Origin of the sequence: Micromonospora sp. NBC_00389, from assembly GCF_036059255.1 — a bacterium.
Classification (GTDB): Bacteria; Actinomycetota; Actinomycetes; order Mycobacteriales; family Micromonosporaceae; genus Micromonospora.
On sequence record NZ_CP107947.1, the window covers coordinates 6,777,456 to 6,892,798 of the forward strand.

The 115,343-nt window shown below is 69.0% G+C and carries 76 protein-coding genes and 4 pseudogenes (2 of these 80 cut by a window edge); 37 read left to right on the forward strand and 43 right to left on the reverse strand.

From position 1 onward, the window contains the following. Positions 1-509, forward strand: partial view of a low temperature requirement protein A gene (locus OG470_RS32235; RefSeq protein ID WP_328418365.1) — the end only. The gene continues 676 nt to the left of window position 1, outside the view; only the last 509 of its 1,185 coding nucleotides appear in the window; the start codon falls outside the window, past its left edge; its stop codon occupies positions 507-509. A gap of 229 nt (positions 510-738) precedes the next feature. Then, complete coding sequence (locus OG470_RS32240) at positions 739-1,902, forward strand: FUSC family protein (protein ID WP_328418366.1); 1,164 nt, start codon at positions 739-741, stop codon at positions 1,900-1,902. 38 nt (positions 1,903-1,940) lie between these two features. On the opposite strand, the gene OG470_RS32245 is transcribed toward OG470_RS32240, so the two are convergent. Next, a complete protein-coding gene (locus OG470_RS32245; protein ID WP_328418367.1) occupies positions 1,941-2,588 on the reverse strand; it encodes a TetR/AcrR family transcriptional regulator in 648 nt (215 codons plus the stop codon). 142 nt (positions 2,589-2,730) lie between these two features. Between OG470_RS32245 and OG470_RS32250 the strand changes: the two genes are divergently transcribed. From OG470_RS32250 to OG470_RS32275, 6 genes are all read left to right on the forward strand, one after another. Next, on the forward strand, positions 2,731-3,864 hold the full coding sequence (locus OG470_RS32250; protein WP_328418368.1) for a VOC family protein: 1,134 nt from the start codon (positions 2,731-2,733) through the stop codon (positions 3,862-3,864). Beyond that, on the forward strand, positions 3,861-4,799 hold the full coding sequence (locus OG470_RS32255; protein WP_328418369.1) for a fumarylacetoacetate hydrolase family protein: 939 nt from the start codon (positions 3,861-3,863) through the stop codon (positions 4,797-4,799). Before OG470_RS32250 ends, OG470_RS32255 begins: the two co-directional genes overlap by 4 nt. Next, positions 4,796-6,679 carry an acyl-CoA synthetase gene (locus OG470_RS32260; RefSeq protein WP_328418370.1) on the forward strand — a complete coding sequence of 628 codons (1,884 nt, stop codon included), beginning with the start codon at positions 4,796-4,798 and terminating at the stop codon, positions 6,677-6,679. Before OG470_RS32255 ends, OG470_RS32260 begins: the two co-directional genes overlap by 4 nt. Beyond that, complete coding sequence (locus OG470_RS32265) at positions 6,676-7,032, forward strand: DoxX family protein (RefSeq protein ID WP_328418371.1); 357 nt, start codon at positions 6,676-6,678, stop codon at positions 7,030-7,032. The genes OG470_RS32260 and OG470_RS32265 overlap by 4 nt, the downstream gene beginning before the upstream one ends. Before the next feature lie 14 nt (positions 7,033-7,046). Further along, positions 7,047-8,567 carry a bifunctional 3-(3-hydroxy-phenyl)propionate/3-hydroxycinnamic acid hydroxylase MhpA gene (mhpA, locus tag OG470_RS32270; RefSeq protein WP_328418372.1) on the forward strand — a complete coding sequence of 507 codons (1,521 nt, stop codon included), beginning with the start codon at positions 7,047-7,049 and terminating at the stop codon, positions 8,565-8,567. A 441-nt stretch (positions 8,568-9,008) separates the two neighbouring features. Continuing rightward, complete coding sequence (locus tag OG470_RS32275; RefSeq protein WP_328418373.1) at positions 9,009-9,812, forward strand: patatin-like phospholipase family protein; 804 nt, start codon at positions 9,009-9,011, stop codon at positions 9,810-9,812. 344 nt (positions 9,813-10,156) lie between these two features. Here the strand turns inward: OG470_RS32275 and OG470_RS32280 are convergent, their stop codons facing one another. Then, positions 10,157-11,056, reverse strand: a complete 900-nt coding sequence (locus OG470_RS32280) for an AraC family transcriptional regulator (RefSeq protein WP_328417780.1) — start codon at positions 11,054-11,056, stop codon at positions 10,157-10,159. A gap of 210 nt (positions 11,057-11,266) precedes the next feature. After that, complete coding sequence (locus OG470_RS32285) at positions 11,267-12,025, reverse strand: SDR family NAD(P)-dependent oxidoreductase (RefSeq protein ID WP_328418374.1); 759 nt, start codon at positions 12,023-12,025, stop codon at positions 11,267-11,269. Positions 12,026-12,365: 340 nt separating this feature from the next. On the opposite strand from OG470_RS32285, the gene OG470_RS32290 reads away from it, so the two are divergent. Beyond that, the gene (locus OG470_RS32290) at positions 12,366-12,827 is read left to right on the forward strand and encodes a nitroreductase/quinone reductase family protein (RefSeq protein ID WP_328418375.1); all 462 of its coding nucleotides are present in this window, start codon (positions 12,366-12,368) and stop codon (positions 12,825-12,827) included. Between the two features lie 175 nt (positions 12,828-13,002). Here OG470_RS32290 and OG470_RS32295 read toward each other — a convergent pair whose 3' ends face one another. The 6 genes from OG470_RS32295 to OG470_RS32320 form a co-directional block, all read right to left on the reverse strand. Next, a complete protein-coding gene (locus tag OG470_RS32295) occupies positions 13,003-13,326 on the reverse strand; it encodes a winged helix-turn-helix transcriptional regulator (protein WP_328418376.1) in 324 nt (107 codons plus the stop codon). A gap of 262 nt (positions 13,327-13,588) precedes the next feature. After that, positions 13,589-14,431 carry an SMP-30/gluconolactonase/LRE family protein gene (locus OG470_RS32300; RefSeq protein WP_328418377.1) on the reverse strand — a complete coding sequence of 281 codons (843 nt, stop codon included), beginning with the start codon at positions 14,429-14,431 and terminating at the stop codon, positions 13,589-13,591. Beyond that, on the reverse strand, positions 14,428-15,150 hold the full coding sequence (locus OG470_RS32305; protein ID WP_328418378.1) for an SDR family NAD(P)-dependent oxidoreductase: 723 nt from the start codon (positions 15,148-15,150) through the stop codon (positions 14,428-14,430). The genes OG470_RS32300 and OG470_RS32305 overlap by 4 nt, the downstream gene beginning before the upstream one ends. Beyond that, positions 15,147-16,043: a dihydrodipicolinate synthase family protein gene (locus tag OG470_RS32310; RefSeq protein ID WP_328418379.1), complete on the reverse strand. Its 897-nt coding sequence runs from the start codon at positions 16,041-16,043 to the stop codon at positions 15,147-15,149. Before OG470_RS32310 ends, OG470_RS32305 begins: the two co-directional genes overlap by 4 nt. Beyond that, on the reverse strand, positions 16,044-17,204 hold the full coding sequence (locus tag OG470_RS32315; RefSeq protein ID WP_328418380.1) for a mandelate racemase/muconate lactonizing enzyme family protein: 1,161 nt from the start codon (positions 17,202-17,204) through the stop codon (positions 16,044-16,046). Further along, complete coding sequence (locus OG470_RS32320) at positions 17,204-20,458, reverse strand: hypothetical protein (RefSeq protein ID WP_328418381.1); 3,255 nt, start codon at positions 20,456-20,458, stop codon at positions 17,204-17,206. The genes OG470_RS32315 and OG470_RS32320 overlap by 1 nt, the downstream gene beginning before the upstream one ends. A gap of 108 nt (positions 20,459-20,566) precedes the next feature. On the opposite strand from OG470_RS32320, the gene OG470_RS32325 reads away from it, so the two are divergent. From OG470_RS32325 to OG470_RS32350, 6 genes are read left to right on the forward strand one after another with little or no spacing between them, the layout of a single operon-like run. Then, positions 20,567-21,379 (forward strand): IclR family transcriptional regulator, encoded by an 813-nt coding sequence (locus OG470_RS32325; RefSeq protein WP_442931009.1) that lies wholly within the window; start codon positions 20,567-20,569, stop codon positions 21,377-21,379. Then, positions 21,376-22,323, forward strand: a complete 948-nt coding sequence (locus OG470_RS32330) for a carbohydrate ABC transporter permease (RefSeq protein WP_328418383.1) — start codon at positions 21,376-21,378, stop codon at positions 22,321-22,323. The genes OG470_RS32325 and OG470_RS32330 overlap by 4 nt, the downstream gene beginning before the upstream one ends. Continuing rightward, positions 22,320-23,165, forward strand: coding sequence for a carbohydrate ABC transporter permease (locus OG470_RS32335; protein WP_328418384.1), 846 nt, complete (start codon positions 22,320-22,322; stop codon positions 23,163-23,165). The genes OG470_RS32330 and OG470_RS32335 overlap by 4 nt, the downstream gene beginning before the upstream one ends. A gap of 26 nt (positions 23,166-23,191) precedes the next feature. Then, positions 23,192-24,475, forward strand: coding sequence for an extracellular solute-binding protein (locus tag OG470_RS32340; RefSeq protein ID WP_328418385.1), 1,284 nt, complete (start codon positions 23,192-23,194; stop codon positions 24,473-24,475). Beyond that, the gene (locus tag OG470_RS32345) at positions 24,472-25,437 is read left to right on the forward strand and encodes a glycoside hydrolase family 88 protein (protein ID WP_328418386.1); all 966 of its coding nucleotides are present in this window, start codon (positions 24,472-24,474) and stop codon (positions 25,435-25,437) included. The genes OG470_RS32340 and OG470_RS32345 overlap by 4 nt, the downstream gene beginning before the upstream one ends. Further along, entirely contained in the window at positions 25,434-26,621 is a 1,188-nt protein-coding gene (locus tag OG470_RS32350) for a mandelate racemase/muconate lactonizing enzyme family protein (RefSeq protein WP_328418387.1), read from the forward strand. The genes OG470_RS32345 and OG470_RS32350 overlap by 4 nt, the downstream gene beginning before the upstream one ends. Before the next feature lie 145 nt (positions 26,622-26,766). Here the strand turns inward: OG470_RS32350 and OG470_RS32355 are convergent, their stop codons facing one another. The 6 genes from OG470_RS32355 to OG470_RS32380 all read right to left on the reverse strand — a co-directional run bounded on the left by OG470_RS32355 (position 26,767) and on the right by OG470_RS32380 (position 38,690). After that, a complete protein-coding gene (locus OG470_RS32355; protein ID WP_328418388.1) occupies positions 26,767-27,588 on the reverse strand; it encodes an IclR family transcriptional regulator in 822 nt (273 codons plus the stop codon). Between the two features lie 143 nt (positions 27,589-27,731). Beyond that, complete coding sequence (locus OG470_RS32360) at positions 27,732-30,620, reverse strand: hypothetical protein (protein WP_328418389.1); 2,889 nt, start codon at positions 30,618-30,620, stop codon at positions 27,732-27,734. A 21-nt stretch (positions 30,621-30,641) separates the two neighbouring features. After that, complete coding sequence (locus OG470_RS32365; protein ID WP_328418390.1) at positions 30,642-33,719, reverse strand: golvesin C-terminal-like domain-containing protein; 3,078 nt, start codon at positions 33,717-33,719, stop codon at positions 30,642-30,644. Positions 33,720-33,809: 90 nt separating this feature from the next. Further along, complete coding sequence (locus tag OG470_RS32370) at positions 33,810-36,926, reverse strand: golvesin C-terminal-like domain-containing protein (RefSeq protein WP_328418391.1); 3,117 nt, start codon at positions 36,924-36,926, stop codon at positions 33,810-33,812. Positions 36,927-37,314: 388 nt separating this feature from the next. Continuing rightward, on the reverse strand, positions 37,315-38,325 hold the full coding sequence (locus tag OG470_RS32375) for a hypothetical protein (RefSeq protein WP_328418392.1): 1,011 nt from the start codon (positions 38,323-38,325) through the stop codon (positions 37,315-37,317). Beyond that, positions 38,322-38,690, reverse strand: a complete 369-nt coding sequence (locus OG470_RS32380) for a GntR family transcriptional regulator (RefSeq protein ID WP_328418393.1) — start codon at positions 38,688-38,690, stop codon at positions 38,322-38,324. Before OG470_RS32380 ends, OG470_RS32375 begins: the two co-directional genes overlap by 4 nt. A 291-nt stretch (positions 38,691-38,981) precedes the next feature. Between OG470_RS32380 and OG470_RS32385 the strand changes: the two genes are divergently transcribed. Together OG470_RS32385 and eccCb are read left to right on the forward strand one after the other, a co-directional pair. Further along, the gene (locus OG470_RS32385; protein WP_328418394.1) at positions 38,982-39,419 is read left to right on the forward strand and encodes a hypothetical protein; all 438 of its coding nucleotides are present in this window, start codon (positions 38,982-38,984) and stop codon (positions 39,417-39,419) included. A gap of 2 nt (positions 39,420-39,421) precedes the next feature. Continuing rightward, positions 39,422-43,759, forward strand: a complete 4,338-nt coding sequence (gene eccCb / locus OG470_RS32390) for a type VII secretion protein EccCb (protein ID WP_328418395.1) — start codon at positions 39,422-39,424, stop codon at positions 43,757-43,759. 234 nt (positions 43,760-43,993) lie between these two features. On the opposite strand, the gene OG470_RS32395 is transcribed toward eccCb, so the two are convergent. Then, positions 43,994-44,914, reverse strand: coding sequence for a family 43 glycosylhydrolase (locus OG470_RS32395; protein ID WP_328418396.1), 921 nt, complete (start codon positions 44,912-44,914; stop codon positions 43,994-43,996). A gap of 36 nt (positions 44,915-44,950) precedes the next feature. Here OG470_RS32395 and OG470_RS32400 point away from each other — a divergent pair, with 36 nt between their 5' ends. Both OG470_RS32400 and OG470_RS32405 read left to right on the forward strand, forming a co-directional pair. Continuing rightward, complete coding sequence (locus tag OG470_RS32400; RefSeq protein ID WP_328418398.1) at positions 44,951-46,048, forward strand: helix-turn-helix domain-containing protein; 1,098 nt, start codon at positions 44,951-44,953, stop codon at positions 46,046-46,048. A 46-nt stretch (positions 46,049-46,094) separates the two neighbouring features. Then, a complete protein-coding gene (locus OG470_RS32405; RefSeq protein ID WP_406079166.1) occupies positions 46,095-46,361 on the forward strand; it encodes an integrase core domain-containing protein in 267 nt (88 codons plus the stop codon). Between the two features lie 74 nt (positions 46,362-46,435). Here OG470_RS32405 and OG470_RS32410 read toward each other — a convergent pair whose 3' ends face one another. Continuing rightward, positions 46,436-47,140, reverse strand: a complete 705-nt coding sequence (locus OG470_RS32410; protein WP_328418402.1) for a DUF305 domain-containing protein — start codon at positions 47,138-47,140, stop codon at positions 46,436-46,438. 279 nt (positions 47,141-47,419) lie between these two features. Between OG470_RS32410 and OG470_RS32415 the strand changes: the two genes are divergently transcribed. After that, positions 47,420-49,189, forward strand: a complete 1,770-nt coding sequence (locus OG470_RS32415) for an LVIVD repeat-containing protein (RefSeq protein ID WP_328418404.1) — start codon at positions 47,420-47,422, stop codon at positions 49,187-49,189. Positions 49,190-49,543: 354 nt separating this feature from the next. On the opposite strand, the gene OG470_RS32420 is transcribed toward OG470_RS32415, so the two are convergent. Both OG470_RS32420 and OG470_RS32425 read right to left on the reverse strand, forming a co-directional pair. Beyond that, positions 49,544-49,834 (reverse strand): hypothetical protein, encoded by a 291-nt coding sequence (locus tag OG470_RS32420; protein WP_328418406.1) that lies wholly within the window; start codon positions 49,832-49,834, stop codon positions 49,544-49,546. 390 nt (positions 49,835-50,224) lie between these two features. Then, positions 50,225-51,145 carry a M48 family metallopeptidase gene (locus OG470_RS32425; RefSeq protein ID WP_328418408.1) on the reverse strand — a complete coding sequence of 307 codons (921 nt, stop codon included), beginning with the start codon at positions 51,143-51,145 and terminating at the stop codon, positions 50,225-50,227. Between OG470_RS32425 and OG470_RS32430 the strand changes: the two are divergent. The 4 genes and pseudogenes from OG470_RS32430 to OG470_RS32445 all read left to right on the forward strand — a co-directional run. Beyond that, positions 51,068-52,273: pseudogene (locus OG470_RS32430) on the forward strand (recombinase family protein); the annotation flags it as partial. The gene OG470_RS32425 and the pseudogene OG470_RS32430 sit on opposite strands and share 78 nt — an antisense overlap. Before the next feature lie 778 nt (positions 52,274-53,051). Continuing rightward, complete coding sequence (locus OG470_RS32435; protein WP_328418410.1) at positions 53,052-56,345, forward strand: NACHT domain-containing protein; 3,294 nt, start codon at positions 53,052-53,054, stop codon at positions 56,343-56,345. 320 nt (positions 56,346-56,665) lie between these two features. Further along, the gene (locus tag OG470_RS32440) at positions 56,666-59,788 is read left to right on the forward strand and encodes a patatin-like protein (RefSeq protein ID WP_328418412.1); all 3,123 of its coding nucleotides are present in this window, start codon (positions 56,666-56,668) and stop codon (positions 59,786-59,788) included. A gap of 1,337 nt (positions 59,789-61,125) precedes the next feature. Continuing rightward, a pseudogene (locus OG470_RS32445) lies at positions 61,126-61,299 on the forward strand (IS5/IS1182 family transposase); the annotation flags it as partial. 89 nt (positions 61,300-61,388) lie between these two features. On the opposite strand, the gene OG470_RS32450 reads toward OG470_RS32445, so the two are convergent. The 3 genes from OG470_RS32450 to OG470_RS32460 form a co-directional block, all read right to left on the reverse strand. Then, entirely contained in the window at positions 61,389-63,323 is a 1,935-nt protein-coding gene (locus OG470_RS32450; RefSeq protein ID WP_328418414.1) for a DNA/RNA non-specific endonuclease, read from the reverse strand. A gap of 172 nt (positions 63,324-63,495) precedes the next feature. After that, positions 63,496-63,843 (reverse strand): hypothetical protein, encoded by a 348-nt coding sequence (locus OG470_RS32455; RefSeq protein WP_328418416.1) that lies wholly within the window; start codon positions 63,841-63,843, stop codon positions 63,496-63,498. 359 nt (positions 63,844-64,202) lie between these two features. Continuing rightward, on the reverse strand, positions 64,203-65,528 hold the full coding sequence (locus OG470_RS32460) for an FG-GAP repeat domain-containing protein (RefSeq protein WP_328418418.1): 1,326 nt from the start codon (positions 65,526-65,528) through the stop codon (positions 64,203-64,205). Positions 65,529-66,069: 541 nt separating this feature from the next. On the opposite strand from OG470_RS32460, the gene OG470_RS32465 reads away from it, so the two are divergent. Next, entirely contained in the window at positions 66,070-67,800 is a 1,731-nt protein-coding gene (locus tag OG470_RS32465; protein WP_328418420.1) for a M4 family metallopeptidase, read from the forward strand. A gap of 292 nt (positions 67,801-68,092) precedes the next feature. Beyond that, a complete protein-coding gene (locus tag OG470_RS32470) occupies positions 68,093-69,181 on the forward strand; it encodes an ISAs1 family transposase (RefSeq protein ID WP_328414502.1) in 1,089 nt (362 codons plus the stop codon). A 208-nt stretch (positions 69,182-69,389) separates the two neighbouring features. Here OG470_RS32470 and OG470_RS32475 read toward each other — a convergent pair whose 3' ends face one another. The 3 genes from OG470_RS32475 to OG470_RS32485 form a co-directional block, all read right to left on the reverse strand. Beyond that, the gene (locus tag OG470_RS32475) at positions 69,390-71,552 is read right to left on the reverse strand and encodes a hypothetical protein (protein ID WP_328418422.1); all 2,163 of its coding nucleotides are present in this window, start codon (positions 71,550-71,552) and stop codon (positions 69,390-69,392) included. 154 nt (positions 71,553-71,706) lie between these two features. After that, positions 71,707-74,943, reverse strand: a complete 3,237-nt coding sequence (locus OG470_RS32480) for a hypothetical protein (protein WP_328418424.1) — start codon at positions 74,941-74,943, stop codon at positions 71,707-71,709. Between the two features lie 18 nt (positions 74,944-74,961). Beyond that, positions 74,962-81,489, reverse strand: coding sequence for a neuraminidase-like domain-containing protein (locus OG470_RS32485; RefSeq protein WP_328418426.1), 6,528 nt, complete (start codon positions 81,487-81,489; stop codon positions 74,962-74,964). A 323-nt stretch (positions 81,490-81,812) separates the two neighbouring features. On the opposite strand from OG470_RS32485, the gene OG470_RS32490 reads away from it, so the two are divergent. Then, positions 81,813-89,582, forward strand: a complete 7,770-nt coding sequence (locus OG470_RS32490) for a SpvB/TcaC N-terminal domain-containing protein (RefSeq protein WP_328418428.1) — start codon at positions 81,813-81,815, stop codon at positions 89,580-89,582. Here OG470_RS32490 and OG470_RS37415 read toward each other — a convergent pair. Continuing rightward, positions 89,548-89,919, reverse strand: coding sequence for a transposase (locus OG470_RS37415; protein WP_442931224.1), 372 nt, complete (start codon positions 89,917-89,919; stop codon positions 89,548-89,550). The genes OG470_RS32490 and OG470_RS37415 overlap by 35 nt on opposite strands. Positions 89,920-90,174: 255 nt before the next feature. Here OG470_RS37415 and OG470_RS37420 point away from each other — a divergent pair, with 255 nt between their 5' ends. After that, complete coding sequence (locus OG470_RS37420; protein ID WP_442931225.1) at positions 90,175-90,339, forward strand: recombinase family protein; 165 nt, start codon at positions 90,175-90,177, stop codon at positions 90,337-90,339. On the opposite strand, the gene OG470_RS32500 is transcribed toward OG470_RS37420, so the two are convergent. Further along, a complete protein-coding gene (locus tag OG470_RS32500; RefSeq protein ID WP_328414502.1) occupies positions 90,332-91,420 on the reverse strand; it encodes an ISAs1 family transposase in 1,089 nt (362 codons plus the stop codon). The two genes, OG470_RS37420 and OG470_RS32500, sit on opposite strands and share 8 nt — an antisense overlap. Positions 91,421-91,685: 265 nt before the next feature. On the opposite strand from OG470_RS32500, the gene OG470_RS32505 reads away from it, so the two are divergent. The 3 genes from OG470_RS32505 to OG470_RS32515 all read left to right on the forward strand — a co-directional run bounded on the left by OG470_RS32505 (position 91,686) and on the right by OG470_RS32515 (position 94,567). Next, positions 91,686-92,552 (forward strand): zinc ribbon domain-containing protein, encoded by an 867-nt coding sequence (locus tag OG470_RS32505; protein WP_328418430.1) that lies wholly within the window; start codon positions 91,686-91,688, stop codon positions 92,550-92,552. A 423-nt stretch (positions 92,553-92,975) separates the two neighbouring features. Beyond that, on the forward strand, positions 92,976-93,653 hold the full coding sequence (locus tag OG470_RS32510; protein ID WP_328418432.1) for a hypothetical protein: 678 nt from the start codon (positions 92,976-92,978) through the stop codon (positions 93,651-93,653). 134 nt (positions 93,654-93,787) lie between these two features. Next, a complete protein-coding gene (locus OG470_RS32515; protein ID WP_328415194.1) occupies positions 93,788-94,567 on the forward strand; it encodes a transposase family protein in 780 nt (259 codons plus the stop codon). 415 nt (positions 94,568-94,982) lie between these two features. Here the strand turns inward: OG470_RS32515 and OG470_RS32520 are convergent, their stop codons facing one another. After that, on the reverse strand, positions 94,983-95,912 hold the full coding sequence (locus OG470_RS32520; protein ID WP_328418434.1) for an alpha/beta hydrolase: 930 nt from the start codon (positions 95,910-95,912) through the stop codon (positions 94,983-94,985). Between the two features lie 347 nt (positions 95,913-96,259). Between OG470_RS32520 and OG470_RS37425 the strand changes: the two are divergent. Continuing rightward, positions 96,260-96,426: pseudogene (locus tag OG470_RS37425) on the forward strand (ATP-binding protein); the annotation flags it as partial. Positions 96,427-96,459: 33 nt separating this feature from the next. Further along, positions 96,460-97,158, forward strand: a pseudogene (locus tag OG470_RS32525) (IS6 family transposase). 285 nt (positions 97,159-97,443) lie between these two features. On the opposite strand, the gene OG470_RS32530 reads toward OG470_RS32525, so the two are convergent. Beyond that, complete coding sequence (locus OG470_RS32530) at positions 97,444-98,913, reverse strand: NF041680 family putative transposase (protein WP_328418436.1); 1,470 nt, start codon at positions 98,911-98,913, stop codon at positions 97,444-97,446. A gap of 178 nt (positions 98,914-99,091) precedes the next feature. Here OG470_RS32530 and OG470_RS32535 point away from each other — a divergent pair, with 178 nt between their 5' ends. The 3 genes from OG470_RS32535 (at position 99,092) to OG470_RS32545 (ending at position 101,135) form a co-directional block, all read left to right on the forward strand. Next, positions 99,092-100,357, forward strand: a complete 1,266-nt coding sequence (locus OG470_RS32535) for an IS701 family transposase (protein WP_442931226.1) — start codon at positions 99,092-99,094, stop codon at positions 100,355-100,357. A gap of 231 nt (positions 100,358-100,588) precedes the next feature. After that, complete coding sequence (locus tag OG470_RS32540) at positions 100,589-100,855, forward strand: transposase family protein (RefSeq protein WP_328418438.1); 267 nt, start codon at positions 100,589-100,591, stop codon at positions 100,853-100,855. A 28-nt stretch (positions 100,856-100,883) separates the two neighbouring features. Further along, on the forward strand, positions 100,884-101,135 hold the full coding sequence (locus OG470_RS32545; RefSeq protein ID WP_328418440.1) for a hypothetical protein: 252 nt from the start codon (positions 100,884-100,886) through the stop codon (positions 101,133-101,135). A 28-nt stretch (positions 101,136-101,163) separates the two neighbouring features. Here OG470_RS32545 and OG470_RS32550 read toward each other — a convergent pair whose 3' ends face one another. From OG470_RS32550 to OG470_RS32615, 14 genes are all read right to left on the reverse strand, one after another. Beyond that, positions 101,164-102,288 (reverse strand): tartrate dehydrogenase, encoded by a 1,125-nt coding sequence (locus OG470_RS32550; RefSeq protein WP_328418442.1) that lies wholly within the window; start codon positions 102,286-102,288, stop codon positions 101,164-101,166. Continuing rightward, complete coding sequence (locus OG470_RS32555) at positions 102,285-103,124, reverse strand: cyclase family protein (RefSeq protein WP_328418444.1); 840 nt, start codon at positions 103,122-103,124, stop codon at positions 102,285-102,287. The genes OG470_RS32550 and OG470_RS32555 overlap by 4 nt, the downstream gene beginning before the upstream one ends. 158 nt (positions 103,125-103,282) lie before the next feature. Further along, positions 103,283-104,020 carry an SDR family NAD(P)-dependent oxidoreductase gene (locus OG470_RS32560; RefSeq protein WP_328418446.1) on the reverse strand — a complete coding sequence of 246 codons (738 nt, stop codon included), beginning with the start codon at positions 104,018-104,020 and terminating at the stop codon, positions 103,283-103,285. Beyond that, the gene (locus OG470_RS32565) at positions 104,017-105,162 is read right to left on the reverse strand and encodes an acetyl-CoA acetyltransferase (protein WP_328418448.1); all 1,146 of its coding nucleotides are present in this window, start codon (positions 105,160-105,162) and stop codon (positions 104,017-104,019) included. The genes OG470_RS32560 and OG470_RS32565 overlap by 4 nt, the downstream gene beginning before the upstream one ends. Next, on the reverse strand, positions 105,159-105,575 hold the full coding sequence (locus OG470_RS32570; RefSeq protein WP_328418450.1) for a Zn-ribbon domain-containing OB-fold protein: 417 nt from the start codon (positions 105,573-105,575) through the stop codon (positions 105,159-105,161). Before OG470_RS32570 ends, OG470_RS32565 begins: the two co-directional genes overlap by 4 nt. Positions 105,576-105,592: 17 nt before the next feature. Continuing rightward, positions 105,593-106,549, reverse strand: a complete 957-nt coding sequence (locus tag OG470_RS32575) for a cyclase family protein (RefSeq protein WP_328418452.1) — start codon at positions 106,547-106,549, stop codon at positions 105,593-105,595. Between the two features lie 71 nt (positions 106,550-106,620). Then, the gene (locus OG470_RS32580; protein ID WP_328418454.1) at positions 106,621-107,610 is read right to left on the reverse strand and encodes an amidohydrolase family protein; all 990 of its coding nucleotides are present in this window, start codon (positions 107,608-107,610) and stop codon (positions 106,621-106,623) included. Beyond that, positions 107,607-108,983, reverse strand: coding sequence for an MmgE/PrpD family protein (locus OG470_RS32585; protein ID WP_328418456.1), 1,377 nt, complete (start codon positions 108,981-108,983; stop codon positions 107,607-107,609). The genes OG470_RS32580 and OG470_RS32585 overlap by 4 nt, the downstream gene beginning before the upstream one ends. Next, a complete protein-coding gene (locus tag OG470_RS32590) occupies positions 108,980-109,843 on the reverse strand; it encodes an ABC transporter permease (RefSeq protein ID WP_328418458.1) in 864 nt (287 codons plus the stop codon). The genes OG470_RS32585 and OG470_RS32590 overlap by 4 nt, the downstream gene beginning before the upstream one ends. Further along, complete coding sequence (locus OG470_RS32595) at positions 109,840-110,775, reverse strand: ABC transporter permease (protein WP_328418460.1); 936 nt, start codon at positions 110,773-110,775, stop codon at positions 109,840-109,842. Before OG470_RS32595 ends, OG470_RS32590 begins: the two co-directional genes overlap by 4 nt. After that, positions 110,772-111,494, reverse strand: a complete 723-nt coding sequence (locus OG470_RS32600; protein ID WP_328418462.1) for an ABC transporter ATP-binding protein — start codon at positions 111,492-111,494, stop codon at positions 110,772-110,774. The genes OG470_RS32595 and OG470_RS32600 overlap by 4 nt, the downstream gene beginning before the upstream one ends. An 83-nt stretch (positions 111,495-111,577) precedes the next feature. Then, positions 111,578-112,669 (reverse strand): ABC transporter substrate-binding protein, encoded by a 1,092-nt coding sequence (locus OG470_RS32605; protein WP_328418464.1) that lies wholly within the window; start codon positions 112,667-112,669, stop codon positions 111,578-111,580. A gap of 200 nt (positions 112,670-112,869) precedes the next feature. Then, positions 112,870-114,012, reverse strand: a complete 1,143-nt coding sequence (locus tag OG470_RS32610; protein ID WP_328418466.1) for a mandelate racemase/muconate lactonizing enzyme family protein — start codon at positions 114,010-114,012, stop codon at positions 112,870-112,872. Beyond that, the gene (locus OG470_RS32615; RefSeq protein WP_328418468.1) at positions 114,009-114,782 is read right to left on the reverse strand and encodes an IclR family transcriptional regulator; all 774 of its coding nucleotides are present in this window, start codon (positions 114,780-114,782) and stop codon (positions 114,009-114,011) included. Before OG470_RS32615 ends, OG470_RS32610 begins: the two co-directional genes overlap by 4 nt. Positions 114,783-115,118: 336 nt before the next feature. Between OG470_RS32615 and OG470_RS32620 the strand changes: the two genes are divergently transcribed. Beyond that, positions 115,119-115,343: the beginning of an AMP-binding protein gene (locus OG470_RS32620; RefSeq protein WP_328418470.1), read on the forward strand. It continues 1,437 nt past the right edge of the window; the window shows 225 of its 1,662 coding nt (coding positions 1-225); it begins with the start codon at positions 115,119-115,121; its stop codon lies beyond the right edge, outside the window.

The window sequence follows — 115,343 nt, forward strand, 5'->3', positions numbered from 1 at the left end:
TCGCAAACGGCGCGTTCGGCGCTGACCGCAGCGCCGCGACCCTCCTCGCGTTCGTCACCACGGCACTGCTGTGGCGCATCTACATCCACCGCGCCGGAGCACTGATAGCGGAGACCATCGCAGCGGCCCCCAACCGACTCCGCGTTGGTGTCCTGACGCTCTACTCCCACGTGATCATGATCGCCGGCATCGTCACCATCGCCGTCGGCGACGAACTCGTCATCACCCACCCGCTCGGACACCCGGACCCGGCCTGGATCGCCGTCATCCTCGGCGGACCCGCCCTGTTCCTCGCCGGACGAGCCATCTTCGACTACGCGGTGTTCGGCCGCGTGTCCGCCCCCCGCGTGATCGGCGCACTCGCCCTGGTCGCCCTCACCCCAGCGATGAAGCCGGTGCCGCCGCTCGCGGTAGCCACCACCGCCGCCCTCATCCTGGCCGGCGTCGCCGTAGCCGACGCGGTCCGCACTCGAAAACTCCCATCGGAGCGGCCTTCACCACCCCGTTAGACGATCGCGGGCGGGCAAACGGTCTACGGCCACCTGTGCCCGGCACGACCGCAACGGCTCGGGGCCCTCACCGCGGACGTGACGTGAGCGGGGTCGCAACGCCCAGAAGCTGCCCGGCTTCGCCGAGCGGGTAGCCATGGGAGCGGACGCAACCGAATCGCCTCGACAGGAAGCTCGACAGGGAGAACGGGTCGCAGGTTTGCCAGGGCCGGGCGGGGTAACCCTCGCCATGGCTGCTGACAGGGGAGGCCTGTCTCGCCCCAACACCGCTACCGGGCACGCCAAGGACTTGGCGGCGAAGGTCCGGCGTCGCGGTGGTGAGGCAGGCCGGCTGAGGCTGCGGCTGTTCACGATCATCCTGTTCGTCGCAGCTCAATGTGGGCTTGCCGCGACGTTGTCCTGGGGGCTGGCGCACGACGTCCTGGGTCGCCCCGCACCGATCTTCGCGCCCAGCGCGGCCGTCGGCACGATCGTCGCCGCCCTCGGGCAGCGCGCCCTACGTACCGCCGAGCTGATGCTCGGCGTGGGGCTGGGCCTACTTGTCAGTGATCTTCTCATCCGCTCTCTCGGGTTCGGGCCCTGGCAGATCGGCCTGGTGGTGATGCTGGCCATCGCCGTCGCCCTGTTGATGACCGGGCGCAGCGGTGCGCTGGTCGCTCAGTCGGGCAGTACCGCCGTGCTGATCGCCACGATCTCCCAGGTGGAGCAGGGCCTCGAATGGGCCCGGATTATTGACGCCGGAGTGGGTGGCGCCGTCGGGCTGGCGGTGGTGGCGTTGCTGCTACCGATCAACCCGATGCGCATTCTCGACCGCGCCACCGCACCGGTCGCAGCGACCCTCCACACGCAGCTTCGAGAGGTTGCACACGCACTCGCCCGGCGTGAACCGGACCGCGCCATACGGGCGCTGGACCAGCTGAGCGCAATGGAACCCGATCTCGGCCGGATGCACGAAGCCCTGGGTGGCGCCGAGGAGGTGACGACCATTGCGCCGGCGCGCTGGCGACGCCGGATCGATGTCGAGCACTACCGGCGCGGCATCCAGCACATCGATCGGGTGATCCTCGGGTGCCGGGCGCTGGCCCGCTGGGCCGCGACCACGCTGCAGCACGACGAGCCGGTGCCGGAGGAACTCCCCGGCGCCGTGGATAGGCTCGCCGAGGCGATCCAGTTGCTGAGGCGGGAGGCGCGGGCGGGTGGGCCGTTCGACCAGACCCGCAACGCAGCGTTGGACGGGGCGCGCCTGGCCGGCCAGGCGTACCACACGGGCCTCCAGCCGTTCTCGGACGCCATGGTGATCCAGCTGCGCACCATGGCGAGTGACCTGCTCCGCGCGACCGGGTATGAGCCGGAGGCGGCCAACCGGATGGTGCGCGAGGCGGCCACTGCCTAGGAGCAGCCGGTGGCCCGCTCAGGCGGATGGACGTCGGTCTACGGGCGAAGGCCGTCGAGGTCGGGCAGCGGGCGTTGGCAGATCTCGTGGGCCTCGTCGGCCGGTAGGCCGAGCGTGCGCAGCAGGTCCTCGGTGACCTGGTCGGTGGCTGCGGCGTCGTCGCGCTCGGGGTGGTTGTGCAGCAGTTGCCCGAGGACCAGCGCGGCGCCGGCGATGATCACCATCGCCAACTCGGGTTCGCGTACGCTGAACCGCCCGGCACGGACGCCGTCTTCGATGTCGCGCCGGGCTCGCGGCGCGAGTCCCTTGGCGGAACCGGCCAGGGCCAGGCCGTTGCTGAGCAGGACCTTGCTCAGCTCGGGACTCCGGCGATGGAGGCGTCCGGTCAGCCGGAAGCTCTGCGCGAAGACGTGGGCCGGGTCGTCCAGGCCCACGGTCAGCTCGTCGAGCAGGGTGCCGTAACGCTCGAGGGCGTCCTCCACCGCGGCCTGGTAGAGCTGCTCCCTGCTGTCGAAGTGGTTGTAGAACGACCCCATCCCCACGTCCGCGGCCTGGGTGAGCTCGAGGATCGGGACGTTCTGCTTGCCAGCCGCGATGAAGGTCTGGGCGGCACGAACGAGCGCCGATCGGGTGTGCGCCTTCCGCCGTTCCAGGCGGTTCGGGGCGTGCCTGGTCTGTTGCGCCATGCCTACTTGCTCACCTCTCCCAGGTCGGTCTGCGCCCACTTTAACCCTGGCGGGCTTCAGAGATGACGGAATCGTCATCAGCGCTTGACTGACGCTACACTCGTAAGTGACGATTTCGTCATCACCAGGAAAGGAGCGTGACATGATCGACCGGCACGACCCACACACCGGCCTGCACAGCGAGCAGGGTGCGTTGCCGGGCGAGCACCCCGGGCGGGCGCGCAACCCGATCGTCAAGGTGCACGACCTGGCCTGGCTGGAGTTCCAGAAGCCCGATCTGGAGGGGGCCGAGGTCTTCGCCCGGGCCTTCGGCTTCACGACGTCGCTGCGTACGCAGGACGAGCTGCACCTGCGGGGCACCGACCCCGGTTCCCCCTGCGTGCTCATCCGCCGGGGCCCCCGGTCCCGGTTCATCGGCCCCGCGTTCAAGGCTGCCGAGCCGAACGACGTGCTGCGGCTGGCGGACGCGACCGGGAGGACCATGGCCAGCCTGCCGGAGAGCATGGGCGGGGTGACGGTCGATCTGGTCGACCCGAGCGGGGCGCGGGTCCGCGTGGTCGGGGACACGCACGAACTCCCCGCGCTGCCCACGCAGCAACCCCTGACCTTCAACGTCGGACACGACGTGGCGCGGACGAACGCCACCCAGCGGCCGCCCCGGGAGCCGGCCAAGGTGCAGCGCCTCGGTCACGTCGTGCTGCAGACGACCCGATACCTGGAGACGCTCAACTGGTATCTCGAGCACCTGGGCCTGATCGTCAGCGACTTCCTCTACCACCAGGGACAGCGCGAGCGCGGCCCCGTCATGAGCTTCATCCGCTGCGACCGCGGCAGCACGCCCAGCGACCACCACACGCTCGCGATGACCCTCGGCCCGGCCAACCGGTACGTGCACTCGGCCTACCAGGTCTCCGACCTCGACTCGCTCGCCGCCGGCGGGGAGTACCTGCTCGACCGGGGCTACCAGCGGTCCTGGGGGATCGGCCGGCACATCCAGGGCAGCCAGATCTTCGACTACTGGCGCGACCCGGACGACTTCCTGGTCGAGCACTTCACCGACGGCGACCTGTTCGACTGCACGCTCGAGCCGGGCTGGGCACCGATGAGCGCCTCCGGACTCGCCCAGTGGGGTCCGCCCGCCACCAAGGATTTTCTCGGCATGAGACCCGGCCGGGAATCGCTTCGCGAGCTGCGCGCGGTCATCAGCGCGCTGCGCGAGGACAACGAATTCGACCGCCACCGCCTCCGCGGCCTGATGAAAGCGTTCACCTCATGACCACCTCCGTCCTGCGCACCGCCGACGCCTGGTGGGTGCTCACCCCCACCGGCGCCGCCAAGGTGCACACCAGCGCCACCACCACCGCCGAACTGCTAGCCGACCGGCAGGCGATCGTCGCCGCCGCGACGAGCAGCGACACCGTCCCGGTGGACGACCTTGCCCTGGTCTCCCCGGTGACGGCGCCCTGCCGCGTCGTCGCCCAGATGACGAACTTCGCCTCGCACGTCAAGGACACCAACGGCAATCCCGAGACCGTCCCCCTGACCTTCTTCCGCAAGACCTCGGGCTCGATCAGCGGGCCGTTCGCCGACGTGGTCCGTCCCGCCCACGTGACGCTGCTTGACTACGAGGTGGAGATCGGGCTCGTCTTCGGCCGCGAGATGCCCGTCGGCACGACCGTCACCGCGGACAACCTCGCCGACTACGTCGCGGGCCTGGTGGTCACCAACGACATCTCGGCACGCGACGTGCAGCTGCCCAAGACCCAGTTCTACGAGGCCAAGTCCTACCCGACGTTCACCCCGGTCGGCCCCGCGCTGGTGCTGCTCGACGCCGACGAGCTCAAGCGGTTCACCGACCTCCGGCTGAAGCTGTGGGTCAACGGCGAGCTCCGGCAGAACATGACCGCCGCCGACATGATCTACCTGCCGGTCCAGGCGCTGCAGGCGCTGACCCGCTTCCAGCGGGTCGACCCCGGCGACCTGCTGCTGACCGGCACGCCCGTCGGGACGGCCTTGAGCGCACCGCCGAAGCCCGTCGAGATCATCGCCTCAATGCTGCCGCCCGCGGTGAAGTGGAAGATGTTCTTCAAGGGCCAGGCCCGCAACCCCAGGTACCTCAAGGACGGCGACGTCGTCGAGGTCACCGTCGCCACCGACGACGGCGCGATCGATCTGGGCCGGCAGCGCACAGTCGTGAGGTACGCCCGATGACCAGGCCCCTGCTGTGGCCGGACTACGCCACGCCCGACGACCTGGCCACGATCGAGGCCGTGCCGCTGGAGGCGCGGAACCTGCCCGAATCGACCTACGCGCTGCTCGCGCGAGCTGCGAGGACCTGGCCGGACCGTACGGCGATCACCGTCCTGCCGGACGCCGCCCGCTGGCGGGAGCCGCTGCGCCGTACCTTCGCCGAGCTCCTGGCTGACGTCCACCGGGTTGCGAACCTGTTCCACGACCTCGGAGTGCGGCGGGGTGACGCGGTCGCCCTGATGTCGCCCAACTGCGCCGAACTGATCACCGCGACACTGGCCGCGCAGCTCGCCGGGATCGCGGCGCCCCTGGGCGGCGGACTGTCCCGGCCGCACCTCGCCGAGCTCCTCCGACGCTGCGGTGCCCGCGTGCTGGTCACGGCCGGGCCCGAGCTCGCGCCGGACACGTGGGACACCGCGCAGGCGCTCGCCCGCAACGGCCTGCTCGACGCGATCCTCGTGCTGCGGCCCACCGGGGCGTCGGGCACGCCCCACCCGCTACCGGCCGTCGACGGCGTACGCGTCGGCTACCTCGGCGAGCTTGCAGCAAGGAAGGACCCGTCCGCCTTCGGCGGTGAGCTGCCCCGATCCGCCGACCTGGCCGCGATGTTCCACACCGGTGGCACCACTGGCGCGCCGAAGCTGGCCGCGCACACACACGCCAACGAGGTCGCCGACGCGTGGATGCTGGCCGCCAGCTCCCTGTTCGACGAGCAGACCGTGGTCTTCGCGGCCCTCCCGCTGTTCCACGTGAACGCCCTCGTCGTCACCCTGCTGGCGCCCCTGTTCAAGGGACAGACCGTGGTGTGGGCCGGTCCATCGGGCTACCGCGACCCCGCACTGTTCGGCGAGTTCTGGAAGATCGTCGGGCACTACCGGATCGCTGCCATGAGCGCAGTGCCCACCGTCTACGCCGTACTGGCGCAGGTTCCGATCGACGCCGACATCAACAGCCTGCAATTTCCGCTGGTGGGGGCCTCGCCGCTGCCCGCCGCGATCCGGGACAACTTTCAGGCCCACACCGGGATAACCCTGGTCGAGGGCTACGGGCTTACCGAGGCGACGTGCGCGAGCGCACGTACCTTTCCCGACGCGTCTCGGCCGGGCTCCGTTGGGCAGCGCCTGCCCTACCAGCGGGTGCGGGTGGTCGCCGCTGACGGCACGTGGGAAGACCGACCCTTCGGCGCGACCGGCGTGCTGGCGATCAGCGGCCCGACAGTCTTCCCCGGCTACGTCACAGACCGTGACGAGAACGGGCCCGTCCTCGACGGACTCGGCAAGCTCGTCGACGGCTGGCTGGACACCGGGGACCTCGCGCGCGTTGACGAGGACGGCTTCGTCTACCTCGCCGGGCGGGCGAAGGACCTCATCATCCGCGGCGGACACAACATCGACCCCGCGATCATCGAGGACACGCTACTGACTCACCCGCAGGTCACCGCGGCCAGCGCGGTCGGGCGCCCCGACGTCCACGCCGGTGAGGTGCCCGTCGCCTACGTCACCCTCATGCCAGGCGCCACCGTAACGGAAGACGACCTGCGCGACTGGGCAAGCGAGCGGGTGCCCGACCGCACCGCCGCGCCCAAGACCGTGACGATCCTCGACGAACTGCCCGTCACCGCCGTGGGCAAGCTGTACAAGCTCGCCCTGCGGAAGGAAGCCGCCCGCGCGGAACTCCGTGCCGCGCTTGACCAGACCGCCGGAGTACAGGACATCGAGGCCGCGATCGAGGGCAACTGCATCGTGGCCACTGTGAAAGTTCATCCCTCTGCCCAGGAGGGGGCTATCAAGGCGATCCTGGGCCGGTATGCCATTGAATGGCGATTGGTGGTTGTGTCATGACGCTCGCTGCGTCCATCCTCGCGGTGCTGCTCGCGCTGATCTTCTCTGCCCTGGGCACGGCCAAGATCCTGGCCCTGCAACCGATGCGTGCGCTGGCCGCGGAGGCCGGTTTTCCCGTCGCGGCCTATCGCCGCATCGGCCTGCTCGAGGTCGCCGCGGTGATCGGGCTGCTCATCGGATTGTTCCAGCCGCTGATTGGCATCCTCGCCGGTGCCGGGCTGCTCCTCCTGCTCGGCGGAGCCCTGGTCGTGCACCTGCGCAAGGGAGACGGCCCGCGCAAGTACGCCCCGGCCGTCGTCTGCGGAATCCTGGTCGCCAGCTACCTCGTTCTTCGGGTCCTGGCCACACAATGAGGGTCGTTCCGGTAGTGATCGTCGGCGCAGGCCCCACCGGGCTCACCGCCGCGACGCTGCTCGCCCAGCACGGCGTGGAGTGCCTGATCCTCGACCGTTGGGAGTCGGTCTATCCCCTGCCCCGCGCCGTCGCCCTCGACGACGAGGTCCACCGCATCCTGGCGCGCCTCGGGCTCCGGGACGAGTTCGCCGCCATCGCCAGGCCACACCGGGGCCTTCGACTCATCGATCGCAGGATGCGGGTGCTGGCCGAGTTTCAGCGCGACGTGGCGCCGGGCCGGCACGGCTACCCCCAGGGGAGCATGTTCGACCAACCGGAGCTGGAGGAAATCCTCCGTCGGAATCTCACGCAGTACGACAGCGCCACCCTGCGCGGCAGCACCGAGGTCACCGCGCTGACCCAGGACGCCGACGGCGTACGGCTCGACGTCACCGACACGGCCACCGGCGAGCACCAGGTCGTCCGCGCGGCGTACGTCCTGGGTTGCGACGGCGCCAACAGCCTGACGAGGGCCGCGATCGGCGCCAGCATTCAGGACCTGGGGTTCACGCAACGCTGGCTCGTCGTCGATGTGGTCACCAACGCCGAACTCGGCCAGTGGGAAGGCGTACACCAGCTCTCCGACCCAGCCCGCGCTGGCACGTACATGCGGATCGGGAAGACCCGCTACCGCTGGGAGTTCCGGCTGGCGCCCGGTGAGACCGCGGACGACTTCCGCAAAATGACCCGGCTGCATCCGTTGATCTCGCGATGGACGGGGAACATCCCCGCTGGGGAGTTGGAGGTGGTCCGTGCGGCCGAATACACCTTTCGGGCGCAGGTCGCCGACCGGTGGCGCGACCGCCGGGTGTTCCTGCTCGGCGACGCCGCCCACCTCACCCCGCCGTTCATCGGCCAGGGAATGGGTGCCGGGCTGCGCGACGCGATGAACCTCGCCTGGAAACTCGCCGGCGTGCTCGACGGGTCCCTGCCCGAGACCGTGCTCGGCACCTACCAGATCGAACGCAAGCACCATACCCGCGCCATGATCAGGCTGGCGAAGTTGATCGGTACCGCGATGACGGCCGGCGGCAAAATGGGCGACATCATCCGCCGCGCGGTGGCGCCACGGCTGCATCTTGTGCCTGGCCTCACGGCCCTGGCCACGGACAGTGAGACACCTGCGCTGCGCCGGTCCGCTCTGGTGCTGCGGCCACGTCTGCGCCGCGCCCTCGCGGGTCGACTGTGCCCGAACGCCATCCTCGACGGCGAGCGCCGCCACGACGACGTGGCCGCTGGGCGCTTCGCGATCGTCACGTCCACCGAGCCGCCCGCCACCCTACAATCAGACGTCGAACGGTGCGGCGCAGTGCTCATCACTGCGCGGCCCGGAAGCGAACTACACCGATGGCTGAGAGACGGCCGCGCCCACGCAGCAGTCGTCCGCCCGGACGGCACCGTCCTCAGTGCCGGCCGAGACCTGCCCGCGCTCGTTGCCATCCTGCCCGGCTTCAGAGGGAAACTCCCCCGCCCCACGACCAGCACCGGCGAGTAGCCGTCAGACATCAGCGGTGTGCCAGGGGTAAAGCCCCTCCAGTGCCTGGCACGACATCACAGCCCGGCCGGGCCGGTCCCGGCTGGCCTCCGCCGTCGCACCCGCATCGAACAGACGATCACCGCGATGGCCGACGCCCAGCCCTCCGGGGCGCCCACCCACTCCAGCCATCGCAGCGAAGACGATCATCACCGAATGCGCCGCCAAGCTGGAGCGCTACCGGGCAGCCGCCGCCGCGGCCCTGTCCCGCCTTCCCTGAGCTGGCGTCGCCCGTGCAGGGTGACTAAGTCATGAATCGGGCATCTGGTCCCCGGTTTCGTGGTTCAGTGTCCGCACCGACGCGTCGATGAGCCCGCCCGCTATGTCCTACAACTGGGCTCGACCTCCTCGACGTCAAAGCCTCGTGGCCCGATCCGGGTCGGAGCGATGGACGGTGGTTACGTGCGGATCGCGGTGGCACTCGGCGCCGGCGGCGCGCGTGGCTATGCGCACATCGGCGCGATCCAGGTTCTGGAGGAGCGCGGGTTCGACATCGTCGCCGTCGCCGGGCGTTCCATGGGCGCCCTGATCGGGGGGCTGTACGCGGCAGGCAAGCTCGGCGCCTATACCGACTGGGTGCGTACGATCGGCCACCGCGAGGTGTTGCGCCTGCTCGATCCGGCGGTGGGCGCGCCGGGGGCGATCTGGGCCGAGAAGCTGATGGCTCCGGTCAGGGAACTGCTCGACGGCGTACGTTTCGAACAGTTGCCCGTGCCTTTCACGGCGGTCGCGACCGACCTGCTGGCCCGTCGAGCCGTGTGGTTCCGGCACGGTCCGGTGGACGTCGCGGTGCGGGCCTCCATCGCCCTGCCACCCGCCATCACCCCGGTCATGGTCGACGGTCGGCTCCTCGCCGACGGTGGCCTGATGGAGCCGCTGCCGATGGCGCCGACCACGTTCATGCCGGCCGACGCGGTCGTCGCCGTGTCCCTCAAGGGGGCCCGGGCCCAGCCGATGGCGCCTGTCCGGGGTGGCCAGTCTGCGAAACTCCCCGCCGACCTGGGCGCGCTTGATGTCATGAGCCTGTCGTTGGATGCCGTGGCGGACCTCCTCATCCGCTACCAGCTGGCCGGATACCCACCGGACCTGCTGATCGAGGTACCGACGGATGCCGCCCGGACGTATGAGTTCCACCGCGCTGTCGAGATGATCGAGGTCGGCCGGCGGGCGGCTCTGGAGGCCCTCGCGTCCAGGCCGTTCCCCTGACCCTTCGCGGTTGGTGAGGACAGCGCCGCTGGTGTTTCGTCAGACCCGCCGCGCATCGACTACACCTGCGAAAGCTGCTACACCCTGCTCCCCGGGGCCGCCCGGACCGGCCGCTGGACCCCGTTCCGCTCGCACTGGGGAATCGAGCCGTTCTCCTGCCGTCCCGGCAGCGGGGGCGCCCACGAGAAGGGTGGCGTCGAGGGCGAGATCGGCTACTTCCGCCCCAACCACCTGGTCCCCCACGGACACCTCGATAACTGCATCGGCCTTCGAAACAGCCCCGAGCATGTCCGCTGATCATGCTGCCGCACCGGGAAACACCAAGATCCCCGACAGGGTCAAGCTCAGGGCAGCGCAGTGACGAGTTCTGCTGGCGGAGTGCGGAGTTGGGTGTCCTTGCTGGGCGGTGCGCCGAACATGCGGCGGTATTCACGGCTGAACTGGGAGGGGCTGTCGTAGCCGACGCTGAGGCCCACACCGGTGATGTCTGAGGGGCGGCTGGCGAGCAGGAGCCGTGCTTCTTGCAGGCGGATGCGTTTTTGGAACTGGATGGGGCTCATCCCTGTGACGGTCTGAAAGTTGCGGTGGAACGCGGAAACGCTCATGCCGGCGATTTCCGCCAGGTCCTCCACGCGGAAGGCGGTGGCGTAGTTCTCCCGGATCTGACGCACGGCGCGGTTGATGTGGGCCAGTCCGCTGTCGGCGAGACCGAGTTGGCGGATGGTGACTCCCTGCTCGCCGCGCAGGAGATGCCAGAGGATTTCCCGCTTAACCATGGGAGCGAGGATCTTGCGGTCTGCAGGCTGCTCCAGCAGCCGCAGCAGGCGCACGATGGCGTCCAGCAGTGAAGGCGAGGCCGTGGAGACGGCAATGCCGGGTGATGCGGTGCGTGGGGTGGCCGGCAGGTCTCGGGGGTCGGCTTCCAGGAGGAGTTCAGCAAGGGCTGAGGGAGCGAGAGTCATGCCGAAGCCGAGGGTGGGCTGCCCGGTGTCCAGGACATGGCCGGTGACGGGGAGGTCGGCGGAGGCGATCAGGTACTCGCCGGGCCCATACTCGTAGAGGCGCTCGCCCAGGGCGAGGCGTTTGCCGCCCTGGGCGATGACTGCGAGCACGGTCCCGGACATCCCGGCCGCCGAAGCATTCGGATGGGTGAATTTGCATACCTGAATGCCATCGATCGCCGTGCTCATGTCGGGCCGCGCATGCCGGTTAAGAAGCTCACGCATTTCGTCCAGGGCAGACATGAATCCATTTTTGCACGAACCTCCACACGGGGTCGCTGGCCGGGCAGGATTGGGCACACATTCATGATCCCGCAGGTGTCCTCATCAGGCAGGGCGGCCTGTGGGCGGCTGTCTTGGCCCGTCGCGGAGTGAGCCGTGGGCGGCGTGTGTGGACGGGAAGGGCTTGGCGTGGTTCACAGCTCACAGCTCACAGCTCACAGCAGGAGTGGTTCAGAGGTTCTGGCCTCCGGATACTTCGATGTCCTGGGCGGTGATCCACCGGCCTTCCTCGGAGACCAACATGGCGATGACCATGCCGATGTCGTCGGGCTCGCCGACGCGGCCGAGAGTGAAGGTCTTCGCCAGTTCCGGGATGATCTGCGGGTTCTTGCTGAACGCGTCGTCGGCGAAGCGGGTGACGGTGGCTCCCGGTGCGACCGAGTTCACGCGGATGCCGCGGGGACCGAACTCCTTGGCCATGTAGCGGGTGAGCACCGCCACGGCGCCCTTGAGAGCCGCGTAGACGGAGTATCCCGGCGCGGTCACCTGGGGCAGCGTGGAGTTGCTGGTCAGATTGACGATGGCGCCGCCGTCGGCGAGGAGCGGCAGCAGGGCCTGGGTGAGGAAGAAGGGCCCCTTGAACAGGCCGTCCGTGAGCCGGTCGAATTCCTCCTCGCGGGTGTCCTCGATCATCGCCATGCCGGCGAATCCGGCATTGTTGACCAGGTGATCGAAGGAGTCCCGCTGGAAGGTCTCGCGCAGCACCTCGGCAACGGTCTCCCGGAAGATGGTGAATCCCGCCGTATCGCCGAGATCCAGGTGCAGCGCCACGGCAGTGCCGCCCCGCTGCTCGATCCGCGCGACGGTGTCCTTGGCGCCCTGTTCGTTGGAGCTGTAGGTCAGGATGACGCCGGTACCGCGCCGGGCGATCTGCAGGGCGGCGCTCTGGCCGATGCCGGAGCTTGCACCGGTGACGACGGCTACCTTCATGGTGTGCCTCCTGGGGCGTGAGGATTCGTCGGAATCCGTGGGGAGTGTGTCCCTTCCAGGAGACCGCTGCGCCGGGCCCGCGAAAAGAATGATCCTCTTCGCCTCTTGCCCAATCCTCTTGGATGGACGGGGCATGGGCCGTGTCAGCCGTGCCCCGCCACTGCCCGCCGCGCAGGGGAGCGGTGGCCTTTGCGTAACTGCCCGGCTCGTCGCCGTGCTGTGCCTGCGCGTTGGCAGGATCGTGCAAGGATCCGCCAGGATGTCCCTACCAGCCCTCCCGCCGTGACGGTTGACTTGCCCCAAAAGCCATTTCCGTCAGGCACGAGTGAGGCAGCCGACCATGACCGACACCGCGGACAGAAGCTACAACGTGGGCGCGGTCAGACGCGCTCTGGCCATCGGCCCGGGCTCGCCGCGCGAGGCACGCACCATCGACATCACCACCCTGGGCCGGCGCACCGGTCGCCCAAGGCGCATCGAGATCTGGTTCCACCATGTCGACGGCCGCTGGTACCTCAGCGGGATGCCGGTGCCCCGAAGCTGGCACGCCAACCTGTCGGCGCACCCGCACTTCACCTTCCACCTCAAGAACGGCGTCCGGGCGGACCTGCCGGCCACGGCAGTGCCGGTCAAGGATCCCGCGGTGCGCCATCGCGTACTGTCTGCGGTAGTCGCCCTGCAGGACGAGCCCGGTTTGCGCATGCGCGTCACCCAGCGCCAGCGCCTGGAGGACTGGCTCAAGCACAGCCCGCTGATCGAGATCGTTTTCGACGACGAACGGCTGCGCCCGCCGCTGAGCTGACCGCCCCGGGCGACATGGAGCGGCAGTCTGCACGAGCATGGCCACGGCCCCGGCCGCCTCGTCCGATGTCCGCTCCCGCGGCTGGACCGGCACGCACCAGAGATGGGTGCACCCCGCCGCCGGATTCGGACGGCCGCTTCGCTCAACCGAGCGTCCTCTCTCGCCAGGCCGGTTACTACGCCCCTTCCTCAGGCGCGGTGACCTGCCGCCGTCGCAGTTCCGCGTATCGCGCGCGCATCGCGGCACTCGCGGCCGGGCCGGCGGTGAAGACGAACGCCTCACTGTCGTCGAGGCCCCTGCCCGTGCGGGCGTCCACGACGACCGGCTCGACCTCCTCGCCGCTGGCGGTGTCCACCAACACGATGGACCGCTCCTGCGGTGCCAGCTGCCGGTTCCCCCAGGCGGCCAGCGCCACGATCACCGGCCGCAGTGACCTGCCCCGCTCGGTCAGCACGTACTCGTACCGGCGGCTTGCTCTGGTAGATGTTTGTGCGAGCATGCGGCTTTCATGTTGTGTTTCGTTTCTGAGCCATGTGGGCGGACTTGGTTCGACTGGAGCGATCACCGTCCACCGGTTCAACGAGATGGGCATGCCAAGCCTGGACCTTCACCAGGTGGAGCATCCGAAAACTCACCGAGTACCTCGCCGGGCAACCCGGACCGGGTCGTCGTGGTGGGCCGGGAACGTCTGCGGCAGATGTTGCCTCAACGACAGGGCGATCAGCGCGGCAGACAGCAGCGACAGGAACACGGTCGTCCGCTCAACGGACGCGGTGATCCAACCCGACCACGAAGCGGGCGGCCGGAAGACCGGCTACGCCGACGTCCGCGGTGAACACGGCTCCGGACAGCTCGGCGCCGTCCGACCGCGCGGTCGTGACGAAGAGCCATCGATAGCCGGGACCGCCGAACGACATGTTGCTGACCAGCGGCGTGGGCAGGCGTAGCGTGCGGTCCGGAGCGAGGTGGGGCGTGTAGCCGAACACCATGCCGGATCCCCACGAGGCCACCCAGACCCCGCCGTCGGCGTCGACGGCGATCCCGTCGGGGTGCGCAACCCGCACCGCGGCAACGGGGCGGCCGTCGGGCCCGTACGCGGTGACCGTGTCGGCGAAGCTGTCAGCGTGGTAGAGGAGGCGCCCGTCCGGGCTGGTGTCGACGCCGTTGGATGCGCCCACGTGCCCGGCGAGGACGCGATGGTTCAGGTCCGGCTCCACCACGTACAGGGCGGCGCGATTGGCCCGGGTACGGTCGATCGACCCGACGTAGAGGTTGCCGTCGCGTCCGCACACCGCGTCGTTCAGTGCCAGGTCGGGCGGCCCGGGCAGGGACAGCAGAGGTTGGAAGGTTCCGTCGTCCGGGTCGAGGGTGCCGATGTCCCGCCCGGACACGCCGAGCCATCCCCCGTCGGCCCGCGGCACCAGGGCGGTGACCGGCCGGTCGCAGGTCGCGCCGGAGGCGGTGCCGGAGGCAGGATCGAGGGCCCAGAGGCGTCGGCCGTCAATGTCCACCAGGTGCAGGCGGGCCGAGGCCTCGTCCCAGACCGGGCACTCCCCCAGCTCACAGCGCAGGTCGGCCAGCACCGCCCAGTCCCTGGATGTCACAGCCATCTCGCTCGCAGGTCGGGGCGGAGCCACGCCGCTGGTGAGGCGATCGACAGGCCACCGTCGACGGGCAGCACGACGCCGGTGATGAAGTCCGCTGCCGGCGAGGCGAGGAACGTCACGGCGGCGGCGACGTCGTCGGGTCGGCCGACCCGCCGCAGCGGGTAGCCCTCGGTGACGGAGGGCAGGTCGGCCTTGCCGATCATGCCGGGGGCGACGGCGTTGACGCGGATGCCGGCGGGACCGTACTCGAGCGCGAGCTGGCGGACGAGTCCCTCCACGCCGGCTTTCGCGGCCGCGTAGCCCGGCAGGCCGGGCGCGGCGAGGCTGGCGTTGACGGAGCTGACCGCGACGACGGTGCCGCCGCGCGGCAGCAGGGGCAGGGCGGCGCGGACGACGTAGAACGTCGAGCCGAGGGTCACGTCGAGGGCGGCCCGCCACTGCGCGTCGGTGGTCCGCGTCGCCGGAGCGACGGGCATGACCGCGGCGGCGGGCACCACCACGTCGAGTCGGCCGAGTGTGCGGTGGGCATCGGCGACGGCGCGGGCTGCCGCGTCCGGGTCGGCGCAGTCGGCCACCAGTTCGGCCGCGAAGGCGGGGTCGCTGTGCTGTTCGAGGGAGACGCCCACGACGCGATCGCCGGATTCGGTGAAGGCGCGGGCGATCGCGGTGCCGATCGGCGAGGAGGCGCCGATGACGAGGATCCCGCGTCCGCTCACCGGGCAAGCCCAAGGTCGGCGAGGATGGTGGCGAGTGAGTCGCGGCTGGCCGGGTCGAGCGGGCGGGCCGGCGAGCGGACGGTGGCGTCGGCGATGAGGCCACGGCGCACCAGCACCTCCTTGTGCACCGCCCAGGCGATGCCCTGCTGGAGGCCGAACAGGATCAGCGGCAGCAGCCGGGTGAAGCCCGCGCGGGCGTCGGTGTGCCGGCCGGCCTGCCAGTCTGCGAGCACCGGGCCGAGCAGGTCGGGGAACTCGCAGGCGGGCATGGTGCCGATCGCTCCGCGGGCGTACTCCTCCAGGCAGAACTGGGCGTTCTGGCCGCCGAGCACGGCGAAGCGGTCGTCGGCGCGGGCGGCGACCACCGCGACCACCTTGGGCGCGGTCGGCGGCGATTCCACCTTGACGGAAGTGACGCCGTCGAGCTTGCCGAGCTCGGCGATGAGGGTGGGCGGCATCGTCACGCCGGTGGCGCCGGGCGCGTCCTGGACCATGACCTCGACCCCGGCGGCGGCGGCCACGTCGCCGTAGAAGGCGAGCAGCTGGTCGGACGTCGGCTTCACCATGAACGGAGGAAGCACCATCAGCGTGGTCGCGCCGCCGGCCACCGCGGCACCGGCCTGTTCGATCGCGGTCACCGTCGACGTGCCGTTGATCCCGGCGACAACTGGGACCGCGCCGGCGACCACCTCGGTGACGGTGGCGAGAATCCGGGCCCGCTCCTCGGTGGTGAGCGCGAAGCCTTCGCTGGCCATGCCGAAGACGGCGACGCCGGTGACGCCGCTGGCGAGCTGGAACTCGGTGAGCCGGCGCAGGCTGGGCAGGTCGAGGGCGCCGTCGGGCCCGAACGGGGTGGCGAGGATCGGCACGAGGCCGTGCACGGTGTGGGGCACTCAGGACTCCTTGACCAGGGCGCGAACCGTCTCGGCGTCGACATCGACGCCGAGACCGGGACCCGCGGGCAGATCGAACGCGGCCGGGTGCACAGGCACCGGCCCGGTGAGGATGCGGGATCCGACCTCGGTGGAGGTCGGCTGGTACTCGAACGCGGCGAGGTCGGCGACCGCCGCGGCGACATGCAGGCCGGCGGCGAGCGAGACACCCATGCCGACCGAGTGGTGCGGTGCGACGGGCACGTGCCGGGCGGCGCACAGCTCGGCGATCGCCATCGCCTCGGTGATGCCCGTACGGGCCACGTCCGGCTGGGCGATCCGCAACGCCCGCGCGTCCAGCCACTGCGCGAACTCGTACCGGTTGCGCAGCGTCTCCCCCACGGCGATCGGCACGGTGGCGCGGCTGACGAGTTCGGCGTGCCCGGCGATGTCCTCTGGGGCAAGCGGCGCCTCCAGGAACCACGCGCCGCGATCGGCGAGACCACGCGCCAGCGCGGTTGCCTCGTCCACCCCGTACGCCCAGTGCCCGTCCACGGCGATGCGCAGGCCAGGCGCGGCCTCGCGGACCGCGTCGACGGTGGCGAGGTCGGCGGCGACGCCGTGCCCGAGGTGCAGCTTGACCGCGGCGGCGCCCCGCTCGGCCCAGTTCCGGGCCAGCGCCGCGCGCTGCGGGTCGGTGGGGCGGGGCAGTCCGGAGACGTACGTGGGCAGCCGGGTGCGGAACGCGCCGCCGAGCAGCTGGGCGACGCCGAGCCCGGTCAGCCGTCCGGCGAGGTCCCAGAGCGCGATGTCCACGGCGGCGAGCGCGTCGGCCTGGTGGCCGACCAGGTGTCCGCGCTCGCGCATCAGGTCGCGCAGCCGGTACCAGGCCGGGCGCGGCGCGGTGGCGTCCATGCCGACCAGCACCGGCGCGAGCAGCAGGTCGACCACGGCCGCCGGCACCTCTGGCGCCACCGGCGCGAGGGCCTCCCCCCAGCCGGTGGTGCCGTCCTCGGCCACCACCTCCACCAGCAGCGTCTCGTAGCGCGACGAGTAGAGGCTGCGCCACGGTTCGCGGACCTCGTAGCCGCCGCCGATGGCGCTCCCGTCGCTCTTCGGCCCCAGGTAGGCCTCGTCAGCGCGTACCTTCAGCACGTGCGTGCGCACCTCGCGGACCCGCATCACGCCTCCTTCACGCAGGACAGCCGCACCGGCCGGGACCGCCGGTCGCCGATCTGCACGATGTAGGTGAACGCCGCGGACAGGTCGTCCACGGGCACGGTCCACTCGTTGGGGTGCACGGTGCGGTCGAGCTGCCGCCAGGTGGTGCCGTCGTCGAGCGACCAGTGCAGGGTCGCCGGCTCGCGCCGGGTCGCCTGCACGTAGGCGTGGTAGCGGCTGCCGTCCGGCTTGGGGATCAAGATGCCGCGCACCGGACCCACCGGGCCGTCGTCGAAGTGGTGCGCGCCGACGGGGGCCGCGTCGGTGCGGTGCAGCGGTACGTCCAGTGGGCCGACGCCATGTACGACGATCGCGGTGATGCCGTGCCCGGACACCTGGACGGTGAGCTGGTGGTCGAGCACGGTCGCCTCCTGCGGTGCGCGGCGGTCGCGGATCACCGTCGCCCGGTACGGGGTGGCAGCCGCCATGGGCACCCGTACCGGGTCCAGCGTGACGGTGACCGTGGTCGGGGTGGCCGACGCGTTGGTGAGGCTGACGCAGAGCCGGTCCCCGCCTTCGGCGGCGATCCAGTTGACCTGCTCGGTGTCCAGCCGCACCAGGCCCTTGGGCAGCCACAGCCAGACGCCGTCCTCGCCGTGGAAGCGGCCGGGCCGGTGGCCGTAGACGTGGTAGACGAACCAGACGTAGTTCTGCTCGAACTGGGCCGGGAAGGCGATCGCGCCGCCGGAGCGGGTCTCGTGCTCGGCGATCAGGTAGTCGATGGCCATGCCGAGTTGGGCGGGTGCGTGGTGGTAGTAGATGGTGGTGTTGCCGAACGGGCCGGTCCAGGGAAAGTCCGGGCGTAGATGGTGGACCGTCAGCTGCCGGTAGTAGTAGCCGGGGTAGTTGGTGAACCGGCCGACCAGCGCGTTGTGCGCCACGTCCCGCAGCAGGTCGTCGCCGGTGTGCGCGGCGAGGCGGAGCAGGAACGGCGCCCACGCCGGGTTGAGGGTGAACCCGTTGAACCGGTAGGTGTTCACCGCCTCGATGCTCAGCCCGGTCGGTGACACCTGCCAGGCGGGCACCACCTCGTCGGGCACGTCGCGGGCCGGATAGTCGTACAGGGCGGCGGGGTCCCACCAGCCGGTGAGCTCGATCTGCCGGTCGACGAAGAGCGGGCGCTGCGGCACGGGCACCGGGCCGTCCGGCACCGGGCGGGCGAAGATCATGGTGACGAACCGCTTCGCCTCCCGGTACGCGGCGTCCAGGTAGCGCCGCCGGCCGGTCTCCTCGAACATCTCGAGCAGCTCGACCCAGGCACGGCAGTAGTAGATGGCGAAGTCGTGCGGGTCGGCCGCGCCGCCGTACGGCTGGTCGAGCTCCTCGGCGATGTAGCGCTCGGCGGCCTCCTCGGCCTGCTGCCGCAGCTTCGGATCCCGCGTCATCCGGTACGCGGCCAGCGGCTCGCTCATCGGGGTGCGCTTGAGCCAGTAGTCCTGTGTGTCGAGCGAGGAGAGCGCGAGCTCTCGGGCGGCGGTGAGTGTGCCCCGGGACAGCGCGTACAGGGGGCCGAGGGCGGGCGCGCCGAACGGGGTGCCGCACAGCTGGTGCTTCGTCGGGTCACCGTAGACAGTGGCGTCCTCGCGTGGCGTCCAGCCGTACCCGTTGCGGGACAGGTGGAACTCGGTCGTCGGTAGCGCCCGTGTGTCGTACAGTTCGTCGTCGCCGGTCAGCTGGTAGGCGCCGAGCAGCACCCCGGTGGTGGTCGCGCGGACGGCCTGGTCGTTCTCGATGTCGATGAAGCCCTTCGCCCGGCTCCACCAGCCGCTCGGTGACCCCTGGTAGTCGACCTGGTCGTCGGTGTCCGGGCCGGCCTTCATCAGGTCGATCAGGTTGTGCACGGTGTCGGTCAGCGAGGCGTGGACGTTGCGCCGGTACGCGGTGTAGCCGTACTCGCCGCGCAGCAGGTCGCGGTACGCGTCGTACAGCTCGGCATGGGCGGCGTACACCCCGACGGTGAACCGGTAGGGCTCGCCGGCGCGCCGGTCGGCGCGCCGGCCGTACTGCGGGGCGTAGAGAGTGGGCTGCACCGTGCCCTCGGGGGTGCCCAGGCTCATCCCGAACGGCTGGTCGTCGTCGCCGCGCGCCGACTCGTATTCGAACGGCAGCTCCGCGGCCGGGGCGAACAGCCCGGTGGTGACTGGGCCGCGCTGCACCAGGCACAGCGGCGCGAACAGCCCGTCGCGGCCCACGGACGCCGGTCCGCCCACCATCCGGGCGTGCTGCAGCGGCCCGCACAGCACCTCGTCGATCTCGTCGACGGGTGCGGCGGCGAAGGCCCGGTAGGCGATCACGAACCTGCCGTCGACCTGCGTGGTCAGCTCGATGTCCACCGTGGGGTGCGGTCCGGACAGCCGCCAGGTGACCGTGAGGGAGAACAGCTCTGGGTTGCCACCGCTCAGCCGGACCGCGTCCGGGCCGAGCAGCTCGACCTGGTCGAGCACCACCGGGTGCCGATCGAGTGTCCGTTGTGGATTCCGGCGGCTGCCGCCGCCGTGCAGCACCAGCCACCGCTCGCCGAACCGGTCGCCGCCCACCGGTTCCCAGCCGCCGTCCGCCCGGATGGACAGGTCGGCGGCGTACCCGGACCCGCCGTCCCACCGCAGCGCGGCGATCTCCAGGCGGTGCGCGGCCCCCTCGACGGCGGCGTACGGCTCGACCACCGCCTTGGTCAGGTCCGGGCTGGCGGTGTCGGCGCGGTCGGCGGCGGGCGGCGTACCTGGGCCGAGGTCGACCACCTGCACCGGGGCGAACCCGGCGGCCATTCCGGTGGCCCCGACGCCGACCCCGCCGCCGTCGAGCGGCTCGGGGTCGGTGACGGTCACCGGGGTGCGTCCGTCCACCGTGATGGTGAGCCGGCCGTCGACGACGGTGACCTCGACGGGCAGATACCGCCCGAAGTCGAAGGACACGATGTCGTCGGCAAGCAAATCGTCGCGCCCGCCGGCGTGCCGGAGCACCGACAGGTACCGCACGCCGGTGCGGATCCGCAGCCGGATCGCGTACCAGCGCTCGGCGTTGGCGTTGACCCGCAGTTCGGCGGTGCTGACACCGGTGCCGTGGCGCGGTTCCGGCACCCGCACGGCGGTGCGGACCACGTAGTTGCCCGTCATCGCCGGCAGCGCCGCGCTGAGCAGGTGCCGCCCGTTCGGGTGGCCGTGGCCGTCGACCTCCGTCGGGCCCTCGAAGGGCAGGAATGCAGGCTCAAATGTCACAGGACCGCCCCCGTGGCGCGGTTCTGCAACTCGCATGCAATCGGCGGTTGACACGATGCAGCATGGGGGTCACTCTGGCACAGCAATGGATGGGACGTCCAGAAGGAGATGCCGGTGGCGAGTGATCAGGGCACCAACCAGAGCGTCGAGAAGGCGGCCGCCGTGCTCAACGCCTTCCTCGGCGGCCAGCCCGCGCTGCGGGTCTCCGATGTCGCCCGTCACGCCGGCCTGGGCCAGTCGACCGCGTCCCGCCTACTGGCCACACTCGAGGCCTGCGACCTCGTACAGCGCGACCAGGTCAGCGGCCTTTACCAACTAGGCCCCGCGCTCATCACGATGGCCGGCGTCGCCCTCAACAGCCACCCGGTGCACCGCGAGGCCCGCCAGCGGGCGCAGAACCTCGCCGCCGAACTCGGCCTCGGCGCCAACGTCGCCGTGCGCCGCGGCGCCACGCTGTTCTACCTGTGCAACTTCGAGGGCACCCTCGCCCCGCGGTCGTTCGTCCTCATCGGCCAGCACAACCCGCTGCACGCCACGGGCATCGGCAAGTGCCTGCTCATCGGCACCGACCCCGAAGAGCGCCGGGCGCTCCTGCCCGATCTGCGCGCGTACACCCCGTCCACCATCACCGATCACGCCGCGCTGGACGAGGCCATCGCTCAGGCCGCCGAGCGCCGTTACGCCACCGAGGTCGAGGAACTGGCGCTGGGCCGCGCCTGCATCGCGTCCCCGATCCTCGACCACACCGGCACCGTCTGCGCAGCGCTGTCGGTCTCCGGACCGCTCTCCGCGATCGCCCTGGACACCCGGGAGGCCGACCTGTCCCGCATGGTCATCGAAGCCGCCGACGCCATCAGCACCGACCTGGGCTACCTCGGCCCCGCCGACCGCGTCCTGACCCGCTTGCAGGCCAGCCGATGAGCACCGAGACGACCCGTCGCGGGACCGCCGGCCGCGTGCCGGCGTCCCCGCCGGGCGGCGAGCGGCCCCCGCGACGGCTCGGCGACGGCGCGTTCGCCGCGCTGCTGATGCTCCCCGCCCTGGCGATGCTCGCCGCGATCGTCGTCTACCCGCTGGTCGCCTCCCTGATCACCGCGTTCTTCGAGCAGAGCCTGGTGGAACCCGGCCGCACCTTCGTCGGCCTGCAGAACATCACCGACCTGCTCGGCGGCGACTTCTGGCGGCTGCTGCGCCAGACGCTGGTTTTCACCGTCGGCGCCACCATCGCACCGTTCCTCGTCGGCCTGGCCCTCGCACTCGCCCTGAACACCCGCATCCGCGGCCGCGCCACTCTCCGCGGCCTGCTGCTCATCCCGTGGCTGGTGCCCAGCGTCGTCGTGTCGTTCCTCTGGATGTGGATCTTCAATGCGAACTACGGCCTCGCCAACGGCGCGCTGGAGGCGCTCGGCCTGATCGATGCCCCACAGGCCTGGTTGGCAGGCTCGGGCACCGCGATGACCGCGGTCATCGTCGCCAAGACCTGGGCGAGCTTTCCGTGGATCATGGTGATGGTCCTCGCCGGGCTGCAGACCGTACCGGTCGAGCTGCACGAGGCGGCCGAGACCGACGGCGCCGGCGCGGTCCAGCGGTTCTTCGCCGTCACTCTGCCGCACCTGCGCGGCATCATCGGCATCGTCCTGCTGCTGGAACTGATCTGGAACTTCCAGCACTTCGACCTGATCTACGTGATGACCGGCGGCGGCCCCGCCGGCACCACCGAAACCTTCGCCACCGCGGTTTACGAGACCGCCTTCCAGGGCTTCGACCTCGGCCGTGCCGGTGCGCTCGGCCTGCTCTGGATGGTGCTGCTGCTCGTCATGGTCGCGGTCTACGTCCGTCGGTCCGAGCGGGAGGGACAGCTGTGAGGAAGCGCTCCGCACGGGAGAGCCGCGGTTCCCGCGCCGCGGCGTGGACGGCCGTCGTCGTCCTCGGCGGATTCGGGCTGCTGCCGGTGTACTGGATGCTGGTCACCGCGTTCACCCCGGCTCAGCAGACCTTCCGCTACCCGCCGTCGTTCGTCCCCACCGAGCTCACCCTCGACAACTTCACCCGCCTCGCCGACGAACCCGCGCTGGCCCGGTACCTGGTCAACAGCCTGATCGTCTCGATCGTCACCGCGGTGCTGAGCGTCGTGGTGTCGGCCTACATGGGCTACGCGTTCTCCAAGTTCCGCTTCCGCGGCCGGCGCAGCCTGATGTACTTCGTGCTCTCCTCCCAGATGTTCCCCCAGGCCCTTCTGCTGGTCACCCTCTACGCCTTGTTCAGCGCCTACCACCTGCTCGACACCTACACCGCGCTGGTGCTGTCGTTCACCACCTTCACGCTGCCGCTCTGCGTCTGGATGCTCAAGGGCTTCTTCGACACCATCCCTGACAGCCTCGTCGAGGCCGCCCGCGTCGACGGCGCATCGCGGCTGCGCACCATCCACTCGGTCATCCTGCCGCTGTCGGCGCCCGGTCTCATCGCCGCCGGGCTCTTCGCCTTCGTCCGCGGCTGGAACGACTTCATCTTCGCCCTCACCCTCGCCGGACGCGAGAAGACGACACTGCCACCCGGCCTGGTCAACGCCTTCCTCGGCGAGGCGACCGCGCAGTGGGCCGAGCTCATGGCCGCGTCGCTGATCGCGTCCCTGCCCGTCGTGCTCGCGTTCATCGCGCTGCAGCGGTTCCTTGTCGGCGGCATCACCGCCGGCGCCATCAAGGGATAACCACCACCCGTCCCGGAGGTCCAGCAATGAACAGCAACGTTTCCCGCAGGGACATGCTCCGCCTCGTCGGACTCGGCGCCGGCGCCCTCGGCCTGGGCGGCGTGGCCGCCTGCGCGCCGAGCGCCGACGCCCCCGAGGCGGATACCGCCAAGTCCGCCACCAACTTCTCGTTCGCGTCCTGGAGCCTGGCCGACAACGCCTCCAAGGCCAAGATCGAACAGCTGATGACCGGCTACGGCAGCAAAGCGGGCATCACCGTCAACGGCGTGCCGCTGGCGTACAACAGCTACCTCAACCAGCTCACGCTCCAGGTGCGCGGCGGGCAGTTCACCGGCGCCGCGCAGATGGACATCGCCTGGCTCGCCGGCCTCGCCGCGCTCGGCAAGCTTCGCGACCTCGGTGACGTGGCCAAGGACGCCGGCTACACCGCGGCCGCCCTCAGCTCGGGGCAGGTCGAGGGCAAGCAGGTCGGCCTGCCCTGGACCACCGCCGCCATCGGTCTGATCGCCAACCGGGACCTGATGCAGAAGGCCGGCATCACCACCGCGCCGACCACCATCGACGACTTCGAGGCCGCGCTGCGGGCGCTCAAGGGCACCGGCGTCATCCCGTACGCCGCGTCCACCAAGGTCGCCCAGCTCAAGGACATCCTCATCTGGATGCAGACCTTCGGCAGCCCGCTGCTGGACGGGGACAAGGTCGCCGTCGGCGACGACGCCAGCATCGAGGCGGTCGCCTGGTACAAGAAGCTGTACGACGCGAAGCTCATCGCTCCGGACGTGGAGCGGGTCGACGCGCGCACCCTGTTCGCCCAGGGCAAGGCCGCCATCTACGACGACGCCATCGTCGGCCGCGACTTCGTCGTCAAGGGCTCCCCGGACAAGTCCATCGCCGACAAGCTCGACCCGGTCGCCCGGCCGGTGAAGAACGCCGGCGACAAGCCGCGCGCCGTGCAGTGGGGCCACGCCGTCGTCGTGGTCGAGGGCGAGGGCGCCAACACCGCCACCGACTTCGCGAAGTGGCTCACGTCCGACGAGCAGACCGTCCTCGGCTACTTCAAGGACCTGTCCCTGCCGCCCACCACCACGGCGGCGCTGGCCTCCGAGCAGGTGAAGACGGACGCCTTCACCTCCCAGTTCAGCGAGCGGATCACCGCCACCGCCACCCCGAACCCGTTCTGGAAGTACCCCCAGTACGCCCAGATGGAGACCGCCATCTCGGAGCACGTCCAGGCGGTGCTGGTCGGCAAGAGCAAGCCGGCGGACGCGATGCGCGAGGCCGGCGCAGCGGTGCAGGCCCTCATCAAGTGACCAGCGCGCCCGGCACCCGGCTGGTGGCGGCGATCGCGGACGCGACCGCGGCCACCACGCCGCGGATCTGGGGCTTCGGCATCGGCGGCACGCTCACCGCCCTGCTCCGCGCCGGCGACGCGCTGCACCGCCCCGACCTCACTCAACGGGTGGTCGACCTCGTGACGCCGTCGCTGACCGCACCGCCGGACCGCACCGACCACCTCATCGCGGTCGAGGCGCTGCTCGCCCTCACCGACCGCCGACCCGACATCGACGTGACGGACGCCTGCCGCCGCTGGCTCGCCGCCGTCCGGCACGCCCGACCGGCCCGCCCCGGCGGGCCTCGCCTGCACCGTCCCGACCTGCCACCCTGGTCGTCAACGGTCTGGGTCGACTGCATGCACACCGACGGACCCGGCCTCGCCACACTGGGCCACCCCGATGAGGCCGTCACCTACGCCACCGAGTACGCCGACGCGCTGCAACTGCCCAACGGGCTGTTCCAGCACGGCTACGACACCCGGGCCGAACGGGGCAATGGCGTCGCCTGGGGACGCGGGCAGGCGTGGGCGCTGCTCGGCCTCACCGACACCCTGATCCACGCCCCCGACCACGGGCTCGCCGAGCGGCTCACCCGCCTGGTCGACGCGCTCGCCACGCACGAGCGCGACGGCGAGTGGACCACGGTGGTCGACGACCCGGACACCCCGGTCGAGGCGAGCACCTCCGCGTACCTGGCCTGGGTCGTGCCGCGCGCTGTCGACGCCGGGCTGGTCGACCCCGCCCACCGGGCGATGGCCGACCGGGCCTGGCACAGCACCCTCCGCCGACTCACCGGCGGCGCCCTCACCGTGTCCGAGGCGACGCCCGTCGGCACCGCCCTCGACTACCACCACCGGGCCCTCGGCGTCTTCCCCTGGGGCCAAGCCCCGCTCCTGCACGCCGCCCTGGAGCGAACCACAGCCAAGGAGAACGGATGAAGGTCGTCGACGTCCGCAGCTTCGCGGTACGCGCCAAGCCCGCCGAGACGTACTGGGGCGCCCGGGCGTGGAGCGCCGAGCACGGCAGCGCCTTGGTGGAGTACCCGCCGAGAGAACGCCGCCGCTACGTCTACAGCGAGACCATCGACGCCGTGCTGGTGCGGGTCGAGACTGCTGACGGGGTCGTCGGCTGGGGCGAGGCCAAGGCACCCGTCGGGGCCCGCGCCACCGCCGCCATCCTCGACGACCTGATCGCACCGCTCGCCGTCGGCTCCCGGCTCGACGAGATCGGCCGCACCTGGGACCGGGTCTACACCGGCATGCGGGTCCGTGGTCACGACAGTGGCTTCTGGCTGGAGGCCCTCGCCGGCCTCGACATCGCTCTGTGGGACGCGTTCGCCCGCACCCTCGGCCAGCCCCTGCACGCCCTGCTCGGCGGCCGCTACCGCACCACCCTGCGGCTGTACGCCTCCGGCGTGCCCGCCGCACCCGCCGGCTCCGGCGCCGAGGGCCAGCGCCGGGTGCGCCAGGAGGCCGAGCGGCTGCGCGAACTGGGGTACGACGCCGTCAAGGTGGCCATCGGCGCCCGCCCCGAGGACGACATCGCGTCCGTGCAGACCGTCCGCGAGGTGTTCGGCGACCAGGCCGCCGTCTACGCCGACGCCGCCGGGCAGTACGAAGTCCCGCAGGCGCTGCGGGTCGGCCGCGCCCTCCAGGACGCCGGCGTCGGGTTCTTCGAGATGCCGCTGCCGCCGGAGGACCTCGACGGGTACGCCACCGTCGCCGCCCGCCTGGACATCCCCCTCGCCCTGGACTCCCTGGCCACCCGGCACCGGGCGCTGGAGTTCCTCCGCGCCGGCGCGCTCCGCGTGCTCCAGCCCGATGTGTGCCGGGCCGGCGGCATCACCGAGACGATGCGGATCGCCGCGCTCGCCGACGCGTTCGGCGCGCAGGCCACCCCGCACGTCAGCATCGGTTCGGCCGTGCACTGGTACGCCAGCGTGCAGTGCGCCGCCGCGATGCCGAACTTCGCAGTGCTCGAACACTGGATCGGCACCAACCCGCTCACCGCCGTCGCCCCGGACGCGGTCGCCCCGGTTGGCGGGCGATTCGAGGTGCCGGGCGGCGCTGGCCTCGGCATCACGGTCGACGAGGACGTCGTACGGGCGTTGGCGGGCGCCTGACGACAAGCCCGTTGTCCGCCGGTCCCGTTGAGACCCCAGGGGGACGGAATCCGGCCGGGGATCTAACCTGCCCCGCCTCGGCGAGTTCCCGGCCAGCCGGGGCCGGGGAGCCGGATGCTGGCGATGACGCGGCCAAGCTGGGCGGTCAGGACACGACCTCAGCGGCGACGGCCTGCTGGGGCACGACGTGGGCTGGCCCGACGTACCCGAGGTTGATGCTGACGGAATCGGCCGCCTCGATCACCGACTGGACGAGTTCGGTCTCGCGGTTGGGCAGGTCGATGGCGGAGAGCGGGCCGGACACCGAGAGGGCCGCCACCACCTCGCCCGAGCCGTCGCGGATGGCGGCGGCGATGCAGGCGCGGCCGAGGGCGAGTTCCTCGATTTCGGTGGCGTAGCCCCGGGCGAGGGTGCGGGTGAGTTCCTCGTCGAGCTGTTCGTGGGTGGTGATGGTGCGGTGGGTGTAGGCGTGCAGGGCGGTGTCGGGTAGCAGGGTGCGCCGCTCGTCCCCGGTCAGCCCGGTCAGGAGTGCCTTGCCGAGCCCGGTGGCGTGGAGCGGGTTGTACTGTCCGGCGAGGAGGAACGGGCGGGGTGCCTGCCGGCCTTCGAAGTTGAGCAGGTAGAAGAGCCGGTCGTCGCGGCGTAACGCCACGTTGACACCGAGGCCGAGTTCAGCGGCGAGGTCCTGGGCGGTCTGCCGGGCCTCTCGGTGGACGGGGTGGTTGTTGAGCACCGCCCCGCCAAACGAGACCATGTCGAGTCCGAGCCGGTACAGGCCGCTGACGGGGTTGCGGTCGACGAAGCCCATCCCTTCGAGGGTGGCGAGGAGCCGGGAGGCGGTGGAGAGGCCGAGTCCGGTGGCTCGGGCGACGTCGGAGACGCGGAGTTCGGTGCGGCCGGCCGCGAGGGCGCGGAGCACGGTCAGGGCTCGCTCGACGCTCTGGTTACTGCCCGGTTCGGCCGCCATGCCAACCCCTCTCTGGAAGCTGCTTGCGATATGTGGCACCTAATTCTGCACCGTGCACGAGATTGACCATGATACGGGGTGAAACGGGTGACGCGAGACGGGCATGGCGCCGGGCGGCCCAGCCGCCCGGCACCGCGAGCGGGTCAGGCGTCCGGACCGTCCTGGTCGATCTGGTCATTCCCGCCGCCGCCGATGACCACGTCCCGGTCGGCGCCGCCGTGGAGCCGATCGTCACCGGGGCCACCGACGACGACGTCCGGACCCGGCCCGCCGAGCAGGGTCGCGCCGCCGGGTCCGCCGACCAGCCGGTCCGCGCCCCCACCGCCGCAGATCACGTCATCGCCGCCGAGACCGACGATCACGTCGTCGCCGCCCCGGCCGGCGATCACATCGGCCCCGGCCGTGCCCACGAGCCGGTCCGGGCCGTCGGTTCCGATGATGGTGGGCTCCCGACCCGCGCACAGCGGCGCCGCGACGGTCACGGTGACCTGGCGCGCGAAGTAACCGAGGCCGTAGGAGACGGTCACCGTGTCGCCGAGCGTCGCGCCGAGAGCGGCCAGCTCCAACTCTGCCGTGTACGTGGTGGCGTTCAGCCCGTCCTGCACCGCGACCAGCCGCTGCGGTGCGCGGTCGCCGACCCGGACCTCAAGGTCGCCGTGGTCGAGCGCGGCCGGGTCGAGGTTCAGGGGCGCGGTCAGGCGTACGCTCGCGCGGCTGCCCTCCGGCACCCGGTCCACCGGCCCTCCGGCGGTATCCACCACCCGTACCGTGGTGGTGTCGGCGGCCCGCCAGGCCAGTGTCTCGTTCCAGGCGGTGTTGAAGGTGACCCAGCCCTCGGAGTGGCCGATGTTGCCGGCTCCCGGGTTGTACGGGTAGTGCCCGTTCTTGGGGCTGCCGTCGAGCACTCCGCGGGCGCCCTGGAGGCGACCCGCCCCGCCCTGGAACTCCGAGTACCAGCCGCGATCCACGCCTTCGAAGCCCCATTGCTCCGTCGGCCCGCGGTACGAGGCGTGCCGTCCGGTGGGGTTACGGCCGAAGACGTTGTCCACATGCGCCACCGCGATCTGCCGCAACCGTGCGGCGAGCGGATCGTCGCCGAGCACCTGCGCGGCGGCCAGCGCCGGGGCGGCGAAGCCGGCCACGTTGCCCGTCTCGTTGGGGTCGCTGGCCGAGCCACCGCCGGTGAAGGACGGGATGGTCCACCGGTCCGCGGAGTACCTGCGGAAGTCCCACAGGTTCGCCGAGCGTTCCGCGACGACCTCGGCCCAGCGGCGGATGAAGTCCCGGGTGCCGGGCGGCGCCTGGTCGCGGTGCGACAGCAGCAGCCGTGCGAGGCCGGTGACCAGGTGGTACTCGCCCTGCCGCTGACCCTTCGTGACGGTTGGGTCGGCGACGTCGAGGTTGCCGACCAGCCAGGTGGCCTGGGCCTTCGCGGCGGCCAGGTACCGGTTCGCGTCAGCGCGACCCTCCCGCTTGGCGACCTCGTACATCATCACGTTTGGCCACACCGAATGGCCGGGTGGCAGCTCCCCCTTGCCGGAACCCACCTGGGTGTAGACCTGCAGCAGGTCGGCGGTGTGGGAAGTGGTGTCGTACCAGGCGAAGCGATCTTTCGCCGGGTTGTCCCAGATCGGGAAGAGGTAGTCGCGCGCCCGCTCGTAGACGCTGTGGGGGATGTAGTCCGCCAGGTACGGATAGGCGTAGAGGAAGGCGGCCAGCTGTTCCTTGAGCAGCGTGTGGTTCACCCGTCCGCCCAGGTACACCTCGACGGCCCAGTGGATCAGCCGGACGATCTCCGGGGTGTCCGTCGGCAGCTGCACCGGCAGCCCGACGTACCGCGCCTCGGGGTCCTTGATTTGCGCGAACGCGGAAGGGTTGGCCAGGTACATGTCGATCAGCGACGGCAGCTCAAAGGACATCTGGTGCGAGTCGCGCCAGCCGACGCCGAGGTAGCAGTTCTGCGGATCGGTGCCACCGTAGACCATCCTGCTGAAGTCGCCGTAGTAGCAGCGCACGTCGGTCATGAACTGCACCGCACGGCGGTAGGAGACGCGCTCGATCCAGTCGGCGCCGATACCGAACGGATCGGATTGGCCGGTCCCGGCAGCGCCCTGGACCTCCACCGTGTACGGCCCGGATTCGGCCGGGTCGAAGTCGGTGAAGTCGCCGACCTGGCCGCGGACGGTGCCCTCGTGGCGAACGTTGCCGGCGGCGTCGGTGATCCGGAAGTGCTCGCCGTCGACGGCGCGGGGTGCGGTGAACCGCTTGGCCTGGCCGAGGTTGTAGCCGCTCTGGTTGACCAGGATCGGCTGGTCGACCTCGGGCTCGCCCGGCTCGGTCCAGGAACAGCCCGATGCGGTCGTGGGGTGGTCGGCGGGCACGGTGGGCAGCGCGGTGACCGCGACGGCGGCGAACGACGCCTGGGCGTGGTATACGCCGAGGCCGATCGTCCCGCCGGCGGCGGGCGCGGCCACCACGGCAACGCGTTGGGCGTCGATCTCCACGACCGAGATGTTTTTGGCCCGGCGGATGACCAACTCGTGCCACTCCCCCTGGCGCACAGGGGCGGGGCCTCGGCACACCGTCTGCGTCACTGGACGGGAGATCTGCACTCCGGACCAGCCGGTCAGCTGCGCAGCGAAGTTGTTCTGGGTGACGGCGTACGGTTCCCGGAAGTCGGTGAGCACCGAGACTGCGGGTGAGTCGCTGGCCGCATCGACGCGGACCCTGGTGCGCAGCTCGTACGCGTCGGGCAGGCCCACCCGCGTGACCGGGGTGATGTACCGGCCCGACGGCTGGGTGCGGCTGTCGATCGAGACGTAGGGGAACTCGGCGGTGGTGGTCGTCCACTCCGTCAGCGCTCCGGTCAGCTCCCGCCACCGGCTGAGCCCGGTGGTGAAGTCGTCGGTGAACACCGGTGCCGCTGGCGCTTCCGGGGCGGCGGCCGCGGCGGACGCCGCCGTCAGACCCACGGTCGCCATCAGCACCGACGCCATAGCCGCACCGGCCCACGCTCGCACAGGTGTCGTCAACAGAATCTCCTTGTCAGCGTGTCAGGTGACCTTCACGGTGAAATGCGCCAACCGGCGCCCGTCCGCGGCCTTCACGACGACGATGTAGGCTCCCGCGACGCCGGCCTGCGTCCTCAGGACGGTGTGGACGCGGTTCTGGTCGTCGGTCTCGAACTCCAGTTGCCGTTCGGCGCCGTCCGGTGCCGCCTGCACCACCTCGGTGACGACGCGGCCGGCGGGGGACCCGGACTGATCCACAAGTCCGAACCGCACGGGCACTGCCCGGCCGGTGACGACCGGCCCGGCCGGCCGGACGTCGATGACCTCCAGGCCCCACTCGGGCGAATCAGCGTCCGAGACCACGTAGTCCAACCCCGCCTCGACGGAGAACTCGATCGCCCCGGTGACCGGGTTCCTGCTGAAGGCGATGTCGGCGCCCGACGAGTCGCGAACGACGATGTCCTCCGCCGACCACGAGGTGTTCTTCGCGGTGATCCGGCTTCGGGCGTGTCCGTCGCTGCTGGTGAAGGTGAAGGTGGCGCCGGGTGCGGCGACGGGGTAGACGCTGGCCCGCACGTCCCCGGCGGCGACGGCGTCGCCCGGATCCCGCGCTCCGGGATCGTGCACGAGGATGCCCGTACCGCCGACGAAGGCGGGAATCTTGCCGAACGGCTGCTGGTAGGCGGTGAGGGTGATGGGGCCGGAGAACCGCTCACCGGTCTCGATGTCCATCCACTCACCGGCCGGAAGGTAGACGTCACGGGACATGGCCGTGTCGGTGTCGCCGCCGTACAGCGGCGCTACCAGCAGTGACGGACCGAACATCCACTCGTACTGTTTCCTGGCCGCGGACGCCAGGTCGCGGACCCGGGGGTCGTCGGGGAACGCCACGGGCAGCGGCGTCGCCGTCGAGGGGAAGCCGGTCTCGTACGAGGTGACGGCCGCCGAGTAGATGTAGGGCTGATACTCGGCGTGCCACTGTGCGGCCTTTCGGGTCGCCGCCACCAGGGCGGGGTCATTCATCCGCCACGGCTCGTTGCCGAAGGACATCGCCGGCGACATGGCGGCCATCATGGCGTTCCGGGTCAGGTACCGCTGCTTCGAGGTGTTGGTCTCCAGGTCGCCGATGATCCGACCGCCGATGATGTCCGGATAGAAGTTGGGCTGACCGCTGGCGGCGTAGGCGAGGCCGTTGACGACCGTGCGGTCGCGGTCCCCCGGCCCGTGGTTGTAGTCGGTGTCGTTGATCCGCAGGATGGAGCCCGCCACCGAGAAGGCGCTGTTGCGCACCATCACGAGCTTGCCGTCGTCCTCGAGGCCCTCATTGATCGGGTTCACCAGCGCGTTGTTGACGTACCGGTTCGCGGTGCCGTCGAACATGTGGTCTTCCTTGTACCCGTCTGCGCCCCACTCCCGGCTGCGGGTCACGAACCACCGGACAGCCTCCTCGTTGTGCGGATCGATCAGGTACATCGCGGTGTTGGGGAACGACACCGGCCGGAACACCCGCGGCTCGCCGTTCGCGTCCTTGATGAAGTAGCCCCGTTCGATGCCCACGGCGGTGCCGTCACCGTCGAGAGCGGGGTCGTACGTGCCGCCGTCGGCCGGCAGCGCGCGGAACGACTGCCGGGCTCCGAGCAGCAGTTTGATCCCGTTGTCGTGCAGGAACTTCTTGTAGCCGTCGGGATCCGGGTACTTCGCGCCCCAGAGGCCGAAGCTCGATGTCGTGCCCTGGGCGCTGCCCGAACCGTACGGCCAGAACCCCGAGCCGGTCACCACCCAGCTGAGGGGGAAGCCCTTGTCCAGGTACGTCGTCACCGAGTCGGTGATGGTCTGCTGGTTGGTGTTGTAGCCGAGCGCCCCGTAGGACTCGTAGCCGACGCCGAAGAGCGTGTAGTCCGGCTTGGAGTCGACGTAGCCCGCGCTGCGCCGGACTTCCGCGTAGCGCCGGTAGATCGTCTGCATGTCCCCGAAGAAGTAGTGCAGCCCGGACATCTGCGGGCCGTTGACTCCGAGCAGGGTGGCGGCATTGTCGACCTGCACGGCCAGGCTCCCGTCCGAGAGCACGACCTGGGCGAGCTTCCGGCCGGGGAAGACGGTGAACGTCGAGACGAAGCGCTGGTTCGTCGTGCCCGCGCTGTTCTGGGCGTAGTAGTCGAGGTTGCGGATGCCGTAGACGTTCAGGTCGGTCCGGAATCCGCCCAGGTCACCGAGCCCGTACGCGGGGTTCATGCCGCCGGCCACCTGCGCGCGCACGCTGCCGGTGCTCGCGTCCGCGGCAGTGACTTGCAGGTTCACGGAATGGTCCGCCGGTACCACCGTGACGTCGGACCGACGGCCGTTGGAGAAGGTCACGGAGAACCGCGCCCTCGACGCGTCCGCGGCCGTGAGTGTCGCCGCGACGGCGTCGCACGGGGCGCGGCCCGGGACGGCCAGTTGCAACCCGGCTGTCGGATGCGGCGCCGCGGCCGGCGCGCCGTCGACCTGGAGTCCGTAGCGGAAGCCTCGACGGTCGATTGACATGGTCCAGCCGTCACCGGCCAGCGAGACCATGGTGCCGTGCTGCGACAGCCGGTAGGAGGGGAAGCGTTGTTCGGCCGCGTCGACGATCGGTGCCGCCGTGTCGTCCGTACCGCAGTCGGCGACCGGTTCCTCGTCGTCGGCCACCTCGAGCAACCGCACCGCGTTGGCCCGGGTGATGACGTTGAGGTTGGGGGTGGTGACCGCCGGACCCGCGGTCGCGGTGACGGTCAGGGTGTAGGTCTGCCCCTCGTCGAGGTAGGTGGAGCCGATCTGGCGCCAGGCGTTGCCGCCGACGGCCTGGTTGACCACCGTCGGGGTGTCCGGTCCGCCGGTCCAGGTGTACTCCACCTTGGCGTTGTCCACGCTCGCGCTGTAGTAGACGGCCAGGTCGTACCTGGCGGAGGCGGGTGCGATGACGGTCCAGGTGGCCGTGGAACCGGGGGTCCGGCTGTACCGCGAGGGAGAGCCGTCGTAACCGGGGTCCCTGGCGTTCGCCCAGGTTCCGGTCTCGGAGTAGGCGCCGGGAGTCGAGGGGGTGACGACGGCTGCCTCGGCGGCCGCTGCCGGGGACGACGGGACGACGACTGCGAATGGCACCAGGAGCGCCGTCATCATCGTGAGAAGGACGCGACGTGGTGGACGGGCGAACATCTGTTTACTCCATCCTCGGGCGATGGGCTACCGCGGTCATCCGGTCGGCGTGAAGCGGACCGCATCGGCGCGGGTGGTGCCCGAGCCGGAGGTCAGGGTGACCGGCGTGATCCCCTCGGTCAGCTGATGCGTGCCGATCGAATGCCATTCGCCGCCGGTGGCGCACTGGTCGACGGGGACGCTCGTGCCGGCGACGGTGTACGTCGTGCTGGTGCTGCAGCTGGTGTGCTTCGGTGACCAGACGTCGACCTGGTAGGTCCCCGCAGGCAGGTCGGCTCGCCAGGTAACGGTCAGGCCGGCGGTCGAGGTGTAGCGGGTGCCGGAGCCGTCGAAGCCCTTCAAGCTGCTCGACAGCCAGCGTCCCTGCTCGCTGTAGGCCGGATTCTCGGCATCGCAGGTCGGCGGCGTGCCTTCGTTCGTCACGACGAGCGCCGCGGCACCGCCACCACCGGTCGTCGGCGCGATCACGTGAGGCGCGGACAGCGGTCCGCTGCCCGCGCTGTTCGCTGCCGTCACCCGGTACGTGCCCGCCACACCGTCGCTGCCCAGTACCAGGCTCGTGCCGGTCGAGGAGCCGATGATCCGTTCCGGGGCGGCGGCGCAGGCCTGCTTCAGCGATGCGGTCACGACGTAGCCCCGGGCGTTGTCGGTGGCGTCCCAGTTCAGTGTCGTGATTCCGTCGACCGTGTGGTGCCCGACTCCGGTGACCTGCCCGGGAGCGGTGGTGTCCAGCCCGACGGTGTGCTCAGCGGTCCCACCGCCGACAAGGCGGTAGGTGTGGCCCACGGTCACCGGGAACCGCAACGCGCCGGTGACCTGGTCGACCCGGTACGCGACCGGCTGCCCGCTCGTGCGGTCGACGACGGCGAGGGAGCCGGTGTCCCAGCCGGTGTTGGCATTCTCGATGGTGATCGCGTCATCCCCACGCCCGGCGGTGTAGCGGGATCCGGTCGACACCGGGTACACCTCGGCCGTCAGCGCTCCAGCCTGCGTGGTCACCAGAACGCCCTTGCCACCGGCGAACGCGGGGATCCGGTCGGTGCCGATCGCGTAGTTCCGCAGCGTCGTCGGCCCGTGGAACACCGCGCCGCTCTGGACGTCGATCCACTTGCCGGCCGGCAGGTACACGTCCCGGGCCTGCGCTGTCTCGAAGTCGGCGCCGAACACCGGCACGGCGAGCAGGGACTCGCCGAACATCCACTCGTACTGGCGGGTGGTGTCGTTCGCCAGCCCGTAGGTGTTCGGATCGTCGGGATAGGCCAGTGGCAGCGGGGTCACGGCGGTGGGGAAACCGCTCTCGTGCCCGTCCAGCACCGCGTCGTAGATGTACGGGCGCAGCGCCTCGTGCCACAACGCCATCTTCTTCACCGCTGCCGCGTAGTCGCCGCGGCCGAGTTCCCACGGGCCCTTGCCGAACGCCATCACCGGCAACATGGCGCTGAACTGCGCGTTGCGGACGAAGTACTGCTGGTACGCCGGGTCACGCATCGACGGCCCAGGCGTGCCACCCACGTAGTCGCCGTACAGGTTGCCGGCACCGGATGCGGCGTAGTTGAGGAGGTTGACCGGCATCCGGTCCGGGTCCTCGTGGTAGACCTCGCCGGTGCCGTAGATGGTGTCGTTGATCCGGACGATGTCGCCCGGCACGGAGTACGCGGCGTTCCGCACCATCACCAGGTCGCCAGCATCGTGCATCGCGGTCTGCACCGGGTTCCAGTTGCCGTCGAGGTGGAGGTTCGGGTCGTAGAGCATCGTGTCCTCCTTCCACCCGTCCACACCCCAGGCGCGCAGCCGCTCGACGAACCAGCGCACCGCCGCCGGGTTGGATCCGTCCAGCACGTAGCTGGCGCCGGCGGGGAACTGCGCCCGCGTCACGACACGGGGCGTGCCGTCGCCGTCGCGTAGCAGGAAGCCGCGCTCCAGCGCCTCCTGCAGGAACGGCCCGTCGTACCGCAGGTTGTAGTTGCCGCCGTCGGCTGGCAGTGCCTTGATGTTGTTTCGCGCCCCCAGCAGCAGCTTGATGTCGTTGTCGGCGAAGAGCCGCTTCAACGCGTCGGGATCCGGGTATCGCGGGTTCGGCAGTCCGTCCGCGCGCCCGTCCTCGGCGGTGTCGTCCCACATGCCAAAGCTGTTCGTGGTGCCCTCGACGTTGTTGCCGCGGGGGCCTGGCCAGAAGCCGGATCCGACCACGCCCCAATTGAGCGGATAGCCGTGCGCGAGGAAGTCCTGCACCGTCTCGACGACGGACGACTGGTAGGTGTCCCAGCCGAGTGCGCCGTACGCCTCCCAGCCGAGTCCGAAGAACGACTCGTCCGGCCGGGAGTCCAGGTAGCCGTGCCGGTTGCGGACCTGCTTGTAGTCGGCGTACACCTGCGGCAGGTCCCGGCCGACGAAGTAGTACAGGCTGTCGACGGAGTCCACGTCGGCGGCGCCGAGCCGGTTCTCGGTTCCGGTGAGGCCGACTCGCTTCCGTCCGTCCTCGAACCACACCTGAGCGAACCGCTGCTTGGGGAACACGGTGAAGTTGCTGACGAAGCGCTTGCAACTGCCCTCGTTCGTCAGGTTGTCCAGTACCAGCCCCGTCAGCTCGGTACTCGGCCTGGCCTCGACGTTTCCACTGCACGGGGTCCCCTGCTCGGGTTGGCCGTCGGCGAACGACCCGTAGTCCCCGAGCCCGTAGGCCGGGGCGACCGCACCGGTACGGAAGTCGATCGTGCTGCTGGATCCGGGCAGGTTCGGCACCAGGATCCGCGCGTAGCTGTCGGATGGAAGCACGTGCACTTTGACCTGCGACCCGTCCGTCATCCTCACGTCCAGCACGGCTGTGCCGGACCTCGGACCGGAGACGAGCCGAGTGTCCTGGGCGTCGCTGACGTCCTGCCCGCCGGCGTACCTGATCCGCAGACCGGAGTCCGGGTGGGCCGGTGCAACCGTGGCGTCGGAGGAATTGTCGAACGAGTATCGGAAGCCGTCCTTGATGATCCGCATCCGGTAGGTCTCGCCGGTGATCACGATGCTGTCACCGGTGTCCACCACTCGCTGGCGCGGCGGGTCGCCGCCGGTCCGGCCGGCAGCGGGGACCGCCCCGACCAGGCCCGACCCAACGGTGACCGCGGCGACGAGGAGAACCGACAGTGCGGGGCGTTTCAGCATGGTGGCTCCTAGCTGAGAGCGTCGCGATGCGGCAGGGCGGGTTCACGCCGAGCGTGGTGGGAAGTCGGCTGCGGTAGGACGGCGACGGTGGGCTGTGCCGGCGTGTGGGGTGCAGCTTTCGGTGCGAGGGACCTACGAGCATCCAAACGGGAATCCACTTGCCTGGTACGGAAAGATATCCCGCATGCTGCATGCGGTCAACCACGCAGGGGAAGCCCGGGTGAGGATTGAGCGCGCCGAGACGTAGATCGTGGTCCTCAGCCGCGTCCATTTCAGACCAGGTGGGGCGGCTGGGAGCGGCCGCGCCGGCGCTAATAGCTCGGCGGGGCCGAGCCGTCTTCGGACGGCTCGGCCCCGCTTCCGGTTCGTCAGGGGGTCACCGGGTGGCTCAACTGGCGCGCGCCCGGGCGCGCAGGGCGTTCACGGTGTCGACCGCGGTGGCGACGTCGCGGCAGGTGACGAGCCGGCGGGTGCCGTCGGTCAGACGCAGGGCCAACACCCGGCCGGGCAGCAGCGGCAGCGTCTGGTCGGTGGCTCCGCGCAGCATCCCGCGAGTGAGCCAGGTGGCCGCGTCGAGGCGGGTCTCCTCCGCTGCCGTGATGGCGCTCAGGGGCAGCCGCCACCGGTACAGGCCGAAGGTGAGCCGGACCCCCCGGACGTCAATGGCGAGTCGGTAACGGCTGATCGGGAGCAGGACGGGCGCGGCCACGGTGGGCGCCAGTCCCGCCCAGCCGGGCATTCCCACGAATGGCACCGACACGGCGGCGAGCAGGACACCGGAGACGGCGAGCCCGGCCGTCGCCCACACGACCGGACGCAGCGAACGCGACTCCCACCACAGCAAACGCTCACCGTCTGCGGTGGCGGCGGGCGGTACGGTCCGGGCCGCCGCGGCGACCGCGGCCGTGGAATCTGGCGGCTGCTGCGCCGAGACGCGGCCGGCCAGCACGACGGCCAGGAGTCCGGACAGGACGGCGGCCAGGGCGGGTACGGCCATCGTGGCGACGAAGTAACCCCAGGAGAGGTGCACGTCGGCGGCGGTGGCCGCGTCGAGCGCCACTCCCATCAGCATCACCAGGATCGTTGCCGCGGCGCCGACAACGGCGGCCACGGCGACCTGAGCACCCGCACGTAGCCAATGCCGGGGTGTGCGAGGCAGCCGGCCAGCGGCAAGGAACACGACGACTCCGGCGATCCACACGACGAGGGCGCCTCCGATGAGGATCGCGGTCACCGCGTCGACCGGTATCGTCGTCTCGACCGGACGGTCACCGACGCCGCCCTGGTTGGGCAAACGATCAGGCAGCCGATCCCGCCACGCCAACATTAGAACTGTCGCGCCGCCGAGCAGGGTCCCCGGCAGAAGCCCCATCCCGGCGATCCACCGCGCCGCCCTCATCTGTCCGCCTCCTTCGCGTACTGCTGACGTACCAGTGCTACGACCTCGTCCAGGCCGACGCCGGCCCGCCGTGCATCGCTCACCAGATTCCGCACCCACTCGATCACCTGCGCCCGCTCACGCGGCACCGCGCCGGTCACCACGGCGCCGCGGCCGCGCCGCAACTCGATCAGCCCGTCGTCACGCAGCGCCGCGTACGCCCGAAGCACCGTGTGCATGTTCACGTCCAACCTTTCGGCGAGCTCCCGAGCCGCTGGCAGGCGGTCACCGCGCCGCACCGCCCCCTCGGTGAGCGCGCGGCGCACGTTGGCCGCGATCTGCTCGGCCAGCGGTGTCCCGCTCTCCGCCACCACACTGAACAACATGTTCGCATACTACTAGAACAAGTAGACCATTCGTCAACCTCGGCGCACCGGTGCGCATCGATCGACACGAACACAGCCACCAGCAGTTGGCGGCGGCCCGGACGTCCTGTCCACAGAGGTCCGCAGGTCCACACGCCCCGCCGCCACGGGCCGGCGCTTGTGGACGTCAGAGGCGCTGCCGGGCTCGGCGCATGATCTGTCGGCGGCCCACGGCGTCGGCGGCGGCCAGCAGCAGGGCGGCTATTGCCGGATGGTGTTGAATGTAGAAACCAGTGCTGTCGGAGGTCTGCTGTGCCCGAACTCTCCCTGCTGATCGAGCCGTCCATCGCGCTTCCCGCCGAACGGGTCGACGCGCTGGCCGCTGGGCTCGCCGATGACCTGCGATCAGTCCGGGGCTTTCAGGTCGCGCACGCCCAGTCGCCCGCCAGCGGGCACGGCAAGTCGCAGCAGGCATGGGAGCTGGGAATGCTCATCGTCGGCGGTGTCTTTTCGGCGACCACGATGCGTGCCCTCGCCCAAATCGCGATCGCCTACGCCGACCGGGTCAAGGCCCGGTCGATCACCCTGCGCAGCGGCGGCAACGAGTTGGTGATCACCGGGGCGACCCGGGTGGACCAGCGGCTCGTCGACCAGTTGGGGCGTCTCATGGCACCGGAATCTGTCGAGTCGGCGGTGGGCACCGCGCCGCCCCCCGCTCACGGTCCGGTCAGGGAGATATCCGGTAGCTGATTGTGGGACAGCGACGGGCTCTGCTGGTCGCCAACGACCGGTACATCGACGATTCGTTGACGGACCTCTACGCCCCCCGCGAGGAGGCCCGCGACCTGCTCAGCCTGCTGGCCGACCCGGACGTCGGCGCGTTCGACCAGTTCAGGTTGCTGGAGAACGAGTCGAAGAGCGCCATCGAGCGGGAGATCGAATCGATGCTGCGGGCCGCCGGCCCAGAGGACATGGTTCTGCTCTACTTCTCCGGCCACGGCGTGCGCAGCAGCAAGCGAGGGCGGCTGCACCTGGCGGTCGCCAACACCGAGGTCGATCACCTCTCCTCCACGGCGATCTCCGCCTCGTTCATCCGTGAACTGCTCGACGAGTCCGACGCCGCCAGCTCGGTGCTCCTGCTCGACTGCTGCTACAGCGGCGCCTTCGAGGGGCTCGGCCTGAAGACGGCGGACGACGACCTCGCCCTCGACGGCGAGCTGCGGACCGGGTACGGCCGCTACGTCATCACGGCGACCAATTCCGTGGAACGTGCCGACGACGGTCGGCCGGCCATCGGTACCGAACCCCGGTTGAGTTCGGCCTTCACGGGAACGATCATCCAGGGCCTCAGCACCGGCGCGGCGGACATCACCGGGCAGGGCCGGATCACCCCGGACGACCTGTGGCGGTACGTCCACCTGGAGCTGCCCAAGCGGTCGGCACAGACGCCGTGCCAGTTCGGCAGCGCGAGCGACGAGATACACATTGCCCTGTCCCGAGAGGGGCAGCACCGTCAGCGCCTGCGCCGAGACCACCGCGATCCCCGCCTCGGTGACCTGCTGGGTAAATTGGAGTCGGCCGGTGACGTGCCGCTCTGCGCCACCGACTGGCGTCGGCGTGGGCTGCTGAAGGTGCCGGTCGGCCAGGCACACCGCGTCGACCAGCCCGCCGGCGAGCCCGTCTGGCTGGACCTGGCATCCGCCGAGGGCCACCTGCTCGTCGTCGGTCGTGCCGGCACCGGCAAGACGACCCTGCTGCGGACCATCATCGCCGGGCTGGCGCTCACTCACTCCGCCAGCGAAGTGGCGATCCACTGCCTGGAGTCGGGCGGGAACTGGCTGGGGCCGATGCAGCGGCTGCCCCACGTCCGCACAGTCCTCGGCGATGACCAGCTGGGCGAGGTCAGCAATCTGCTCGATCGTATGGAACGCGACGTCCTCGACCGCAAGCAGCTGTTTCGCCGCCACTCCCTGGAGTCTCCAGCGAGCCTGCGTGCCCGACGGGCAGGCCTGGACGGCGGGCCCTACCCGGACGTCTTCCTGATTGTGGACCGCTGGCAGGACTTCGCCACGCTGCTCGAGAGCTTCGCCCCCCGGGTGGTTGATCTCGCCAACAAGGGTCTCGGGTACGGGTTCCACGTGGTGATCCTCGACCGGAGCTGGCTGAGCATCCCGGAGGAATTGCGGGAGCTGCCGCAGACCCGGATCGAAACCCGGCTGTCCCAGCCACACGAGTCGCTGGTCAATCCGGACCAGGCAGTTCGCCTTCCGCTGAACATGCCCGGCTGGGCCATCCATGGCCGCCGTACTTTCCGGATCGCGCTGCCCGAACCCGCGCTCGGGGAGAACGACCTCAAGGCAGAGCCCGAACCCGCCACGCCGGAGGAAGCCGACGGGTTGGTGTCGGTGATCGCCAAGGCGTGGGGGACGCTGCAGGCGGACGCAGGGCCGGGGAGCCTGCGGCCGGCCCGGGAGGCACTGCAGGGTGAGGTGCTGACGCTGCTCGACCTGCCGGACCCCACGGCGCTCCAGACGTTCACGGGCCATCCGACGCCCACGGGCGAGGAGTACCTGCGGATACCCATCGGGGTCGATGAGACCGGCGGACCGGTGCGCCTCGACCTCAAGGAATCGGCCCAGGGTGGGATGGGACCGCACGGGCTGCTGGTGGGGGCGACTGGGTCGGGCAAGAGCGAACTGCTCCGCACGATCGTGGTGGCGCTGGCGGCCCGCCACTCGTCCGGCGACCTCAACTTCATCATGCTCGACTTCAAAGGCGGCGCCACCTTCGCCTCCCTGGACGCTCTGCCACACACCAGTGCGGTAATCACCAACCTCGAGGACGAGCTCTCGTTGGTCGACCGCCTGGAGGTCTCGCTCTTCAGCGAGCTGGCCCGCCGCCAGGAGCTGCTACGCACGTCTGGGAACTATCCGAGCCGGTCGGCGTACGAGGCCGCGCGGGCGACCGGGACGCCCCTGGAACCCCTGCCCAGTCTGCTGGTGATCTGCGACGGGCTCACCGAACTGCTCGCCGCCCGACCGGAGGCCATCGACCTGCTGGTGACGATCGGCCGGCTGGGCCGATCCCTCGGCGTGCACCTGCTCCTCGCCGCCCAGCGGTTGGAGGAGGGGACCCTGCGTGGGCTGGAAAGCCACCTGTCGTACCGGATCTGTCTGCGCACCTTCTCCGCTGCCGAAAGCCTGACGGTGCTGGGCGTGCCGGACGCGGCTGAGCTGCCGAACACCCCGGGACACGGCCTGCTCAAGGACGGCGCCTGGATATGCCATTTCCGCGCGACATACGTCTCCGGCGCACCGGTGCTGACCGCGGCGCAGGGCGGCGCGATGCCAGCCGAGCTGGCCGGCCTCAGCGTCCTCGACATCGTCGTGGGCCGGCTGAGCGGCGGCGGGCCTGCCGCCCGCCAGGTCTGGTTGCCGCCGTTGGACGCCCCGCCCAGCCTGGACCGGCTTCTGCCGCCGTTGGCTCGGCACCCGGATCGGGGCCTGAACGCGCCCGGCCCGGCTCCGCTGACCGCGCCGGTCGGTGTGGTCGACATTCCGCACGAGCAGCGACGGGCTCCCCTGCTACTTGACCTGTCGGGAGCCGATGGCAACGTCGCCGTTGTCGGTGCGCCGCGGTCAGGCAAGAGCACTCTGCTGCACGCCCTCGTGGCCGCCCTGGCGCTGATCCACACGCCTGAAGAGGTGCAGTTCCTCTGTCTCGATCTCAGTGGCGGTGCCATGGGTGGCCTGGGACGCCTACCGCACGTGTCCGGTGTCGCCGGCCGGCGGGACACCGAGGCGGTGCGCCGTACAGTCGCCGAGGCGGTCGCGGTCCTCGCGGCGCGAGAGGCGCGGTTCGCCGAGCACGGCGTCGACTCCATCGCGACCTATCGTCGGCGACGGGCGGCCGGGGAGTTCGCCGACGACCCGTTCGGTGACATCTTCCTGGTGGTCGACGGCTGGAACACCCTGCGCCAGGAGTACGAGGAGCTGGAGCAGACCATCGGGGACCTGGCCAACCGGGGGCTGGGTTTCGGCGTACACGTGATCGTGACGGCGGTGCGGTGGGCGGAGATCCGAATCAACATGCGCGACCTGCTCGGCACGAAGCTGGAGCTGCGGCTCGGCGACACGGCCGAGTCGGAGATCGACCGGCGGGCCGCCCAGAACGTGCCGGCCGGCTCGCCCGGGCGCGGTCTGACCCGCGACAAGCTGCACTTCCTGACTGCCCTGGCCCGCATCGACGACCGGTGCACCGCCGAGGACCTCAGCGAATCGACGGCCGAACTCGCCCACCAGGTCGCCGCGGCTTGGCCCGGCCCTCCGGCACCACCGGTACGGCTGCTGCCGCGCCAGTTGTCGGTGGCCGAGCTGAGCGAGTGCAGCGATCCGGCTGCCAGTGGCCTGCCTATCGGCGTCGACGAGGTGGCCCTCGCCCCTGTCTATCTCGAGTTACACGGTGACCCGCATCTGACCATCTTCGGCGACGCCGAATGCGGCAAGACGAACCTGCTGCGGGTGATCGCCCGGGGCATCGTCGAGCGGTACACCCCGAGGCAGGCGCGGCTGGTCATCGCCGACTACCGCCGGGGCCTGCTGGGTGCGGTGGAGGGCGAGCACCTGGTCGACTACGCCCCCTCCAACCACGCATTCAGCCAGGGGCTCACTTCGATGTACGGCGCCCTACAGGCCAGGCTGCCCGGCCCGGACGTGACAACGGCCCAGCTGCGCGACCGGAGCTGGTGGCAGGGCCCGGACCTCTACATCCTGGTGGACGACTACGACCTGGTCGCCTCCGGCGGGAACAATCCGCTCAGCGTGCTGCATGAGCTGCTGCCGCTGGCTCGGGATATCGGGCTGCACCTGATCATCGCGCGTCGGATGGCGGGTGTGAGTCGGGCACTCTACGAGCCCGTTCTGCAACGCCTGCGCGAGCTGGACTCGCCCGCCCTGCTGATGTCTGGTGACCGGGAGGAGGGCCAGATCCTCGGTGGGGTGAGGCCGCAGCGGATGCCGGCCGGCCGCGGCACGCTGGTACGTCGGCGCGACGGTGTCCGGCTGATGCAGACTGCGTGGTCGGAACCGTGACGCGGCCGCGATCCTTACCTCGTGTGGACCTTACAGCGCCACGAGCGGCGCCGCCGGGCCGCCCCGCCGCGCTCGGGTCCTACTGGCGAATGTCGCCCAATATCAGCCGTGCGCGGGTCGCGCCGGCGGCCTCTTCCGCTTCGCTACGCGGGCGGCCATTCACCCTCCTCACCAGACACAACGCCCGGCGAGTCAGGCCGGAAACACCGTTAGGTCCACAGGCCCCGGCGTGGGTCAAGAGCGAGGGCGCCAGTCGGCAGCGGTTCTCGCCGGGTCAACTGTCAGCCCCGTGGAGGCTCGGTAGCGCACGGGTATGGGATCGGTGAGTTCACCGACGAACTCCCCGTCGACGTGGTCGAGGAAGCCGAGGAGCGACCAGGCGCCGGCGGGTCCGGGGACCAGCCGGGGTGCGTACAGGTGCGGGTGCGTGAACGGTCGGGCGGACGCGACGTCCCAGCGGCCGCGGACGCTCCGGCCGGTCGCCACCCAGATCCGGTGGTCGTCGCTCCGAGCGTTGGCGGTGGCGTCGGTGGAGAACAGCAGCAGGGGCTGCCCGTCGACGATCGCGACCTGGGGCACCTCGAGGCGGCCGAACCCGGCCGGTGTCGACAGCGGTGGCCGCACAATCCAGTTAACCAGGTCAGCGGATGTGGCATGGCCGACGACGCCTCGCGTCTTGGCCGGGCCGGTATTGGCGCGGGCAGTGATGAGCATGTGCCAGCCCTCACCGTCAGGGTCAGGGAACACCCACGGATCACGCCATGCCTGCTCGTACCACAAGTCCTTGTCGAGCAGTTCGTACCAGGTCGGATCGGCCTGCACGATCGGCTCGGTGCCGTACCGGTGCCAGGTTGTCAGGTCGTCGGAGACGGCAAGGCCGATGCGCTGAACGAGCCCGCCCTCGGCGTGGCCGACGCCGGTGTAGAACAGGTACCACCGTCCGTCCGCGCCGCGGACCGTGCACCCGGTCCACGTCGCCAGGTCGTCCCACCCGGGAGTGTCGGCGGGGACCAGTGCGTCGGCGACCAGCCGCCAGGAGTGCAGATCCGCGGAGACGGCGTGGCCGATCGTGGCGCTGCCCCTGCCGAAAACCCCATCCGCCCTGGTTAGGGCCGGCGTGGGGGTGTCGGAGATGTTGGTCCGGTTGCTGGGCATGGGTAGCTGGTGATCGATGCGGCATGATGGGCTGCCGTGCTGCTGCGACTGGCGTACCTGGGTGTGACGAACGCGTTCGCGATGCTGCGCCTGCTGCCGATGAGCAGTCGGGACAAGGATGTGGAGATCCTTGCCCTGCGCCACCAGATCATGGTGCTGGAGCGCCAGCTGGGCAAGGAGAAGGTGCGGTTCGACGCGAGTGATCGGGCGTTCCTGGCGGCGTTGCTGCACCGGCCGCCGCGCGACGTGCTGCGCCGAGTGCGGCTGCTGGTGCGCCCCGACACGGTGCTGCGCTGGCACCGCGACCTGGTCGCCCGTCGTCACGCGGCCGTTTCCCGACCCAGGCGCCCGGGCCGGCCGCGCACTGTGCACTCCGTCCGCGCCCCGGTGCTGCGCCTGGTGCGGGAAAACCCTGCCTGGGGCTACCGGCGCCTGCATGGCGAACTGCTGGTGCTGGGGGTGAAGGTGGCCGCGTCCACGGTCTGGGAGATCTTGAACGAGGCAGGCATCGACCCGGCGCCCGAGCGGGCCTCCAACACCTGGGCCGACTTCCTGCGCTCCCAAGCCGACGCCCTGCTGGCATGCGACTTCCTCGAGACGGTCACCCTCACCGGAGCGCGGATGTACGTGCTCGCGGTGATCGAGCACGCCAGCCGCCGAATCCACATCCTGGGCGCCACCCCGCACCCAACCACCGCATGGGTGGTACAGGCCGTGAAGAACCTTGTCATAGACCTCGAAGACAACGGCTCCCGGGCGCGGTTCATGATCCGTGATCGGGACGGCAAGTTCCCCGATTTGTTCGACGCCATCCTCGCCGACGCGGGCATCGACGTCGTGCTCAGCGGCATCCAGGTGCCGAGAATGAACTCGATCATGGAACGGTGGGTCCAGACCCGCCGCCGCGAACTACTGGACCGGACCTTGATCTGGAACCAGCGGCACCTGCTCCACGCCCTACGCGAGTTCGAACAGTTCTACAACGGACACCGCCCACACCAGGGCATCGCGCACGCACGCCCGCTATACCCGTTGCCCACACAGATCACCGACCCGGACAGGCTGGCCCGTCTCAACGTCCGAAGACGCGAGCGCCTCCGCGGCATTCTCCACGAGTACGAGCATGCCGCCTGACCTGCACGGACGAGGTTTTCGGCAAGAGCAGCCGCAAGCACCCCGCATGAACGCCTTCGCCGAACGCTGGGTGAAATCCGTCCGAGTCGAATGCACCGACCGGATGCTCATCGCTGGCGAGCGACACCTTCGAATAGTCCTCGACACGTATGTGCAGCACTACAACCGAGGCCGCAGCCATCAAGGCGACGGAATCAGCCTCCGCGCTCCCGACGACGGCAACAACGTCATCGCCTTCCCCGCTCCGACCGACCGCATCCGGCGCCGAACGATCCTCGGAGGCCTGATCAACGAATACGAGCCAGCCGCCTAGAAGCCCTAATCAGACCGTGCGGCTACGTTTTGGACCAGCACAGGGATGGCACCTGGCACCGTGTCGGAGAAGGGCTACTTCGCGCCGGTGAGTGCCTGCCGCATCCGGTTGATCTCGGCGCCCTGCTCGACGACGACGCTGCTGGCCGTCTCGTTGACGATGACGTTGACGCCGAGCGCCAGCACCTCGCCCGCCATGTCGATCGCGCCCTGATGGTGCTCGACCATCATGTCGACGAACATCCGGTCGAACTCGGCGGCTCGGGCGGCGGTGAGGAGTTCCAGCGCCTCCGCCGTCTGCATGCCGGCCATGCTGTGCTGGTGGCCGCCGCCGCCGGAGTTCCGGTCCAGGCCTCGGTCCGTCAACCAGGTCTCCAGTGTCTTGATCTCCGGTTCCTGGGCCGCCAGGATCCGGTCGGCAATGATCTTGAGTTGCGGGTTCGCCGCCCGGTCCGCCGCCAGTCGGGCCATCACGAGCGCCTGCTCGTGATGCGGAATCATCATCGTGACAAACCGGATGTCGGCGTTGTTGTACGTCGGACGCGGCGCGGGCGACTTCTCGTTCGCCCGGACGGTCTTCGCCGGCTCGCCGGGCGCCGCGGGCATCAGCACCGGCGCGGTCGCGTCCGGCAGACCGGGCAGGTCGAGAGATGCCTGGGGGCTGGCCGTCGCGGCCGATTCCGGGCGGCCCTCGGGCCACCAGACGACCACCGCTGCCCCGACGGCCAGCACGGCGAGCACCGCCAGCTCGACGAGGACAATCGCCCGCGAGCGTCCCAAAAGCGCTCGGATCCGTACACTTAGCACAACTCGACTCCCGCCATCTGACCGAGGTTGGCCGGGATGTTAGCGCGAGCCTGACCTGCACGGGGAAGATCACGGCAGCGAAAAGATTCTATTAGCCCCACCTGCGGTTATTCGTGCCGCCGCATGCCCACCAGGTTAACGCAACCGTGATCAGAGGCCCACGCAATTTGTGAGCTGGGTCACAATCTTGGCGCCGGACACCGGGTTATCGTCCCGTTACTGTGCCGACCCGATGAACGAGGGGTGTCCACAATGTTAAGACGAACTCCACAAGAGAGCCGGAGGCTGGCCATCGGTCTGGCCGCCACGGGCGCCCTTCTCCTCACGGCCGTCGTGGCCGCGGCGCCGGCGAGCGGCGCCACCGATTCCAGCGGCAGCACAGACATCTGCGAATCGTTTGAGGCCGCCGGCGACAACTTCGCCGAATACTGCATCGCCGAGGAGGCGGCCAACGCCGTGGCCGCCGCGAACACCACGCCGGGCGTCGACGAGATCGCCAGCAGCCCCAACATCCAGCAGATCGCCAACATCCCCAAGTTCGGCGGGTTCGCCAGCGAGGGGGCGTACAACTCGGACCTGGCCTTTCAGGGCAACTACGTCTTCGCCGGCAACTACGAAGGCTTCAACGTTCTCGACGTCAGTAACCCCAGCTCGCCTCAGGTGGTTAGCCAGGTGGTCTGCTCGGGCTCGCAGGGCGACCCGTCGGTCATGGGCAACCTGCTGTTCCTCGCGGTCGACGCGCCCCGCAGCAACGACTCGTGCAACAGCACGAGCGGCTCCTCCGCACAGCAGAGCTCGTGGGAGGGCGTCCGGATCTTCGACATCAGCGACAAGGCGAATCCGCGGTACGTCAAGTCGGTCCGGACCGACTGCGGTTCGCACACCCAGACGCTGGTGCCGAGCAAGGACGGAAAGAGCGTCTACGTCTACGTCCAGTCGTACGGCCCGTCGAGCGGCGCCTTCTACTGCAAGCCGCCGCACGACAAGATCTCGATCATCAAGGTGCCGGTGGACAACCCGGCCAGCGCTTCCGTGGTCGCCACCCCGGTTCTCTTCCCCGGAACCAACGGCGCCGGCTCCACCAGCGGCTGCCACGACATCACCGCCTACCCGGAGCTGGACCTGGCCGCCGGCGCCTGCATGGGTGACGGCGTCCTGTTCGACATCTCCGACCGGGAGAACCCGGTGATCCTCAGCCAGGTCCGGGACACGAACTTCGCGTTCTGGCACTCGGCCACCTTCAACAACGCCGGCACCAAGGTCGTCTTCACCGACGAGCTCGGCGGTGGCAGCAGCGCGATCTGCACCAGCACCTACCGGGCCAACCAGGGCGCGGACGCGATCTACGACATCGTGGGTTCCGGTGCCGACCGCGAGCTGGTCTTCAAGAGCTACTTCAAGATCCCACGGCTGAACACGACCCTGGAGAACTGCGTCGCGCACAACGGCTCGCTGATCCCCGCCATGGGCCGCGACGTCATGGTCCAGGCCTGGTACCAGGGCGGCATTTCGGTAATCGACTTCACCGACTCGGCCAACCCGGTCGAGATCGCCTACTGGGAGCGGGGCCCGCTCTCCGACACCCGCCGCATCCTCGGTGGGGCGTGGTCGACGTACTACCACAACGGGTACATCTACTCGAACGACATCCAGAAGGGCTTCGACGTCCTCAAGCTGGACGACCCGCGAACGAACAACGCCCGGGCGGTCTCCTTCGCCGAGCTGAACGTGCAGACGCAGCCCAGCTACCCGGCCTGCACCACCGTCCTGCGCAACCGCCAGAACGGCGGACTCACCGTCACGTCCGGCATCACCTGCCTGGACGGTGCGACCGTCAACGGCAGGATCAAGGTCGCTCCGGGCGCCGGGCTGATCGCCTTCAACGCGACCCTCAACGGCTCGGTCACCGCAACCGACGCCTCGGTAGTGTCGATCGTGGAGAGCCGTGTGAACGGCTCGGTGCACGCCCTCGGTGGCACCGTGCGGGACAGCAAGGTCAACGGTTCGGTGACGACGAGCTGAAGCACGGCCCGTCAACAGCATGACGGCTCCGGCCCGGCGGATCTCCGCCGGGCCGGAGCCCGTCTCCGAGGCGACGCCGTCACCACCGTTACCGGGCCTGCGTCAGCGTTCTCGAGGGCGGTGAGCCCACCGTCATCGCCAACGCGGGCGCGGCGGCGGGCCGCGACGTCCTGCACCGCGCAGCCCATGTACCGGTGTCGTCCTGGTCGGTGCCGAACTCGGCGTCCGCCAGGCGGGGCCCGACCGACGTGACGTAGCCGACGACCACCGCGCCGCGCACCTCGACCGGGTGCGCGTCGACCCCGCGGGCGACGCCCTGCGGGTCCTCGGTCTCGGTGCACCGGCACTGAGCGGTCAGGCCCGGCGTCGCGTCTCGGTCGCGGGGGTAGCGCAGCTGCTGCCGCGCAGGCGCCCGTAGTGCGCCCGGTAGTAGTCGGGGCCGCAGGTTCGCCGGCACCTCCTGCCCGTCGGCGTCGCGGCGCTCGGGCCAGCCTCCTCGTCGCCGCTGCTGCGCCAAGTCTTCGTCGGCGGGGCGTTGTCCATGGCCACGTCGGCGACCTGTTCGGTGATGGCCTGCACCCGGCGGGCGACCATCCGGGCGACGACCTGCTCGTGGCCCTTACGCGGTCGGAACTGGGTACCCACGGTCCACCTCCGGTGGGACGGCCACGGCCTGCACGTCGACGAAGTCCACGTCCGGGGCTGAGCAGGCGGGAGCGCCGCCATGTGGTTCGGGCCGAACGGCTTCGCCCCGGTGGTCTACGGGCTGCTGGTCCTCGACGCCGAGGAACATAAGGGGTCACTATGCTGCAGCTTCGCCGCCGGTGACGCGGACAGTCCTCCGCACCTCCCGCATGGTGGCGTGGGAATTCAAGTCCGTGGGGCGACGTCGACCACAAGTCCATGGTCGTCGTTCATGGTGACCTACGCTCACGCCCAGATGACCCCCATCAGCCCTGCTGGGCCGGATTGACGGACATCACCCGGCCAGGCTCGGACCGAGCACCCCGGGCCCGCCCTGGTGGCGCAAGCTCTTCAGAACCGGTCCCGGGTTCCGAGGAGGGCGTTGTGTGCGGCACGGCGCCACGGCGCGAGTTCAGTATCGATTTCGGCCCAACGGATGTCGTCAGCGCAGAGAGCTCCGTCGATGTCAGGCAGGGCCTCGATCAGCCGCATTCGCTGGTCTTCGCTCGGGTGGGTACTCCACAGGTCGGTGGTTCGCCGGCTGAGCTGACGGGCCAGCGGCAGGTGGGCGGCCAGGCGTTGCCGGGCTTCAGCAGCCATCGTCTCCAACTGCTCGCCGTCGATGCGCGGCGCCAGATGCCACAAGTCCTGCCAGATCCGGCCGGCGAGCAGGACCGTCTCGGAGGATCGGAGGAAGGCCGCGCTGCCGGCGACCCGGCGGGCGACCAGATCCGCCCGGTACTCGGAGCGGCGGCCGTCGGGCATCGCCACACTGTCGACGAGCAGCTGAGCCGTCGCGCCGGCGACATTGGCCAGAGCGACGATTCCATGAACGATCATCCCGAGGAGAACGACCGTCCCCCTCCCCCGCTCAGCTAGCGAGTCAGCCGCGCGAACGGCGCGTCGCCAGGGGTTCCGCCCACCGGTGGCCGCTACCGCCCGGGTGCCGAACGTCCTCGCCAGCAGGGTCCTCCGTACCCGAAGCGGATCGCCGTTGGCCAGATGACCCAGCTCGTGGGCCAAAAGCGAAGCCCGAGCCGGCCGCGGCAGCATCACCCACAGGGGGATCCCGATGACGAGCACCGACCGCTGGCGCCGACCCAGCCGGGCGACACCGGCGTTGAGGCTCAGGTCTGCACAGATCACGTCGGGAACCGGCGTCCCGGCGGCATCGGCGACCTCCCGCACCAGACGGTGCAACTGGGGGGCATCACGCTCGGTGATCACGCCATACTTCGGCACCCGCCCGAACGACGGCTTGACCAGCAGCAAGACGAGCACAGCGACCCTGAGTCATCCCGTAGCTGGCAACTCACTCGGGCGATGACCCTCATCCAGCCCCACGGCGGCCATATCGCCGCCGAGTACTTCGACATCGGTCAGAGCCGTTCGCTGCCGTGGCAGCGTCGCCCACACGCCAGCCGACTGCTCGCCGCGCTTCGCGACCCAAGACGCGGGTTCTCCGGGGTCGTCGTCGGAGAACCCCACCGCGCGTTCTACGGCAACCAGTTCGGCCTCACCGTGCCGCTGTTCACGCACTACGGCGTCGAACTCTGGGTACCGGAGATCGGCGGCCCGATCGACCCTGACAACGAAGCCCACGAACTCGTCATGTCCGTCTTCGGCGGCATGAGCAAGGGCGAACGCAACCGCATCAAGCTTCGCGTCCGTACCGCCATGGCCGCCCAGACCCTGCTCGAGGGCCGCTACCTCGGCGGGCGTCCCCCATACGGCTACACACTGCAGGACCTCGGCCCCCACCCCAACCCGGCGAAAGCAGCCGACGGCAAACGCCTACGCGGCCTCACCCCAGACCCGCAGACCGCCCCGATTGTCCGCCGGATCTTCCACGAGTTCCTCGCCGGCAGCGGCCTCTTCGCTATCGCCGAAGGACTCACCAGCAACCACGTGCCCTGCCCCTCCGCACACGACCGTGCCCGCAACCCCCACCGCAGCGGCATCGCGTGGTCCAAGAGCGCCGTCCGCGTCATCCTCACCAACCCCCGCTACACCGGACGGCAGGTCTGGAAAAAACAACGCACCGACGAGGTCCTACTCGACGTCGACGACGTCGCGCTCGGTCACACCGGAGTCATGCGCTGGAACCCGCCAGACAAGTGGGTGATCTCCAAGGAGATCACCCATCCACTCATCATCGATGATCCAACCTTCGAACAGGCTCAGACGCTGCTCAAACGACACCGGCTGGGCCTGGACATCCCGCAACGGCAACGCCCCGCCCGTAACGCGTACGTCTTCCGTGGCCTGATTTACTGCGCCGCTTGCCAGCGCCGGATGCAAGGCCAGTACAACCACGGCGCCGCCTACTACCGCTGCCGCTTCCCCCAGGAATACGCCCTCGCCAACGAAGTCTCGCATCCCCGCAACGTCTACCTCCGTGAGGACGCCCTCACCGACCCACTCGACACATGGCTCGCTACCGCGTTCGATCCCGACCGCCTTGAAAAGACGATCACCGTGATGGCAGATGCCCAGTTGGGGAAGCGGGCCTCCCCCGCCATCGCCGCCGCTCGCACGACCATCGCCGAGTGCGACGCGAAACTTGAGCGCTACCGGGCAGCCCTCGACGCCGGAGCCGACCCCTCGGTCGTCAGCAGTTGGATAGCACAGACGCAGGCCGAACGAACACGGGCCGAAACCGATCTGCACACGCCGGACTCCGCCGCACCACGCCGGATGACCCAGGAAGAGATCACCACGCTGGTCCAAGCACTCGGGCACATCGTCACAGTGCTCCACGATGCGGACCCCGCCGACAAGGCCGAGGTCTACCGACAGCTCGGCCTGCGGCTGACATACCATCCGCAAACGCAAACGGTGCACGCTAAAGCTGATCTCAGCGCGCACCGTGGGCCTATGGGTCGTGTCCGAGGGGCGACACGGACCGAAGCCCCACCGTTGCTAGCGCTGACAACAACTCTGCAGCTCGCGCACGCCTGGCTGCTCCCCCATTCGGGCGTACCGCCTTTCCAGCCGCGCGCGGCCGGCTTCGCCGCGCCTGGTCAGAGCGAAGGGCCCGGCCGCGCGGCCAGTACGCCGACTGTCGTCGACAGGCTGCCGCGGGATTTACCGGAACGCGGCGCTGGCCCTCGGGTGCGAGCACTAGCGTGGGCCTGGAAGGGGATCACCCCTCTGGCCGGTACCAACCATGTGGATCATGGGGGTGTCCATGCGCGGGCCGAAACGTGGTCCGGTCTGGGCGGCCCAGTTGTGGGTACGCCAGCGCCGGCGCAGGTGGCGTACCCGACGGGAACGCCAGGCCGAGCGGAAGCGCCGCCGGCGGACGGATGAGCGGCCCGACCATCGGATGAGCTGGCGGCACCACCGCGGGTTGCGGTGGACCATCATCGGCACCGCCGGGGTGCTCGTGGTGTGGACCGTCTTCTCCCTGGTCCTGACGGTCCTCAACATCGAGCCCGGTTTCCTGCGGGTGTCGAAGTGGTGTGCGGGGGACCAGCCGAGGTCGTACTACTGCGGGCAGGTGGAGGGCTTCGTCAAGGGGCCACTCATCCTGGCGCTGGGCCTCGCGGTCTTCCTGTTCTGGCGATACGTCCCGGTCCGTCGCTGGTACGACCGCAACGCCCTGCGCAATCTTCGGATGGTGCTTCCCACCGCCGAACGCGACAGCAGAGCGGGCTACGTCGTGGGCCGGGACGAACTGTGCGAACTGATGGTCCGGCGGCTCCGCGACGAGCACCGCCGGCGGCCGCTGCTGCTGGTGGGCGGCATCGGCACTGGCAAGACCGCGACCCTGGTGCGCCTCGCGGAGATGCTGATGGACAGCGGCGTCGTGCCGGTCGGGATCGACCTGCGCACCGTCACGGACCCGGAGAAGCTGAACTTCCACCAACTCGCCCTCGAACAGTTCCAGAAGACCATCGACAGCCAGTTGCACGCCGCCGGCGAGGCCGACAAGGTGTGGCGGCGGCTGTGGCTGGAGAACCGGATCGTGGTGCTGGCCGACGGCCTGGAGGAGGTGCTCGCCGACTCCGGCCAGCCCGCCGACCGGGACAGCGTGCTCCGCGAGGCGGTGCGGGGCGCGGTCCGCGAGCGGCTCCCGCTGGTGGTCGCCTCACGGCCGGACGATCCGCTGCGCGGGTTGGACGCGCTGCTGCTGCAATTGGAGCCGCTCTCCATCGGCGCCGCGTTGGAGTACGTGCAGACCCGCAGCCACCGCTCGGACGCCGGCCAGCAGTGGGACCCGATCACCGAGCTGGTCAAGGCCGCCGACGTCGCCGACTCACCGTTCTACCTGCGGGTCATCAGCCAGCTCCACGAGGTGGACCGCCTGGACCGCGTCGGGCCGACGGACCAGGGAAGATCCGCGCTGCGCTGGTGTCTGCTCGAGGAGTGGTGGGCTGCCATCGTCGCCGGAGACCTGTACGAGGACTACGGCATGCCGCAGACCGAACGGACAGACGCGATCGAGGTGCTCTCCGCGCTCGCCTGCATCGGGTTGCGCGACAACCGGCTGTCGGTGCGTACCACCGACCTCATGAGCGCCGACGGCGCGAAGGACGCTGGCCGGCAGTGGATCCTGGCCGAGCTCCGGGCCCGGCTGCACAAGCTCAGTGCCGACAACCCGCAGGACCTCGGGCTCGCCGAAACCACCGGGGAGGAGCTGAACATTGTGGTGAAGCGGCAGGACGGGGTGCGTTTCCAGAACGGGGTGGTCCAGGCGTACCTCGGCTCGCGCTACCTCACCGCGGCCCTGCGCGACGACGACTTCCTGGAGCAGGCCTTCACCGAGAACCACGGCCCTGGACGGGAACTGCTCGCCGCACTCACCCTCTACACCCGTAGCGCGGGCGCGTTCGAGCGGCTGGACGGGCGCCGTGCGCCACCGGTGGCGCACGGAACCCTGCTCCGGCTCCGGGATGCCTTGCGGCCGACGGTGGGACCGTCCCCGGGTCCCCGGAACGCGAAGACCACCCGGGACCGGTCCATCGCTCTCGTCCACCGGCTGTGTGCCGCGGCGACCGGGACACGCAACCGCACCCGAGCCTTGGAGCTGTTCGCGGCCGCGCTGGAGATGGACGCCGCCAGCGGGCACACGGCGCACCGGAAACTGGCCGACACGATCCTCGGCGCCTGGGCGAACTACCAGGGCGACGGCTCGATCACCGACCGCCCGCTCGAGGACGCCAAGGTCGCCCTGGTACACCGGTACGGCGACGCCGCGCGGCAACTGCGGGACCGGCCCCGTGAGCCCACCGTATTCCGGGGACAGCCGCCCACACCGCAGTACCGACAGCTGTTCCAGATGATGGCGTACGAGACGTCGTACCTGCCCCGGCTGACCACAGCCCGCCAGATCGCCGGCGGCGGCAACGCCGCCGTCCGCTCCCTGCGCGACCTGCTCGACCAGCCGCCAAAGGCGGCCGACACCCAGGGCCGGGAGCGCCTGGAGGAGCTGCGGACCTGGCTCGCCCCATCCCTTTTCCTCTTCGCCGACGCCGCACACACCCCTGGCGAACCGGACTGGCAGGGCGTTGCCCGGGATACCCTGCGCCGCTGGGTCGACCGCCTGGCCACCGACTTCCGCGAGGGCGCCCGCGTCTACGAGATCACCCTGGCGCAGGGGTTCCGGATGGCGGCCAACTGCCGCACCTACCCGGCGCACCGCAGCGTGCTGATCGAGGAAGCCGAGAAGGCACTGCGACACTCCCGATTCTGGTACTCCCACCTGATGCTCATCCAGGCACTCACCCTGCTCGCCCTCCCCCGCGATCCCGGCGAAGCGTTGCGCGAGCGGGGTCACGGTTCGGACCCACGCGGCCTGGTGAGCTTCTGGACCTCCATCGCCGGGGGCGGGCTCCGCGCCCCGCAGCCAGGCAGCGGTACGGCTCACCCCCTCGTCCTCGAGGTCGCGGACCTGTGCGTCGAGGCGCTCATCGACCGCCACCCCGAGCAGCACTGCTGGCTGGACGAGCGGGAGATCGTCGGGCAGATCGGGTCGGTCAGCCCCCAGCCGGGCATCCGCCGGCACCAGGCCTCCTGGCTGCCGCCCTGGCACGGCTGGGCCGTCCTGGAACCGCGGGCCCAACGGCTGCTGGCCGACGTGATGCTGCTGCTCAACCTCGCCGACCGCGGACAGGACAATTCCGAGCGGGCGCGTCGGCTCACCCGGGCCAGCCGAGCCGAACTGCCCCCGTGCCTCACCATCGACCGCACCGCCATGCGGGTCACCCTCAGCCGCCGCCAAGCCCACGACGTACAACCAGGCGCCACCTGCATCGACGACTGCCCGTTCCGGCTGTGCCCGCTGCCACCGAAGGGAGACGAGCTGCCGTACCAGATGGACGAGGCCTTCTGCGCCCACCAAATCGACCTCGTCGGGCGCTCGCTCCGCTCGCCTGGGCGGGCGGACTGGCAGGCGGTCAACCGGCAGGACCTGCGGACGTTCTGGCGCGAGATGTCCGAGCGGATGGCCCCCGCCTGGCGGAAGTAACAAGACTAATTGCGGGCGGCGCGCTACGCGGCAGCCTGGCGGCAGGAGCAGTCGGCCCGGTGGCAGGCAGGCGCGACGCGGGCCGGCACGCTAACACCTACCAGCATGCCTTCAAGAACTCGCACAAACCATGCAGGCCACCTCGCTCAGGCATCAACCCCAGCCATCTTGATGCTGTGCTCGCACCCTGCGCAGCACACACTTTTCGCTCCGGGGCAGCAAATTCGCGCGCTAGAAGTAGCTGACGGCGTACCATACCGGACATGGATGGACGACCTACCCAATCTCGCTCGTCGCTCATCGCCGTCGCCGGGTAGTTGATGGCGCAGTCAGTTGAGGATCAGGCGCGGCAGCGGCCGACCTCTCCCAGCGAGGAAGCCGACCGACAGGACATCCGCCTTGCCGTGGTGATGACCGGTGGAGTCAGCCTGGCGGTGTGGATCAGCGGCGTCACCCTTGAGATCTTCCGCCTGGCCACGGCCCGCACGGACCCGGGATCGCCGTACTCATCGCTGCTGGACCTGCTTCGGGCCGACGTTCGCGTCGATGTCATCTCGGGAACCTCGGCGGGCGGTCTCAACGGCGCCTTCCTCGCGCTGGGCCTCGCCAGGGGCGGGGACCTGTCCGTCATGCGCGACCTGTGGCACGAACACGGCAGTCTGGACCGGTTGTTGCGCGATCCCTTGTCGCGCAGTCCGAAGTCCCTGCTCAAGGGGGACGACTACTTCCTTCCCAAGGTGAGGGACGCGTTAGAAAAGCTCATCTCGGACGCTAGATCGCCCGTCAGCCGCATCGACGACGAACGAGCGCCGATCGAGTTGGTGCTGACCGGGACGCTCTGGCGGGGCCGGTCCACGTCGTTCACCGACGACTTGGGTGTCGCGATCACCGAGGCTGACCACGACGCCACCTTCCGGTTCGCCGATCTTCGGGCCGGCTACCGCGATGGCCGGCCGGTCAGCGGTGACCTCGCCGCCGACGCCGTGCTCGATGAGTTGGCCGCCGCAGCGCGATGCACCTCCTCGTTCCCGGGCGCGTTCGAGCCCCACTTCGTGCGGGTGAGCCCCGGAGACCCGGGCCGGGACCTGCGGTGGGAGTCCGCCGCAGGCCGATCCAACTTTCGCGAAGCGCAGCACGTGATCGACGGCGGAGTGCTTCTCAACAAGCCGATCCGCCCCGCTCTGGACGCGGTGTACCGGCAGACCGCCGGCTTTCAAGTGCGCCGGGTGCTCGCGTACGTCGCCCCGGATCCGGGTGAGCAGCTCTGCCCCTCCCCCGCAGCCGCTTCGGCGGCCGCGCCGCAGCCTGACGTCGTCGGGACAGGGTTGCCGCTCCCGTCGGCCCGCGAGGTGCTGCTCGGAGTCCTCACCCGGCTACGAGCGACGGATTCCGTTTCCCGGGAACTCACCGAGATTCGCAGCCGCAACACCAACGTGCGGATGCGCCGCCGGGCACGTGACCGGTTCGCGACGGCGATGATCGGCGTCGCCGACCAGCTTTCCGACGGGGCATGGCCGGCGTATCTGGAGGTCCGCGTCGAGAACGCGGCCAACACGATCGCCCCCCTGCTGATGGCGGGGCAGCGCGGCCGGCCCGCCGAGCAGTGGAGCGCCCAAGAACTGCTCGCCGCCCTTCGGCAACAACGGATGTCCTTCATTCCGAAAGGCTCCCTCACGGAAGCGCTCGAGAGAGCCGGAGCAGGCTGGGACTGGGGGCAGACCACCGTCCAACGCCTGGCCGACATGACCGTCGACCTGCTCAAACGATCGGTATGGCTGGCCCACCTCGGGTCGCCGGAGCGGACGGCCATCGTGCGCTGCCGCGAGAAGGCGGCAGCCACGCTGAAGGCGATCTACGCAGGCCGGGAAGAGCTCAACCGCTACTGGTCCACCGCACCGACCGGACCGGCGCAATACGGCATCGACCCGATGCCCACGCGCCGCGGCTCGATCAACCAGACGGCCGAGAACGTGCCGGAACTCGAACGCTGGCTCTCAGCAGCGTTGGCGGCCTGGGACGCCGTACCCGGCCCCGGTGACGTCGTCCGACGGGCCCGGCTCCACCGACAAGCCCTCGAACTCGCCCGGAGCCTTCGCGAGGTCGCCCCCGCCGTGCGGACCGTGAGCGAGGCAGGAAACGACGTGCTCGATCCGGATGGCGAGTGGACGGAGCGGCTTGCCGCACTCCACCAGTTCCTCATCCCGATGCAGCCCGCCGACGAGACGGTACTGCAGAACATGCTGCGCCTCGACGTCGTACAGCTCGCGTTCACCAGCGCCAGCCAGGAGCCGGAGCAGGAAGTGGAACTCGCCAAGGTCTCCTCGCTGCACCCGGACCAGTTGACCGGCATCCAGCTGCACCATTTCGGCGCCTTCTACCGCGGCTCGTGGCGCCTCAACGACTGGTTGCACGGCCGAATCGACGCGGTCGAACAGCTCGTCCGGATCCTGCTGGCACCGGAGCGACTACGGCAGTGCCTGCTGGCACCCGGGTCGGCGACCTGCGCTGGTCCTCGGCCCGCACCTGCCGAGGCGGTGGACCGGCTGATGAAGGCGTTCGAGCGATGCGCGGTTCCCGACCAGTCGTCGGACCGAGGGTGGCTGGCCGAGCAGTGGACGCAGGACCGCGCGGCGTGCGAACGCGAGGTGGAACAGATCATCGCCAACCCGGACGCCCGATCGTTGAGCACCTGCACCCGCGCCATCGCCCGACCCATCCAGACCGACGTGCTCAGAGCAGACCTACCCGGTCTCGCCGGCGCGGTACGCGCCGAAGAAAACGATCGCGCCAGGACGACCTGGTTGGAGTCCTTCGACGCCGCCGACCGGAAGACCGGCCGGCAGATGTCGGCCCAGGACCTGTGGCGGCTGTGGGACGAGGCTGCGCAGATCGGCAGGGAGCGCATCGGAGGCGACGTCGGAAGTGACACCTTCGCGCGAACCTTGTCGCACACCGCCGCCGTCCTCGCCAACGTCGCCGGCGACACGACTCGCACCAAGCCGGTGGCCGTGGTCCTCTCCGCATTCCGCGGCTACACCCTCGCCGTCTGGGCGATGGTGGCCCTGCTCACCCGCCGCAGCGCGATGGGCACCCATGCGGTGGAGATGGCCGTCGCGGCCGGCGCTGTGCTGCTGGCCGTCTCTCTGCTGGTGCCCGCGGTGCCGGTCGCGCTGACTCTCCTCGCGGTCCTCCTGCTGCTGGCCGGGTTCTCGGCTGCAGCCCTGCTCTCGCCCCGGACGAGGCCGGTCGGCCTGCGCCTGGTCGCAGCGGCGCTCGTCGTCCTGCTCGCACTCGGCGGCATTCTATGGTGGGACTGGTCCCGCAACGGCAAGGCGCTGATCTGGAGCCTGTCGATCAAGCTCGGGGTCACGCTGCTCATCGTCCTGCTCGGCTGGTGGGTGGCCCGCGCCCGGCCCCGGCAGTCCGGCCGCGACCGCGGATAGGGCCACGCCGGGCCAACCCGCGAGCCTCAGAGGACCGGTCGCGTTTGTGGCGGGTCACCCTGAACATGTAGGCGGTCCCGTTGGCGAGGTTCGGGATCGGGCAGCTGGTCGACGGCGGGTTCGCCGTGACCGTAGTCGACGGCTGCGTTCGAGCCGATGTAAGGGGTCAGCGTGTAGCTCGTGACCGGACTGCCACTGCCCGGCGGCGTCCTCCGCGACACGTACGCGCTGCGGTCTGCGGGCGTCGCGGTCACAGCAGTCGGCGCGGCGGGCGAACGATGCCCACGTCTACCACACACTCACCATGCGTCCGCTTTGCGGGATCCAGTAAAACTGCCATCCGGCCCGCCGTTTCTCGCTACGCTTTTCCTGTTGACTGCCGTGATGCGGTCCATGGCGATGGTTGGGCAGGCTGAATCCAACTAGGAAGAGGATCCTTCCATGGTGGGCCACTCCGAAGACCGCGCGGCACGGGCGCTTCTGCGCGAGGTCCTCCGGCGCCGAGAGGCGCCGGTTACGCGGACTTTAACGAAAGTGCTCACAATAACGACATCGGTCATACCAAAAGGCGACTGTGCATCTATCGTGCAGGAGGCGATCATGGCTCAAGAAGCTCCGGCTATACACGTGGGTTCAGATACAAGGGCCAAATCACAAGCAGAAGCCATGAGAGACGCGGAATTCGCAATCCGCGAGACCGGCCTAGCGGTGAGCTTTACGTCCGATCCCCACATCGCAGGTACCGGTACACTAAATGGCGCAGGGGTTTCGGTGCTGGTCACCTGTCTGACGGTGGGCCAAAGAACCTTCATTGAGGTCGTAGGCATGAGCCTAGATTCGGGTGCAGCAGAGCAAGCCCGCAACAGGGTTCGTACCATCACCATGGGCGTACCGAGCTAAGAATTTCGGGCACAACCGACCGGTTCAGAACGAGTCTGAGCCCATAAGCCATGTCCATCGTGGTCAAGGGTTGTTGAGCAGGCAGGCGAGGGCCGCGTGTCGCTGCTCCAGATAGGGCGAAGCTCCCGGTGGGACAGCCACAGAAAGACGGCCCAGCACGGGTGCTTTTTGCTGACCTATCCTGCCAGCGTCCCGCTGTCACGCGCGGCCTGACCCGCCTCACCGAACTGATCCATGATCGCCGCCGCACGCTCGGCGGCCGCTGGCGCACGCTGCCGGCACAGCAGGAGAGCCTGATGCCTTGGCCGATCTGGGGTAACGGCGACACCTATGCCCGCATTGAGGCTGGCTTCGAGGTGTCGGTCAGGACCGTGTGGCGGTACCTGCGCCAAGCCGTCGACCTGCTTGCCGCCTGCGCCGACGACCTCGCCGCCGCGATGCGCCGGGCCGTCCGGCTTGCCTACGCCATCCTCGACGGGCACGCTGATCCGGGTCGCCGGCAGCGGCTCTACTACTCCGGCAAGCACAAGCGCCACGGCGTGAACGTGCAGGTCCTGGCCGACCCGGCGGGACTCTGGGCGTCGGCCGCCCTGCCCGGCTCAACCCACGATCTCACCGCGGTCCGCATTCGCGGCCTGATCGACGCGTTTGACCAGCACAAGGTGCCGCCGAAGACGCCGCTAGCCACGATGAAAATGGCTCAGAGGACGAGATCTCGTGGGTGGATGATCTCCTTGGCGATGAGTCCTTCAAGTCGCGCGAGTGGGTCGGCGTCACTGAGGGCGCCAAAGGAAAGTTTGGTGACGTCCTCGATGCGGGCGATGGGCACCTGGTAGGTCCGGTAGGCACCGTAGGAAAACGCTTCGGGAACCAGCTTCAAGCCGCGGATCAGGTCTTCCTGACTGAGCATGTATGCGGTGGCCGAGAGTTCGCCGGTCTCCTTGACCATCACAACGACCTTCCAGAACTGGCGAGGCAATTGCACGCCCCGATACTCGTCGTCGTCGTCGGCAAGGACCGGACCAGTGAAGACAGTGACCTTCAGGTCGCGATTGTCCGCGTTCTCGAGGATGTAGTCCTCGAGGCCCGCCCAGGTCGTCTGGTTCTGGTTGAAATCCTCATGTTGAGGGCTGCAGTTGGTGAAGTGGAAGGTGTCATCGTTCGCGGCTTTGGCGGCCGTGCGCGGCACGCCCCATGCGGGGTCGAGCCGGCGGACGAGGTGACCACGGTCAAGCGGGTTGGCGGCGTACACCTCTTCCCCGGTCTGCTCGTCCTCGGGCACCCGTGGGTCGAAGGACCAGCGATCTGATTCACGGCGCAGCCGGACACTGGAGTTGCCGTCAATGTTGACGGCGGTGAAGAATGCCAGCCGCCGTTGCTTGTTGAGCACAATGCTGAAGTGGTGGTATGGCAGCACATAGCAGTGGTCGCCGGTAGCCATGCGGTTGACCGCTGCCAGGGGCACCTGGTCGGCGTGGAGGGCTGGCAGCGGCACGGGACACCCTTCGGCGAGGAAATCCGGGGCGTAGCCCTTGCGGTCGGCGTAACGCGGGTCGATCGTGATCGCCTCCCGCCGGCCTGAAACACGCACCTCACGATTGATCGGGCCCCCGCTCAGGCGGGCGCCGAGTGGTAACGCTGGCGCCGCCGCCAGCCCACCGGCCGGCCCGGGCGCCTGCTGCGTCGACCCGATGGAAGGCAGGGTGACCCCGTCGGCGAAGACCCGGTCCAGCAGCGGCTGCTGCGCCGGGGGCAGCGATCGGTCTCGTAGAAAGGCCAGCAGCCGGCTGACTCGGACTCCTTCGTTCACGATCCCGCCAAGTTCGCTGCTGTCCGGCACCGGAACACTGGCATGATGCAGCGCGACGAACTCCCACTGGTCGTTGAAGACAGGCGAGCCGGACGATCCGGGTTCGGTGTCCGTCTCGTAGTGCAGGAAGCTGTCGACCAGGTCCACGACCCGGTTTTCCCGCAGCGCGACCTGCTTCTTCTCCCCCCGTGGATGCTGCACGATGCTCACGAAGTCGCCGACGATGGCCTTGCCCTCCGACTCGATGAGCCGGTTGAACCCGAACCGGCTCAGCTCTGCCGGGGTCCCCTTCACTGAGACGAGCGCGAAGTCCAGCTCGGCATCTGCGAGGAAGAACCGTTCCGGGTCCAGTGTGAACCCCTGCAACGGCAGTGGGCGGCCGTCGGGGCCGTCCTGGTAGTCAAATTCGACGCTGCTCCGTTCGGCCACCTGCTCGTCCGGCAGAACGTGGTGGTTGGTCAGCAATAGTTCGGGAGTGACCATCGACCCGGTGCCGTAGCCGACAAGCCGGCCCCGCTCGTCACGAATATTTACGCGGCCCACCCCGCGTGCGGCGACGACCCCGCCGTCGAGATAGTCCACCCCGAGAAGATCGTTGGTTTGGATGATGCGTTCGAGGATGGCGCCTGCCGCCGCCACCGCGGCCGGCTCACCTGCCCTGATCGCGGTGGGGCTGACGGGTCGCACGTCCGGGTAGTGGCGGCTCAGCCGGTCGATACGTGTCGCCACCCGGTCCGGCTCATCCGCTCGGGCGATCCCGCCGGGCAGGCGCAGTGTGTCGATCTTTTCCCTTCGCTGAACGACCCTGCTGGCCACTCGCGCCATGGCTGAATCCTGTTGCTTGGAACGCCTGACTTCCGGATCCACTACGCTCTCCCGTTTTCCATCGCTGTTGAAACGACGCCAGCAGGCGGCCGGCCAACACCCTCCGCGGCCTTGAGCACTGGCTTCCACCAGCCCTTCAGCACACGATCACGATCGTGCAGTGCCGCGCTAATCAATCTCGCCTTGCAGAGATCGAACTTTGGGCTGTATTCGTGGCCGCCCGGATGCCGAAATAGGCGGTCGTGATGGACCCGATAGCGGTAAAGGCACTGGTGAGTATTGCGACGGCTTGACCGTTTGCCGAACTCGAATCCAACACAACTAGACCAACGATTGCCGCTGCAGCTATGACGGCATCACCCATGACCACCACGAGCAGCCCAGTTATCGCCCGCGCCCGCTGAACGCCATCGCTGGTCTCTGCCAAATTCCGCTGAGCAACCTCCTCGGGTTGATCTCCAGGTGAAGTCGACGGTTGATCATTCTGTTGATTCGGCGGTTGAGCCGAGCTTTCAGTCATGGCACCTCCGAGCCTTCCGCCTCCGCAACCTCCGCAACCTCCGCAAAGGTGGCGCCCCCTACCTTGATGGTCGCCACAAACGTGACCTCAACCTCTGGTCCCAACTCCTGACAAGTCTTCTCAGTGCCGCATATGGTTTGGGCTTCGCCGGCCGACAAGTCTGCGGCGTCAGCCGCTGGCTCGGCAGCTTTCGCGGAGAGGTCGGCAGCGTCGGCCGCGCGCTCGGAGTCTAGTACGGACGCCTCGCCGGTGGCCGCCGAGATTCAGCAGCTACTGCCCTTCATGCCCTCAAACCACAAAGCAGTAGGCCGAAGACAAGCCCCAGAACTCTGGTGCCGACTCGAACCTTGCCTTGCGTATTAGCCCAGTTGGCTTATCAATACGCCGGCTTCGCCGAAGCCCACGATTTCCGCCCTGCCGTCGCCGTTCGTGTCAGCCACGAAGCGGGGGTGTTTGTCCGTCCGCCAGCCACCGGCCGAATAGCCGAAGTCGTCGACCACCTTGCGCGGCTGCTCGAACTGGCCGTTGCCCTGGGATCGAGCTACCCAGACCCCGCCGTCACCGCAGCCGACGATGTCGGCCGTGCCGTCGCCGGTCGTGTCAGCCAGGAACCGCGGGTGCCTGTCCACCCGCCAGCCCTGCGCGGTGCAGAAATCGATCAGCGACGGTATCGGCGCGCTGAAGGTCCCGTCGCCCTGCGCCAGCGAGACCCAGACCTTGTCGCCGGCGAAGCCGACCAAGTCGGCCCTGCCGTCGCCGGTGATGTCGGCCATGAGCCGTGGGTTGCTCTCCATCCGCCAGCTACCCGCACCCGCCGAATAGCCGAAGTTGTCCCCCACCTTCCGCGGCTGCTCGAACTGGCCGTTGCCCTGGGATCGAGCTACCCACACCCCGTCCTCGCCGCAGCCGACGATGTCGGCCGTGCCGTCGCCGGTCGTGTCAGCCAGGAACCGCGGGTGCCTGTCCACCCGCCAGCCCTGCGCGGTGCAGAAATCGATCAGCGACGGTATCGGCGCGCTGAAGGTCCCGTCGCCCTGCGCCAGCGAGACCCAGACCTTGTCGCCGGCGAAGCCGACCAAGTCGGCCCTGCCGTCGCCGGTGATGTCGGCCATGAGCCGTGGGTTGCTCTCCATCCGCCAGCTACCCGCACCCGCCGAATAGCCGAAGTTGTCCCCCACCTTCCGCGGCTGCTCGAACTGGCCGTTGCCCTGGGATCGAGCTACCCACACCCCGTCCTCGCCGCAGCCGACGATGTCGGCCGTGCCGTCGCCGGTCGTGTCAGCCAGGAACCGCGGGTGCCTGTCCACCCGCCAGCCCTGGCTGAAACAAAAGGCCTGCAACGCCACGTTCGCTGCGGAGTAGCTGCCGTCGCCCTGCGCCAGCGAGACCCAGACTTTTCCTTCGCCGAAGCCGACCACGTCGGCCCTGCCGTCGCCGGTGATGTCGGCCATCAGCCGCAGGTGCTTGTCCACCCGCCAACTACCAGCCGAATAGCCGAAACCCTTCACGGCCAATCGGATGTTGCTTGTCACAACACGCTCCAACATCAGTCCGGGACTGTCCGGATTGCCGGTTCTCTGTTCCGTGGGAGAAGCCACCGCACATGTCTGGCGGCTACGTCCGGCGGCGGTGCCAGGTCCGTAGCCACTGTCCGCCTTACGGGCCGTTTCGAACTCAGCGGTCATCCCGCCTCCCGCATCGCCATGCTATGTCGGCCGTCCGCTCGTCGTGCCATTACGTCAATTCGCCTTGATTACTCGGCCTTCTCGCGGATGCTCAGGGCGTTCACGAGGTGGTCCGCCTCACCGGTTGCTGAAGTCTGGCGCCACCGCACCACGCACCCTCAGTGTCGGTTGACTCGAGCCCAGCCTGGCGCAGCCGGCGCCAGCGTCCGTTGATGAGGGCCGGCCGCGACGAGCTGTGAGAGCTAATCCTCCAACGGTGACAAGATCAGCACCCCGCCGTCTGGTACTGGACAGCGGGATCGGCACCGCCAACACCGCAACCCTCGTACGCTTGGCGGAGTTGCTCACCGATACCCGTATCGTGCCGGTCGGCCTTGACCTGGGGCGCGGCAGTGCGCGTGAGGACCTGGCTTCAACTAGCTCGCCCGGGAGCGATTCCAGCCGACCCTCGGCACCCACCCGGATGTCGAGGGTGAGGCCGAAAAGTCGGTGAGGAGTTCCACTGATCCCGTAGGCAACAGCTCGGCGTCATGAAGCGATCGTGAAGGAGACGCGGCCGATGCCCGACAACGGTTTGACGAAGTTTTCCCTGCACCGCACCGACGAAGCCCAGGTCCCCACGCTTTCGGAGATCGATGGGGAGTTGGAACGCGCCGACCACGTCCGCGGGCTGACCTTCGAACCCGCGACCCTCGATCCCGAGACTGTCGCCCGGCGCTACCTCAATCAGATGATCGCCAGTCCAGCGGTGCCTGCGCTTACCGCAGGGGGCCGGGAAGGACCGGCGACCGAGTACCGGATCATCGGCACCGAGACCGCTCCGCTGACCAACACAACCATCGTCAAATTTTCCCAACACCGCTACCGGATCCCCGTCTACGGTTCACTGATCACCGTCGAACTGGACACTGACAACTCCTTTCTGTCCATCAACTCCGCCCTTGGTGATCCAGACCGGGTCGATCCAGTCGCTGCAATTTCTCCAGCTCAAGCCGTGGACGTCATCCGCGACGACGCGGGTGACGAAGCCCTGCCACTGGCGGAGATGCCGCGTCTCTACTTCTACTTCGACAATCGCACCGAGCCACACCGATGGCGGCTCGTCTACATCGCCAAGGACGTGCTCAGGCGGACAAACGCCAACGGCAACGCCCGCACGGGCGAGACAAGTGCGGCCCTACCAGAACTGGTCGACTACATAATCGACGCCCACTCTGGTGAACTGGTGGCCCGACCCACTCGGACCCAGACGGTGACGTGGACAGCCGCCGACGGGGACGGCGTCGACGGCCTCGGGCACACCCGGCACTTGCGCCTGGAGCACGACGGCAACGGCAATCTCCGGCTGAGGGACACCGGACGGAACGTCCACACATACAACTTTCGCTTCAAGGACGTCGTACACCAGGAAGGAGCCCTGCCTGGCGACCTCGCCGCAAACCCGCCTGACCCGTGGGACCCTGGGGCCGTCAGCGCCCACGCCAACGCGGCTGAGGTCGCCGACTTTCTGCTGAACACTCTGCGACGCAACGGCCTCGACGGCCAGGGAGGACCCTTCATCTCCAGCGTCAACTGCACGTACCTCAACCCCGACCCAGCCAACAGAGAGTGGCGGAACGCGGCCTGGATCGGCACCCAGATGATCTACGGCCAACGCGCCGTCGGCGGCAGCCTGCAGTCCTACGCCGTCGCCACGGACGTCGTCGCCCACGAGATCACCCACGGGCTCACCGATCGGACCGCCCGGCTGGAGTACGAGACCGAATCCGGAGCGCTAAACGAGTCGTACTCTGACATCTTCGGCATCATCATCTCCAATTTTCCCTGCCATGACGTCAATCAGTGGAACTGGGAGATGGGTGAGGACCTGGATGCCAGTGGCGTGCCCCTCAGGGACATGAGCGATCCCACCAAACGGGGGCAGCCCGCGCACATGAACGACTTCAAGAGGCTGAGGTCCGGAGAGGATCCTGCCAACCGCAACGACTGGGGCTACGTGCACCGCAACAGCGGCATCCACAACAAGGCCGCCTTCAACCTGCTTACGGCAAAGACCGCAACGGACGACCAGACTTTCAGGGTTGAGGAGGCCGCGTCGCTCTTCTACCTCGCGCTGACAAATCATTTGTCGCGCAGATCCGGCTTCAGCGACAGCCGCCGAGGGATCGACCTTGCCGCAAGGACGCTCTTCCGCAACGAACCACCCGAGACCCTCAACGAGAAGCTGGCCGCCATCGCCAAATCGTTCGACGACGTGGGGATTGCAACCTGAACGGGCCAGTGCGGTGTCCACCAACGTTGATCGAGGTACCCGCGGGGACAGGGCTCCGGCAAGGTAGCGATATGACCGGTCTGGCCGTTTGAGTGCAGACGCTCCTGATCATCACGGTATGAGGACAGGCGCGGCCTTTCGATGATCATCCAGGTGTCGAAGCTGGGAAGATCAAAGAGGACCGCGCCCGTTGGGAACATCATCGCTGATTGACGTGTTGGCCGTGCACGCGGACCGCTTGGACGAGCCGTTGACAGGCGGCCGGACGAGCTTGGTCACGGCGTTGAGGCAGGTGCCGGACCGGCGAGACCCTCGCGGTGTCGTCCATGCGCTGCCCGGGGTCCTGGCCGCCGCGGTCGCGGCGGTGTTGACCGGCGCCCGGTCCGCGGCGGCCGTCGCCGAATGGGCCGGCGACGTCCCGCAGCAGGTCCTCGCCGAGTTGGGCGTGTTCCGAGACCCGCTCACCGGGGTGTATCGGGCGCCGGACGAGTCCACATTCCGGCGGATCCTGGCTGGCGTCGACGCCGACGCCCTGGACGACGCGGTCGGCCGGTGGCTCATCGCCTCCGGGCCGGCGGCAGGAACCCCGACCGGGCGGCGTGTGTACAGCGTGGACGGCAAAACCCTGCGGGGCAGCGGACCGGCCGGAGCGCAGGTGCACCTGCTGGCCGTGCTGGACCAACGCACCGGGGCGGTCCTCGCCCAAGTCGACGTGGCCGGCAAGACCAATGAGATCACCCGCTTCCAGCCGCTGCTGGCCGCCCTCGACCTGAGCGCGGCGCTCGTCACCGCTGATGCGTTACACACCCAACGCGAGCATGCCCGCTGGCTCGCCGAGACCAAGCACGCCGGCTACCTGTTCACCGTGAAGAAGAACCAGCCGCGTCTGTATCGGCAGCTCAAAGCCCTGCCCTGGACGAAGGTCCCGGTCCAAGACGAGACCGGCGAACGCGGCCACGGCCGCTACGACATCCGCCGTCTACAAGCGGTCACCTGCACCGGGCCGCTCGCCCTGGACTTCCCACACGCCGTCCAAGCCCTGCGGATCCGCCGCCGCCGACTCAACCTGAGCACCGGCCGCTGGTCCACCGTCACCGTCTACGCCATCACCAACCTGACCGCCGCCCAGGCCAACCCCGCCGACCTGGCCGACGGGCTACGCGGACACTGGGCCATCGAAACCCTGCACCACATCCGCGACACCACCTACGGCGAAGACGCCAGCCGCCTGCGCACCCGCAACGCACCCCGCGCAATGGCCACCCTGCGCAACACCGCGATCAGCCTGCTCCGCCTCGCCGGCATCACCACCATCGCCCAAGCCCTCCGCCGCAACAGCCGAAACCCCTACCGACCGCTACAACTCCTCGGACTCACCTGAAGTCCGGCATATGACTACCTTGCCGGAGCCCTGCCCGCGGGGAGTGTATTGGACGGGTCGTTGCGGACTCCGGGGGCAGCGGCGGCGCGAGGATCAGTTGGCCTGCAGAGGGGGGCCATCTCTCTTGACTATGCCGTCGCCCACTCGCCAGCCGGCTGAGCTCAAGTGACATCAGACAGGCTCCCACCCTTGGCCGGCGCCAGGCGGTTCAACCGAATGCGCGCGTCACGACGTGAACACGCCTGCTCTCGTCTAGCAGTACGCCGCACGGCATGGTACCCAGGACAACCGCCTTCCCGCAGAGAACCTTCGTGAACGGCGGATCCCCATCCCAGTGGGACCACTCCCCATCCGGGCTCGCGGTGGACGTGACCCAGACCTCCTTGTCGTGGACGATGACGGCGACGAGGCATCCGGCGGGGTTTCCCGGGTCGTCACGCATGGTCCCGATAATCTGCTGGATGGGGGCATCGGCGGGACAGCCTCGTGCCGTCCAGTGCGGCTCTCCGTCGGGTGTCCATCGCACAGTCCACACCTGCCGGCTCAAGCCGACGGCGACGATGTCCACAGTTGCAGGCGTCACAACCCCGACGCCGATTCCCGCGGAGATCTTCTCCGTCGGGGTCGGGGTGCCCAGGTCACGCCAACGGAAAGAGGCACCGTCAGGGAGGCTTATCCAGAGGTGCCCGTTGTCGGTGACGACAACCGCGACCGGCAGCTGTCCCGCCGCAGCCGCCAGCACCTCCGCTCCCACGAACCCGAAGATCTGACGACCTTGCGGCGCGCCAACGTCAGTCCAGCACCATTCAGGCCCGGACCGCGAACGCATCCAGATCCGCCCGTCGTCCGCCAACACGTGCACGGTCGGCACCTCGGCCGCACCGACGGCGATCGGCGCGACCCCGCACTCGATCGACGTGCCGGGGGTCGGGGCGCCGTGGTCAACCCAGGACGAGCCGGCCGCATCCACGGTCCACGCCCACAGATGCCCATCACTGCCGACCACAAAGACCCACGTCGCCGGGGGGCTGGCACCAGCCACGGCGAACACGCCGACGCCCGCCTTGGATGTGACGGCGGCTGCAGGCCGGCCGTGGTGGTTCCACGGCTGAGCCCCTCCCTCCCCCACCCACAACCGGCATCCCCACAAATCGCCGTGCTCGTCGACGACGAACACCACGCTCGGGGGCTGAGCGGAGGCATCGTCGGGCGCATCGGTAAAGGCCCCGACGACATCGGTCACGGATCCGGGTCCGGGGTGCTTCTGCCAGCTCGTCCCGGCGTCGTCCGACTCAAACGTCCACAGGTCCGAGCTCCAGGAAACCCCGGCGGTCCACAGACGTCGCTGCGGGGCCGTCGCGTCCACCTCGAAGGCCGCAGTGGGGCTGACAACCGCCACGTCGTCTGGTGTGGTTCCCCGATCCGTCCAGGTGCCGTTCAGCGACCGCGTCCAAATGTTGTGGCCGGCGCGGCAAACGACGACGGGCTCCTCATCGGGTTGGGGGTCTGGGCCTTTGCCTGCAACCACAGCCGCGCCGACCTCTTGCGCAACCGACGGCCGTCCCAGGTCGCACCACCGCCAGTCATGACCGGAGCCGATTACCATGCCGATGGTGGTCTCCGGGAATCCCGTCTCCACAATGGCGCACGCCTCCAACCGGCCGCTGCTGTCACGGATGCTGGTCGCCGAGAGCCCGGGGCCGAACGTGAAGAAGCCGAAGCTGGGCTGCGGTCCCCCGGGATCGATCCACTTCCACACCGAGTTTTCGCGTACGGCGACCCTGAGGGCGAAGTCCGGGCTGTCGCCGTGGCGGACCAGGGCGAAGATGTGCTGCTGCGGTTCCGCCGCCGGGGCGACGGACGCGATCGCGGACGCGAGTGGCCCGACGAACAGGTCGGGGTCCGACATGATTGGGAACCATGTGCCGTCGGGGTCGACCCCGACGCGTATCCATGGTCGTTGGGAAGGGCTAGTCACCACGAGCGTGTGTCGCGTGGTGGTGTCGCGCCTCGTGGTGCTGTTGACAATTTTGCCTGCGTCGACAAAGTCGAGATCCGAGTCCCGGGTAGGACCACCGAGGTCGACCCACGACCCGGACGTGGCCTCCGACCGGTACAGCCAGACCTGGGTATCGCCGCCGACCACGGCCAGCGTGAGGGTGCCGGATGCTTCGACGGTGAGCAAGGTAGCGTCTCTGACTTCGTCTGTGGTGGGCGGCGTTCCTACGCGCTCCCATCGCCAGGCCGGTCCCGTGCGGCGCCGCAGGTATAGCTGGCCGCCTGCGGTGCCGACCACGATGGCAGTGGCCTCGCTGCTCGCCCGTGCCCACACGACTTCACCAGGAGTTCCGAGACGAATCCAGTTGGCCATCAGCGTGACCCTGCCAGGCTAGTCCCCACCTGAGGATTTCGCTGGAGGTGCGCTCCCGTCCAGCTTCCGCGTACAGCTGTGGTGAAGTGCCGCCGGAGAGAGGATGTCTGCCGACGACGGGGCAGCGTGGGATCGGGTGGGCTGCCTAGGTGGCTCATCCTGTCGCTCCTCTACGAATCGTGTACCGGACGATGAGGTAGGGGTCGGCGGAGGTTTGGTCGCGACGCACGATGTCGTTGTCCTCGGCAACGGCCAGGGTGAAGGCGCCCTCGGCGGCGAGTTGGGCGTTGAGGTCCCGCAGCGCGTCGACGTCTGCGGGTGACGGTCCCGGTACGAGCTTGTCACCGACGATTCCGTAAAGTTCAATCGCTTGGAGGGTGATTGAAGCCGACTGCGCGAAATAGGGGAACCAGCTCTTGTCGATGCGCAGTGACAGGTTGGCGGCGCCCGCCAGGAACCGGGCCCACTCGGAGGGGAAGTCGTGGCGGAGGCTGAGCGAGCGCGCTAGCGCCTTGCCGTCTACGGCGGCGAAGCGCTCGCGCAGGTCGGTGACGACGGCGTCGGATCGCACCCCTGGGCGTGACGTGTAACTGATGTGCAGGACGGCATCGGATATGCTCGTGTAGTCAAACGTGCGCAGGTCCCCCGGCAGGCTCAGTGCCCAGGTGCTGATTGCGCCCGCTCCCTCGAACGGCAGGTATCGCTCGTCGCGCGCCGCGACGTCGAACAACCCCGAGTCCCGCACCGCGGAACTGGTGACGACCGATTCCAGCGTGCCCGGGTAGTCCAGGAACCGTGAGTCCTCTCCGGGCGCCCGGGTGTACTTACCGTCGAGAAGCCTCGGCTCTCGACGGATGGAGCTGTGCTGCAGCGATAGGGTGGCTGCGATCGATGTGTACGGGCCGGTCACGGCGGGAAGGCTGAGTGCGACGGTGCGGATTCGTCTCAAGTAGTGCCCTGTGGTTTCGAGGTCGTACAGCCATTCCGGCACGGTGAACTGGCACGCACCGCAGGAGCGCAGCTCGAGCAGGGCGTGCGGGTCAAGCATGCGCAGTGAGACGTGGGTGGTCATCTCGAACTCACGTCGGTTGTTCTCTATATAGGCCAGCTGCAGCTGTATGAGGTCGTGGTGCAGTCGCTCGCCCGCCTGCAGCCCGCGGCGGCCGGTGTCCCAGTGGGAATATCCGATGAAGGTCTTGTCGTCGATCTCGGGTCGCATCAGTTCCCGCTTTACGGCCTGCTCGGCCGAGCGGGCCACGTCGACCGCCGTTCGGTACAGCTCAGCGAAGCTGCGCGCGACCTCACCGCGCAGCCAGGTGTACAGCTCCGTGTTGGTGTCCTTGGTGGCCAGGAATGAGTCCACCTGCTTGGCTAGCCTGATCTGGTCGCCGGCGACGTCGTAGTCGCGCCGCGCGGCCTGCTCCCGCACCAGCGCGGCGATCAGTTGGCGCCCGTTTTGCATCAGCTCGAGCGCGGCCTGATTGCTGGCCTGCACGAAGTCGAGGTCACGGCGCTGGTACCCGGCGATCTTGGCCGCCCGGCTGCCATCGTGGCTTACCTGCTCGGCGGCCCCGCGGATGGCCGTGGCCAGCGTCCTTCCTACCGACGACAGCAAGGGTCCGCCGTATTCCACGTGTCCGCCGATGCCTAAGGGTTCGAGGTCGATGCCCATGTTGGGCAGCATTCCGAGTACCCCGTAGATGACGTCGATCGTGGTGGCGCGCTCCTGCATGTTTCTTACCATCGGCAGGTGGACGTTCAGTTCGGCGAACTCGTTGGGGATCAGATCCAATGATCCCTGGCTCTGCGCGCCCGCCTGAACCTGCGGATCGCCGTCGCGCGCCAGCCGCGGGGCTGGCCGGCTTTCCTGCACGATCGCGGTCGCGTACTGCCCGACCAACTGCTGGAGAACCTGCGGGAAGGTCTCCTCGGTCACCGGCTGGCGGGTCAGGCCGATGTCGCGCAGCTTGTCGACCTCGGACTCGGGGCGTCCGAGCAGCAGCTGGAAGTGACGGTAGCGGGCAAAGGTCATGGCGCGTGTGCGTAGCAGTGCTTCGGTGTTCGCCTCGGCTTCCTTCCACCCGAGGAAGCGGACGTCCCGGGTAAGCCGGGCCATGCCGATTTCGTGCCCCTGCCGCAGTCGGGCGAGTTCCTCTCCGTCGCGTTTGTCCATCGCGGATAGCAGTGCAGCTCCCGCCGATTTCACCTCTGCCGCGATTTCCAGTGCCTTCTGGATCAGCAGTGCCGCCCGCACCGGGGAGGTCGGCGCCCGGGTGCCGGCTACGGCTGCCGCGATGTCGATGCCTGCTGCCGTGGCGCGGGCCAGTAGGCCGGGATCGGGGGCGGGCGCGAACAACGAGAGTTGGCGGGCCGTTCCGGTGATGTCCTGGCAGTTGCGGATCTTGAACAGCCGGTCGGCGACTGTGTCCCAGTACCCGACCAGATGGTCGTTGCGCGGGACGCAGAAGTAGAGGCTGCGTCCGATACCGAGCAGCGGAGTGGCGCTCGCCGAGGCACCAGCCGGGGTTGGTGCCGGCGTACGCGCGAATGGTAGCTGGTTCTCTAGCTCGACCAGCGCATTCCCGAATGACTGGAGACCCGCGTCCTTGAGCTGGCGATAGCTCATCCGGGGTGCGGATCGGTGGCGTGGCACTTCCTGTGGGCGCGGGCCGAGGATGTTCGAGGCCAGGACGTACAGCTGGGTCGCCTCGTTGATCGACTCTGCGGTGTCGAGCCGGAACAGGCCGTCGCCCCAGGCGATGAGGTTGTCCAGGTACTTCATCACCACGTAGTACTGATAAGCCACGACCCGGGTGCGGGCGACCCGATGTGGACGGAAGGGTTCGCGGCGCAACCCTTCGTAGCTCTTCGCGGCCGAGTCCAGCAGTTTGCGCTCTTCGTCGCCGAGGTCCGAAGGTGGGCGGCTCAGCACCGCGACCAGCTCGTCGACTCGCGGCATGTCGCCCGGTTGGGGACATCGGAACCGGACAAACTTCCAGAACCGGTCGGGCACGGGAGCGGTGGCATCGGTCTCGGTCGGGTCGAAGATGTGGTGGAACCACCGCTGGGCTTCGGCGAAGCGCTGGTTCTTGCTCAGGTGCACCGCGATGGCCAACGGAGCGTGGAAGAACAGCTCCCAGTTGTAGACCGAGTAGGGGCCGGACTCGCTGACGTCGATGTTCTTCGGGGAGCAGACGACCTTGAACCGCGGGTCCTCACCGGGCGTGGACGGGTCGTTCGGATCGTAGATCTTGTCGAAGAACGACTCGCGGACCTGCTGGCACGCCAGGTCCAGGAGGCCGTCCACGGACTGCTGATTGAGCCGGTCCACGAGCATCCCGACGTAGGGATGGAAGTGGTTCTCGAACACGAAGGATTTCGTATCGGCCATGGCACGTCCTCTTCGCGCTCAGCGGGAAATAGCTTGGGCGGTGATCGTGCCCAGGTCGGGGAAGGTCAGGGGTGCGACCGCAGGTTCGGGGAACAGTCCGAAGGAGTGTGCTGGCTCGCTAGGTCCGGGGTGGACGTAGAAGACATGCCTGCTGTCCTGGAAAAAGAACGGGGCCTGTTGCGGATCCTTTAGTCGGTGCATTGGCCCGATGCCTCGGTAGGGTGGCTGGCTGGCATGCAGCACGACCATGGGAGCCAGTGGGTTGTCCCTCGCGGTGACGACGAACGGGCCGGTCTCGGAGAATTGTCGATCCGCGGGGAATCCCAGCGACCCGGCTTGGTCGTCCTCCTTGCGGACTGGCAGGCTGTGCGTGGTGTAGAGCCGGAAATGGGAGTTGCCGCTTCCGCCCGGGCTGGGGTTGAGCACGACGATGCCGAGGCTGTCGCGTACGCCGGTGACGTCCTCCTTGATATCGGAGGCCAGGCGTAGCGTCAGTGGATCGCCGATCACGCTGAACTGGGCCCCCAGGTCGATCGGCCGGTCGGGGTCTGAGGTGCGCGGCGACTGCCACCGGCCGTTGTAGTACTCGCTCCAGAACAGACTCACGGTCAGCGTCGCGGTCGGGCTGGATTTCAGGTCTCGCACGGCCAGGTCTCCCAGCCGTGCTTCTGGCTTGGCGGACGCGGCGAACGGGCCCGGCTGCCGGCTGTCGGGCTGCTTGGAGACCTTCAGCCAGAACAGCAGGAACCGGCCTTTCCAGATCACCGGGAGTACGGGGTCGTCCTGGATTTCGAGGGTGACCCGCTCCCACGGCCGCCACGTCCCGTCGAGGGTCCGATGGTAGTAGCTGCGTTTCGCCCCGGAGGTGCGGCCGATGACGTGCACAAGTGGATCAAGGACGTCGGTGTTGGCGGCCTTGCGCTCGTCGACGTGCATACCGGCGATCTCGAGATTTGCCACGTCGTCGAGCTTTTCCAGGTAGTGGCCCAGTGCGGTTGCGGCGGCCTGGTCGGTGATGTCGGACTGAAGCAGCTCCGACTCCACCTCGCGGAAGAACGGCGACTTGTCGTCCCGGAGATCAGGGTCGAGCCAGTTTTCCGGGAACAAAAAGACCTTGCGGTTGGCTTCCCAGATCCGGTAACGCTTTATTGCCTCCCAGCGCTGCGGGTCGATCGACTCCGGCGAGACCTCCGGCTCGAGGTTCAGCAACGACCGCGCGACGAACAGCTGCACGGTCGAGATGGCCTGCGCGATACGCGATGTGGTCATGCACGGGTCCATCTGCACGTCGATGAGCAGCTTTTCGTACAGCTGGTCGGGAGAGATGAACTCGCCGGTGACCTCGTCCACGGTCAGGTCGGGGTCGGGGTTTTCCAGGTGCAAGACCTTGCCCACAAGGGCGTCGCGAGCGGCGCGGCGTAGCTCGTTGTGGATCGGGCGTGCGACGTCTGCCCAGGCGGTGTCGTCGTAGCGGGCGCGGAGGGCGTCGCGCACGTCCCGCACGTCCTGTCCCGTTGGAGTGGTCCTGAGGGTGCGGGCGAGTGTGGTCACCGGCAGCGCGACGGTGCGGATCAGATCCAGCACGTCGGCCACCCGCTGGAGCGCGTCGATGCTGCGCAGCGCAGATCCCGCGACTCCCAGGTGCTTGGCGACGCAGTCCACGGCCGGCGGGGTCACCCCGGTGAGCGCCGCGATCAGTGCCGATGGCGGGTCGAGCACTGAGGCGTCGAGCAGGTCGACGATTGCGGTGCCGGTGACCCGCCAGCGCTCGCGTAGCTGACAGTAACGGGCGAGGGCGTTGACGGCGCATACAAGTGTGAGCCGCGCCGCTGAATCGGGAGCGACGGGCACCGCGGACAGCCAGCCGACGTCACCGATGCGGTACTGCGGTGAGCGCGCGAGGGACAGCAGCTCGCGGGCCGTAACTCTGAGCGCGGACGAAAAATCGACGGCCGCCAGAAGCCGTCGATACGCGCTGGTGAACACCGCGACGGTATCTGCGGGACAGCAGGCGCTGCCCGGCAGCGGTACCGTGGCGACTCCCTCGGCGTGCCACCGCAAACGCAGCGTGATGCTCAACCCGGTCGCGGTCAGCTTCAGCGACACTGGCCGCCCGGCCACGAGATCGATCGGCTCCGCCGTCCACGTCTGGCCTTCGCGTCGCAGATTCACAGGCTGGCAGTCGACCTGGAGCGCGACGGAGGAGCCGTCCGTCTCCACCGTCAGCACATAGGCTCCCGGGACCGGCGGGTCGACGATGGCAGCCCAGGTTCCGCTGATCGGTCCGGCGGGCATCCCGGCCGCCTGGGCCAAGTCCGCTCCGCCGGGCCCGTAGTCGACGCCGAGTGCGATGCCGGTCCGGACCGGTTCACCGGTGGCCGGGGCTTCGCCGGACCCAGCCCAGAAGCGCACGCTCAGCCCGGCGGCGGTGACCGCCGCCAGGTCGTCCCCGACCGAACGCTGCGGTGCGGACCCCGGCATCGCGACGGGATCCTCGATGAGGGCGATGACAGCCTCGGGCTCGGTACCGATTACGGGGCCCAGTACCTCGCCCAGTTGCCGGCGTCGCAAACTGGGCCGCAGATCCTCCAGCAAGGCCGCACCCAGAGCTGCCAGGCGCCCCTCCTTGCCCAAAACGGCGGGATCGGCCGCCCAAGCACGCCACCGCTGTTCCAGGATCGGATACGCGCGGAACAGCGGCAGGTAATCGGCCTGCCCGGCGTTGGCCAGGGCCGCGACCGCGTCGGTCAGGCCGGCCGGCAGGTCGGGCAGGGCCCTCACCGCTGCCGCCGACTCCGGGGTCAGCACCCCGCGATGGATCAGCAGCGACCGCTCCGCGTCGTACGCGAGGCCGGGCGCGACGGCCAGCACCGGTTCGGGGAGCTGCGCCTCGCTTTGCTGGTAGGCGGTGGTGTAGGTCGAGGCCGCGGCGAGAAGGCCGAGGAATGTGTCGCTGACGTCGGCGGGGAACACGGTCGTCAGGACAGCGCGCAGCGCCGACTCGGTCCACTGCCCGCCGGCGGGTGCGCGGGGATCGGCGAGCGCGCAGCGGACCGAGCGCAAGACCGGCATGATCTCCGAGTCCGAGCTGCTGTCCGTCCCGAGCGCCAGCGCCGCGAGGTGCGCGATGGAAAGGCCGGACTTCCGGATCGACCGGACGAGACGCACGAGCTTCAAGAAGTCCGGCTCGGATTCATCCAAGGGGGCGAATGGGTTCCAGTCGGTCGCCTCGACGAGGTTGATCAGCTCCGTAACGCTTATCTGCAGGGTCCGGGCGAGGTAGCCGTACCGGAACAGAAGGCTGATGGAGGCGACGGACAGTGGCGTCGTCGCGTCGACACGGGCGGCGGACGCAACCACGGTGAACTCTTCGGCGGTGAGCTTGAGCGCCGCTTGCAGGGCCGGGATGTGATCGAGCAGCCGGGCGTCCGGGCGGGCGGGCGGGCTGCCGTTCGGGCCGGGTCCGAACACCGGATCGGTGCCGAGGAGAGTGGATGTGGGAAACAGCGTGCGATACGGGGCCCTCGGGCCGTGGGTGCCGAGCGGCGCGAAGCAACCGAGCAGCCACGGCAGGTCGTCGGCGGCATCGAGTCCGAGCAGGTCCATCCCGGTCAGCAGGTGCCCGAGCCGGATCAGAACGGCGTCAAAGCCGGAGTCGAGGTTGCGGCGTACCTCGGCGATGGACGCGGTGACCGGCACCGGGGCGGGCCAGAGCGCGGCGAGCACCTCGTCGGTTCGCTCGATGCTCCAGCCGAGTCGGTTGCGCAGGCGGACGAACCGCGCGATCGCCAGCAGGTCGACGGCCCGCAGCTTGTTGCGCGCCACGTCGGGCAGGGTCCGCCTCAGCTCCAGCTTGGCGAAGGCGCCGGTCGGGTCTCCGGCGGGGGGCTCCTGTCCGCTCGGATCGGTGAGCACGACGATGTTCATGATCTGTTCGTGGTGGGCGGTCAGCCACGCGACGACATCTCCACCGAACGGCGCGGTGTCCAGACCAGGTCGCAGCGCCGCCCTGAATGCCGCAGGGGTGATCGTCCCCTCGTGCAGAGCCTGGATCGTGGGGAAGCCGACGCCGAGAGTGCGGAGGAGCACCAGCAGATCGGCGTCGGGGTTGACGAACCGCGTCTGGATCAAGCTGACCAACTCGGCGGGGCTGATGCCGAGGCGACGGGCGAGCCGACGGGCGTTGCCCACACCGCTGACGAACTGCTCCTCCGTCACCCGCGCCGGGTCGTCGCCGTAGAGCTGCTGGGCGGTCACGGCGGACCCGATCAGGAGGTCGCGCTCGGCCGGGTCGATGCCTACCCGTTCCCGCACCACGTCTTGCCACGACCGGCCGTTGGCGTCGTCGGGGGCAAGCGAGGCCATCGCGTCCCTGAGGTTCACCCTCGCTTGGACGAGGTAGGCCCGCAGGGCGGACAGGCGCTGGTCCCACGGCAGCACGAGCGGGTAGCAGGCCCCCCGCAGCGCGGAGTAGGCGGCCTCGTCCACGAACTGCGGCGAGGCCAGCAGTTCGGCGGTGCTCGTACCCGGCGTTACATCATGGCCCTGGTACCCGTCGATCGAGGAATGGACGACGACATGTTCGAGGATCTCATTCGCCAGATCGACGTACGGAAGCTCGGTGACTGTGTTCTCGCAGCTCAGCGCTATGTGCTGCAGATCGGGGCGGCGCTGCAGGAGCACGTCGAGCGGGCGGCGGCCGCCGGACTTCGGGTCGCAGTTCAGGAACTCGAGCAGGTCGACTAGGTAGGCGGCCGGGCTGAGCACCGACTCGCAATGCTCGCAGGCGCCGGTGTCGGCTGGGCCGAACAGCGTCTCCAGGTTCGGCAGCGTACGCACGTCCGCTAGGCGTGCCGCCTCGTTCGCGGCGCGGGCCCGCGCCCCGGGTCCTGTGCGCGCTGCGGGTCCGCCACGCGGTACCGCGAATACTTCGGGCGCGGCGCGGGCCACGAGATGGCTGGTGGCCGTGGCGAGGGTGGCGGTGTAGACCTGATCGCCGCGTCGGAAGGTTTCCCGGGCGACGTCCTCGCCGCCTAGGGCGGAGCCGAACCGCGAGACGAATGCCGCCTCACCGTGCATAGCCACCGCTCGGGCGGAGTCGAAGCCGAGCGCGCGCAGAGCCCGCACCGCTTCCGGGTTGGGGGCGACCGCGACGATCCGCTGCAGGGTCGCGACCGCGTCGCGCACCGGCGGTTCAAGATCGATGCCGTGGGCACCCACGAAGTGGTCGATGGGGTGCACGGCGAGCTCGAACCGGTCGTTGTGCTCGGCGAAGAAGTCGGCCACAGCGCGATCGGTGCCGGGCGGACCGTCGACGGGGATGGCTCCCTCGGCCACCTCGGCACTCAGAACGGCGGTGGGATGGCGTAGCCGCAGTTCCTCGGCCAGAATCGCGGCGTAGGTGTCTCGCCGTGAGGCCTCGTCCTCGCCTGGGAGGTCGTCGGGGACCGGCACGTCGGGGGTGAGGTGCTCCCGCCACCGGTGCGCGTGGTGGTAGCCCGCCACGGCGAGATCACTCACTCGCGCCGGGGCCGGGCCGCCGTGAAGTTTGGCGATCAGCGCAGCGTTGTTGCGGGTCAGGTTGGCCAGCGCCCCATCGAGTTCCAGTCGGGCGGCGGTGTCGTCGGCGAAATGCCCTCGCACCTGCGACCACAGCGTGTCAGGCGCATCCCGATACTCCCGGTAGATCTGGGCGAAGCGATGCCGGTCGGCCGCATCGGGCAGAGCGTCGATCAGCAGGTCGCCCAACCGCGAGTCACCGACCCCGGTGGGCAGATCCAGGACCGCGTGACCAACCAACGCGCGTACCGCCTGGAGGCTCGCGGGGATTGCCTCCGCAAGCTGCGGCGCGATGATCCCCTGTTCGATGGCGCGGGACCATACTGTCTCGATCACGCCGGCAGATGTGAGTGCCCACAGCCGCGAGCCCGCGGGCAGACCGGCCCGGTACAGGGCGTAGTGCAGCGGGGCGGGGATGCCGGTGTCGGCCGCCTCGCGCTCAGCCAGCGAGGCCATGGAAACGGCTCGGGCATTCCACCCGCTCTTGGCGGCCGCGAACGTGACGTCGCGGCGTTGCTCGTCCTCCACAAGACGAGCCGGGCTGACCGGGATCTCGCCGGCACCGGCCAGCCCCTCGGCGATGTCGGCGACAAGACGGCTGTGCTCGTCGAGGACGGGTACCGCGCCCGCCGGGAGCACGACGTTGACGTGCTCGTCGGGGCCGGCGTCGAAGCGCGTCGCGGAACGGGCGATCACTTCCCGTTCGGGCGCCGGGCTGGCGACGGGCGTCGCCTCGTTCGAGGGGGCCGGCGTCCGGACCACCCGCACGACGAGGTCAAGGCTCGCTCCTGGCCTCGAGCGGACCGACTCGGAGTCGAAGGTCAGTACGAACGTTCCGTCCGCCTTCACCGCTGCCGCGCCTACCAGATGCTCGCCGCCTAGGCGCAGATCGAAGACCTCAACGGCGATTCCGGCGGTGACCGGGGATCCCGTGTCGTCACGGACGGTCCCGCCGATCCGGAACTTTTCCGCCTCAGATGTCGTCATAAACCGTCCGCCTCCCAGCCGGGCGCGGCCCCGAGGTCAAACCGTCAGCGTCGCCAGTCAAGCTGACCCCCACACCGCGGCACGGGAGGCAGATGAACCAGCCCCTGCGGCACCTTGACCCAGTCCGATCCGTCGTACGGCCTCCGCCACATGCGCTGCTCACACCGTAACTTGGATAAGTAGGGCTAATGCGCGTGATGGCGATATAACGTCGGATTCAGCCACACGCCCAGACCTTGTCGCCTTGGCGACGCCGTACTCCCCGACCATCTACCAGGACGTGGGCCGCAGTGTGCGTTCATGCGACTGGAGGGTGTTGCGGTATGGACGAGCAGCCTCGACCGAGTGAACGGCCCGTGTGGGGCCGGTCCGGCTCGGCGAGCGAGCCGCTCGGCTCCTCCGGGCCTCGGCCGCCGGCCATCAATCTCCCGAAGGGCGGCGGTGCGATCAAGGGGATCGGCGAGACGTTCGCCACCAACCCGGCGACCGGCGCCGGATCGATGAGCGTACCGATCGCCGCCAGCCCTGGCCGCGGAGGCTTTGGTCCGCAACTGTCGCTCACCTATGACTCCGGCGCGGGCAACGGCCCGTTCGGCTTCGGTTGTGGTCTTGGGCTCCCCGCGATCACTCGTAAGACCGACACGGGTCTGCCGCAGTACGATCACGCCAGCGAGTCCGACATCTTTGTCCTGTCCGGCGCGGAGGATCTGGTACCGGTTCTGGTTAAGCAGAACGGCCAATGGACGCGCGAGAGTCTGCCGCCGCGCACAATAGGCGGCGTTCAGTACTGCGTCCAGCGTTACCGCCCCCGCGTCGAGGGTCTCTTCGCACGGATCGAGCGCTGGACGAACCTCAGCAACCCGACCGATGTCTTCTGGCGCTCGATCTCGCGCGACAACATCACGACCTGGTACGGCAGGACCGACGAGTCGCGCATCGCCGACCCGGCCGACGCCCGGCGCATCTTCAGCTGGCTGATCTGCGCGAGCTTCGACGACAAGGGCAACGTCATCGCCTACGGCTACAAGCCCGAGAATGACAAGCAGGTCGACACGAGCAGGGCCAATGAGCGCAACCGCGAGCGGAGCGCCAACCGCTACCTCAAGCGGATCCGCTACGGCAATCACACTCCGTACTTCCCCGCTCTTGACCCGGTGGCCGCCTGGCCGGCGCTGCCCCCCGACGACCAGTGGTATTTCGAACTTGTCTTCGACTACGGCGAGCACGACGCGGCGAGCCCGCTGCCGGAAGACGAGTCGGACTGGCCGGTCCGCCCCGACCCGTTCTCCTCCTACCGCTCCGGCTTCGAAGTGCGCACATACCGCCGCTGCCGGCGCGTGCTGATGTTCCACCATTTTCCCGATGAACCGGAGGTCCGCGCCAATTGTCTGGTCCGCTCGACCGACTTCACCTACTCACATGACGAGCAACCGGCGAACGCGCGCCGCCCGATCTACTCGAAGCTGGTGGCGGTCACGCAGTGGGGCTACCAGCGCCAGAGTGACGGCTATCATTGCCGGTCGCTGCCGCCGGTGGAATTCGGCTACAGCGAGGCGATCATCCAGAGCGAGCTACGCGAGCTTGACCCCGACAGCCTCACGAACCTGCCGATCGGTCGGTACCGGTGGGTCGATCTGGACGGCGAGGGGTTGCCCGGATTCTTGACCGAACAGGCCAATGCCTGGTTCTACAAGCGCAACCTGAGCCCGATCAACCGTGTCGGCCGAAGCGGCGACCAGCACGTCGAGGCGCGCTTTGGTCCGCTCGAGGTCGTCACGCCCAGCCCGGCACTCGCGCTGGCCGATGGCGCGCAGTTTCTCGACCTGGCCGGCGATGGGCGTCCAGACGTCGTGCAGTTCGCCGGGCCGGTTCCCGGCTTCTACGAGCGCGCCGAGGACGCACAATGGGAACCGTTCACCGCCTTTCGCGCGTTGCCCAACCGCGACTGGGCAGATCCGAATCTCCGATTCGTCGACCTTGACGGTGACGGGCGCGCCGATGTGCTGATTACCGAGGACCACGCGCTGGCCTGGCATCCGTCGCTCGGCGAGGATGGCTTCGGCCCGCAGCGGCGCGTGAACGCGGTGTGGGACGAGGAGTGCGGGCCGGTGTTGGTCTTCGCCGACAGCGAGCAGTCGATCTACCTCGCCGACATGAGCGGTGATGGACTGACCGACCTCGTACGTATCCGCAATCGCGAGGTCTGCTACTGGCCGAACCTGGGCTACGGCCGCTTCGGCCCGAAGGTGACGATGGACGGCCTGCCGGGGCCCGGCGCGACGGGCGAGGACGCGATGGCGGGTCATGACGAACGGGAGCCGTTCGACCGGCCAGAGCTGTTCGACCAACGACGCGTGCGGCTGGCCGACATCGACGGCTCCGGCACGACCGACATCATCTACCTGCACGCCGAGGGCGTGCGCATCTACTTCAACCAATGCGGCAACAGCTGGAGCAAGCCGGTGACGCTCCCAGCTTTTCCACCAGCCACGACGATGACCAGCGTGGAGGCGGTTGACCTGCTCGGCAACGGCACGGCGTGCCTGGTCTGGTCCTCGCCGCTGCCGGGCGACGCGCGCCGCCCGCTGCGCTATATCGACCTGATGGGCGGGCAAAAGCCGCACCTGCTGGTCACGACGAAAAACAACCTGGGCGCGGAGACAAAGATCCAGTACGCCCCTTCGACGAAGTTCTATCTGCAGGACAAGGCTGCCGGTACGCCCTGGGCGACAAAGCTGCCCTTCCCGGTGCATGTCGTCGAGCGGTTGACGGTACGCGACACATGGCGCGGGACCAGCTTCTCCAGCACCTATAGCTACCACCACGGCTACTTCGACGGACCCGATCGCGAGTTCCGCGGCTTCGGGCGCGTCGAGCAGGTGGATGTCGAGGACTACGGGACGTTTACCGCCGGAAACGCAAACAGCCCCTACGTCACCCAGGACCGCCGGCTCTACCAGCCACCGGTCAAGACCGTCACGTGGTATCACACCGGTGCCCTGCTCGACGGCGAGCGGATCCTGCACCAGCACGAGCGCGAGTACTTTCCGGCCTGGTTCGAAGACCGTCAGCCCGGACAGCAGGTGCTCGGGACCTTCTATGAGCGCGCGCTGCCGGAGCCGGACATCGACGCGCAGAGCCTCACCGTCGACGAGCGACATGAGGCGCTGCGGACATGCAAGGGCATGCCGCTGCGCCAAGAGGTCTACGAGCTGGACATCGCCGCACTGACCAAGGGCCAGCAGACACCGGTCAGGCTCTTCTCGGCGACCTCCCATGCCTGCCACATCCGGTTGGAGCAGCCGCGGGCTGGCAACCGCCACGCGGCCTTCCACGCCAGCGAAAGCGAGGCGATCAACTACCACTACGAACTCGACCTGCGCGCCGAGACGCTCGCGCCCGATCCGCGCATCACGCACACTCTGAACCTGAGAATCGACGAGTACGGCAACACCCTCCAGGCCGCGACGGTTGGCTACCCGCGCTGGTCGGCTGCGCCGCTGGACGACCCGCTCCTGACGAACGGGGCCGAGGCCCTGGTCGCCGCCGTGCAGGCAGAGCTGCACATCGCCTATGTCGAGACGCACTACACCGACGATGCGGTGGCCGATCCGGACAGCTATCGCCTGCGCCTGCCCTGCGAGGTGCAGACCTACGAACTGACCGGCGTCAAACCCGCCGATGCCGGCGACGGGAGCTACTTCGCGCTCGGAAAGCTGCGTGAGCTCAAGCTCAGCGATCGTTATCAGAGGCGCGGGACGGCCGTCGAGGCGATCCCCTACCAACAGCTGCCCGACCGGACGACGCGACAGAAGCGGCTGGTCGAGCAGACGCGTTCGCTGTACTTCGACGATGCGCTGGACGGGCCGCTGCCGCTCGGTACGCTGAATGCCCGCGGACTGTCGTATGAGACCTACACGCTGGCCTTGACCAACACGCTGCTGACGAAAGTATTGGGCGATCGGCTGACGCCCGACGTCGCCGCCGCGTTGGACAGCCAACCTCTCAGTGGCTATCTCAGCGGCCCGGCACTGGCACAACGGTTGGGCGAGGACACGGCAGGGCAGTACTGGCGCTGTTCGGGGGTAGCCGGTTTCAACGCCGACGCGCAGCAGCATTTCTTCCTGCCCGAGCGTTACACCGACCCGTTCGGGAATGTCACAGTGCTTGACTATGACCCGCGCGATCTCTACCCATGCGTGATCGCGGATGCGGTTGGGAATCGTACCGAGGTCGTCGCGTTCGACTTTCACATGATGGCGCCACGCCAGATCTGCGACATCAACGGCAACCACTCAGAGGTGCGCTTCGACGTGCTGGGCATGCCGGCCGCGACCGCGCTGAGTGGCAAGAACGGCGAGGGCGACCATCTCACCGGGATCGACGATGCGACGCTCAATCCGGATCTGGCAATCCTGGCCAATTTCTTCGTCACCAACGATTACGACGCGGCCGGGGCAAAACAGCTGCTCGGCGGCGCGACCACCCGGCACCTCTACCACTTCGGCGAGACCATGCACAACGGCGCGGTCGTGTGGGGGCAGCATCCGCCCTGCGCCGCCCAGATCGCCCGCGAGGAGCACGCAGCCGAGCAGCCCGACAGCCCGGTACAGGCAGCGTTTGAGTACTCCGACGGCGGAGGAAACGTCCTCGTCAAGAAGATCCAGGCCGAACCGACGCTGCCCAACGGGCCGCTGCGCTGGATCGCCAGCGGCAAGATGATCCTGAATAATAAAGGGAAGCCGGTCAAGCAGTACGAGCCGTACTTCAGTCCGCCGGAGGTCGGCCACCGCTTCGAGGAGCCGCAGGAATCCGGCGTCACGCCGGTGCTGTTCTACGACGCGGTCGGGCGGCAGATGCGCACCGACTCGCCTGATGGCGCGTACACCAGGGCCGAATTCTCGCCCTGGCACGTCGCCGAATATGACGCGAACGACACGGTGCTCGAGCCGGGGAACGCCTGGTACGCGCGCATGAGCGCGTCGGCCGTCGCCGCCGAGCGACGCGCGGCCCAGCTCGCCGCCGGCCACGCCGCCACGCCCGCACTCACGCTGCTGGACAGCCTCGGGCGTACGGCGGTGACGATCGTCCACAACCGGGCGGATGGCGCGGACCAGAAGTACGTCACCTTCATGAAGCTCGACGCCGAGGGCGAGCCGCTGTGGGTGCAGGACGCGCGCGGCAACCGGGTGATGCAGTACGTCACCCCGCCGCTGCCGTCCGGCGCGCACCCGTTCGACGACCCCCAAAACCTCGCCCCGCAGGGCTTCGCTCCGTGCTACGACATCGCGGGAAAGCCGCTGTTCCAGCGCAGCATGGATGCCGGAGATCGGTGGATGCTCCACAACGCGGCGGGCAGCCCCCTTTTCACGTGGAGCAGCCGCGGCTTCCGTTCCCGCATGACCTACGACCCGCTGCACCGGCCGGTCGGCGTCTTCGTGTCCGCGGCCGGCGATACGACCCTGACCGGCGCCCCACGCACCCCGGCGCTGCCGCCCGACCGCGAGGTGCTCGTGCAGCTGCGGGTCTACGGCGAGACACACGACGACGCCAGCTGCAACCTGCGCGGCAGGCCCTACCGGGTTTACGACGGTGCCGGGGTGGCGACCAGCGTGCGCTACGACTTCAAAGGCAACCTGCTCACCAGCGACCGCCGCTTCGCACACGACTACAAGACCATTCCGGACTGGTCAGCGCTCGCCGACCTGACCGACCTGAGCCAGATCGCCGCCGCGGCCGAGCCGCTGCTGGAGTCGGCGTCGCCCCTGACCACCCAGACCGAGTACGACGCGCTGAACCGCCCGACGACGGTGACGACGCCGGACGGCAGCATCTACCGCGCAGCGTTCAACGAGGCCAACTTGATCGAGCGAGTGGAGGTGAACCTTCGCGGCGCGGTGACGGCCACCCCGTTCGTCACCAACATCGACTACAACGCCCGAGGCCAGCGGGTACGCATCGAGTACGGCAGCGGCGCGCGAACCGGCTACGACTACGACCCGTTGACGTTCCGGCTGAACAACCTCCGCACGACACGACCGGCTAGCCCCGACACCACCGCCTCCATACTGTTCAAGAACGCGACGGTGGTGCAGGATCTGCGCTACACCCACGACCCGGTCGGCAACATCACGCGGATCGAGGACGCGGCGCTCAACACCACCGTGCAGGCCGGGGCCGCCTCCGACTACCGCTACGACGCGCGCTACCGGCTGATCGCCGCGAGCGGGCGGGAGCACAGCGGGCAGACCGGCTTCGCACTCAGCCCGAACGGTGCGGGCCTGCGCGATTACCCCTTCGCCGGCGAGCGCGTCCACTCGAACGACCTTCAAGGGCTACGCGGCTACGTCGAGCGCTACCGCTACGACGCGGTCGGCAACATCGTGCAACTGGCCCACCACGCCGGCAGCGACGTCGACCAGCCCGGACAGGCGCTGTGGCAGCGGCACTACCAGTACGCCCTCGACAGCAACCGCCTGCTAGCCACCAGCCTGCCCGGTGACCCCGACAACCTGCCTGGGCACGCGTCGGTGGCCGGCTACAGCGCGAAGTACAGCTACGACGCGCACGGGAACATCGCCGGCATGGCGCACCTGCCGCTGATGCACTGGCACTACAAGGATCAACTGGGCGCCAGCGCGCAGCAGGTTGTCAACGACGGCACACCCGAGACGACCTACTACGTCTACGACGCTGGCGGCGGGCGGGCCCGCAAAGTGACCGAGACTCAGGCGGGCGCGCGTAAGAACGAGCGGCTCTACCTGGGCGGCTACGAGATCTACCGCGAGTATGGTGACGGCGACGTGACGATGGAGCGCCAGACGTTGCACGTGATCGACGGCAAGCAGTCCATCGCCATTGTTGAGACAGCCACCACACCGGCCGGTACGCCTGCCATCCGCTACCAGCTGAGCAATCACCTCGGCTCGGCCAGTGGAGAACTCGACCAGGACGGCGCGCTGGTCGGCTACGAGGAGTTCCATCCCTACGGCACAACGGCATTCCAGGCCGCGCGCAGCGCCGCCGAGGTCAGCCTCAAGCGCTACCGCTACACCGGCAAGGAGCGCGACGATGAGACGGGCCTCAGCTACCACAGGGCGCGCTACTACGCGCCCTGGCTAGGCCGGTGGGCGAGCGCGGATCCCCTCGGGATCAGAGAAGGAACGAATGTCTATTCCTACGCTTCGTCCAATCCTGCGAATTTCCACGATCGGGCCGGTCAATCGTCCGAGGCGGAACTCTCCAAGAGCGCTGCCGCGTTTGCCCAAAAGTTGGAAGCGTCCAATGAAAGAATCACCAACGTTGGCGAATCGTTCGTGCGACATACCAAGGAGTATCAGGAGGCGTGGCAAGCGGCGCATGGGCCACAGCGGACAGAAGGAGAAATCCAGCAGGTGGAAGCGGGCTGGGAACGTCTTCGCACGGCGACACGGAGACTGCAAACAGACGAAGCGGATCTCACAGCCGCCCTGTCAGAGCGAAAGGCACTGGCAGCAGAGGCGAAGTCTCTTGAATCTCGTGTTCTGAAGAACCTGCAGGCCAACTGGGACATCGAGAAGGCAGCGTACGACCAGTTATCTGGCTGCGAGGCTCGCGCGGGCATGAGGCCGCCCATTGGGGAGAGTAGGGGTGGTCGGTTTGCTCCGCCAGGACCGACCTCGCCTCGACCGACGGAGGTCCCGCCAATGCATGTGGCTCGCGCCGGACGCGAGTCACTTGCGGCGACGCAACAGGGTGAGGCCGTGCTGGCTCAGGCCGTGCGCAAGACCGTTGGAGCCGCGGAGGGCGGCTACAACTTGCGCGGGGTAGTCAAGGTTCTCTCCGAGGCCGAGGGGATGGACGAAGCGGCCGCAGGCGGACGCTCTGGCCGGCTCGGCCGTGTTCTCAAGGTCGGTGGCACAGTCCTGTTCCTCGCAGACCTCGCTACGAGCGGCGCGAACGATGCCGGTGTGTGGGATGTATTTTCCGCACCCGCTCGGCTTGGCATCGAGGCGTATCAGGAAGGCAAGGCCGCCGCCAAAGAGGCCATCAAAGCCTGGTTCAGCATCGGACCACGGCTCAACCTGGAATTGGACCGAAATACGAGGCGGTAGTCGGTCGGAACGCAGCGGTCGTCTTGTGAGTTCCAGCTGTGTCTACTGGGGACAGGCCGTAGAAGGGCCGGAGCTTGTAGTGGGGGAAATCGGCGGGCAGCGCATCCCACTGGCAGCCCGTCCGGTCGAGGTGGCGGATCGCGTCCACCACGTCCCGGCGGGGGTAGGTGATCGGCCGGCCGCGTCCGGTCCCGGCCGGCACGTGCGGGGCCAGGACGGCCCATTCGGCATCCGTGGTGTCGGACGGGTAATGCCGTGGCCGGGCGGTCGGCAGGTGATCGGCGAGGCTGGCCGGGGCGGTAGATGCGGCGACACCGGCGACAAGGTATACAGACAGGGTTGGGCCTTCGGTCGTGCTGGTTTAGTCGCCTTTGCTCGTACCGAAGGCCCTTCCCCATGTCACGCCGCCACGCCGGACATGCGAGATCATCGATCTCAACCGGGCCCCAGCGGCCGCCTCAACCCCTTATTTACCAGGCTCTTAGCTTGTCGTTTAACCTCCCGGCCCGATTAGCTGCGGATTCGGCCGGGGATCGTTTTGTGCATTGTGGACAGTAAGCGGCCTTGGCGTGATCATGGATGTTGCTGAGACATCGCGTGGTCCAAGAGCGCCGTCCGCGTCATCCTCACCAACCCCCGCTACACCGGACGGCAGGTCTGGAAAAAACAACGCACCGACGAGGTCCTACTCGACGTCGACGACGTCGCGCTCGGTCCAGGGCTCCGGCAAGGTAGTCATATGCCGGACTTCAGGTGAGTCCGAGGAGTTGTAGCGGTCGGTAGGGGTTTCGGCTGTTGCGGCGGAGGGCTTGGGCGATGGTGGTGATGCCGGCGAGGCGGAGCAGGCTGATCGCGGTGTTGCGCAGGGTGGCCATTGCGCGGGGTGCGTTGCGGGTGCGCAGGCGGCTGGCGTCTTCGCCGTAGGTGGTGTCGCGGATGTGGTGCAGGGTTTCGATGGCCCAGTGTCCGCGTAGCCCGTCGGCCAGGTCGGCGGGGTTGGCCTGGGCGGCGGTCAGGTTGGTGATGGCGTAGACGGTGACGGTGGACCAGCGGCCGGTGCTCAGGTTGAGTCGGCGGCGGCGGATCCGCAGGGCTTGGACGGCGTGTGGGAAGTCCAGGGCGAGCGGCCCGGTGCAGGTGACCGCTTGTAGACGGCGGATGTCGTAGCGGCCGTGGCCGCGTTCGCCGGTCTCGTCTTGGACCGGGACCTTCGTCCAGGGCAGGGCTTTGAGCTGCCGATACAGACGCGGCTGGTTCTTCTTCACGGTGAACAGGTAGCCGGCGTGCTTGGTCTCGGCGAGCCAGCGGGCATGCTCGCGTTGGGTGTGTAACGCATCAGCGGTGACGAGCGCCGCGCTCAGGTCGAGGGCGGCCAGCAGCGGCTGGAAGCGGGTGATCTCATTGGTCTTGCCGGCCACGTCGACTTGGGCGAGGACCGCCCCGGTGCGTTGGTCCAGCACGGCCAGCAGGTGCACCTGCGCTCCGGCCGGTCCGCTGCCCCGCAGGGTTTTGCCGTCCACGCTGTACACACGCCGCCCGGTCGGGGTTCCTGCCGCCGGCCCGGAGGCGATGAGCCACCGGCCGACCGCGTCGTCCAGGGCGTCGGCGTCGACGCCAGCCAGGATCCGCCGGAATGTGGACTCGTCCGGCGCCCGATACACCCCGGTGAGCGGGTCTCGGAACACGCCCAACTCGGCGAGGACCTGCTGCGGGACGTCGCCGGCCCATTCGGCGACGGCCGCCGCGGACCGGGCGCCGGTCAACACCGCCGCGACCGCGGCGGCCAGGACCCCGGGCAGCGCATGGACGACACCGCGAGGGTCTCGCCGGTCCGGCACCTGCCTCAACGCCGTGACCAAGCTCGTCCGGCCGCCTGTCAACGGCTCGTCCAAGCGGTCCGCGTGCACGGCCAACACGTCAATCAGCGATGATGTTCCCAACGGGCGCGGTCCTCTTTGATCTTCCCAGCTTCGACACCTGGATGATCATCGAAAGGCCGCGCCTGTCCTCATACCGTGATGATCAGGAGCGTCTGCACTCAAACGGCCAGACCGGTCATATCGCTACCTTGCCGGAGCCCTGGCGCTCGGTCACACCGGAGTCATGCGCTGGAACCCGCCAGACAAGTGGGTGATCTCCAAGGAGATCACCCATCCACTCATCATCGATGATCCAACCTTCGAACAGGCTCAGACGCTGCTCAAACGACACCGGCTGGGCCTGGACATCCCGCAACGGCAACGCCCCGCCCGTAACGCGTACGTCTTCCGTGGCCTGATTTACTGCGCCGCTTGCCAGCGCCGGATGCAAGGCCAGTACAACCACGGCGCCGCCTACTACCGCTGCCGCTTCCCCCAGGAATACGCCCTCGCCAACGAAGTCTCGCATCCCCGCAACGTCTACCTCCGTGAGGACGCCCTCACCGACCCACTCGACACATGGCTCGCTACCGCGTTCGATCCCGACCGCCTTGAAAAGACGATCACCGTGATGGCAGATGCCCAGTTGGGGAAGCGGGCCTCCCCCGCCATCGCCGCCGCTCGCACGACCATCGCCGAGTGCGACGCGAAACTTGAGCGCTACCGGGCAGCCCTCGACGCCGGAGCCGACCCCTCGGTCGTCAGCAGTTGGATAGCACAGACGCAGGCCGAACGAACACGGGCCGAAACCGATCTGCACACGCCGGACTCCGCCGCACCACGCCGGATGACCCAGGAAGAGATCACCACGCTGGTCCAAGCACTCGGGCACATCGTCACAGTGCTCCACGATGCGGACCCCGCCGACAAGGCCGAGGTCTACCGACAGCTCGGCCTGCGGCTGACATACCATCCGCAAACGCAAACGGTGCACGCTAAAGCTGATCTCAGCGCGCACCGTGGGCCTATGGGTCGTGTCCGAGGGGCGACACGGACCGAAGCCCCACCGCCGATTACTATCGGCAAGACTTTGCGGCTCAGCCGACTCTAGCTACTCGGTGACCTCTTCGGGGGCCGCCGGAGCGCTCGCGCCGGCGGCCTGGAATGCGTCCGCAGTTGCCGGCCCGCAGGCCGTAACTCCGGCAAGGCTCGCGGTGGCCACCGCGGCGGGAACGAGGCCCATGCGCCCGATGCGGGTGCGCGGTCGGCCAGTCGGGGTGTGCTCTGCACGCTGGTTGCCCTCCCCCTGGTCAGTCGCCGCGACGGTACCGATCAAATAAGGGCTCGTGGGGGCATCTGGTCGGTAGGCCCGTCGGTACCCCGCCCGCGCCCGCCGTCCCCGACCGGAACCCACCACGGGGCACCGCCCCGGTCCGCCCCGCCGTATCCTGCGCCGGTTCCGTACCTCTGCCCGATTACGACCCGTCCCCGCTCCCACCCCCGCGCATACGCGACGCTGGCGCCCCTCAGGGTGGTGGCTGGGTTCGCGGCCACACTGCTGCTCGCCGGCTGCGGGATCCTCGCCGGGTCCCGCCCCGCCGCCGCGCTGCGGTTCCAGATCGCGGCCGACACGGGGGACGGGTACATGAACCAGGTGCTCACGATCTTCAACGACGGCCCCCAGGTGCTCGCCCCGACGCTGGAGTTCACGGCGCTGGACGCCGCCCGGACCCCACTCTCGAACGTGGAGGTCGCCACGGTCTACGGCAGTGACCGGGGCCGGCTGGTCGTCCCACCAGCCGGCGGCATCGACGTGCTGGTCTTCACGGGCGGGGCAGCCCAATTGGCAGAGGATGTGGCCGTCTCGGTGCGCACCACGGAGACGGTGAAGGCCCCCGCCGTCGACGTAGACCCGGTCGTCACCCCAGTAGACGAATCCGGCCGCGTGCCCGACCGCAGCAGCCGGTTCACCGCCGTGTCGGTGCGCAACGACGACAGCGACCAAATGAGCGTCCGGCTGGTGTACATCATCTGGACCGAGCCGGAGGGAAACCAGCGGCAGCAGGCCGAGCGGGTGGTACCGGTCGGCGACCTGATCGTCGTACCGCCCAAGCAGACCACTCTGGTTCCGGTGGCCGGGGAGGCGCGGACCGCCGTGGCGGGTGCGGCAGGACTCCTCCCGACCAGTATCAAGGCGTACCTCTCCCGGTAGCCCGCACGTCTCGCGGTCCGGCCGCCGCTTAGGGCATGGACCGACGGTTCCCCGGGCGGTGCTGCGCCGGCTGCTAAGGGACGTCTCGTAACCCCGGTGTCTGTCCGTTGAGGACGGTCGGTCAGGATGCCTGGGTGCAGGTGATCACCGCGGCCCGCCCGGAGTGGATCTTTCCGTTCACGGGGCTGCAGCCCGCCCAGTTCCGCAAGCTGGTCCGCGTGGTCGCCGAGCGTGGCGGTGACGGCATCGCCGATGGCCGGCCGGGCCGGCAGTGGGCCTTGGACCTTCCCGATCGGGTGTTGCTGGTGGCCACCTACTGGCGCACGAACCTGACGATGCGCCAGATCGGGCCGCTGTTCGGGGTGTCGCACTCGGCCGCGCACCGGGTCATCGACACTCTCGGCCCGTTGCTGGCCCTCGCGCCGGTGCTGCGGCGGCCGGTCGAGCAGATCGCCATCGTCGACGGCACCCTGATTCCCACCCGCGATCACCGGCTGGCCGCCCGCAGCAAGAACTACCGGTACTCGACGAACCTGCAGGTCGCCATCGACGCCAGCACCCGCCTGGTCATCGCCGTCGGCGACCCACAGCCGGGCAACCGCAACGACACGATCGTCTACCGCACCAGCGGCATCGAGGAGAAACTCGCCGGGCGGCCGGTGATGGCCGACGGCGGCTACCGCGGCAACCCCGAGGTGATCATCCCGTACCGCAAGCCCGCCGACGGCGGTGACCTGCCGGCCTGGAAAGAAGCCCTCAACGTCGAACACCGGAGGGTCCGTGCAGGGGTCGAACACGCCCTGGCCAGGATGAAGTGCTTCAAGATCCTGCGTGACTACCGCCGCGCCGCTCACACATTGGCCGACGCCGCTTCCGGCATCGCCAACCTCCACAACATCATCCTCGCCGGCTGATCGCCGGTCTGGCGCCGGGCAACACCTTCACCCAGTTACGAGACGTCCCTTAGGCGGCAAGTACGCCGAGCACTTAGGCGAGATGAGAGAGGCGGGCGGAGGGGCTTGGCCCGTCCGGCCGGGGCCTTCCGGCCTCCGGTGTGCAGGCGGTTGGCGTAGACGTACTCACCCACCGCGTTGACGGACGAGCACCACGCCAGCGAGGCGCTGCTGGGCGATGCGGGCACCGGTCTGCAGAAGCCCCTGGCTAGGCCCGCTGTTGGACCTCCGGTGGCACATACCGCCCGTCGTCGAGGCTCCCCCGGTCGGACTGGTCCCGCCGCGGGGCTCCGTGGCCACTGAGCGCTTCGTGCCCGCCGAAGTGGTCACCGAGCAGGAGACCCTGGTCGATGGTTGCCGACGAGATTGGCGCCGGTTACCTGACTGGGTTAAGGCCGCGTCGGAGCGCATCGACTGTTTCGGCGGCCTGGCGCCGGGATACGGCCGCGCCCGTGATGGTGGCCGATCGGTGGAAGGTGCCGGGGAACAGGTGCAGCTCAACCGACACGCCGGCATTCAGCAGGCCGGATGCGTAGGCCAAGCCCTCGTCACGCAGCGGGTCATTCTCGTAAACCGATACGTACGCCGGGGGGAGGCCGGAGAGATCGTCGGCGCGGGCCGGTGCCGCGTAGGGAGGAACGACCCCGTCACGCCCCCCCAGGTAGTGCCGCCAGCTCAGCACCGCATCACCATGGTTCCACAGCGGGGTGTCGCCGAACGTACGCATCGAGGTTGTGTCCAGCCGGTCATCAACCTCGGGGGCGTCGAGCAGCTGGAAGCACAGAGGTGGTCCGCCGCGGTCGCGGGTGAGCAGCGTCAGTGCTGCGGCGAGGCCGCCGCCGGCGCTCATGCCGTACACGCCGATCCGTGCGGCATCGACGCCGAGTCCATCGTTTTCGGAGGCGATCCAGCGCAACACGGCCTCACAGTCATGCAGGGCAGCCGGGTACGGATGCTCAGGGGCCAGCCGGTAGCCGACCCCCACGACGACTGCGTGAACTTGGGTGCACAAGTCCATGGCCTGTGCGGTGACCGTCTCCAGGTCGCCCATAACGAATCCGCCGCCATGCAGCAGGAGCAGAGCGGGAAGTGGGCCAGTGACGTTGGGCGGCGTGCAGACCCTGACTGGCACGCAGTTGCCATCCATACCAAGCACCTCGTGGTCGGCAACGATGACCTCGCCCCGTGGGGGCCGTTGCGCGCCCGCAGCGAGCTCCCGCATCCGGGCGCGGGCCCCGGCGAGGTCGTGGATGTGCAGGTCCGGCAGCGTGGGCAGGGCTGCTGCCAGCTCGGGATCCAGGTACACGCTGCGACCCCCTTGCCAACTGGTGACAGCGTCCTCCCGGGCAACCCGGCCCTGCCACTGCCGTTGACGTTCCTGGCGCAGAGAGGGACCAGGCATCGGTCCTCGCGCAGATCGGACTGCTCACGCTGAACCAGCTTCCAGCCCTGAGCCGTGGTCAAGCGTACGTTCTCACCGACGACACCAGCAGGCTGAACCACCTGATCCAGTCACCAGCGCACTGAACGCCCGTCAGTCGCCGTAGACCGCGCTGCCACGCGCTGATCCTTCTTCTCTGCTGGCAATGTACCAAGTAGGCCACGCGCCACGAGCTGTATCCCGGTACGTATTCAGCTTGAGACAGACCGCCGCGGATCTTCGAGCCGTTCTTCACCACCAAGCCGGTCGGCGAGGAACCGGCCTCGGGCTGGACATCTCCTACCGGATCGTCGTCAACAAGCACCACGGGGACATCCGGGTGCAGTCCGAGCCGGGGGGCTGTTGCGTTGCCTGTGTCCGGGGACCGAGGCAGGCTTGACCGGTGAGGCTATCGAGCCGTCGTCGCCCCTGGTTGCCGCCGAAGTCGGCGTTCACCGGATTCCGTTTCCCGTCCGAGGTGATCGTCATCGCGGTCCGCTGGTACCTGCGCTGCAACCTCTCCTACCGAGACGTGGAAGAACTGCTCACCGAACGGCGGTGTCGAGGTCGATCACGTCACCGTGTTTCGGTGGGTACAACGGTTCACCCCGCTGTTGGCCGATGCCGCCCGGTTCGCCCGCCACTCACCGGGTGACCGGGTGGTTCGTCGACGAGACCTACATCAAGGTCAACGGTGTGTGGCGTTACGTCTACCGGGCGGTCGACCAGCACGGGCAGGTGATTGACGTGCTGGTCTCGGCTCGCCGGGGTGCCGTCACGGCCCGGCAATTCTTTCTGCGGGCGCTGCGGGTGCTGAAGGTGAGGGCGAGGCCTACCGAGGTCGTTACCGACGCCGCCCCGGTCTACCCCGCCGTGCTCGATGAACTCGTCCCCTCGGCCTGGCATCATGTCGAGCGGCACGCCAACAATCCGATTGAGGCCGATCACAGCCAGCTCAAACATCGGCTACGACCCATGCGCGGGCTCCGGACCGACCAGACCGCACAGCTGATCATCGCCGGACATGCGTCCATCCAGAATCTGCGCCGCGGACACTACGAACTCGGACTCGACGCATCCCCCGAACTTCGCTGTCGCCACGGCGTTCAGCGAACTCGCCCGGGTGCACTGACCGCAGACCCCGACCCCGGCCTGACGCGTCTCCCGATCAGGCAACGCAACGGCACCCTACAACTCACGCCCAGATGACCGCATCAGCCTGTCATACCCGGGCTGGGTCGCCGAACAGTTCGGCGCTCGATCGACCTTCCTCCTCGGCGGCGGCGTGTCGCTCATCGTAGGTCTCGTGGCCCTCACACTGCTGTTCAAGACTCCCCCTCTCTACCGCGCCAGCCTCGTCCTCATCGCCGCCATCATCTGGCTTCCATGATCGGCAGGACACGCCCTAGCTTGATCTTTAACCTGTGCGGCGTGGCCTCGGGTTATTCGAGTTCTTCGTTTTCTTCGTGTCACCTTTCGGTTTTGTGCTGGTGGCGGCGGTGACGATGTGGACGTCGTGGCGGGCTGCCGGGTGGCGGTTGCGTAGTCCGGGTGGTCGGCCGGGTCCTGGCCGGGAGGGTTTCGGTGCGCAGGCGGGATTGCCGGCTTTGCTGCATAGGTGCCGAAACCCTCGCCGGACGCGGGCGGGCGTGAGTCGCTCGGGCGGGGCTGGGCGTTCCCAGGGCCGACGCAGGTCGGCGACGGCGCCTCGGGCGAGGCGCAGCTGGGTGTAGGCGGCCAACACGAGCCAGGTCCAGCGGTCGGCGGCGTGCGGGTCGCGCAGTTTCGGGCTGGTCCAGCCGAGGGTTTGCTTGAGCATGCGGAAGGTGTGCTCGATGTCGAACCGGCGCAGGAACGCCTGCCAGAGCAGGTCGGTCTCGGCGGTGGTGGCTTCCGGCTGCGACCACCAGAGCCAGACCGGTTTCGCGCTCGCACCCGATGGCAGCCGGTCGACCTGCAGCAGGATGACGGTGCCCTCGATGATCGGCAGCGTTGCGGTGTGGCTGGTCCAGGCGGTGCGATGGGTCAACCGTGGGTGCAGCCGGTTCCATGCCCGGGCGGTCGCGGTGCCGTAGAGGCGGGTCGGCGTCGTGGTGGCTGAGTCCGGGTCGCCCCAGCTGGCGGGATCGCCGAAGATGAACTCGCCGCCGTGCCGTGGCGGGCGGCCGTTGCCGGTTCGTTCCAGCGGTGCGCGCCTGCGCAGGACCCGGTCGGAGCGCATCCGCACCAGCAGTTGCACCGGCAGGTCAGCGAGCAGGAACGCCAGTCGGGGACCGTCGTAGCCGGCGTCCGCGACGATCCAGATGTCCGGATCGCCCGGGCGCCACTGCCCGGCCGTGATCAGCCGCTGCACTACCTCCCGTAACTGGCCGGCGGTGACCGAGGCGATGTCGTCGCCTGGCGTCAGCCGCCGGGCGTCCAACGGCGCAGTCCACGAACTGCGGCCGGTCTCCAAAGCCGTGACCAGCGAGTACGGCCAGCCCGGAATCATGATGTGAGTGTCCTTGCCACGCCCGTAGGTGTGACACAGCACCCGCTGCGGCGAGGTGTGCGCCTCCGGGCGCAGCCAACACGTCACGTCCACCGCCAGGACGATCCGCCCGTCCGCGGCGCGCGGCACCGGCACCGAGGCGAGGGCGGTCCGCAGCCGGTCGACGTCGAGGCGGCCACGGTTCAACGCCGCATACAGCGAGCCGTGCCCCCGCCGATGCTCACCGACCAGCGACAACTCCACCAGCGAACGCACCGGCGCGTCACCGCACAACAGGGCGTCCGTCAGCTCGAACAACGCATCGCCACGAGCGGTGAGGCAGCGGTGGAACTCGCGCCGGAACACCGTCAGCCGCCCGACCGCACCGGCCGGGTCGGCGTCATGCACACTGATCATCAGACAGCCCTTGATTCTTGATCTTCTTCCCTAGTACTCCAACGTCACTTGGCTTTGGCGTTGGGCGTGGCGCGGGCATGAAGACGGCCACCGCGTTGATCATCGATGGTTTGTGAAGACAACCGAAGATCGTGCGGTGGCCGCGGGCCCCAGCGTAAACCCCGCCGGGTGGCAGGTCATCCTGGACGAGGCGGTGACGCGTGTCGCTGACCGGTTCGTACGGGCAGAGCCCCGTCGGACCGCTGGGCAGTTCGTGGAAGGACTGCTGTCGGCTGTGGAACGCAAGACCTGCTGGACCCTCGCGGAACGGGCAGGCCACGCTGATCCGCAGGCGATGCAGCGGCTGCTGCGCACGGCGGTGTGGGACGCCGACGCCGTCCGTGACGACGTTCGGGCCTGGCTGATCGATCAGCTCGGGCACCCCAACGCGGTGCTGGCCTGCGATGAGAGCGGGTTCTTGAAGAAGGGCCTGTGCTCGGTCGGGGTGCAGCGGCAGTACACGGGCACCGCCGGTCGTGTCGAGAACAGCCAGGTCGGGGTGTTCCTCGCCTACGTCTCGCCTCTCGGGCGGGCGATGATCGACCGCCGGCTCTACCTACCCGAGACGACCTGGTGCGACCGGCCTGAGCGTCTCACCGCCGCCGGCGTCCCCGACCAGGTCGGGTTCGCCACGAAGCCGGCCCTGGCCCGGCAGATGATCGCCGCCGCGGTGGACGCCGAAATCCCGTTCGCGTGGGTGACCGGCGACGAGGTCTACGGCGCCGACCCCGGCCTGCGCGCTGACCTCGAACACTGTGGGATCGGTTACGCGCTGGCCGTCGGCTGCGACCGACGCGTGGCGGTCAACGACGGCCGCACCCTCATCCGCGTCGACGACCTCGCCGAGCGGATACCCACCCGCGAATGGCAGCCCCACAGCTGCGGGCCGGGCGCGAAAGGACCCCGCGACTACCTGTGGGCCTGGATCACCACGGCCACCCAACCTGGTGAGCACCGGTGGCTGCTCATCCGCCGCAACCGCACCACCGGCGAACTGGCCTTCTACCTGTGCTGGTCACCCCGCCCCGTGCCGCTGCACACCCTCGTGACCGTCGCCGGCTCCCGCTGGAGCATCGAGGAGCTGTTCCAGACCGGCAAAGGCCAGGTCGGCCTGGACCACTACCAGGTCCGCAGTTGGACCGGCTGGCACCGATTCATCACCCTGGCCATGCTCGCCCTGGCCATCCTGACCATCCTCGCCTGTCGCCCAACAGCCCGACACCGACCCGAAGATCATCGCGTTGACCGTCGCCGAGATCCGCCGACTCCTCAACGCCTTCGTCCTCGCCACATCGCTCCCGCCAGAGCACACCCTGCACTGGTCGATCTGGCGACGAACATCCCAAGCCCGCGCCCGCCGATCCCACTACCAACGCAGACAGGCCAAATGACGTTGGAGTATTAGAGGCCCAGGTCAGACCAATGGCGGGGTTTTGGAACCCCACAGGCCCCCACGGCCCCGGCGTGTTCGCGATTTGTCCGGTTCATTGGGGTTGGTGGTCAGGGTTGGCGGAGGCGTGCCATGGACGGGTCGGAGTCGGGACTTCACGACTGACCTGTGTGGAGGGCTTGACGAGACGAGCACGGTTCCGTGATGGTCGGGGGTCTCTGAGGCCACTCGATCACCGGAGGAGCCGTGCTCGCGTCTGCATCATCACCCGACACCGCCCTGCTTGACCAGCATGGCGATATCGACGCGGTCGGCGGGTTGCGGGAGCGTCTCGCGCTGGTCACCGACCCGCGTTCTCCACGGGGCCTGCGGCACTCGCTGATGTCGATCCTGCTGATCGTGGTCTGTGGGCTCGCCGCAGACAAAGACGGCTACACCGCGATCGAGGCGTGGGCCAACGACGCTCCCGCCGTCCTGCTCACCGTGTTGGGCGTGCGCTTGCTGAACCACTGATCTGGCTGTGGCCTGGGCCTGCCTTCCGGTGGGCGTGCGGCCGATCCGCTGCAATCACCGGCTGGCGACCCTGCGCAGTTTCGCACGGCACCTGCATACTCTCGATCCGGCCAACCAGATCCCGCCGGCCGACCTGCTGCCCGCCCGGCAGAACAGGATCACGCCCTACCTGTACTCGCCGGCCGACCTCACCGCGTTGATGGACGCGGCCTCCGCCCTGACCCCACCGCTACGCGCCGCGCTCTATCGAACCCCCGCCGACCGTCGCCGTGGTCGGTGACGTCCTCTGGGTCGCCCTCGGCGAGCGGCTACCTCTGGTCTTGCGGTTGGACCATGCCGTCTGACGCAGGCTGCTCGTCCGTGCGCTGTTCCTCTCGGCAGCGGCGCTCGACCTCGCTCGCAAAGTCCAGCGTTGATGCGCGCCCGCCGAGATCTCGCGTGCGCACCCCGGCCGCCAGCGTCGTCTCGAACGCCTCGGTGAGCGTCTTTGCCGCCTCCGTCTCACCGAGGTGGTCGAGCATCATGGCCGCGGCCCAGAGTTGGCCGACTGGGTTGGCTGAGCCCTGTCCGGCGATGTCCGGCGCGGAGCCGTGTACCGGCTCGAACATCGAGGGATGGTCGCCCTCGGGGTTGAGGTTGGCGCTTGGCGCAACGCCGATCGAGCCGGCGAGTGCGGCTGCGAGGTCGGAGAGGATATCGCCGAATAGGTTGGACGCCACAATCACGTCGAAGCGACCCGGGTCGAGGATCAGTCTAGCGGCCAGCGCGTCGATCAGCAGCGACTCCAGCTGGACGCCTCGGTGGCCGAACACTGTTTCCGCGACCACCTCGTCCCAGAACGGCATCGTGTGGATGATGCCGTTGGACTTGGTGGCCGAGGTGACGAGCCCGCGGCGTCCCTGGGCCAGTCGGGCTGCGAACGCGGCCACTCGGCTGATGCCCTGCCGGGTGAAGACCGACTGCTGAACGGCGGCCTCCTCGGGTCGTCCGCGGTTGTAGCGGCCACCGACTTCCGAGTACTCCCCTTCCACGTTCTCCCGGACGATCATGAGGTTGAGGTCCCCGGGGTCGAGCAATGGAGAGGGGACGCCGGGGAGTAGCCGCACCGGCCGCAAGTTCACGTACTGGTGGAACCCCCGCCGAATCGGGATCAGCAGCCCCCACAGAGTGACGTGATCCGGGATGTCCGGCGCGCCAACCGCGCCGAGGAGCAGCGCTTCCTCGCCGGCGAGCTGGTCGAGACCGTCGGCGGGCATCATGGCCCCGTCCCGCCGGTAGCGCTGCGATCCCCAGTCGTAGTGCGTCCACCGCATCTCGAAGTCGAAGCGGTCAGCGACCGCATCGACGCAGGGAATTGTGGCCTCGACCACCTCAGGACCGATGCCATCGCCCGCGATCACGCCGATCCGATAGATCTTGCGTTCGCCGTTCACTTGACGGCTACCGGGTTGATCGGGCCGCCCACACTGCCGGTCACCGGCAAGGGGCAGGCGGTGAAGAGCATCTCGTAGACTCCGTCCTGGGCGCAGTCTGCCGCGAGCGCCTCAAGGTCGAACATCTCGCCCACGAGCAGCCCCATGTGGGGGAGAGCGACGCGGTGCCACGGCTGGTTAACGTAGCTGATCTCATTGGGCCGGACCTCGACCCCCCAGGTGTCCGCCGCGACGCCGGCGAGTTCGCGATCTGCGATCCAGTCGAGTGTGTCGAGGGCCAGGCCCGGCGCGTCACCGCCCGCGTAGTCACCCCAGTCGCCTCGCTCCCGGCACATGCGTACGTGGCCGAAGCGCAGCAGCACAATGTCGCCGGGCCCCACGCGCGTGCCCTGCGCATCGAGCGCGCAGTCGAGGTCGTCGGCCGTGACCGCGTGTCCGGGTGCCAACCACTCCCGCCCGGCCGCCCTTGCGAGGTCGATGAGCACGCCCCGGCCAACGATGCGGTCCCGGTAGTTGGTGATGTCGTTGCGCTCGGCTCCCAGCGAGGACACCAACCGGCAGTCGTACCCGTTCCACATGGTCGAGTCAAAGAATGTGTGGGCAAGCGCGTCCCAGTGTGTGCCACCCTGCGAGGCCAGCAGTATGACGTCGTCGGAGGCCCCGTGCCCCCGCGGCCGGCCGGCGAGGTCGCGGGCGTAGACGTCGTCGCCGTCGCGGAGCATGAACTGCATGGGGTTGAAGCGCCGAAGCGCGCCCCGTTGCGGTCCGGTGCCGTCGAAGGGCAGCGCGAGGGAGAAGACCCTGCCCCGGGTGACCAGCCGGGTCGCCGCTACCACGTGCTCCGGCGTGAGCAGGTTGAGCGTTCCGAGTTGGTCGTCGGATCCCCATCGACCACGGTTGGACAGCCGGGCGACCGCGTCACGTAGCCGCCTCTCACCCGTCCCGTCGGCCTGGCTCGAAGCCTGGGGGACGGTGTCGGCACTCGCTGGCGTGGTCACAGGTGCGCTCCCCCGTCGACCAGCAGGATCTCACCGGTGGTGTGGGTCAGCGAGGCGAGGGAGAAGATCGCATCCGCGACCTCGTCGGCCGTCGCGATGCGGCCGCCCGGCGAGCGGCGGGCCGCCTTCTCACGCTCGTCCACCCACTCACTCGTCCACGGCGTCTCCGTCATGCCGGGTGCCACGGCGTTCACCCGGATGTCGGGGGCGAGCGCCTTGGCCAGCAGGACGGTCAGGTGGTTCACCGCAGCCTTCGACACGGCGTACGGAATCGAGCTGCCGCCGACCACCACGCCCGCGAGCGAACTGACGTTGACCACGCTGCCGCCGCCGCTCGCCCGCAGTGCTGGTACGGCCGCCCTGGTCACCTCCCACGTGCCGAGCAGGTTGACGTCCAACACCGACATCCAGTCGCCGAGCTGCACCGCGCCGAGGTCGCGGTGGGCAATCTTGCGGCTCGTCCCCGCGTTGTTGACCAGTCCGTCGAGGCGGCCGAAGGCCGCGGCCGCCCGCTCAACGAGCGCAACCGACTGATCCGGCACCGAGACGTCGGCTTGGACGTATACAGCAGTGGGGAGGGATCGGGCCAGCGCCTCACCGGCATCGACCGATGTTGCCGAGTTGATGACAATCGCCGCGCCGGCGTCAGCGAAGCGGCGCGCCGTGGAGGCGCCGATTCCGCTGGACGAGCCGGTCACCAGCACCACCCTGTCTTGCCAGGAGAACGGGCTCACGGCTCCACATCCGTCGAGAGCACCGCAGTGGCGTGCGCAGCCAGTGCCAGGCCCATGCCGTGGACGACCGATGTGCGCGCGCCGGGCACCTGGCGGTCGCCCGCGTCCCCGCGTAGCTGGCGGACCGCCTCGGTCATGAGGAACATGCCCAGCATGCCGGGGTGGGTGTAGCTCAGGCCGCCGCCGTTCGTGTTGACCGGCAGGCTGCCGCCAGGCGCGATGGCCCCGGACTCCACGAAGGGCCCGCCCTCGCCCTTGGACACGAATCCGAGGTCCTCGAGCAAGATCATCAAACTGATGGTGAAAGCGTCGTAGATGTGCGCTGAGTCCATGTCGGCCGGCCCACGGCCTGCCATGTCGAAGGCCCGCTTACCGCTGTCGACCGCGGCGGTGGTCGTCAGGTCCGGCATGCCGACGATGTTGCGGTGGTTGATTGCCTCGCCCACGCCAAGCACGTAGATCGGCTTGGGCGTCAGGTCGCGGGCCCGCTCGGCCGAGGTGACGACGATCGCCGCTCCGCCGTCGGTCACCAGGCAGCAGTCGAGTTTGTGCAGCGGCGTCGAGAGCATCGGCGAGGACAGCACGTCCTGCACGGACAATGGCGTGGGGTAGGGCGCGTCCGGATTCTTCAGCGCCCACTGGCGCGCAGAGACCGCGACCTCCGCCAACTGCTCGCTGGTGGTGCCGAACTCGTGCATGTGCCGCTGGGCGATGAGCCCAAAACTGCTGATCGGGTGGATCAAGCCGTACGGCTGCTCGTACGGCGACCACTCGGCGAGGCTGGTCAGCTTGCCGCGGTCGGAGCGCTGGGTGCTGCCGTAGGTGATGAGCGCGACTGAGCAGAGACCTGCCTCGATGGCCGCCGCCGCATGGCCGACGTGGGAGATGAACGACCCGCCACCAACCACCGTCGAGTCGATGTACGTCGGGCGCAGGCCGAGGTACTCCGCCACCGTGAGCGCGGGCATCGCGTAGTAGGAGGAGGCCGTAAACAGCCCGTCGACGTCATCCTTGTGCAGCCCTACCTCTGCGAGTGCCCGCCGGGTCGCCTCGCCCATCAGGCCGACTGGTGAACGGCCCTGCGACTGGAACGTGTCGACCTCGGCCGCCGCCACGATGGCCGCCTTGCCGCGGAGGCTCATCGGGCACCTGCCGTGGCCTGGAAGCGCGGCAAGGTGAGCTCGGGCGTCACCTCGTCGAAGACCGCCTGTACGGGCATCCCGATCCATGGCACGTCTGCCTCCGGCGAGACCACCAGGTCGGCGAGCACGCGCACGCCCTCGTCAAGGTCGACGAGCACGACGGTGTAGGGCACCCGGTCGGCCAGACCGGGATGCCCGGCGCGGTGCAGCGTTGTGAACGAGTGCACCGTGCCCGTACCGGCCGCCTGCCGGAGGCTGAGCCGGTCGGAGAGGCAGACGGGGCAGACTGTGCGGGGGTAGAAGACACGCGCCCCGCAACTCTCGCATTGCTGGAACGCGAGCCGGTGCGCGCGCGCCTCCTCGAAGTAGATGTTCTCCTCGCCGCGCGGCGTGGGGGTAGGCCGGTCGGTCACTGTCTGCCCTTTCTCGGTCACTTGACCGCGGTCGGGTTGATCGGGCCGCCCACGCTGCCCTTGACAGGCAACGGGTTCGCCGAAAAGAACATCTCGTAGACGCCATCCTCGGCGCAGTCGACAGCGAGTTCCTCGAAGTCGAAGATCTCGCCGACGAGCAGACCCATCTGCGGGATCGCCACCCTGTGCCACGGCTGGGTGACGCACGCGAGGTCGTTGGGGCGCACCTCGGCACCCCACGTGTCCACCGCCAGTCCGCCGATCTGGTGCTCGTCGATCCATCCGAGGGTGTCGAAGGTGAGGCCGGGTGCGTCACCGCCGGCGTAGTCGCCCCAACCATCCTGGGCCCGACACATTGCGATCTGGCCGAAGCGCAGCAGCACGATGTCGCCGCGCCGGACCTCGACGCCCTGCCCGTCGGCGCAGGCCTGCAGCAGGTCACTGTTGATGCCTTCGCCGGGCTGGCACCAGTCGACGCCAAGATGGCGTGGTAGGTCCAGCAGCACCGCGCGCCCGGTGATGCGGTTGCGGTAGTTGGCGATGTCGTTGCGCTCGGCCCCCATCGAGCTGACCAGCCGGCAGTCGTAGCCGTTCCACATCTTCGAGTCGTAGAAGATGTGGCCCAGGGCGTCCCAGTGGGTGGCGCCCTGGGCCGCGAGGATGAGCACGTCGTCGGCTGCGCCGATCCCTTGCGGGGTGCCGGCGAGGTCACGGGAGTAGACGTCGTCACCGTCTCGCAGCATGAAGCTCATCGGGTTGAAGCGCCGGAGGTGACCCTTCTGCGGGCCGTCGTCGCCATAAGAGATGGACAGCGAGAAGACTCGGCCCTTGCGCACCAGTCCTGCGGCGTTGCGTACGTCGTCGGCCGTGATGTAGTTGACCGTGCCGGCCTCGTCCTCGGGGCCCCACTTGCCCCAGTTGCAATAGCTCTTGGCCGCCTCAGCCAGGCGTGCCCGGCCGCCGTCGTCGTGCATGCAGAGTCCCCATTCCTACTTGAATGTCGTATGTCGTCGGCCAAATCGGCCCCGCGTCATGCGCGTGTCGATCAGCGGAGGAAACGCTCCGCGTTTCCACCGAGCACCTGTGCCTCGAGGGCGGCGTCCAGCCCCAGCGACCGCACGCTGCCGACGGGGTCGCCGTCGGCCATGTCGAAGCGGTAGTCGCTGCCGAGCAGCACGTGGTCCCAGCCGACCCGTTCGCCGAGGAACTGCAGCGACATGCGGTCGTGGGTCAGGGAGTCGAAGAACAGCCGCGCGAAGTACTCGCTCGGGGGTGTGCTGATCACGGTCTGCGCCTCGGGACGGCAGCGCCAGCCGTGATCCCACCGCCCGATCTGGTAGGGCGCGAAGCCGCCGCCGTGGACGAAGCAGAACCGTAGGGCGGGGTGGCGCTCAAGCACCCCGCCGAAGATCAGGCTGGCGATGGCAATGGTGGAGTCGGTCGGGTTGCCGACGAAATTCTGCAGGTAGTACGACGTGAGCCGCTCGCTTCCCGCGACCTTGTCCGGGTGCACGAGCACCGCGAGACCCGCGTCAGCGAGCGCACCCCACAGCGGCTCGAAGTCGGGGTCGTCGAGGTTGCGGCCGTTGACGTTCGACCCGATCTCGACGCCGCGGACGGCCGGGTCGTCCACGACCCGGGCCAGCTCGTCGAGGCTCGCCGCCATGTCCTGCAGGGGTAGGTCGGCGAACACCGACAGCCGGGCGGGTGACTTCGCGGCAGTCGCGAGCAGAGCATCGTTCTGCAGCCGGGTGAAGTCCATGCCGACATTGGCCGGCATGGCGTAGTTGAAGTTGGGCGGCGCGGCGGAGATGACCTGGTGGTCGACGCCGCGGGTGTCCATGTCGGCGAGCCGCGCCGACACCTCGAGCATGCCCTCGGGCAGCGGTCCGCTCCGCCGGCCGTGCGGGTAGGACAGGTAGGTGCCGTTCTCCCGCTCGGTGAGCGTCGGGCCGTACTCGGGGTGCGCGTCGTGCATCGCGCCGACCATCTCGCGCGGGATCGCGTGTGCGTGGACATCGACGGTTGTAGTCACGGCGCCGCTTCTTCAGTGGGTTGCAGGGTGGTGGTCAGGTCACTCACCGGCTCGTGGTCGAGACGCCAGAGCCGCCGGGCGAGGTCCACCGTGGAGGTGTCTCCGATCACCGGTGCGGCAAGGGAGGTGAACTTCGCGATCAGGTCGTCGTCGGTCATCGGCTGCCGCAGCGTGCCGAGGGCGTGCTCGACGTGTGTCTCGTGCGACTCGCCACGGCCGCGCACGGTCACGAAGGACTCGTCCTGCCGGATGGCCGCGTCGCCCTCGACGGTGACCTTGCTCGTCAGGTTGCGGTAGCGCGAGTCGGCGACGCGCTCGTCCGCGAAGCTGTCCGGGCCGGCCGACCCGTCGAGGTAGGCGGCCGCTGCGGCGTAGGCCACACTGAACTTCGCCTCGAGTTCGGTGGTCGGTGACCTGATGCCCATCAGCACCAACGACTCCGGCGGCACCCTGAGGTGGATGCCTTCGATGTCGTCCGGGACGAAGCCGGTGCGTCGGCGCAGGTTGAGGACGCCGTCGATGGCGGCGTGCGCGACCAGTCCGCAAGCGTATGGCTTGAATCCGTCCTCGAGCACGGCCCACCGGGTGCCGAGGTCACCCAGGAGCGCCTCGGTGTCCAACACGTTGCTGTAGCGGCTGAAGAAGCCCTTGCCCGCCTCGAGCGCGGCCGGGTTGCTGGTGAAGCCGCGCGCGGCGAGCAGCGCCCCCTGGACCCCGCTCGCGCCGGCCCGGCCGAGGTTGAGGGACTTGGCCATCGACCCGAACACCGCGGTGATGCCGGCGCCCTGGGTGATGCCGAGACCGGCTGCGTGCGCGAGCCGGCCGGGGTCGAGGCGCAGGAGCCGCCCGGCAGCGGTCGCCACCGCCATCGGCGCCACGACGCTGGTACCGTGCCAGCCGCGATCGGCGTAGTCGGGGTACATCGCCAGCGCGAGCCGCGCCTGCAATTCGAAGCCGACGACGAAGGCGGCCAGCAGGTCCCGGTAGGTCGAGCCCTGCGTCTGCCCCACGGCCAGCAGGGCTGGCAGCAGCGGGGCGCTTGCGTGGATGCGGGTCGGGATCAGCGTGTCGTCGAAGTCGAGCACGTGCGCGCTCACGCCGTTGACCATGGTCGCGGTAACGACGTCGACCCGGCGACGGTGGCCGACAACGGTGGCCACCGGTGCGCCCGAGAGCTCGTCCGCGAGGTCGAGCAGGATCGTGGTCGCCTCCGTTTGGCTGCCGCCGAGCGTCACGCCGAGCGAGTCGATCACCGCGCGCCGGGCGGCGTGGACCACCTCGGCGGGCAGGTCGTCGAAGTCGACGCTGGCGGACCAGTCGAGCAGCGGCCCGGTCAACGCGGCGACGTCGTGGTCCGGTGTGGTGGCCGTCATGACGGGCTCCGCCAGTAGATGACCTTGCGTTCGATCAACTCGATTAGCAGGAAGCTAGCTGTGCCGAGAACGCCGAAGACAAAGATGAGGGCGAACATCGATGGCGTCTCGTAGCTGGCCTTGTAGCGCAGCAGCAGGAAGCCGAGGCCGGCGTCGGACCCGACGAACTCCGAGACAATGGCACCGATCATGGCCGTGGTAATCGCGATTTTGAGGCCACCGAAGATGGCGGGCAGGGCGCTGCGCAGCCGCAGCTTGCGGAAGACCTCCCAGCGCGAGGCGCGCAGGATGCGCATCAGTCGCATCTCGTTGTCGGACACCATGGACAGTCCGACCAGGGTGGTGACGAAGACCGGGAAGAAGCAGGCGATGGCGGCCTGCACAACCTTGCCGGTCAGCCCGAAGCCGAGCCAGGTGATGACCACCGGCGCCAGCACGATGCCGGGAATGGCCTCGAAGCCGGCGAGCAGCGGAAAGTAGGCCCGGCGCAGCAGCGGGAAGCTCGACAGCGCGATGCCCAGACCCAGGCCGATCGCGCAGCCCAGGCCGAAGCCGAGGGCGATCTCCGACACGGTTCGCCACAGGTGCCGAGCAAAGAAGTCGTCGGTGACGACCTCCCGCAGGGCCGTGACGGCGTCGCCGAAGTCCGGCAGCAGGATCGAGTGGATGAGGTCGAGACGGCGGACGAGCATCCAGAGCAGGACCAGGAGTGGCGCGACCAGGACGCTGATGACCACCGGCAGCCAGCGTCGCACAGCGTGGCGCAGCCCGGCCCCGCCGGTCTGGTCCGCCGCCACGAGCAGTCGCGCCTCCTCGTCGGGCGTGAGCGACTGCCGTGTCTCGTGCATGGTCGAGGTCATCGGCCGGCCCCCTTGTCCTCGCGCCAAAAGATGAACCGACGGTCCAGGTAGTCGAAAAGCATCACCGCGGCGACGGCCATCGCGGCCACGATGGCGACCACGGCGAAGGCGAGATTCATCCGAATCTGCTGGTTGTAGACCGCGACCAGCCGGCCCAGGCCCTCAGAGGAGCCGACGAGGATCTCCGCGACCAGGACGCCGGTGAACGCGAGCAATGCCGCGTGTTTGATGCCGACGAAGACGAGCGGCGCCGCCGTCGGGAGGCGCAGCTTGCGGTAGACCTGCCAGCGCGACGCGCCCAGTGAACGCATGAGCTTCATCGGCTCGGCCGCCGGCAGGGTGAGACCCACCATCGTATTGATCATCAGCGGGAAGAAGCAGATGGCCACAGCTGTCGCGATCTTGCTCTCGACCCCGAAGCCCAGCGCCCCGATGATGAGCGGCGCGAGGACCACCTTGGGCAGCGACTGAAATGCCAGTATGTACGGTGCCCAGATCTTGCGCAGCAGCGGCACCACCGCGAGCAACGTGCCGAGCACGAACCCGAGGCTCGCCCCGATCGCGAAGCCGAGCCCGACCTCGGTGAGGGTCACCTGGAGATGACGCAGCATGAAGCCCGCGGATACCAGGGCCCAGAAACCCTTCGCGGTCTCCACCGGGTCTGGCAGCAGGAGCGGGTCGACCAGGCCGAGGTTTGGCAGCAGGTACCAGACGACCAGCAACCCGAGACAGGTCAACACCCCGATGAGCTTGGCGGCGTGCCGGTGGGAGCCACGACGCGTGGTGGACGCGAGCAGCCGCTCCTCCAGCTCGTCGAGCGGGCGCGTCCCGAGCGCGCGACCCCCATCGAGGGTGGCCGCCGCCTGGCGCGGCATCTCGGGCCGGGCGGCTGCCGGCGTGCGCTGGGGCTCCGGCGCGGTCTCGCCCCTCATGCGACACCCAGCAGCTCGCGGATCTCGAACACCCTGTCGGCGAAGCGCTGGTCCTTCATCACCTCGAGCACACGTGGGCGCGGCAGGTCGATATCGAGCACCCGGGCCACCTCGCCCGGGCGCGGCGTCATGACGACGACCCGGTCGGACAGGAAAACCGCCTCGTTGATGTTGTGCGTCACGAAGATGACGGTCTTGCCGGTCTCGGTCCAGATCTTCAACAGCTCGAGGTTCATGTTTTCGCGGGTGAACTCGTCGAGGGCGCCGAAGGGCTCATCGAGTAAGAGCACGCTGGGGTCGTAGAGCAGGACTCGGGCCAGCGAAGCGCGTTGCTGCATGCCGCCCGAGAGCTGCGCCGGGTAGGCACGGACGAAGGACTCGAGCCCGACCGCCTCGAGCAGCTCGAGGGCACGGGGCCGGTACTTCTTCTTGTCCCAGCCGAAGATCTCGATCGGCATCAGGACGTTCTCGAGGACGGTGCGCCACGGGAAGAGCACCGAGGTCTGGAACATCATCCCAATGTCGCGATGCGGGGCGTCGATCACCGCCCCTTTGAAGCGCACCTCGCCGTGGCTCGGCGGGAGCAGGCCCGCCATGACGTTGAGCAGGGTCGACTTGCCGCAGCCGCTGGGGCCGACGAAGGACAGGAACTCGCCCGGCCGGACGTCGAGGTTGATGTCACGCAGGGCCATCACCCCGCCGGTGTCGGTGTGGAACACCTTGTAGAGGTTGTCGACCTCGAAGACCGCCTGTGTGGCCGTGGTGGCTTCGTCGATGCTCACCATGCTGCCCGTCGTCGTGGTCACTTGTAGGCCTTCGCTTCCGCGATGATCTCGTCGCGGTTGAAGTCGTTGACCTCCGCGAGGATGTCTGCGACCAGGAAGTCGTTCACGTCGAAGTCCTCGAAGTCCTTGGCGATCGAGGCGACGGTGTCCTTGAACGTCTTCATCTGGTCGGCTTTGTGCCGCCCGAATTGCTCGCCCTCGGGCACCGAGGTGGTCTTGACGGCCTCCTCGAATTGCAGGCTGCCCTGCGACTGCTCGGCGTCGTTGGTGCCGACCCACTGCTCAGGCACCGCCTCCTTCATGAACTTCTTGCAGGCCTCGACGTTGTTGTCACAGAACAGCGTCCCCTTGGCGATGCCGCGCGCCATGCGCACGAGCTGCTCGCGGTTCTTCTTCAGCCCCTTGGGCGTCGTGATGATCGAGCGGCCAGGGAGGCCCTCATAGAGCGGTGGGGTGATCTCGCGCAGCTTCAGGCCCGACACGGTCAATGAGTGACCGTCGTTCTTCGAACTGGCGTACGCGTCGACGCGACCGCGTTTGATGGCGTCCAGCGTGGTCGCCTCGCCCTCGCCGATCGGGATGAGGTTGACCTCGGTGACCGGGTTGATGCCCACGTCCTCGAGCGCGGAGTGCAGGACCGCGTTCTCGCCGCCGCCAGCCTGCGCGATACCGATGTTCTTACCCTTGAGGTCCCCAACGCTCTTGACGGCGCTGTCCTCGGGCACCCAGATACCGAAAATGCTGCCGTAGCTGTAGGTATATACGTCGATGAGCTCGAGACCCGCGCCGAGACCCTCGACCACCGCGGGCAGCGAAGGGGCACCCGCCACCAGGTTGCCCGCGACCATCTGCTCCACGAGGGCGCCACTACCCGAGCCGGGCACAAGCTCGACGTCGAGGTTCTCGTCCTCCCAGTATCCGAGCTTGTCCGCGGCCACGAAGGCGTAGAACGAACTCGACAGGGTGTCGCTCGGCGTCCCCATCTTGATACTCAGCCGCCCCCCTGAGCCGGAGGCGGTGTCCACATCGGCGTCGTCACCTCCGCAGGCGGCGAGCAGGCTCAGGCACGCGACTGCGGCGACGAGCTGAAGAGACCGGGAAACCTGCACGGGCGCCTCCTGACTTTGGCGGGACCACCACGCAGAGCCTGTGATGGGTTGTCTCGTTGACCGAGACGTTGTCTCATCGTCGATCCCACAATCGTCCCTGTGTTGCTTCGGTGTCAAGGGGTTGTTACGAACTCATGACCTCGAATTACCCCGGTCAGGCGCTGGCGGTTCTACCGCGGGCCGCCGAGTGGCACGAATGCCTAGCGACGGTCGCGGAAGCGCTCGAGCGCCTCGGCGGGGATCTCGATGCCGAGGCCGGGCCCGGACGGCACATCGACGGTGCCGTCGTCACCGAGGGGCAGTTGGCCGCCGAGCAGTCCGTCACGGACCGGATTGGGCGACGCGTCAAACTCGAACAGCGGGCTCGTGGCCCGTGCGGTCAGCACCTGCAGCGCGGCGGCCATCACCACCGCGGTCCCCCACACGTGGGGCTGGGCGGCGACGCCGTGGGCTTCGGCCAGGGCCAGCACGCGACGGACGGCCTCGATACCGCCGGCCGCGACCATGTCGGGCTGGATGAGGTCGACGGCCCGCTCGCGCAGGGCCGCGCCGAAGACCGCCGGGTCGCCCCAGCTCTCGCCTGCGGACACCGGGATGTCGAGCTCGCGGGCCAGCGCCGCATAACCGACGAGGTCGGTGGCCGGCAACGGCTCCTCGAACCATTCGTAGCCCAGTTCCTGCGCGCAGCGTCCGACCCGCCGCGCCTGCATCAGGTCGTACGCGCAGTTCGCGTCGGCCATCAGCGCGACGTCGTCGGTTAGCGCGAGCCGCAGCCGTTCCATCAGGCGGGCGTCCGCGTCGCGGCCGTACCCAACGCCATGCAGCCCCAGTTTGAGCTTGACCCGACGGAAACCACGGGCGACATGGCCACGTGCCTCGTCCTCGATGCGCCCAACCTGATCGTCGAGACCGAGCCCGCCGCGGAAGTAATGACCGGTGACGTATGCCGGCACCCGCTCATGGTGGCGACCTCCGAGCAGGTCCCCGACCGACCGGCCGAGCAGCTTGCCGCGCAGGTCCCACAGCGCGATCTCGACGCCCCCTACGGCGCCGTAGGGCACGTAGGACTTGAACCGGCGGCGCAGATCGTCGCCGATGCGGGTCAACGTCGCCGGGCCCTCGGCGGCATCCGTGCCCACCAGCGCAGGCCCCAGCAGCCGGTCGATGATCTGGTCGTTGCCGGCCACCGGTCCGATGCACTCGCCGTAGCCGACGGCGCCGTCCGAAGCGATCACCCGGACGAGGAGATACTCGCGACTCTTGACGAACCCCTGGCCGTTGGCGAACGGCTCCTCGAGCTCGTGAAAGAGCGGGATCCGTTCCACGCGGTCGATCGTGGTCATGGATGCTCGGCGTGGACGGGGCGCCAATCATGCCAGGTGCCGCGGTACCCCAGGCGCGTCGAGAGGTCCTTAGCCGCGGCCGCGACCGCCGCACCGAGCTGAGGCACGAGGCCGACCCGCAGCCGCTCGGACGGGATGGTCAGCACGAGCGATCCCCGGCACGTACCGTCGGAGAGGAAGTACGGCGAGGCGATGGCGGTGCCACCGATGACCCGCTCACCGATGCTCACCGAGTACCCGCGACCTCGATCCTGCTCCGCGAGCTCCAGCAGGGCGTCCGGGTCGATCACCGTGCGGGCCGTGAGCTGCTCGAGAGGAGCCTGGCGCAGGACGACTCCAGCCTCCTCGGGCGTCATCGCCGCGAGCACCGCGCGGCCGCCAGCGCCGGCGTGCAGCGGGATAGAGCGACCCATCTCGAGCACGTAGCGAATCGGCTTGTGGCAGTCGGCCTTGTCACGGAAGACGAGCTCGTTGTTGTCGACCGTCGCGAGGTAGCAGGTCTCCTCGACGTCGTCGACCAACGACCGCATGATGGGGCGGGCCGCGGCCATCAGCGAGTCGCGAGCCGCGACCATGCCGCTGATCGCGAAGAAGCGCGGCCCCACGGTGTAGCGCCCCTGGCCACCGGGCGCCTGCTCGACCATCTCCAGCTGCAGCAACTGTGCGAGCAGCCGGCTGACAGCACTCTTGTCGACCCCGGTGTCCCGCGCGAGCTCGCGCACCCCGACGCTGCCCTGGGCGTCAGCGACCGCCTCGAGGATCGCGACCACCCGTGCGGCCGCGCCGGCAGTGGCAGTGGCAGTGGCAGTGGCAGTCGGGTCGGGCTGCTTGCCGTCGGCTTGGTTCGTCAACTGAGACATTGTCTCAATACCGTAGCACCGCAGTCGCGCCCGGTTAAGTCCGCCCGCTACTTCCCCTGGGTCCGGCAGTCGCTGCCGAACCGTGACCGGACAACGGGGCACGGGGGGTGATTGACGGCGCCTCGGGGAGCGCGTACGTTGCTGATTGTCTTGCTCAACGAGACAGCGTCTTAATTCCAGGGTCCGCCGGCCGCTCCGGCGCGGCCCCCATTGCGCGGGTCGCAGGACCTGCGGGAGGGACATGCCGTGGATCTGGACCGGCTCAACGTGCGCGACTTCCTCGAGGAGGCGGTGGCCGAGAACCCCGACGCCCCGCTGCTGCTGTGGGAGGACGAGGTCGTCTCGTACGCCGAGTTCGACGCGCATGTGAACCGCGCCGCCCACATGTGGCACGGCCTCGGCGTGCGGCGCGGCGACCGGGTGGCGTTCATGGTCGACAACAAGCCCGAGTTCCTCTACGCCTGGTTGGGG

Excerpts from the sequence above, each read along its gene's own strand:
- OG470_RS32565 (WP_328418448.1), bottom strand. The coding sequence starts at position 105,162 with ATGAGCCTCCGCGGCAAGGCGGCCATCGTGGCGGCGGCCGAGGTCGAC.
- OG470_RS32480 (WP_328418424.1), bottom strand. The coding sequence starts at position 74,943 with ATGGCCGATACGAAATCCTTCGTGTTCGAGAACCACTTCCATCCCTAC.
- OG470_RS32285 (WP_328418374.1), bottom strand. The coding sequence starts at position 12,025 with ATGAAGGTAGCCGTCGTCACCGGTGCAAGCTCCGGCATCGGCCAGAGC.
- OG470_RS32340 (WP_328418385.1), top strand. The coding sequence starts at position 23,192 with ATGAACAGCAACGTTTCCCGCAGGGACATGCTCCGCCTCGTCGGACTC.
- OG470_RS32315 (WP_328418380.1), bottom strand. The coding sequence starts at position 17,204 with ATGCGGGTCCGCGAGGTGCGCACGCACGTGCTGAAGGTACGCGCTGAC.
- OG470_RS32590 (WP_328418458.1), bottom strand. The coding sequence starts at position 109,843 with ATGACCTCGACCATGCACGAGACACGGCAGTCGCTCACGCCCGACGAG.
- OG470_RS32350 (WP_328418387.1), top strand. The coding sequence starts at position 25,434 with ATGAAGGTCGTCGACGTCCGCAGCTTCGCGGTACGCGCCAAGCCCGCC.
- OG470_RS32450 (WP_328418414.1), bottom strand. The coding sequence starts at position 63,323 with ATGGCGCGAGTGGCCAGCAGGGTCGTTCAGCGAAGGGAAAAGATCGAC.
- OG470_RS32380 (WP_328418393.1), bottom strand. The coding sequence starts at position 38,690 with ATGTTGTTCAGTGTGGTGGCGGAGAGCGGGACACCGCTGGCCGAGCAG.
- OG470_RS32260 (WP_328418370.1), top strand. The coding sequence starts at position 4,796 with ATGACCAGGCCCCTGCTGTGGCCGGACTACGCCACGCCCGACGACCTG.
- OG470_RS32505 (WP_328418430.1), top strand. The coding sequence starts at position 91,686 with ATGCGCTGGAACCCGCCAGACAAGTGGGTGATCTCCAAGGAGATCACC.
- OG470_RS32330 (WP_328418383.1), top strand. The coding sequence starts at position 21,376 with ATGAGCACCGAGACGACCCGTCGCGGGACCGCCGGCCGCGTGCCGGCG.
- OG470_RS32325 (WP_442931009.1), top strand. The coding sequence starts at position 20,567 with ATGCCGGTGGCGAGTGATCAGGGCACCAACCAGAGCGTCGAGAAGGCG.
- OG470_RS32265 (WP_328418371.1), top strand. The coding sequence starts at position 6,676 with ATGACGCTCGCTGCGTCCATCCTCGCGGTGCTGCTCGCGCTGATCTTC.
- OG470_RS32475 (WP_328418422.1), bottom strand. The coding sequence starts at position 71,552 with ATGGCCAACTGGATTCGTCTCGGAACTCCTGGTGAAGTCGTGTGGGCA.
- OG470_RS32280 (WP_328417780.1), bottom strand. The coding sequence starts at position 11,056 with ATGTCTGCCCTGGACGAAATGCGTGAGCTTCTTAACCGGCATGCGCGG.
- OG470_RS32455 (WP_328418416.1), bottom strand. The coding sequence starts at position 63,843 with ATGACTGAAAGCTCGGCTCAACCGCCGAATCAACAGAATGATCAACCG.
- OG470_RS32355 (WP_328418388.1), bottom strand. The coding sequence starts at position 27,588 with ATGGCGGCCGAACCGGGCAGTAACCAGAGCGTCGAGCGAGCCCTGACC.
- OG470_RS32485 (WP_328418426.1), bottom strand. The coding sequence starts at position 81,489 with ATGACGACATCTGAGGCGGAAAAGTTCCGGATCGGCGGGACCGTCCGT.
- OG470_RS32490 (WP_328418428.1), top strand. The coding sequence starts at position 81,813 with ATGGACGAGCAGCCTCGACCGAGTGAACGGCCCGTGTGGGGCCGGTCC.
- OG470_RS32255 (WP_328418369.1), top strand. The coding sequence starts at position 3,861 with ATGACCACCTCCGTCCTGCGCACCGCCGACGCCTGGTGGGTGCTCACC.
- OG470_RS32435 (WP_328418410.1), top strand. The coding sequence starts at position 53,052 with ATGGGGGTGTCCATGCGCGGGCCGAAACGTGGTCCGGTCTGGGCGGCC.
- OG470_RS32530 (WP_328418436.1), bottom strand. The coding sequence starts at position 98,913 with ATGATCAGTGTGCATGACGCCGACCCGGCCGGTGCGGTCGGGCGGCTG.
- OG470_RS32575 (WP_328418452.1), bottom strand. The coding sequence starts at position 106,549 with ATGCACGACGACGGCGGCCGGGCACGCCTGGCTGAGGCGGCCAAGAGC.
- OG470_RS32245 (WP_328418367.1), bottom strand. The coding sequence starts at position 2,588 with ATGGCGCAACAGACCAGGCACGCCCCGAACCGCCTGGAACGGCGGAAG.
- OG470_RS32375 (WP_328418392.1), bottom strand. The coding sequence starts at position 38,325 with ATGAGGGCGGCGCGGTGGATCGCCGGGATGGGGCTTCTGCCGGGGACC.
- OG470_RS32295 (WP_328418376.1), bottom strand. The coding sequence starts at position 13,326 with ATGCTCGCACAAACATCTACCAGAGCAAGCCGCCGGTACGAGTACGTG.
- OG470_RS32460 (WP_328418418.1), bottom strand. The coding sequence starts at position 65,528 with ATGACCGCTGAGTTCGAAACGGCCCGTAAGGCGGACAGTGGCTACGGA.
- OG470_RS32395 (WP_328418396.1), bottom strand. The coding sequence starts at position 44,914 with ATGCCCAGCAACCGGACCAACATCTCCGACACCCCCACGCCGGCCCTA.
- OG470_RS32370 (WP_328418391.1), bottom strand. The coding sequence starts at position 36,926 with ATGCTGAAACGCCCCGCACTGTCGGTTCTCCTCGTCGCCGCGGTCACC.
- OG470_RS32240 (WP_328418366.1), top strand. The coding sequence starts at position 739 with ATGGCTGCTGACAGGGGAGGCCTGTCTCGCCCCAACACCGCTACCGGG.
- OG470_RS32290 (WP_328418375.1), top strand. The coding sequence starts at position 12,366 with ATGACCGACACCGCGGACAGAAGCTACAACGTGGGCGCGGTCAGACGC.
- OG470_RS32415 (WP_328418404.1), top strand. The coding sequence starts at position 47,420 with ATGTTAAGACGAACTCCACAAGAGAGCCGGAGGCTGGCCATCGGTCTG.
- OG470_RS32250 (WP_328418368.1), top strand. The coding sequence starts at position 2,731 with ATGATCGACCGGCACGACCCACACACCGGCCTGCACAGCGAGCAGGGT.
- OG470_RS32610 (WP_328418466.1), bottom strand. The coding sequence starts at position 114,012 with ATGACCACGATCGACCGCGTGGAACGGATCCCGCTCTTTCACGAGCTC.
- OG470_RS32595 (WP_328418460.1), bottom strand. The coding sequence starts at position 110,775 with ATGAGGGGCGAGACCGCGCCGGAGCCCCAGCGCACGCCGGCAGCCGCC.
- OG470_RS32585 (WP_328418456.1), bottom strand. The coding sequence starts at position 108,983 with ATGACGGCCACCACACCGGACCACGACGTCGCCGCGTTGACCGGGCCG.
- OG470_RS32440 (WP_328418412.1), top strand. The coding sequence starts at position 56,666 with ATGGCGCAGTCAGTTGAGGATCAGGCGCGGCAGCGGCCGACCTCTCCC.
- OG470_RS32405 (WP_406079166.1), top strand. The coding sequence starts at position 46,095 with ATGAACGCCTTCGCCGAACGCTGGGTGAAATCCGTCCGAGTCGAATGC.